This window comes from Companilactobacillus heilongjiangensis (assembly GCF_000831645.3).
In the GTDB taxonomy this organism is placed as follows: Bacteria; Bacillota; Bacilli; order Lactobacillales; family Lactobacillaceae; genus Companilactobacillus; species Companilactobacillus heilongjiangensis.
Genome location: NZ_CP012559.1, coordinates 346029 through 461371, shown reverse-complemented (window position 1 = coordinate 461371; position 115343 = coordinate 346029). Strand labels below are relative to the sequence as shown.

Genomic DNA, 115343 nt, shown 5'->3' with positions numbered 1-115343 from the left:
AGAATAGATAGTCCTAACTTTATTTTCTATCACTCCACCCGATGCCGCAAAACTCGTGAAATCGTGTTCACCCTCAAGATCTTTTAACGCAATTTGAATTTTATCCACAGACAGAGCGTAAGGATAGTGCCCTGTGTAAAACCTTTTGAACGGATCTGTATAATGTCCACAATCCACACGATATTGATAAGTTTTTTTCTTAACACCAAATCGAGCGTGAAAATTTTCGTCAACGATTTCTGCATTTTTTACCAAAACATCCAATGGCATGAGTGAATTAAGTGCTCGTAACATATTCTCTGCCGGTATTTCACCTGGGTAATCAAAGTGAATCACTTGTCCAAAAGCATGTACGCCCGCATCAGTTCGTCCAGAACCGACCACATCCACGTGTTTGCCTTTAGTCATATTCGTCAAAGCCTTTTCCATGACGCCTTGAACAGTCCTTAACTCATTTTGACGCTGAAAACCATGGAACTTAGTACCATCGTAAGCAATGGTTAATTTGTATCTTGTCATAAATTAATAACTCCGTAAAAATAATAGAATAACAGTTACTGCCGCCATAAAGATAACCATCAGATTATCACGTTTATCCCAGCTGAGGACACGGTATTTGCTGCGCCCTTCACCGTCTTTGTAACCACGTGACTCCATCGCAATAGCTAAATCATAGGCAATCGAAAAACTGCTGACAAACAGTGGAATCAGAATAGGTACGAATGACTTGATACGTTTGATCAAGCCACCCTCGCCGAAATCAACCCCACGCGCACGTTGAGCATCCATGATTTTCGTTGTTTCATCAACCAATAAAGGCACGAATCGCAATGCAATCGACAACATTAAAGCAACTTGAGTCACCGGAAAATTGATTTTCTTCAGTGGCTTGAGAATGCTCTCGATTGAATCGGAAATTTCGATTGGTGTCGTTGTCAGTGTTAATAATGTCGAAATAAAAATAATTAATATAAATCTGATAAAAATATAACCTGCAATAACTAAACCTTCTTTAGAAAACGTGAAGATACCCCAATGCCACAGCGGATGGGCACTTGGAGTGAATAGTAACTGCAACGCGACCGTAAATAAGATCAGCCAAAATACTGGTTTCAATCCTTTGAGAAAGAAACCCAAATTAATTTTTGACAAAAAGACTGCAAATAAAACGAATGCCAACAAAAATGCATATGAAGCCACATTATTGGCCAAAAAAACTATCCCCACAAAATAGAACGTTAACAAGAACTTACCACGTGGATCTAGGCGATAAACTAGTGAATCCCCCGGTAAGTATCTCCCCAAAATTATCTTATCCATTACTTAATCACCATTTAACTGTTGTTCAATCTCAGTTCCTAACTCATTAATTGTAATTGGAAGCTTCTCAAATGAGAAACCTTTTTCAGTTAATTCTTTAGCAAACGCAGCACTCTTAGGTAAAGTCAGTAAATCATCTTGCAATAATTCCTGGTTGTTGAAAACTTCTTGCGGAACTCCCTGGGCAATTAGTTTTCCACGGTGGATAACTGCCATCTCTTCAGCATAGTTAGCCACATCGTCCATATTATGCGTAATCAGGATAATTGTCTTACCTTCCTGCTGCAAATTCTTAAACAAATCCATAATCTCCTGACGCCCCACTGGATCAAGTCCAGCAGTTGGTTCATCCAAGATAATTGTTTCCGGATCACTTGCTAGAACACCAGCAATCGCCACACGGCGCATTTGTCCACCAGATAAGTCGAATGGCGACTGTTCCAGCAAAGACTCGTCTAAGCCGACCAATTTGATCATCTTATGTGCTGCAGCTTCAGCTTCATCAGCACTGGCACCAAAATTCATTGGTCCAAACATGATATCTTTTTCCACAGTGTCCTCAAACAACTGACTCTCTGGAAATTGGAAAACCATACCGACTTGTTTACGCAATGGTTTGAGATTTTTATTATTCGTTTCCGGAGTAATGACTCTATCGCCAACCGTGATCGTTCCTGATGTTGGTTTCAAAAGCGCATTGATATGTCTGACCAAAGTTGATTTCCCACTACCAGTTTGACCGACAATCGCTGTAAACTTCTTATCTTGAATCTTGAATGAAACGTCATCTAAACCCAGACTAGCTGTTGGACTATTAGGGTTATACGAATGCGTTACATGTTCGAATGTAATTTCCATAATTGTTCCTTTAGCTCCTCTTCGTTTAAATAGCCGTCAGGCAATTTAATCGTGTCCCTTAGTGTTGATACCAATTTGCTCGTAAATGGCTCCTCAAGGCCAAATTTCTGCAAATCAGCCCCTAAATCATAGATTTCTTCTGGTTTACCATCACTAACAATCTGACCATCATTCAAAACAACGATTCTTTGTGACAATTCAGTTTCTTCAATATCATGCGTAATTGAAATAATAGTCAGGTCCTGTTGACTACGTAACTGTTTAACTAGATTCAAGACAGTTTTACGCCCATCAGGATCCAACATACTAGTCGATTCATCCATAATGACAATTTGAGGCTTTGTTGCCAAGACACCAGCGATTGCCACACGTTGTTTTTGACCACCTGACAAAGACTGTGGATCACGCTCTTTAAAATCAGACATCTTGACCAAAGACAATGCTTCATCAACCGCTTTGACCATCTCTTCACGTGGCATACCTTGATTCTCTAGGCCAAATGCCACATCGTCTTCTACCGTTGCCCCAACAAATTGGTGATCAGGATTTTGAAAGATAATACCAATTTTGGTACGAGCTTCCCAAATATTTTTCTCATTAATTACCTGTCCGTCAACTGCAATAGTTCCGGAATCAGCCTCAATCAAGCCGTCAATCAATTTGGTCAGTGTCGACTTGCCACTACCATTTTTCCCAACAATTGATAGCCACTCATTTTTATAAATGTCGAGCGACAAATCCTTGATAGCTGAGCGTTTAGCTTCTGGATACGTATAATTTAAGTCTTTAATTGAAATAATTTTTTCCAAAAGTGTCTCCCCTGAAAATTTGGTATATATGTGTTATCTCCAGGACAGAGAATATTAACCTGCTATGCGGACCGGTCCGAGCCAAAAAGCGGTCTCGAACCTCGGTTTGAAGCCTTGCAAAGACCGCAAGTCTTCAAACTCGCCCAGTGGTGTAATGGCTGAAGCCATAACGCCACACCCACAGCCTGTTAATATTCTCTGTCCTTCCGACTAGTTATTTTCTTTTTGTACAAATTATCTCATGAATATTCAATTTAACACTAAACAATTTGTAATAGTTAGTATTACTAGTAATTATTATATCTAATTTATTTCGTTCAACCTCATATTATGCATTATGTCTTCATCCATACAGATTCATGAAAAGGAGCCAAATTAGTAATTCAATAATTAAATCCAATACTATTCTATATCCACTGAAATATAGAATAACTAGTTGGAAGAGCCGAGAATATTCATATGCAGCAAAAGTGGCGTTATTGCTTTAGCAATTACACCACCGGGCGTATTGGAGACTCACCGGTCTGTGGTAAGGCTTCAATCGAGGTTCGAGACCGCGCTTTGGCTCGGGCCGTTCCGCGCAGCAGATGAATATTCTCGGCTCTGGAGACGGCATATTTAACTAGCACTATACGTTATATAATACCAAAATTTGGGCAAAAAAAAATCATTCGACAAATTAGTGTCCCCTTTGACAAGGATCTCAGAGATAGACTTAGCCGAAAACGACCATCATCTTAACACTCACTAATTTATCAGAATGACTGATTTTTTAATTATTAATAAACAATTATTATTAAACTAATTCAATAATAACCATTGGAGCTGCATCTCCACGGCGTGGAGTTGTCTTCAAAATACGTGTGTATCCACCATTACGTTCTTTGTAACGAGGTGCAATATCACTGAATAATTTTTGAAGAGCTGATTGAACAACAACTGCGTCATCATCTTCTGTAATGTTAGCAACTTCGTTTCTAACATAAGCAGCAGCTTGGCGACGAGCATGCAAATCTCCGCGTTTACCTAAGGTTATCATTTTTTCTGTTGTACGACTGATTTCTTTAGCGCGAGTCTCAGTTGTAACAATATGTTCATTAATGATTAAATCAGTAGTTAAATCGCGTAACATTGCTTTTCTTTGTGAACTGTTACGTCCTAATTTGCGGTAGCCCATGTCTATACCTCCTGTTTGAATTTGATATTATTAGTCTTCTTGCTTCAATGATAATCCAAGATCAGCAAGCTTTTCTTTAACCTCAACAAGTGACTTGCGTCCTAAGTTACGAACACGCATCATATCTGCTTCGGATTTTTCAGTAAGCTCTTGCACAGTATTAATACCGGCACGCTTCAAACAATTATATGAACGAACTGATAAATCAAGTTCTTCAATAGTCATTTCAAGTTTCTTTTCTTTTTGAGTTTCCTCTTTTTCGATCATCATGTCAGCACTCTTAGCTTCTTCAGTAAGATTTACAAAACTTGTTAGGTGTTCTGTAAGGATCTTAGCTGACAAACTAATAGCTTCGCGTGGTCCAATTGAACCATTTGTCCAGATATCGATTGTTAATTTGTCGAAGTCGTTTCTCTTACCCACACGAGTGTTTTCAACTTGATAGTTAACTTTTTCTACAGGTGTAAAAATTGAGTCAACTGGAAGAACACCAATAGGTGTTTCGTCCGTCTTATTTTGTTCTGCAGGAGTATATCCACGACCATTTTTAATTGTCATTTGCATGTGGAAGTGTCCACCCTCAGCAACAGTACAAATAAATTGTTCTGGATCGAGGATTTCCAAGTCATCATCAGCTTTGATATCGTTGGCTGTAACAGTAGCGGGACCGACAATGTCGATTTCTGCTTTTAGACTGTCTTCAGCGTAAGACTTAAGCTTTAATTTTTTAACGTTAAGCACGATTTGTGTAACGTCTTCAATTACGCCATCAATAGCTGAGAATTCATGCAATACACCGTCTATTTGAATATCAGATACCGCAGTACCAGGTAATGATGCTAATAAAACTCTACGTAATGAATTACCCAAAGTTGTACCATAACCTCTTTCAAGCGGTTCGATAATATATTTACCGTAGCTACTACTTTCTTCAACAGAAGTAATAGATGGCTTTTCAAATTCGATCATTCGGTTAGTTCCCCTTTCAAAACGAAATGTGTGTAGCTTAGTTCATATGGGTATACAACCATTCTATACACGACGACGCTTTGGAGGACGAGAACCATTATGAGGAACTGGTGTAACATCACGAATAGCAGTAATTTCCAAACCAGTAGCTTGTAATGAACGGATTGCAGCTTCACGACCTGAACCAGGACCCTTAACAGCTACTTCGACTGTTTTCATACCATGTTCCATTGATTCTTTAGCAGCTGCTTCTCCAGCCATTTGTGCGGCAAATGGTGTTGATTTACGACTACCTTTGAATCCAAGTGCACCAGCTGATGACCATGAAACGGCATTACCGTTAACATCAGTGATCATAACAAGTGTGTTATTGAAAGTTGAGTGGATATGTGCAACACCAGCTTCAATATGCTTCTTAGTACGGCGCTTACGACCTTTACTTTGTGCCATGATTAACCTCCTATCTTATTATTACTTCTTCTTACCAGCAATGGTAGTTTTCTTACCCTTGCGAGTTCTTGCATTGTTCTTTGTGTTTTGTCCACGAACGGGCAATCCACGACGATGTCTCATACCACGATATGAGCCAATTTCTTGTAGTCTCTTGATGTTCATGCTTACTTCACGACGTAAGTCACCTTCGACACGTACATTATCAACTTCTGCACGAATTTTATCTTCTTGGTCAGGAGTTAAATCTCTTGTACGAATATCTTCAGATACGCCTGCATCTTTTAGCACTTTTTGAGCTGTTGTTTCGCCAATACCAAAAATGTATGTAAGGGCGATAACAATTCTCTTATCACGAGGTAAATCTACACCTGCTATACGAGCCATTGATCACTACACCTCCTATTTTTATTATCCTTGTCTTTGTTTGTGCTTTGGATCTGCAGAGCAAATAACCATGACGCGACCGCGTCTCTTAATTACCTTACAGTGTTCGCACATAGGTTTAACGGATGGTCTTACTTTCATATTGTGGAACCTCCATTCCATTAAAAAACTTATTATCTATATCTATATGTAATTCTTCCCTTGGTTAAATCATAAGGGGATAATTCCACGGTAACCTTATCACCGGGTAAAATTCTAATGTAGTGCATACGGATTTTACCTGATACATGGGCTAGAACTGTAGCACCATTTTCAAGCTTTACCTTAAACATCGCATTAGGCAATGTTTCTGAAATTGTGCCTTCTACTTCAATGACATCTTCTTTTGCCAAAGATATTAACCTCCATACGGGATGAAATTATTTCTGCATATACTGGCGAATTATACAATAATTTTCCGTACATGTAAACAATCAAAGCAAAAAGTCTTACAAGTCTTGTAAAACTTTCTTAACTTCGTTATAAACTTCATCTATTTCCTGTTCACCATTGATCTTGTGCAACAAGTGTAACTTGTCGTAAAAATCAATTAATGGTGTATTCATTTCAATATTAACTTTTAATCTATTCTTAACAGTCTCAGGCTTGTCGTCCTCACGTTGATAGAAGTCATGGCCGCCACAGACGTCACATGTACCTTCTACCTTAGTAGGGTTATAGATTTTATGATATGTTGCTCCACAATTAGAACAAATATATCTTCCAGATAAGCGATCAACTAATGCTTCAGGCTTAACATCGATATAGATGACAGCATCTATCGGTTTGTTTACATTCTTTGCAATTGTCTGTAAAGCGTTAGCCTGTTCAAGAGTTCTCGGAAATCCATCTAACATATATCCATCTTTTTGAACATCATCTTCAGCTAAACGTTCTTCGACGATAGCTTCGGTAACATTATCAGGAACAAGTTCACCTTTATCGATGAACCCTTTAGCCTTTAAACCAACTTCTGTCTTGTTAGCCATGGCTGCTCTAAACATGTCACCAGTTGAAATATGAACAACTTTAAAATCTTCAACAATCTTTTCTGCTTGAGTACCTTTACCAGCACCGGGTAACCCCATCAATACAATATTCATTGTCACATCTCCAATTATCTAATAAATCCAACGTATTCACGTTTCATCAAAAGACCACGTAATTGACGATCCATTTCCAAAGCAACACCAACGATGATCAATAAACTCGTACCACCTAATCCGATGGATTGAGGAAGATTGAACAAGTTAGCTGCTAATAATGGAAGCAATGAAACTAAACCTAGGAACGCAGCTCCGACGGTTGATAGCTTCATCAATACACCTGACATGAACTTGATTGTTTCATTACCAGGCCAAATGCCAGGGATATAAGCCCCTTGCTTTTGTAGGTTTTCTGCAAGCTTTTCGGGATTTACCTGAACAAATGCATAGAAGAATGTAAATAATACAATCAACAATGTATAAATGATCGAACCTGTTGTAGTTTGCATACTGAATATTTCTGTTAATACTTGATACCATTGATCTCCACTGTGATTTGCTTGAAATGCCATCAAAATTGTTTGAGGCGTAACAATAAATGAACTAGCGAAGATAACAGGAATAACACCAGCAACGTTAACCTTCAATGGTAGAAAACTTTCACTACCACTACCTGCTGCACGTCTTGTGTATTGAATAGGAATTCTTCTACTTGCTTGTTGAACATAAGTAACAAATTGCACAACAATCAAAATGATGACCACAAGGCCAACCAAGAATCCGATATTCTTTGCAAGATCTGCAGAGCTAGCATTCGTAATATAATCACGGTAAATTTGTTGGATTCCGTTAGGGAATCTAGCAATAATACCAGCGAAGATAATTACGGAAACTCCATTACCCAAACCTTTGTCAGTAATCTGCTCACCAATCCAAGTAAGAAGCATCGTACCACCAGTTAAGATAATACCGATAGTAATGAAAGCTCTCATATTAGGAGATTTAACTAATCCCAAACCACTTAATTGGTTAAAACCGGCAGTAATACCGATTGACTGAACAAAACCTAAAACAATCGTCAAATATCTCGTTACTTGATTTAACTTTCTACGACCAACTTCACCTTGTTTGCTCCATTCAACAAATTTAGGAACAATGTCCATTTGTAGAAGTTGCACAACGATTTGGGCCGTAATGAATGGCGAAACACCCATTGAGAAAATAGAGTAGTTTGAAAGACCACCACCGGTAACGGTATCCAATAAAGGAACCAATCCAGTAGATCCAACCTTATCCATTGCCGCAGCATTAACGCCAGGCACTGTGATTTGTGATCCCAAACGATATATAACAAGTAACATCAAGGTAAATAGAATCTTCTTACGGATTTCCTTTACCTTTAGAGCATCTCTGATAGTTCCAAGCATTAGATCACCTCTACAGTGCCACCAGCGGCTTCAATTGCTTTAGTAGCTGCGGCTGAACTCTTAGCAACTTTAACAGTTAACTTAGCACTAACCTCACCGTTAGCAAGCAACTTAACACCATTATATTGTTTCTTAATAATGCCTGCTGCTTTTAATGTTTCAACATTAACTTCAGCACCATCATTAAACTTACTTAATTCACTTAGGTTGACAATAGCATATTCCTTGCGGTTGATGTTATTGAATCCACGTTTTGGCATACGACGGAACAAAGGCATTTGTCCACCTTCAAAACCAATACGTGTCTTACCACCTGATCTAGCCAATTGACCTTTTTGACCACGACCAGCAGTTTTACCTGTACCACTTGAAGTACCACGACCTAGACGCTTTCTTGAGTGTCTTGAGCCTGCACTTGGCTTAAGTTCGTTTAGTTCCATTATTGCACCTCCTAATCTCTTGTAATTTTATTAATCTTTAACTTCTTCAACGCTTACTAAGTGAGCGATTTTACGTACAGCACCACGAATTGCAGCATCATCCGGCTTAACAACAGAACTTGAAACTCTTCCGAGTCCCAATTCCTTTACAGTTTTACGTTGAGCAGGAAGGCGGTGAGCTGCACTTCTAATTAGAGTAATTTTAAGTTTAGCCATTATTACACACCTTTCTTCTAGTTAAGCAATTCTTGGGCTGAGATTCCGCGCATTTCAGAAACGCTTTCGGCAGTCTTAAGTTGTTTTAATCCAGCAATTGTTGCACGAATTACGTTGATTGGTGTGTTTCTACCAAGTGACTTACTTGTAACATCACCAACACCTGATAATTCGATAACGGCACGAACAGCACCACCAGCAGCAATACCAGAACCTTCTTCAGCAGGTTTCAACATGATCTTACCAGCACCGAAAGTACCGATAACTTCATGAGGAATTGTTGAACCAACCATAGGAACGTTGATAAGGTTCTTTTTAGCATCTTCAACAGCTTTACGAATAGCTTCTGGAACTTCTTGAGCTTTACCAGTACCAAAACCTACGTGACCATTCTTGTCACCAACGATTACGATAGCAGCAAAACGTAGACGGCGTCCACCTTTAACAACCTTAGTAACACGGTTGATTGAGACAACGCGATCTTCTAATTCTAATTGAGATGGATCGATATATGTCATAAATTTGGTTTCCTCCTTCTAGAATTTTAGCCCATTTTCACGAGCAGCTTCAGCAAGACTTTGAACACGTCCGTGATATAAGTAACCACCACGATCAAAGATTACATTACTAATTTTAGCTTCTTGTGCTTTTTGTGCAATTAATGCACCTACAGCTGTAGCTTGTTCAACTTTTGAACCATCTTTAATTTCTTTATCAAGAGTTGAGGCACTTGCTAGCGTTACACCCTTTACGTCATCAATAATTTGAGCGTAAATGTTTTTATTCGAACGGAATACGTTTAAGCGTGGGCGCTCAGCAGTACCAGAGATTTTGGCACGGATACGTTTTTGACGTTTTTGACGTGCTTTGTTTTTGTCTGGTTTTGTAATCACAATTTTCACCTCATAGATTTATTTACTATTTACCAGTTTTACCTTCTTTACGACGTACATATTCGCCAACATAACGAATACCTTTACCTTTATAAGGTTCTGGAGAACGTACATCGCGGATTTCAGCAGCAAATTGACCAACCTTTTGCTTTGAAATACCTAGAATGTTAATTTCTGTATTTGAAGGAGATTCGATCTTGATACCCTTTGGTGCATCCATAACAACTGGATGTGAGTAACCAACGGAAAGTGTTAGTGTGTCACCTTTAACTTGTGCACGGTAACCAACACCTCGTAGTTCAAGTTTTTTCTCGTAACCTTCTGTTACACCAATGATCATGTTGTTAAGGTTTGAACGCATTGTTCCGTGAAGAGCTTTATCATTATCGCTTTCACGTGTGAACTTAGCTTCTGTTCCTTCGATTGTCAACTTGATCTTTGAATTGAATTCTCTTGTTAATTCACCCTTAGGGCCTTTAACAGTGATGTTTTCATCTTTTTGAGTAACTGTAACTCCTGCAGGAATTTCAATTACTTTATAACCGATACGACTCAAATTAGTGCACCTCCTTACTTTATAAGTATATTACCAAATATAAGCGATTACTTCTCCACCAACGTGTTGAGCGCGGGCTTCTTTGTCAGTAATAACACCTTTTGAAGTTGAAAGAATAGCGATACCTAATCCATTAAGAACCTTTGGCACGTTATCTGAATCAACATAACTACGTAGACCTGGTCTTGAAATACGTTTCAAGCCTGAAATAACGCGTTGTTGATCTTTACCATATTTTAAGAAAATACGAAGTACGTTTTGCTTGTTATCTTCGATAACTTCGTAATTCTTGATAAATCCTTCATTCTTAAGAATTTCTGACATACTCTTCTTGATATTTGAAGCAGGAATGTCTAGAGATTCATGTTTAACCATGTTTGCATTACGAATACGTGTTAAGTAATCTGCAATAGGATCTGTCATGACCATTTGATTTGCCTCCTTTTTATATTAAAAATCTTACCAGCTAGCTTTTTTCATACCAGGGATTTGACCTTCATGAGCCAATTGACGAAGGCAAAGTCGGCAAAGCTTAAACTTACGATATACGGAATGTGGACGTCCACAGCGTTCGCAACGTGTATAAGCTTGTGATGAGAACTTTGCAGGTCTGTGATTACGTACGATTTGTGATTTCTTAGCCAATGAATTTACCTCCTATTTATTTTGTGAATGGCATACCGATTTGAGTTAATAGTTCACGTGATTCTTCATCGGTGTTAGCAGTTGTAACAATAACGATGTCCAATCCACGAATTTTGTTAACCTTATCGTAGTCAATTTCTGGGAAAACCAATTGTTCTTTAACACCGAGTGTGTAGTTACCACGACCATCAAATGAGCGTGTTGATACACCACGGAAGTCACGAACACGTGGTAAAGCAATGTTGATTAGTTTGTCAAGGAAGTCATACATACGGTCACCACGAAGTGTAACCTTAGCACCGATTGACATACCTTCACGAAGTCTGAATGTAGCGATTGATTTCTTAGCTTTTGTGATCAAAGGTTTTTGACCAGCAATCAAACCTAATTCTTCAACAGCTTCGTCAAGATTCTTTGAGTTAGCAATAGCATCACCAACACCCATGTTCAAAACGATTTTTTCAACCTTAGGTGCTTCCATGATTGAAGAATAGTTGAACTTCTTCATCATTGATGGTGTGATTTCGCTAACGTACTTTTCTTTTAATGCGTTAACCATTTAGTTTTCTCCTTTCTTATTTATCTTCTTTATCAGTTGTTTTACTTACAACTTTAACGTTAGTTGCGCTAATAGGTCTTGCAACATCAACAATCCCGCCTTGGGGTTGAGTGCTGCTTGCCTTTGAGTGTTTCTTTACAACGTTAACGCCTTCGATGATTACTTTGTTAGCAGAAGGAATAGCTTGTTTAACTACACCTGTCTTGCCTTTAGCGTCACCTGCAATAACTTTGACATTGTCTCCAGTTTTTACAAACACTAATCAGCACCTCCTGAATTTAATTGTTCTTTTTATAGCACTTCTGGTGCTAGGGATACGATCTTCATAAAATCGTTATCACGTAGTTCACGAGCAACGGGTCCGAAGATACGTGTTCCTCTAGGTGTTTTATCAGCATTAATAATAACTGCGGCGTTTTCGTCAAATCTGATGTAAGAACCATCTGTACGGTGAGCACCTGATACAGTTCTTACGATTACAGCTTTAACAACGTCACCCTTTTTAACAACGCCACCTGGTGTTGCTTGTTTAACAGTAGCGACGATAATATCACCAATATTAGCTGTCTTGCGGTTTGAACCACCAAGAACTTTGATTGTTAGAATTTCACGAGCTCCAGAATTATCTGCAACTTTTAGACGACTTTCTTGTTGAATCACGTTTAGGCCCTCCTCTCATCAGTTATAGTCTAGATTTTGACTGCTTTTTCGACGATTTCTAATAAACGGAAGCGCTTTGTCTTTGACAAAGGTCGAGTTTCCATGATACGTACAATATCGCCAACTTTTGCTTCGTTGTTATCGTCTTGAACGTAATACTTCTTAGAATATCTAACACGTTTTCCATAAACTGGATGTTGTTTAGTAGTTTCAACAACTACAACGATTGTTTGATCCATCTTATCTGAAACGACGCGTCCTTGATATACCTTACGACGGTTACGAGTTTCTTGTGTTTCGCTCAACTTGATGTCCCCTTCCTGTCTATTAATTTTCGTTATTCTTTTGGTTTTGAGCTGTTCTTAATCTTGCAATGTTCTTTCTTACAGCCTTTAAACGAGCTGTGTTTTCCAATTGGCCTGTGGCTTGTTGGAAACGCAAGTTGAATAGTTCTTCTTTATATTCTTTAACTTTGTCTTGCAATTGAGCAGCAGTAAGCTCTTTGATTTCACTAGCCTTCATCAGCGCCACCTACTTCCTCACGTTTTACAAACTTAGTTCTTACGGGTAGTTTGTGTGATGCAAGTCTTAAAGCTTCACGAGCAACCTCTTCAGAAACGCCACCGATTTCAAACAAAATCTTTTCGCGTTTAACTGGGGCTACCCAACCAGCTGGAGCACCTTTACCATTACCCATACGAACACCTACACCCTTAGCAGTGTATGATTTATGAGGGAAGATTTTAATCCAAACCTTACCACCACGCTTCATGTAACGAGTCATAGCAACACGAGATGCTTCAATTTGTCTGTTTGTGATCCAGCTTGAATCAAGTGCCTTCAAACCATATTCACCAAATGCAACTTCTTTTCCACCTTTAGCTTCTCCGCGCATCTTTCCACGGAATTCACGACGGTGTTTTACACGTTTTGGTACTAGCATAGATTATTCTCCTTTCCCTTCATTTTTTGTTTCGTTGTTATGTTGTGGCTTTGCAGGAAGAATTTCACCACGGTAGATCCAAGTTTTAACACCTAAATTACCATAAGTTGTCTTTGCTTCAACCCAAGCATAATCGATATCAGCACGCAATGTGTGCAAAGGAACAGTTCCTTCTGTATGCCATTCACGACGAGCCATATCGGCACCGTTTAAACGACCAGAAATTTGTACCTTGATACCTTTAGCACCGGCACGTCTTGAACGTTGAACTGCTTGACGTTGTGCACGTCTGAAAGCAATACGAGCTTCAAGTTGACGAGCGATACTTTCACCAACAAGTTTTGCATCTAGATCAGGTTTCTTGATTTCGATGATGTTGATGTGAATACTTCTCTTAGTTAAATTGTTTAGTTCATTACGTAATTTTTCAACTTCAGAACCACCCTTACCGATAACCATACCAGGTTTAGCAGTATGAATTGAAACTGTAACGTTCTTTGCAGTACGTTCGATTTCGATTCTTGAGACAGAAGCATTTGAAAGTTTGTCTTCAATATACTTACGAATTCTAAGGTCTTCATGTAAAAATGTTGAAAAGTCTTTATTGTTTGCATACCATTTGGCATCCCAGTCACGGATAACGCCGACACGGAATCCGACTGGATTAATCTTTTGACCCACTCAAGTTACCTCCAATACTATTCTTTTTCACTTACAACTACTGTAATGTGACTTGTTCTCTTGTTAATTGGTGATGCTGAACCTTTAGCTCTAGGACGGAAACGTTTTAGAGTTGGTCCTTCGTCTACGAAAGCTTCGCTAACGAATAAGTTTTGTGCATCTAAATCAAAGTTATGTTCTGCGTTTGCAATTGCTGACTTAAGAGCTTTAGCAATAATTGGAGAGCCTGCTCTAGGTGTGAATTGCAAAATTGCAAGTGCCTCAGCAGCTTGCTTGCCTCTGATAAGATCAATAACAAGGCGAGCCTTACGAGGTGCAATACGCACGTTAGTAACTTTAGCTGTTGCAGATGTAATTTCTTGTTCTGCCATCATTTAAGTCTCCCTTCTTATTTCTTAACTGTCTTCTTGTCATCTGTTGCGTGACCATGGAATGTACGTGTAGGTACGAATTCACCTAACTTGTGTCCAACCATATCTTCTTGGATATAAACTGGAACATGCTTACGTCCATCATGAACTGCGATTGTATATCCTACGAAACTAGGAAAAATTGTTGAACGTCTTGACCATGTCTTGATAACTGACTTCTTGTCAGAATCTGCTTGTGCGTCGATCTTCTTTAAAAGATGTGCATCAGCGAATGGTCCTTTTTTTAAACTACGACTCATCTTATGTCCTCCTTATAATTATTCTAATGAATAGTCTACTTACCTTTTCTGTGACGAACGATAAGCTTTTCAGATTTGGCATGAGTTGAACGAGTTTTCTTACCAAGAGTCTTCTTACCCCATGGTGACATAGGAGATGGATGACCGATAGGAGCTTTACCTTCACCACCACCGTGTGGGTGATCGTTAGGGTTCATAACTGATCCACGAACTGTAGGTCTCATACCTAACCAGCGCTTACGACCAGCTTTACCAATCTTAATAAGTTCATGTTGTTCATTACCGATAGAACCGATAGATGCACGGCAAGTTGAAAGAACCAAGCGAACTTCACCAGAAGGCAAACGTAAGATTGAATACTTTCCATCTCTACCTAGCAATTGGATTGATGTACCAGCTGAACGACCAAATTGGCCACCCTTGCCTGGCTTCAATTCAACGTTGTGGATTGTTGTACCAACAGGAATATCTGAAAGTAGTAAAGCATTACCTGGTTTGATATCTGCATCTTTACCAGATTGAATTGTTTGTCCTACTTCAAGACCCTTTGGAGCTAAGATGTATGATTTAACACCATCTGAATATTGAATAAGTGCAATATTAGCTGTACGGTTAGGATCATATTCAATTGACTTAACTGTAGCTTTTACATCATCTTTAATACGTTTGAAATCAATAACACGGTACTTTTGTTTGTGTCCACCACCACGGTGACGAACTGTAATATGACCATATGAATTACGACCAGCAGTATGGCTTTGAGATTCTAGAAGTGTCTTTTCAGGAGTTGTCTTAGTGATCTCGGAAAAGTCAGAACCTGTCATATTACGACGACCGTTTGTGGTTGGTTTATACTTGATAATCGCCATTATTGGACCTCCTTATTTATTCTTCGTCAAAAATCTTAATTTCATCTGAATCAGCAGTAAGAGTAACAATAGCCTTACGACGTTTTGCTGTAAAACCAACATAACGACCTTGGCGCTTCTTCTTACCAGAAACATTCATGATATTTACTTGTTTAACTTTAACACCGAAAACTTCTTCAACAGCTTGTCTAACAAGAACCTTGTTAGCATCTAGGGCAACATCGAAAGTATATTTCTTGTCGCTCATAGCATCCATTGAGCTTTCAGTTACAACGGGGCGAATAATTACGTCTCTTGCGCTCATTATCCAAGCACCTCCTCAATCTTAGAAAGTGCTGCTTGTGTAACAACTAACTTGTTAGCGTTAATAACGTCAAGTACGTTGACACCTTCTGGAGCAACAACTGTAACTTTATCAATGTTTCTAGCTGATAAAGCAACGTTGTCGTTACCATCTTCAAGAACTACAAGAGCTTTGTTGTCAGCACCTACTGTATTTAGTAATTGTGCAAAAGCCTTTGTACTTGGTTTGTCGTATGAAATTGAGTCAATAACGATTACGTTACCGTCAGCAGCCTTTTGTGAAAGTACAGACTTCAATGCCAAACGGCTAACCTTCTTAGGAAGGTGATATGCATAAGATCTTGGTGTAGGGCCGAATACGACACCACCACCTACCCATTGAGGTGATCTAATTGAACCTTGACGAGCACGTCCTGTACCCTTTTGACGCCATGGTTTTCTACCACCACCACGTACTTCAGAGCGGTTCTTAACATCATGAGTACCTTGTCTCATTGATGCACGTTGCATAAGTACTGCATCTGTAACAACACTGTTGTTTGGTTCAATACCAAAGATTGTGTCTTTTACTTCAACAGCACCGTTTTCAGCACCATTATCTTTGTAAGCTGTGATTTTTGTCATAACTCAGTTCCTCCTTCCTATTTTTGATTAGCTTTAATAGCTGTTTGAATTTTAACTAATGATTTGTTAGCACCGGGAACATTTCCCTTAATCATGATTGCATTACGTTCAGCATCAACTTTAATGATTTCAAGGTTTTGTGTAGTAACACGGTTGTTACCCATGACACCTGGAAGCATCTTACCCTTGAAGACACGGTTGATGATAGCACCCATTGAACCAGCAATACGGTGATATCTAGAACCGTGAGTTTCAGGACCACGAGCTTGTCCAAACATCTTAATGTTACCTTGCATACCATGTCCCTTTGTTGTACCTGTAACGTCGACAATATCACCAGAATTAAATGTATCAACTGTAACGTTGGCACCTAATTCATAGTCTCCCATTTCAACATCGCGGAATTCGCGAATGTAATGTTTAGGAGTTGTATTTGCCTTTTCTGCATGACCTTTGGCTGGTTTGTTTGATAGAACTTCGCGTCTATCTTCAAAACCTAGTTGAACGGCCTCATAACCATCATTTTCAACTGTTTTAAGTTGCATAACAACGTTTGGTGTTGCTTCAACAACTGTTACGGGAACAAGTTCACCGTTGTCAGTGAAAATTTGAGTCATTCCGACTTTTTTACCAAGAATTCCTTTTCTGGCCATGTTTGCACCTCCAATAATTTATTTTTAATAATTATAATTTAATTTCAATGTCAACACCAGATGGTAGATCCAACTTCATAAGTGAATCAACCGTCTTCTTTGTTGGGTTAACAACGTCGATAAGTCTTTTGTGTGTACGCATTTCGAATTGCTCTCTAGAATCCTTGTGCTTATGTGGTGAAGCTAGCACTGTATATAGTGAGCGTTCTGTAGGCAATGGAATTGGACCTGAAATTTGAGCTCCAGTTCTTTTTGCTGTTTCCACGATTTTGTCAGCTGATTGATCTAGAATACGATGTTCATAAGCCTTCAAACGAATGCGAATCTTTTGACTTGCCATGGGGTTACCTCCTTTTTATCTCTTTCAAGATGACCGGCTCCGTGAAAATTTCCAACAGCCCTGCCGTGGCAAAGCGGCCGGGTGTGTCGCAACCTCTCACTTCTAAGCCGTCGATATTATTTTAATATCAATTTGGTACATACTTCTATATGAAATAAGCACTCTTATAATACTACACGGTGAACTCCACATTTTCAAGTTAAAATCAAACTTTTTTTTAATTGTTTGCCGCTTTCTTAAAACCTGATTTTCAACTATACTCTAAAAGAAAACGTGGAGGTGTGATTTGAATAATAATCTCGAATTTAGTTATAATAACAGGTTTCCAACAAATAATAAAGATAAATTTTATTTTATTTTGTTCAAAACCCAAGTAATCCTGAATGCTCTCTTTATCTTCAGCTACAGTGCTGCAACAAAGAACCTATATCTATTCGGTCCAATCATTCTTAATCTATTAGCTCTGTACATCAAACCCAATCCTGAAAAAATTCTCGAGCGGATGAATTTTATTTTTCAATTGTTCTTCCAAGTTTTTATCATTGCGGAATCATACTTCTACTTGATCAATGCCACGATGCATCTATACAATTGGAACCTACCAAGTTCGATTGGCTTGTTGCTCGTATCAATGCTAGTCATGTACATTCCATACACGATTGTCTTTTATGGAAGAATCAGGAATAAGTTACTGCAACTATTGATTGTCTTCTTTCTATTTGAAGTAGTTGCCATGGGTGCTTCAAGCATCGTGACATATGGCACAATTCTATACTTCAATCCTTTTATCGGTGCAATCACTAATTCAGCTTTCCTAGGAGCTATCATGTTTCTAGTCTTAACATTATTTATCATGCACCACTGGGGATATGACTTTCCTAAGATGCGCTTGTCAAAAGCAGCCAGTCTGAAAGTTATGATTCCTCTATTAATAGTATGTATCTGGTTCATCATGTGGAATGCTTTTGGCGGTGGCAATAGTTTATTGAAATCATTCTTCACTTTTAACTTCTCAGGTATCTCCTGGAAACCACAATTTATTCTCAGTGGATTAGAGGCAGGTATCGCTGAAGAACTATTATTCAGATATGCGTTTCTTACTATCTTATTAGTAGCTTTTAAGAATAGTCGTTATAAAATCTTCTACGCTGCTGGAATAAGTAGTCTCTGCTTTGGCTTGATTCATTTGGGTAACGTTTCAGCCGGACAAAGTTTGGCCAATACAGTCAATCAAGCAATCTTTGCATTTGGCATGGGCTTGTTGATGTGTGGTATCTATTTATATACTGACCTCTTCTATGTACCAGTGATTTTTCATACCCTACTTGATACGCTAGTATTCAGTGTCTCAGGTGAGTTGATGTCTGGTAAGGTAACTATCGTTGACAGTCTTTTAACCGTGTTTGAGACCGGATTGTTCGTACTAGCAGCCATTCTGTTACTCGTTGCTGTTTATAATAGAAGAAACACGTCATTTAAATATAGTTTTTAAGTATGTTCGCTTCCGTAAGCTCAGAAATATAGTCTGCTGTGAGGACCGGTGCGAGCCAAAGTACGGTCTCGCGCCTCGATTTGAAGCCTTGCAAGTTCAGCAAGTCTCCAAAGTCGTCCGTTGAGTAAGGACTAAAGTCCTAACTCAACCTTCACTGCATACTATATTTCTGAGCTTACTCCGGCTGGGTTAATCTACTTTCATGTTCAATCCCAATATTTAAACCATTTACACATGGACTTATAGCAGTATACTTTGAGTACTTCACTTAAGGGAGCAATATAAAATGAATAATAGATTAAAGATTAACTCTTAATTATAAAAAATAATTAGGAGGATTAATAATGATAGATTACAAAGTGAACATCCAAATTGATACAAAGGATTTAAAACAACTATATTCAAGTGTTAAATGGTTTGCTTATACCCACGACCTAGAAACATTACAGAAAGCAATCAATAATTCATTGTTAGTAATAACTGCTTGGAATGATGATCAGTTGGTTGGTTTAATTAGAGTAGTTGGTGATGGATACACAATATTATATATTCAAGATATTTTGGTTCATCCTGACTTTCAAAATAAAAACATCGGAACCAAGCTAATGACCATGACGTTAACCAAATATAAAAATATTCGACAAAAGGTGCTGTTAACAGAAGAAGCACCCAATGTTAGACATTTCTATGAAAAATTTGGTTTTGTATCTGGCGACAAAGGAAGTACCGTTGCCTTTTATAAAGAATCCTAGTTACTAAAAAATATAAAATCAGTGTATATGAAGGCATCAAATCAAAACCGGTTGATTTGATGTCTTTTTTATTTAACCGAAAATCATTTTTAAAATGCCTTATTTGGGTCACCAGTGATTGGCAGTAGAATATATACAAAAGAACGCAAAAAAAGAGAAGATCAAAATGATCTTCTCTTTAATTTGGTTTCATCCTAAAGACTAGTCTTCAGGGTTACCACCGTTTTTCTTAATAATTTCAGCTTGAATTGACTTAGGAACCTTTTCGTAGTGATCCATTGTCATTGTAAATGTACCACGACCTTGAGTTGCTGAACGAAGTGTTGTAGCGTAACCGAACATTTCTGCTAGCGGTACGAAAGAATTGATAAGTTGTGCATTACCACGAGCTTCCATTCCTTCAACACGTCCACGACGAGCAGTAACTTGTCCCATAACATCTCCAAGATATTCTTCTGGTGTAACAATTTCAACCTTCATAATAGGTTCAAGAATTACGGCACCAGCAGTCTTAGATGCGTTACGTAGTGACATTGAAGCGGCAATCTTAAAGGCAGCTTCTGATGAATCGACTTCGTGATATGAACCATCATATAACTTAGCCTTAACATCGATTAATGGATAACCGGCAAGAACACCGTTTTCCATAGCTTCCTTCAAACCTTGTTCAACTGATGGAATGTATTCACGTGGAACAACACCACCGACGATAGCGTCTTCGAATTCGAAGCCTTTACCCTCTTCATTAGGTGTAAATTCAACCCATACATCACCATATTGACCTTTACCACCAGATTGACGAACGAACTTACCTTGAGCACTTGTTTGTTGTGTAAATGTTTCACGGTAAGCAACTTGAGGTTCACCAACCTTACATGCAACGTTGAATTCACGTTTCATACGGTCGACCATGATATCCAAGTGTAATTCACCCATTCCGGCAATAAGTGTTTCACCAGTTTCAGGATTTGTTTCAGCTTGGAAAGTAGGATCTTCTTCAGAAAGCTTTTGGATAGCAATATCCATCTTATCTCTATCTTCCTTTGAGTTAGGTTCGATAGAAACTTGAATAACTGGATCTGGAATATCCAATGATTCAAGAACCAATGGATCTGAAGGATCTGTTAGAGAATCACCAGTAGTAGTGTTCTTCAAACCGATAACAGCAGCGATATCACCTGAGAATACTTCTGGGATTTCCTTACGGTGGTTAGAATGCATTTGTAGCAAACGACCAACACGTTCACGTTTGTCTTTTGTTGAGTTCAAGACATAAGAACCTGATTCTAGAGAACCTCTATATACACGAATGTATGTTAGACGTCCAACGAATGGGTCAGTAGCAATCTTAAATGCTAGACCAGCAAATGGTTTGCTATCGTCAGCCATAAGTTCAACTTCTGAATCATCTTTAGGATCAGTAGCTTTATAAGGACGTACATCAAGTGGTGATGGTAGGTAATCAACAACCGCATCCATCAACATTTGAACACCCTTGTTCTTGAAGGCAGAACCTGCAAGAACTGGGAAGAACTTCAAATTGATTGTAGCCTTACGAATAGCTGCACGAATTTCATCATTACTGATTTCTTCGCCTTCAAGATACTTGTCCATGATGTCATCATCGACATCGGCAACAGCTTCAATCAACTCTGAACGTTTCTTTTCAGCTGTGGCACGATATTCTTCAGGAACATCAACAGTATCCCATTTTGTACCTAATTCATCTTCATCATAAAGGTCGGCTTTCATATCGATCAAGTCGATAACACCTTCGAATTTGTCTTCGGCACCAATAGGCATTTGAACAGCATGCGCATTAGCTTGAAGTCTTTCGTGAAGTGTTTCAACTGAGTAGTCGAAGTCAGCACCGATTTTATCCATCTTGTTAACAAAAACAATACGTGGAACACCGTATGTTGAAGCTTGACGCCAAACATTTTCAGTTTGTGGTTCAACACCAGATTGAGCATCAAGAACTGTGATAGCACCATCTAGCACACGTAGTGAACGTTCAACTTCGATTGTGAAGTCAACGTGTCCTGGTGTATCGATGATGTTAATACGGTTACCTTTCCATTCAGCAGTTGTAGCAGCTGATGTAATAGTAATACCACGTTCTTGTTCTTGAGCCATCCAGTCCATTTGTGAAGCACCATCATGTGTTTCACCAATTTTATGGATTTTACCAGTATAGTACAAGATACGTTCAGTAGTTGTAGTTTTACCGGCATCGATATGGGCCATGATACCAATATTTCTGGTTTCTTCTAGTGGAAATTCACGTTTATTAGCCATGAAAAATTGTTTCTCCTCTCAAATTAACTAGTTTAAAAACTAGATCCTACCAGCGATAGTGAGCGAATGCACGGTTAGCATCGGCCATCTTGTGTGTATCTTCACGTTTCTTAACAGCAGCACCAGTATTGTTAGCTGCGTCCATAATTTCATTTGCAAGACGTTGGTCCATTGTATGTTCACCACGTAGACGAGCATAGCTTGTGATCCAACGAAGTCCTAAAGTAGTACGACGGTCAGGACGAACTTCGATAGGGATTTGATAGTTAGAACCACCGATACGGCGAGCCTTAACTTCAAGAACAGGCATAACATTGTTCATTGCTTCTTCAAACACGTCCAATGGTTCGTTACCTGTTTTTTCTTTAATAATATCGAATGAACGATATAGAATTGATGAAGCTGTACCTCTTTTACCATCATACATCAAGTGGTTAATCAAACGAGTTACTAGCTTTGAGTTGTACATTGGATCTGGCAAAACATCGCGTTTTGGAGCTCTACCTTTACGCATATTAAATTCCTCCGTTATTACATTATTTCTAGAATAATTGCTTTATGTTATTTCTTAGGTCTCTTAGCACCATATTTTGAACGGCTTTGCATACGGCCATCAACACCGGCAGTATCTAAGGCACCACGGACAACGTGATAACGAACACCAGGTAGATCCTTTACACGTCCACCACGGACAAGGACAACACTGTGCTCTTGTAAGTTGTGGCCAATACCAGGGATATAAGCTGTTACTTCAATAAGGTTTGATAATCTAACACGGGCATACTTACGTAGGGCTGAGTTAGGTTTCTTAGGTGTCATTGTTCCGACACGAGTTGCAACACCACGTTTTTGTGGGGCTGGGTTCTTTGTGGCAACTTTCTTCATACTATTGTAGCCGTAGTTCAATGCAGGTGCATCGGACTTAGAAGTTTGTGACTTACGGCCTTTGCGAACTAATTGATTAATTGTAGGCATTCAAAGTTCCTCCTAAAAATTTTAAGTACACACATCCAGGTGGTTCATAATTTTGTAAAATAATAAACCACATGAGTGGCGTACGTTATGAGCTTTATATTTAATAAACAAACTAATATTGCTGCCAATAAAAGCACGTCTACTAGAATACCATCTTAAAAAAGCCATGTCAATGCAACATTTTTAAAAAGTTATCCACAAGACCCCGTAATTTCTATTGAGGTGATATAAATGAAATACTTTCTATACTTTACCATTTTCATACTTGGAGCTTGCATTATCTCCTTTCTAAAAGTAATTGCACATGATTATCCGCAAATCGACGTCACGCGCCGTTCACATTGTGATTACTGCGGTAGGATCTTACGATGGTACGAAATTATCCCAATTATGGGTTATTTCATAATCAATGGTAAGTGCTTGAGCTGTAAAAATCAAATTGAATTTTGGCATCCATTTTGGGAATTTATCGGTGGCATAATATTTTTGAGTATGATCCATTTCGGCGACTTTATTTACCTGACATTATTTCTAGGTTTAGTCGTCTTAGCATTCACTGATGCCTACTACGGATACATCTACCCTGCAACCTATTTGATAATATTCCCAACACTATTTCTCACACCATTGCACATTTTGAACGCCCTGCTGACCTACCTTATTCTATTGTTGCTAAGTCGAAAATATGCCTTTGGCTTAGGCGACATTGAAATTCTAGCAATCCTCAGTCTGATATTAGGTTTAAAGATGACCTTATGGATTCTCATGATAGCTTGCCTTTTTTGTATTATTAGCTTTTTATTCAATAAAAAAAGATCATTTAGATTTATCCCCTACATTGCAATTGCAACGGGCATCATCTACATGGTCTTATCTTTTAACATATTTACGATTTAACGATTAGGTATAATCTCCTGTAATTTGAGCCAGTTAACGCATAGTTCCCACCATTTGGTATCATATGCATTCAAATTAGCCTCATTACCGGGGTTTTGAGTTACATAGTTGCCGAGTGCCAAACCGTGGGCTCCGGAACCAAAAAGATGCATTTCATAAGGAATACCCAACATATCCATCTTCTGAGCGTACAAAATTGAATTCATGACGGGTACCGTTGCATCGGTCACAGTCTGCCAAATAAATGTTGGCTTTCCATGCTTGGTTAAGTGTTCCTGAGCCTGCCAATAATAAATATCGGGAGCAATCTTCATCGCCCAGTCCTCATCTTTCGGCCAACCAATGGTCATATCAATCACGGGATAGCAGAGAACATTGGCTGCTGGCGTAACAGTTAATTCATCAGGGAAAACTTTATCCTTTTGATCCGGATCCAACACAATTGAATTAAAGTCAGCTACTACATGACTTCCAGCTGAGAATCCAACTAAAACAACTTTACTCAAATCAATATGTTGAATTTCTTCTTGAGACTTTAGCCAATTCAAAGTTGTAGCTAGTTCTTGTAAAGCTAACGGATAGACACTGTGGTCATCATCAACTAATTGATAATCCAAGACTACCGCATGCATTCCCAATGAATTGAAGTTAAAAGCAATCGGTTGAGCCTCACGGTCAGTTAGAAACTTGAAGGCTCCTCCTGGGCAAATGATGGCTAAAGGACGTTTATTTGGCGTTCCAAAGTCAGCAATCGGATCAACCCAGTAAGTATCCAAGTTAAATTTAGTATCTTGATAAGCTAATTCTTGTTTTTGCAAAATCTTAACCCCCAAAATTATTGTTTGCTTTGCCGTCTCCAGAGCTGAGAATATTCACCTGCTATGCGGACCGGTCCGAGCCAAAGTACGGTCTCGAGCCTCGGTTTGAAGCCTTGCAAGTTCGGCAAGTCTCCAAACTCGCCCGGTGGTGTAAGAGCTAAAGCTCTAACACCACAACCACAGCCGGTGAATATTCTCAGCTCTTCCAACTAATTGATTTTTAATACAAACTAATCCACTAATACTCTGAATGATTTAAACAACTACACCAAATCAGTAGATGGTTGAAAATAAACTGGCAAATATTAATTACCATAACGTTTCCCTTTTACATAAAAATACATTAGCCGAAAGCTTGCAGAACTATATTACTGCCAGCCTCTGGCGGCACCTCACAACTACCCTATCATTATACAAAAAAAAGACGACCCGAGGGTCGTCTTTTAATTATTAACGTTTTTCTGATTTAGCTGCATCTTCAGCTTTCATTTGAGCTTCGATGTCAGAAATTGTGTAGGCACCATTTAATGAGTTATCTGCCATAGGACCAACTTTCTTTGGTTCCATGTGGTTGTACTTAGCCATACCAGTACCGGCAGGGATAAGTTTACCAATAATAACATTTTCCTTAAGTCCAAGAAGTGGATCATTCTTACCACGAATTGAAGCGTCAGTAAGAACTCTTGTTGTTTCCTGGAAGGAAGCGGCTGACAAGAAACTGTTTGTTTCAAGAGAAGCCTTAGTGATACCAAGAAGGACAGGACGTCCAGTAGCTGGAATACCACCATTAAACAATGTTTCACGGTTATGGTCAGTAAATTGAGCAATATCCATCAATTGACCAGGCAATACATCTGTGTCACCAGGATCAAGAATACGGATCTTTCTGTGCATTTGTCTAACCATAACCTCAAAGTGCTTATCAGAGATATCAACACCCTGCATACGGTAAACTTTTTGAATTTCAGCAAGCAAATAGTTTTCTGTATGTAGAACGTTTGTAACTTTGATCAATTCCTTAGGGTCGATTGATCCTTGTGTTAACTTACCACCACGTTTAACGTGATCACCTTCGGCAACCGCAACACTTGATGTATAAGGAACACTATAAGATCTAGAATCAGTTTCACCTTCGACAGTAATTTCCTTAGTGTGTTCTGCTTGGTTTTCGTCGATTGATGTAACAATACCATCAACTTCTGAAATGATAGCAAGACCTTTAGGGTTTCTAGCTTCAACGATTTCTTGAACACGAGGAAGTCCTTGTGTAATATCGTCACCACCAGCAACACCACCGGTATGGAAGTTTCTCATTGTCAATTGTGTACCTGGTTCACCGATTGATTGAGCAGCAACAGTACCAACTGCTTCACCAATTTCAACTTCTTCACCAGTAGCAAGGTTACGACCGTAACACTTCTTACATACACCATGTTTTGTATCACATGTGAATGCTGAACGAATTGTAACGTGAGTAACACCAGCGTCAACAACCTTTTGAGCAATGGTTTCATCCATCAAGACACCACGAGGTACGATTACGTCGCCTGTCTTAGGATCTTTAACTGTCTTTTGTGTATAACGACCAACAAGTCTGTCATACAATGGTTCGATCATATCTGTACCTTCCATAATTGAACTTACAACAAGTCCACGGTCAGTACCACAATCTTCTTCACGAACAATAACATCTTGCGCAACATCAACCAAACGACGAGTCAAGTAACCTGAGTTAGCTGTCTTCAACGCTGTATCGGTCATACCTTTACGGGCACCGTGGGTTGACATGAACATTTCCATAACTGATAGGCCTTCACGGAAGTTAGAAATAACTGGGATTTCCATCATACCACCATTAGGGGCAGCCATAAGTCCACGCATACCGGCAAGTTGTGTAAAGTTTGAGATGTTACCACGGGCACCAGAATCAGACATCATTGAGATAGGGTTTGTAGGATCAAATGAATCAATCAACAATTGTTGAATTTCATCCTTTGTATCGTTCCAAACACTGATAACACGATCGTGTCGTTCTGAGTCAGTGATTAGTCCACGACGGAATTGCTTAGAAATTGAAGCAACTTGTTTGTGGGCCTTTTCAATAATTTCAGGTTTTTGAGTCAAATTAGGAACATCTGTAACACCGACTGTTAAACCAGAAAGTGTACAAATTGTGTAACCTAATTCTTTCATGTCATCAAGCAATGATGATGTTCTTTGAACACGATAAATCTTGAATACTTGGGCAATGATATCTGATAGATAACCACTCTTCAATGGGTCAATCAAATCCATTTCGTCAAGACGTTTGTTAATGTCTTCACCTTTGCCAAGGAAGTATTTGTCAGGAACACCGTGCATCAAGTTGTCATCAGTTGGTTCATTCAAGTATGGGAAATCTTCTGGAAGAATTTCGTTAAAGATAACCTTACCAACAGAAGTAATCATAATCTTATCTCTTTGGTCATCCTTGAATGGCTTGTTAGGCATTGAATCAACAGCGATACCAATTCTTGTGTGATAGTGAATATCACCATTCAATAAGGCTGTTTGAACTTCGTTAGAATCCTTGAAGATCTTACCTTCACCAGTCATATGTCTTGTTTCAATTGTTAGATAGTAGTTACCTAAAACAACATCCTGTGAAGGAGTAACGATAGGCTTACCATCTTTAGGAGCAAGAATATGGTGGGCAGCAAGCATCAACATACGTGCTTCAGCTTGGGCTTCGTCTGATAGTGGCACGTGGATAGCCATTTGGTCACCATCAAAATCGGCATTGTAAGCTTCACAAGCAAGTGGGTGCAAACGCATTGACTTACCATCAACCAAAACAGGTTCAAAGGCTTGGATACCAAGTCTGTGAAGTGTAGGGGCACGGTTAAGCAATACTGGACGTTCTTTGATAACGTCTTCTAGTACATCCCAGATATCATCATCTTGACGATCAATCTTTCTTCTAGCATTTTTAACGTTAGAAGCAATTTCACGTTTAACAAGTTCATGCATAACGAATGGCTTGAACAATTCCAAAGCCATTTCACGTGGAAGTCCACATTGATAGAACTTCAATGTAGGTCCAACATCAATAACTGAACGTCCTGAATAATCAACACGTTTACCAAGTAAGTTTTGACGGAAACGTCCTTGCTTACCTTTAAGCATGTGAGAAAGTGACTTCAATGGACGGTTACCAGGTCCTGTAACAGGACGGCCACGACGACCATTATCGATCAAAGCATCAACAGCTTCTTGTAACATTCTCTTTTCGTTTTGAACAATGATGTTAGGAGCATTAAGATCCAACAATCTCTTCAAACGGTTGTTACGGTTGATTACACGACGGTACAAATCGTTCAAATCAGAAGTGGCAAAACGGCCACCTTCAAGTTGAACCATTGGACGTAGATCAGGTGGGATAACGGGAATTGCTTCCATTACCATCCATTCAGGTTTGTTACCTGATTTTTGGAAGGCACTCAAAATATCCAAACGTCTGATAGCACGTGTACGTTTTTGACCTTGTGCACTCTTTAGAGTTTCACGAAGTTCTTTAACTTCAGCAGCCATATCAACTTGGCTAAGTAAATCACGGATACCTTCGGCACCCATCTTAGCAACGAACTTGTTACCAAATTCTTCACGTTTCTTACGATATTCAGTTTCAGTTAAAAGTTGTTTCTTTTCTAGATCTGTTTCGCCTGGGTCGATAACTACGTATGATGCAAAGTAGATAATCTCTTCCAAGTTTCTTGGACTCATGTCCAAAACAAGTCCCATACGTGATGGGATACCCTTGAAGTACCAGATATGTGATACTGGGGCAGCCAATTCGATATGAGCCATACGTTCACGACGAACCTTTGAACGAGTAACTTCAACACCACAGCGGTCACAAACAATACCCTTATAACGGATACGTTTGTACTTACCACAGGCACATTCCCAGTCTTTAGTTGGTCCGAAAATTCTTTCATCGAATAGACCATCTTTTTCTGGTTTCAAAGTACGGTAGTTGATAGTTTCTGGTTTCTTAACTTCTCCATAAGACCAACTACGAATCTTGTCCGGAGATGCTAAACCAATTTGCATACTTTCGAATTTATTAACGTCTATCAAAAGGTAACCTCCCTAAAGTTTTGACTAGTTTTCTGATTTTGTACTAGTTGATTCAGCTGAATCTTTTGAGGCTTCAAGCTTCTTAGCTTCCTCTTCAGCACGTTTTTGTTCTTGTTGTTTAGCAAACTTAGATAGAGCGTCGATACTTACAGCATCTTCATCGTCATCCATATCTCTAAGTTCGATTTCTTTCTTGTGTGAGTCTAGAACTTTCATGTCTAGTCCTAGAGCTTGTAGTTCTTTGACAAGAACACGGAATGATTCAGGAACACCAGGCTTAGGAATACTTTCACCCTTAACGATAGCTTCATAAGTCTTAACACGTCCGACAACATCATCAGACTTGTATGTCAAGATTTCTTGAAGTGTATAAGCGGCACCATAAGCTTCAAGGGCCCAAACTTCCATTTCACCAAATCTCTGTCCACCAAATTGTGCTTTACCACCAAGTGGTTGTTGAGTAACTAGTGAGTAAGGTCCAATTGAACGAGCATGAATCTTATCATCAACCATGTGAGCTAGTTTCAAGTAGTACATGACACCAACAGCAACACGGTTCTTGAATGGTTCACCAGTACGTCCATCATAAAGGATTGACTTACCATCAGAATCCATATCAGCTTCTTTAACAATGTCCCATAATTCGTCATCACTAACACCATCGAAAACAGGTGTTGCAACATGGATACCAAGTTTTCTAGCAGCCATACCTAAGTGAAGATCAAGAACTTGTCCGATATTCATACGTGATGGAACACCCATTGGGTTCAATAGGATATCTACTGGAGTACCATCTGGCATGTAAGGCATATCTTCTTCAGGTACAACGATTGAAACAGTACCTTTGTTACCATGACGACCTGACATCTTGTCACCAACTTGAATCTTACGCTTTTGAGCAATGTAAACACGAACTAACATGTTAACACCAGGATCAAGTTCGTCGCCGGCTTCACGAGTAAATACCTTAACGTCTTGGATAATACCGCCACCACCATGTGGTACACGAAGTGAAGTATCACGGACTTCACGAGCTTTTTCACCAAAGATAGCATGTAGCAATCTTTCTTCGGCTGATAATTCTGTAACACCCTTAGGTGTAACCTTACCAACTAAGATATCGCCATCACGAACTTCAGCACCAATACGGATAATTCCGAATTCGTCAAGATCCTTCAATGAATCTTCACCAACGTTAGGAATTTCACGTGTGATTTCTTCAGGTCCAAGTTTTGTATCACGTGCTTCTGATTCGTACTCTTCAATATGAATTGAAGTATAAGCATCTTCACGCACTAATTTTTCTGAAAGTACAATCGCATCTTCGTAGTTGTACATGTTCCATGTCATAAAGGCAATCAATGGGTTTTGACCAAGAGCTAATTCACCGTTTTCCATTGCTGGACCATCGGCGATGATATCACCCTTCTTAATAACCTCATCCTTGTGGACGATAGGTCTTTGGTTGTAACTCTTACCATTATTTGAACGACGGAACTTGGTTACTTTATATTCATCAGTTGTGCCATCTTCGTCACGTTTGATAGTAACCTTTTTAGCATCAACATAGTCAACGACACCAGCATGTTCAGCTAACAATGCGGCACCAGAATCGTGGGCAGCAATGTATTCCATACCAGTACCAACAAGTGGTGCATGTGGATTAATCAAAGGAACAGCTTGACGTTGCATGTTAGCACCCATCAAGGCACGGTTTGAATCATCATTTTCCAAGAAAGGAATACATGCAGTAGCTACAGAAACTACTTGCTTAGGAGAAACATCCATGTAATCGACTTTTTCTGGAGTTGTTTCAATATTGTCATCTTGGTGACGAGCCAAAATACTGTTGTCAGTAAATGAACCATCATCGTTCAATGGTGTATTGGCTTGAGCAACAACATAGTTATCTTCTTCATCAGCAGTCAAGTAATCGATTTTGTCAGTTACTTTATGTGTATCCCATGAAACACGACGATATGGTGTTTCGATGAAACCATACTTGTTGATGATAGCGTATGAGGCCAAGTTATTGATAAGTCCGATATTAGGACCTTCGGGAGTTTCAATAGGACACATACGACCATAGTGGGTATAGTGAACATCACGAACTTCATATCCGGCACGATCACGAGTCAAACCACCAGGTCCAAGGGCTGATAGACGACGCTTGTGTTCTAGTTCTCCAAGTGGATTAGTTTGATCCATGAATTGTGACAATTGTGATGAACCAAAGAATTCCTTAATTGAAGCAACAACAGGTCTAATATTGATCAATTGTTGAGGTGTAACAGTAGCTGAGTCTTGAATTGACATTCTTTCACGAACAACACGTTCCATACGTGATAGACCAATACGGAATTGGTTTTGTAGCAATTCACCGACTGAACGAATACGACGGTTACCCAAGTGATCAATATCATCAGTTGAACCAATTCCTTCTTTAAGGTTCAAGAAGTAGTTGATACCAGCCAAGATATCAGCAGGTGTGATTGTACGGTTAGTAGCTGGAATGTGACCATTACCAATTACGTTAACAACCTTTTCGTTATCAGCTTCTGAGTAAACTTTGATAATTTGAACAGTGATAGGGTCTGTTAGAACACCTTCATCAGAAGGATTCAATGTAACAGTCTTGAAATCTTCACGGTCAAGATATGTACTCAAAGTTTGCATAGCTTCACGATCAAGCAATGTGTCTTTAGCCAATACAACTTCACCAGTATCTGGATCAGCAAGTGTTTCAGCCAAAGTCTTGTTCAAAAGTCTTGTCTTAAGGTTTAACTTCTTATTGATCTTGTAACGACCAACTGGAGCTAAATCATAACGACGTGGGTCAAAGAATCTAGCATATAGCAATGAACGAGAACTATCTGCAGTCTTTGGTTCGCCGGGACGAAGTCTTTCATAGACGTCTTTTAAGGCTTCTTCGACACGTGAGTCGCTAGTATCCTTATGAACATCTTTTTCCATAGTAAGGTTCAAAGTATCGTTATCACCGAAAATATCAAGAATTTCTGAATCTTCACCAAAACCTAGGGCTCTAACTAGTTCAGAAATAGGTAATTTTCTAGTTCTATCGATTCTTACATAACCTAGACCTTTAGCATCTGTTTCATATTCCAACCAAGCACCACGGTTAGGGATAACAGTTGTACCAAAGTTTACACGACCATTTTTATCAGTATCTTGATTGTAATAAATACCAGGTGAACGTACTAATTGAGAAACAATAACACGTTCAGCACCGTTGATGATGAAAGTTCCTTCATCAGTCATGATAGGGAAATCACCGAAGAAAACATCTTGTGTCTTGATTTCACCAGTTTCATGATTAGTCAACTTCAAAGTTACATGTAATGGTGCTGAGAAGTTAGCATCATGTGCTCTAGCTTCTTCAACAGTATATTTTGGTTCTAGTAACTTGTAATCAACGTATTCCAAAGAAAGATTTCCAGCAAAATCGTCAATTGGCATTATGTCGTCAAACATATCTTTAAGTCCTTCATCTAAGAACCACTTATAAGAATTTGTTTGAATGTCAATTAAATTTGGCAGTGGAAGAACTTCCTTGATCTTTGCATAACTACGACGAACACGGTGTGCACCATAATTAACGTTATGATAAGTCAAATTTTTCACCTCAACATTTAATTTGTCCAAATCGCAATCAAAAATAAATATTACAGTTTGATTACATTTTGCATGAAAACGGTTTTTCAACCTATTTTTAGGCAAAAAAAAACCAAAAATAGAATCTAATATCTATTTTTGTGTTTTTTATTTAGCATAACCACGGACAATAGATCGTGATATGCGATTTGAACTTTGAATCTCAAAAAAGATAATACTCTTAACCACTTATCTTGTCAATAGTCAAGGTCTTACTTTTGATGAGTTAGTGCTTTCTTTTCTTCAGGCTTGCCAACAGTTACTGTCAACTTACCTTTCTTAGAACCAACTTTGATTTCGTCACCAGCTTTAACATTACCCATTAAGAGTTGTTCACTGACTGGGTCCTCAATCTCACGTTGAATCGTTCTTCTCATTGGACGAGCTCCATATTCAGGATTGTACCCGTCACGAACTAAGTCGCTGTATGCAGATGGAGAAATAACTAACTTGATTTCTCTTTCAGCAAGGCGTTTTCTCAAGTTGTTACTCATAATCTTAGCAACAGCCTTCAATTGTTCCTTGTTAAGTGACTTGAAGACGATAGTTTCGTCGACACGGTTCAAGAACTCTGGACGGAAGAACTTCTTCAATTCAACATTGATTCGTTCTTGCATTTCCTTGTAGTCATCGTGAACGTCACGAGCACCGAAACCAACTTCTTTGTTCTCTTCAAGTGATCTAGCACCCAAGTTAGAAGTCATAATGATGATTGTATTTCTAAAATCAACTTTACGACCCTTAGCATCAGTCAAAATACCATCATCGAGAACCTGCAACAAAATGTTGAAGACATCTGGATGAGCTTTTTCAACTTCATCAAGTAGGACAACTGAGTATGGTTCATTTCTAACCTTTTCAGTTAGTTGACCACCTTCGTCAAATCCTACATAACCAGGAGCTGAACCAATCAATTTGGAAGTACTGTATTGTTCCATGTATTCAGACATATCGACACGAATCAAATTGTCTTCTGAACCAAACATTACTTCAGCTATTGACTTAGCTAGCTCAGTCTTACCTACACCAGTAGGTCCTAAGAACATAAATGAACCAATTGGACGAGCTGGATCCTTCATACCACTTCTGGCACGACGGATAGCACGTGAAATTGCATTGATAGCATCTTCTTGTCCAATAACACGCTTGTGGAGTTCTTTTTCAAGGTTAAGTAGTTTCTCACTCTCTTTACGAGTAATTTGCTTAACAGGAACGCCAGTCCATTGTGCGATAACTTCAGCAATGTCATCGGCAGTAACAACTGGTTTCTTGTTATCAGCAGCTTTCTTATCCTTTAACTTGCTGAGTTGTTCTTGAACATCTTGTTCTTGTTCACGGATCTTAGCAGCCTTTTCGAAATCTTGATCAAGAATGGCATTGTTTTTATCGTTCAACAATTTCATTGATTGATCAGTCAATTCTTCCAGCTTGTTATTCTTTGATACGTTGTGGATTCTAACCTTAGCTGAGGCTTCATCCATCAAATCGATTGCCTTATCAGGTAGGAAACGATTTGTTAAGTAACGTGTTGAAAAACGAACAGCTGCTTCAACCGCCTCGTCAGAAATCGTCAAGCCATGATGTTGTTCATATCTTGGACGAAGTCCTTCCAAAATCTTGATTGAATCGTCGGCACTAGGTTCTTCAACATGAACCTTGGCAAAACGACGTTCTAGAGCTGTATCTTTTTCAATATATTTTTGATATTCATTAGAAGTTGTTGCACCAATTAGTTGCAACTCACCACGAGCTAAAGCAGGTTTCAAGATGTTTGAAGCGTCAATAGCACCTTCGGCACCACCAGCACCAATCAAAGTATGCAATTCATCGATGAATAAAATGACATGCTTGTCTTGGTAAATTTCTTCAATAACTTTCTTCAAACGGTCTTCAAACTCACCACGATACTTAGTACCAGCTACTAATGAGCCCATATCAAGCATCATGATACGTTTATTTTGCATATCGACAGGAACATCCTTCTTGACGATAGCAATAGCTAAACCTTCAGCAATAGCAGTCTTACCAACACCAGGTTCACCGACCAAGACAGGATTATTCTTTGTTCTACGACTGAGAATTTGAATAGTTCTTTCAACTTCAGACTTGCGTCCGATAACTGGGTCGATTTGATTTTCTTGAGCCATCTTTGTCAAATCACGTGACAAGGAATCAAGTGTTGGCGTACCACCGTTACCATTGGCCTTAGCTTGTTGTTTCTTGGCAGTTGCTGCCATATTTGCAGCAAAGCCTCGACGGGCAGCTTTATTAGAAACACCCATCTTGCTTAATAATAATGACTTAGTCTTTGCTAGACTGAGTCCTAAATTAACTAAAATACGATTTGCTAAATTATCAGTGTCATCAAGAATGGCTAATAAAATATGTTCTGTTCCAATGCGATTGGCTTTATATAGATTAGAAGTCTCTTCTGACTCGCTTAAAATTAATTGTCCCTTTGGAGAATATGGTAGATAAATCCCCTTAGCGGTATTAGATGAGACATCGCCGTAACCAGTCAGATGTTCAATCTCCTCTTCAACATCTCGGTCACTAACAGCTAGATCCCTCAAAGTAATACCGGCGATACCATCATTTTCCATTACTAAGCCGAGCAGAATATGTTCTGTTCCAACGGCATTATGATGAAATGTCTTAGCTTGTTCTTGTGCTAAAACAAGTGCATTCTTGGCGCTTTCGGTAAATACTTTGTCCATTAATGTTACCTCTACTTTTTAAGTGTCTGTTTAGAAAGTATAATTGTGTTTTGAAAAAAAGCAATTAATTTATCTTATTTCATTATTAAATGTATGTCGTCTGCCGTCTCCGGGCGTCAGTAAATATAGCCTGCTATGTGACCGGTGCGAGCCAAAGTTCGGTCTCGAACCTCGATTTTGAACTTTGCACAAACCGCAAATCTCAAAATACGTCAGTGGAGTAAGGACTAAAGTCCTAACACCACTCCCACAGCTGTCTATATTTACTGACACCCTCCGACTAAGGTTTTGTTTCAATCTGATGATTGGTTCCTATTCAATATTTAAAATACGTAAAAATTTAAATATTAAATACATATAATATTAAATACATATATAGAAGAAAACAAACTAGCCGGAGGTTGTGGGATATAGAGTTATGCAGTGATAGTGGTGTTAGGACGGCGATTTTCCGTTCTTACAGCACAGGACGTCTTTTGAAATTTGCGAACTGTGCAAAGTTCAAAAGCGAGGGTCGAGACCGCACTCTGGCTCGAGCCGGTCCCACAGCATAACTCTATATCTCACAACCGAAGGCGGCAGACCAAAGAAATAATTGCCTTCTTTAAGAATCGTACCACATTCAAGGAATTAATATACTCAATTAAGATAGACATATATGCTAGATTTATTTTTAGAGAACGAAAAAAAAGTAATTAATCCTAATTTTAGAATTAATCACTTTTTTATTTATCAAATTCTCTGAAGCGGAAGACGGGATTCGAACCCGCGACCCCCACCATGGCAAGGTGATGTTCTACCACTGAACTACTTCCGCATTATGACGATGCCGACTAGAGGATTCGAACCTCCGACCCCCTGTTTACAAGACAGGTGCTCTGCCAACTGAGCTAAGTCGGCATTATGTCAACAACAATTAACATAATACATAATAATCAATCATTTTGCAAGACTAATTATTAATACGGGTGAAAGGACTTGAACCTTCATGTCCACTGGACACTAGAACCTAAATCTAGCGCGTCTGCCAATTCCGCCACACCCGCAAAAAACTTAAGATATTTCCACTAAGCATTTTGCTTAATGGAGGATACAGGGATCGAACCTGTGACCTCCTGCTTGTAAGGCAGATGCTCTCCCAGCTGAGCTAATCCTCCATATGTGTTTCGTTTGAAACAACTATATTAGTATACCTTTTGAGAAATAAATCTGTCAACAACATTTTTTATTAATTTTCACTTCCGGTTGATAGGAGAATACACTGGCTGTGAGGACCGGCGCGAGCCAAGGTCTCGCGCCTCGCTTTGAAGCCTTGCAAAACCAGCAAGTCTCCAAAGTCGTCCGTGCTGTAAGAACGGCATAAAACCGCCGTCCTAACACCACCTTCACTGCTAGTGTATTCTCCTATCAACCTCCAGCTCTTTTAACTGACCTTTATATTAGTTTGAAATAATCGCTATTTGATATTAGAAATCCTAAAAGAAATTCCAAATAAAAAAATCTTAAGAGGAGACCAACAAAAATAGCCAGGGGGTGTGCGAGATGCAATAATGCTGTGATTGTGGTGTTAGAATGGCGATTTTCCATTCTTACAGCACGGACGTATTTTGAGATTTGCGGTTTTTGCAAAGCTCAAAAAACAACCTAAGATTAGTTCTGAGGGAAGATCAATTTCTTCTCTTAGAACTTTTTTTGTACACTGGAGACAAAGCTAAGATCGTGCATGAACCTCGGGACTTCGAGTCCGTATTAAAAAATGATCTCCGTTATCTTCATTTCTTTAATCAGGTTTTAGGTTGTGGGACTTCGAGTTCGTGTTTAGGAAATGAGATTCGAAATGTTGATACGGATAGCTTTAGAAAGGAAAAATATGTCAGATATAATTGCTTTAGATGTGTCCAAAGGACACAGTTATTGTGTGCATTACAGCGATGGTAACTGCGTGAAAGAATTTGATTTTGAACATAATAAACTAGGTTTCGCCAAACTAAGCGAAACCGTTAAACGTGCTAATAATCCAACTTTTTATTTTGAGGCTACGGGTATATACTCTCGCCCCATAGAAAGATTTTGCAGGGATAATAAGATACCCTATGCTTTGTTAAATCCTCTTGAATTACACCTCAAGACAGAGAATTTGCGTCGTGTTAAAACCGATAATAAAGATGCGCATAAGATAGCTCTTAGCGCCTATGATAATAGTTATCGGTTGATGGCATTTCAAAATCCTAAATATCTAGATCTTAGAGAATGGTGTAGATTTTACGAGAGAGTCGAAGACTCTCGTAAATTCAATAAAGTTGAATTACATAACGAGTTACAACAGACGTTTCCAGAAATGGAACAACTGTTTACTAATAAGACATCTATTCTATCTTTAAATTTGGTTAGTCTTTTTCCGCATCCTGATTTAGTGTCTGGTATTTCTAGGACAAAATTAAAGAATATTTTGATGAGTAAGACCGATAAAAAAATCTCCAGTGATAAAGCACTGGAGTATGCTGAAAAGTTAATAGTCTTTGCTAAGAATAGCTCTCCAGCAGTACGTGTAGATAATGTTCAAGTGCAAGAAGTTAAATATTATGCACGTAAATTAAAAGACCTCACTATTGAAAAAAGAAAACTTAGAAAACAAATGATTCAACTCGGAAAAACATTACCCGAATTTGAAATTATTGCTTCAATGCCAGGCATTGGTGAATTAACAGCTGCCATGTTACTGGGTGAAATCGGAGATTTCGCCAGATTTGATACTTCTAATCAATTGAATGCTTACGTTGGGATTGACCTTATTAGGTACCAATCTGGTCAGTATCTCAGAAAAGATCACATAAATAAACGTGGAAATCCCAAAGCAAGAGAGATTCTATTCCTCACTGTCAGAAATATGATAAAGCAACAAGCAGCTGCACCTAATCACATCGTGGACTATTACTACAAACTAAAAAGGCAACCCGTCCCTAAAAGGGACAAGGTTGCCACAGTGGCTTGCATGAACAAGACACTGAAATGTCTGTTCTCCATGATTAGAAACAAGACTAAATATGCTTATGCATATACGGACTCAAGGTCCATAGAGACACTCTAGTATCTCTATTCCAAATACTAACTCTTACCTTCATAATTTTAAAGTCATAAGTTATGAAGTACTGTTTAGAATACTCTCATTTTCCTGATTCTCACTTGACTAATCGTAGGAATCGAGGTTCGAGACCGCACTTTGGCTCGAACCAATCCCACAGCATTAATTGCATCTCACACACCCTCCGGCGGCAAAAAACCAAAGAAAAAAGAGCTAGAACTTTTCGCCCTAACTCTTAATTATTTTATTCTTCGTTATCAGCGTTATCTTCTGGTCTCATTGTTGGGAACAAAATAACGTCACGGATTGAAGGTGCATCAGTTAATAGCATAACTAAACGATCAATACCGATTCCTAGTCCACCAGTTGGTGGCATACCATATTCCATGGCTTCTACGTAATCGTTATCGATATGTTCAGCTTCGTCATTACCCTTTTCACGTTCAGCAGCTTGTGCTTCAAAACGTTCTCTTTGATCAATTGGGTCATTTAATTCAGTAAAGGCATTACCGTATTCGTGACCTAAGATATAAACTTCAAATCGATCTGTAAAGTTAGGGTTATCCTTGCTCTTCTTAGCTAATGGTGAAACTTCAAGTGGATATTCATAAACGAATGTTGGTTGCTTCAAAGTATCTTCAACAAATTCTTCGAAGAATTCAGCGATAATGTGACCAACACCCCAGAAGTCTTCATAGTGAACTCCCTTTTCGTCAGCTAACTTACGAGCTTGTTCAAGGTCCATATCTTGACTAAAGTCGATACCTGTTTGTTCCTTGATAGCATCAACCATCTTAATACGTTTGAAAGGCTTGCTCAAATCAATTTCTTCACCTTGATAGCTAACAACTTGTGAGCCATTAGCTTTCTCAGCAGCATGTCTGAACATTCCTTCGACTTCCTTCATAACATCTGTCATATCCCAATAAGCGGCATATGTTTCCAATGAAGTATATTCAGGATTATGTTGTGGATCCATACCTTCGTTACGGAAAGCACGACCAATTTCATAGACACGTTCAAAACCACCAACAATTAATCTCTTCAAAGGTAGCTCCAAAGCGATACGAAGATACATTGTCATATCCATCGCATTGTGGTGTGTGATAAATGGACGGGCACTAGCACCACCGGCTTGAGTATTTAGGACAGGAGTTTCAACTGACATGAAGCCTTCACCATCCAAATATTCACGAACAGCTGAAATAATCTTAGTACGCTTCTTGAAACGGTCAAAACTATCTTGGTTAGCAATTAAGTCCAAATATCTTTGACGATAAATTTGTTCAACGTTTGTTAAACCATGGAATTTATCAGGCAATGGACGTAGTGATTTAGAAAGCATTGTAACGTGGGTTGCTTTAACAGTTAATTCACCCATGTCAGTTTTCATGATTTCACCATGGATACCTAGGTGATCACCAATATCTGAACGCTTAAAGATGTGATAGTTTTCTTCACCGACAACATCTTTACGAACATAAATTTGAATCTTGCCACTTCTATCACGTAGATCAGCAAAACCAACTTTACCTTTACCACGTTTTGTCATCATACGACCAGCAATAACAACAGGCAAATCTTGTTCTTCAAGAGTTTCTTTGTCCTCGTCACCGTACTTGTCATGAATGTCTTGAGCCAAAGCAGTTCTTTCGAATCTTGAACCGAATGGATCAACGCCTTCATCATATAATTCTTGAAGTTTATCACGTCTAACCCGTAGTTGGTCATTCATGACTCTTGTCTTCTTTATCTCTTCTTTAGTTGGTTGCTTCTTCTTATTTTCGTTACTCAAAATTTTTCCCCCTGTCTACGAAATTTTTGATGATCTCGCTTCTCGTTGTTCGTAACTTTCAACAAATTGATCTAACGTGTCAAAAACTTCTTGCATTGAATCTTCATTCATTACTTTAGCACGAGTTCTGACTGCATGGGGAATCCCCTTTAGATAATATGCTGCCTGTTGACGAAATTCTGGAACACCAACATGCTCACCTTTTAAGTCTACCAGACGTTGGAGTTGAAGTTTAGCTATATTAATTTTTTCTCCAACACTTGGTTCAGGAAGTATCTCGCCAGTTTCCAAATAATGATTCATTTCATTTAAACGCCAGAGATTGCCGAGCACTGCCCGACCAACCATTACAGCATCAGCTCCAACGTCTTCAATCATTGTTTTAGCATCTTGAGGCGTCTTCACATCGCCATTTCCAATGAAAGGAATGGTTAAATGTTGAGCCACTTCATGTAAGAGTTCCCAGTCGGAATGTCCGGTATACATCTGTGCCTTCGTTCGTCCATGCATAGCCACAGCAGAAGCTCCAGCCTCTTGCGCTGCCAATGCATTCTCAACTGCCAGAATATGGTCAGCGTCCCACCCAGTCCGCATTTTCACGGTAACTGGCTTATCAACAGCCGAACTGACTTCTTTGACCATGCCATAAAGCTTATCAGGATCACGGAGCCAGCTTGAACCAGCACCAATCTTAGTAACCTTTTTGACTGGACAGCCCATATTAATATCAATAATATCGGCACCAGTATTTTCAGATACATATTTAGCTGCGTTAACGAGTGATTCCGTTGTACCGCCAAAAATCTGAATGCTGACTGGATGTTCTTTTGGATCCACGAACATCATGCCCAAAGTTTTCAAGTTACCATATTTGATACCTTGATCACTGATCATTTCACAGACAACTAAGCCCGCGCCGAATTCTCTAGCTGTAACTCGAAAGGACGAATTAGTAATACCTGCCATAGGCGCAACGACAACCTGATTGGGGATTGTGACGTTGCCTATTTTCCATTCCATACTTTTTACCTCTTATTATTCGATTACAACTCGTAATAATAACAAATTTTCTATCTAAAAGGCAATGGTAAGTCATTTAAAAATGCCGCCTCCTGGAGCAAGAAAAATTCCATCTGCTGTGCGACCGGTGCGAGCCAAGGTCTCGCGCCTCGATTTTGAACTTCGCAAAGTACGCGAATTTCAAAATACGTCGGTGGGGTAAGGTCTTACGACCTAACGCCACCTGCACTGCTGATGGATTTTCCTTGCTCCCTCCGGCTAGTGTTTCTGTGATAACTAATTTTCTGTTGTTTCCAATTACTATAATTTCAATTAACAGTATTCAAATATAGACTAAATAAATCCACGTAAACCAACCAATTATCTAACACATTCAAAATAGATTAATTTGAATAAAATTTTATAAAGCAATATCAATTCTTAATAACCAGTCTAGATATTTCTACAAAACATCATGCGGACCAATAACCTAGCCGAAGGTGGTCAGTAATGTAGTCTGCTGTGAAGGTGGCGTTATGGCTTTAGCCATTACACCACAGGACGTCTTTTGAGACGTGATTTTCGGCTCAAAAGCGAGGGTCGAGACCGCTCTTCGGCTCGAGCCGGTCCTCATAGCAGACTAACATTACTGACCACCTTCGGCGGCAACCCCTTTATTAATCCTTATTAGCAACGATATCCTTTAATTCTGCTTCTGAGAATTGATACTTGTTGCCACAGAACTTGCAGACTGTTTCGGCACCATGATTTTCTTTGATCGTTGCCTGTAACTCTGCTCGTGATAATGTTGCTAGAGCCTTTGAAAATCTTTCTTTTGAACAGTCGCATTGAAACTTGACTGGCATGTCTTGAAGATACTTCATTTCGATGCCGTTCATGATTTTTTCCATGACATCTTTGTTACTCAAGCCTTCTTTAAGCAATGTTGACATATTTGGCACAATCTTTAAATTGGCTTCAATTTTATCAATATCTGCATCTGTTGCTCCTGGCAATGTCTGAATCAAGAATCCGCCAGCTGCTCCGATTGTTTCGTTAGGGTTTACGAAAACTGACACACCGATTGCTGAAGGGATTTGTTCTGATTTAGCCATATAGTAGGCAAAATCCATGCCGATTTCACCGGAAACTAATGGTACTGAACCAGTAAATGGTGCCTTTAAATGTAAATCTTTGGTGATACTTAATGTTCCTTTTGTACCGACAGCTGCTTTAACGTCGATATGGCCGTCTTCTCTAGCCTTCAAAGCAACGTGTGGATTAGAAATATATCCTTTGACGTCACCTTTAGCATTAGCATCAACAACAATTGTGCCAACTGGTCCATCGCCTTGTACTCTTGTTGTCAAAACTTCATCTTCCTTCAAAGTTGAAGTGGCAACTAATAGTGAGCCAACCATTGTTCTACCTAAAGCGGCACTAGAGTTTCTCCATGTATCGTGGCGTTTTTGTGTTTCTTGAATCATTTCTGTAGCGTTGACGACGTAAGCACGAAACTTACCATCGGTTGAAACGGCTTTAGTTAAAGTATCAGTCATATTTGATTCCTCCGTTCAAAAAAGCGACTCTCACGAGTCGCTTTTTCTGATTAATTATTATTCTTGATTGTTATTATCATCATTCTTGTCGCTATTTGAATCTTCAGAATTATCATTCTTAGATGTATCAGTATCAGACTTTGTATCGTCAGCTGGCTTATCTTTGTTTTCTGAAGGATATGTTGTTTCATCAACATCAGAATCATCTGATTTTGGTGAATCATCCTTAGTTAATTCTTCTGATTTTTGTTTAGCAGCATCTTTGGCTTCAGCAGCCTTCTTAGCTTGTTCAAATGTTGCAGCACTTTCACTTGGGAATTGTTGATTTGCATCGTTTGCAGGCATTGCTCCTGTGTTATACAAACTCAAGATTTCCTTTTCATCAAGTGTTTCATACTTCAACAAAGCCTCGGCAATAATCTTGTGTTGTTCACGATGTGATTGAAGAATTTCTCGAGCACGTTCGTGATCTTCATCGATAATGCGTTTAACTTCTTGATCAATAGCCATGGCAGTATCTTGTGAATATGCTGGTTCAGCACGATAGTTACCACCACTAAATGGTTGACCATTCTTTTCAAGTTGAACAGTACCTAAACGGTCTGTCATACCATATTCTGTAACCATTGTACGAGCAATTTGAGTTGCTTGTTCAAAGTCATTTGAAGCACCTGATGATGGTTGACCGACGATAATTTCTTCAGCTGTACGACCACCAAGCAATCCAGTAATTTGTTCGTTCAATTCCTTCTTAGTAGCAAGGTTTTGATCATCCTTAGGAAGCATGATAGCGTAACCGCCGGCACGTCCACGAGGCACGATAGTAACCTTTCTAACAACTCGAGAATCACTCAATACTAAACCAATCAAAGCATGTCCTGCTTCGTGGTAGGCAACTGTATGACGCTCTTGTTCAGGAATAACACGATTCTTCTTAGCTGGACCCGCAATAACACGATCTTCAGCTTCATCAAGGTCAGTTGGGTCAATCTTTTGCTTACCACGTCTTGCAGCAACAAGTGCGGCTTCGTTTAGTAAGTTTTCTAGATCAGCACCAGCAAAACCTGGAGTTTGTTGAGCAATTGCTTTCAAATCAACATCATCTGTAAATGGTTTGTTCTTAGCGTGAACTTTAAGAATAGCTTCACGGCCTTTAACATCAGGACGACCAACAAGAATCTTTCTGTCGAAACGACCTGGACGTAGCAAGGCAGGATCAAGGACATCAGAACGGTTAGTAGCAGCCATAACGATGACACCTTCATTACCTGTAAATCCATCCATCTCAATCAATAATTGGTTAAGAGTTTGTTCACGTTCATCATTACCACCACCGGTACCAGAACCACGTTGACGACCAACAGCATCAATTTCATCGATAAAGATGATTGATGGAGCGTCTTTCTTGGCATTTTCGAACAAGTCACGAACACGTGATGCACCAACACCAACGAACATTTCAACGAAATCTGAACCAGAGATTGAATAGAAAGGAACTTTAGCTTCACCAGCAACAGCCTTAGCTAGTAAAGTTTTACCAGTCCCGGGAGGACCCTCTAAAAGAACACCAGCCGGTATTCGGGCACCTAGAGAGACAAATTTTCTTGGATCTTTTAGAAATTCAACAACTTCAACAAGTTCTTGTTTTTCTTCTTCAGCACCGGCAACATCAGAAAATCTAACTTTGTTTTTCTTTGGATCTTCTGGTTTAACCTTGGATTTACCAAAGTTCATGACACGGTTTGCACCGCCACCACCTTGGCCTCCTCGGCCCATCATCGCAAAGATTATAAAGAAGAATAATGCAAATGGAACAATAACCGTTAAGATCAATGAGATCCATTGTCCGGATTGTGACTTAGGAGCTGCAGTAGTCTTAACCCCTTTAGCCATAGCGGCACTATTAATCATCTTTAACGTATCATTGTTAGGCAAAACAGTTGAACTGAATGAAGTTACTTCACTAGAAGTCGTAGCTTGGTTACGGCTGAACAATGAAACGGAACGTGTTGTTTCAGCTTTTTGAGCTTTCTTGTATTCACCAGTTACTTGATAAGCTCCTCCAATAGGTTCTAGTTTGAAATTCTTCACTTTGCCTTGCTTCAATTGTGTGATGAATTGGTCTTGGCTTAATGTTTTTGATTGGTCTGAGGATTGACCACCAGCAAACCAACTCGCTGCAAGAACCAAAACAACAAAGAGCAAGATGTAAAACAGGCTATTATTGATTAACCTATTTCGATTATTTTTCATACATTTCCTCCTAATTACTTAGACGTTACATATTGTAACATTGGTGAACAGTAACACAATAATAATTGTAACTCTAACTAAATTATTTTGTACTATATATCTCTCGTTTCAAAACGCCCACATAAGGTAAATTACGGTAATGCTCGTTATAATCCATTCCATAACCAACAACGAATTCATCAGGAATTTGAACACCGACGTAATCTACTTTGACATGCTTGATTCGACGGGCTGGCTTATCCAAGAAAGAGACGATTTTAATGGACTTAGCATGACGAGCATCAAAGAGTTCCTTTAGACGATCCAAAGTGTAGCCAGTGTCGATAATATCTTCGACGATTACAACATCACGATCACGAAGCGGTGTATCCAAATCTTTAATAATTCGAACATCACCAGTTGTCATGGTATTTTCACCACCATAACTAGATACGTCCATGAAATCATATTCCATTTCAATATCAAGTTGCTTAACTAAATCCATCATAAACATAGCTGCACCACGTAAAATACAAACGAACAATGGATTCTTACCACGGTATTCTTCAGCTAATTGCTTTCCAAGACGTTGGTTTGCGGCTTCAATCTCCTCTGTGGAAACTAAAACCTTCTCAATATCTGAATTCATTCTTTTACCTCAACAAAGTTAATTTTGTAATGATTTTTACCTTTTTTTAAATAATCACCCAAATTATAAATTTTTTCAACCCAAACTATCCGATTATCAAATAATAAAACCAAATAGTTGTCACGCTCATAGGCTGGGACTTTTTCATTTATAAATCGTTTACTTAATTTTTGATGGCGACCATTTGATAAAAGCAGTTTATCACCGTCACGGCGCGTTCTCAACGTAATCGTTTGGGGAATATTTTCTGTAGTTAATGTGTAATCGCTATCGTCAGTTGTAATGGTCAATTTTTTATTGCCCCAAGTCACTTCTTTACCGATAGAAACATCCATTTCGTCCAGAATCTGTGGTGTCGACTTTTTGACAACGAATCTGTCATACGTTCGGATAAATTCCCACGAATCCGCTAAATTGATTGAGGCATTAGCATCATCTGAACAGACAATTTCAATAATCTGGTCTATCTGACGATTACTGATGGAAATGTCCAGTTTTCGTTTTGTAAAGAAATTGCCCCAGAACAACGTTTGTTGTTCAGTATCTAAATTTAATATCGGTTTTATCCAACCGATAATTTGTTGTGGCGATTCTTCCAACGACATATCAGCTTCAATTTGACTGAACTGTTTTTTAGCCAAACTGACCAATGCCGTCACCTGCTGGTCAAAAAATCGAAAATGCGCCAACAACTGTCCGTTTTCCTTTTGTAATTGAGGGAAAATATTGTTTCGAAGTCGATTGCGTAAAGTTATATTATCAAAATTTGTTTCGTCCTGAACATGTTTTATATCATGGATATCCGCATATTCAGCCAATTCTCGTTTTGAGAAATCCAATAATGGTCGAACTATTTGGCCATTTTCACCAAAGGGACGCTGCTCTTTCAAGCTGACTACTTCATAAGCGTTACCGGAACGAATCAATTTCATCAAAATATTCTCAGCCAAGTCATTGCCATGATGCGCTGTCAGCAAAGTATCAAACTGTCCTGAAACCATAATTTGCTTGAAAAAGCTATAACGAAACTTTCTAGCCGCAGCCTCCATACCTATATCGTCACTTGGCTTATCTTCCCACTTGGTAGTAAAAAATTGATAGCCATTCTTAACACAGTTTTTTTGAACAAACTCCACTTCAGCGCTGCTTTCCGGTCGTAAATCATGATCGACATTCACAACTGCAAATTTATCTTTCGGTAAAATTTGGGCGATGACATTCAGTAAAACCATCGAGTCAACGCCACCAGAGACTGCAATCAGAACTTTTTTAGCCTGATAACGTTTTAAAACTTTTTTTGCTGTATCGGTGATTCTGTTATCTAGTTCCATCTGCTCCTCCATAAAATTAAAAAAGGCTGAGACATAGTCCCAACCCCTGATATACATTTATTAACTACGGCGTCCGCCACGGCCACCACGCTTGCCTTCAGTATTCTTCTTGATAACACTGAGTCTTTCTTCACTCTCTTTCATGAATCCAGACATCATATCATCGAAGCTTTCTGGCTTATGTTGTTGTGGCTTTCTATCATTACGCTCGTGTGAACGATGTGCATGATATTTTGGTTTTGGCTTATCTGAAGCTTGTTTAATTGAAAGTGCAATTTTATGATCCTTCTCACTAAGAACTAAAACCTTAACAGTATCGCCAATGTTTAACACATCATGAATATCTTTGACATAACCGTCAGCAATTTCACTGATGTGCACCATTCCGCTTTGTCCTTCTCCAAGGTCTACAAAAGCCCCAAAATTTGTAATTCCTGTTACTTTACCTTCTGTTTTAGCTCCTACTTCAACTGTCATCTAATTAAAAATAATTCCTTTCCCTATTTTTGAATCGTAGTGGTCTTCACATCATCAGGCAAATTGTAGATTTGTTCACCCGGTTTGCTATACATGTACTTTTCACGAATATACTTCTCAATATAATTCGTGTCACGAAGTTGACTAACCTCAAGTTTCAAATCACGTTGCGTCGACTTTTGCTTATCCAGCTTCTGTTTGCTAATTTCTATCTGTTCCATTGTATTGGCATAAGTTCGGTGAGCATTAAAAATTTGAACGCCAAATACAACCAAAATTATTGCAAAAACAATTCCAATCATAGCCATCCGTCTACGATGCACTTTTTTAACATAGTTATGATGACCGGGATTAGGAGTTGGTGCTTTTTTTGGTTGTAATACAGAAACGTTAGAATTTAGTTTACGTATTTCCATGCCACTACTCCCCTAGAAATGATTACTTTGAGTATAACAAGTTTAAGCCATTATTTGAATGATTAAATTGCTAATTTTAATCCATTTCTAATTTTTAGGTTGAATTATTTTGTTTAGCTCATTGAAAACTGCCGCTTCCGGTTGCGAGGGGAAAATCTATCTGCTGTGCGACCGACTTGAGCCGAGGTCTCAAGTCTCGATTTTGAGCTTCGCATAGACCGCAAATCTCAAAATACGTCGGTGGGGTAAGGTCTTACGACCTAACGCCACCTGCACTGCTGATAGATTTTCCCCTCGCTACCTTCAGCTAATGTATTTTTTAACACATAAATATTCGATATAAGAAATTTGATGTTTCACTATTACTTTAGTTGATGAATAACCATTATGATATTTACCTACTTTTTGAATAAATAATTTGAAATAAATCCAATTAACCTAAATCAAAAAAATACACTAGCCTCCGGGCGTCAGTAATATAGTCCTGCTATGGAGGTGGCGTTATGGCTTTAGCCATTACACCACGGGGCGACTTTGGATACTTGCTGAACTTGCAAGGATTCAAAGCGAGGCGCGAGACCTTGGCTCGCACCGGTCCCCATAGCGGACTATATTACTGACGCCCGGAGGCGGCCATAACTAAGATTAAACTTCTTCATACATATCTGTAGAATCAGTTTTCTTAGTTGTTTCTTTGATGTTGAGAACACGAACTTTCATAGTTCTCTCCCCAAAGTGTAATTCTAATACATCACCTACTGAAACTTCACTAGACGATTTGGCAACATGATCATTGATTGATGCACGGCCGTTGTCTGCAAACTCCTTAGCGACGGTTCTTCTCTTGATAATACGACTTACTTTTAGATACTTATCTAATCTCATAATTAATCCTCTATTTTCATAAACTTAGTAATATATTTGCCCATGGGTAAAATCTCCCACTCTTCTTTGGTCAACATATGCCAACGTTTTGAAAGCTTTAAATAAACAATCGCTCCCAAAGGTATGGCAATAATATTGATCAAAACACAATTAGCTCGAGTCATCACTAGATAACTAGCTAAAATTTTGACGACGATTCTGACAAAAATTGCCATAATCAAACCAAGCTTGATCATATTACGTACGAATTTCCTATCGAGCGACAAGAACTTTCGGTCAAACTTGTAAATCGTCATGATTCCAAACAAAATTACGCACTCACTCAAAACTGTGGCAATGGCTCCACCAGCAATTCCAAATTTTGGCACCAAAATGATATTCAACGCTACCTTTGTTACTAGGGACATCCCGAACAAAATCAACTTATGGAAGTTTTTTTCGTCGTCGCCACTTGTAACAGCTATTAATAAATTAATAAAGGAAACGATTAAAATCGACAGCATGTAAATACTCAAAGTCTTCGAACCACTCGTATCAGTGAACAGCATTGTATTTATTTCTGGCATCAATGCGATCAAACCAGCTGTTTCAGCAACTGATAACCAGAGACAGACACGTACCATTTTTTGAATCGTGTTCTTATTTTGTTGAATTCGATTGGTCTCTTTCAACTGCGGCATGATGGTTGAAACAAACGACAGGGAAATAACAATTCCCAATTGTAACAACGGTTGCCCACGGTCGAAGATTCCTTTTTGAATCTCAGCTTGATTCAAAGCCATCCCCGAATGCAACAATAACCGCACGGTCGAGAAGGAATCGATAAACTGATAAAAAATTGTGATACCTGTAAAAACTACGATTAAAACTATCTCTAACGCTAAACCATGTTCCAATTTAATCGTTTTATCCGCGTTGGGAACTTCAACTTCGATCGCTCTATTTTTCAAAAACTTCACGACTAAAATTGCTACGGCCAATAATCCGCCAATAAAGGCACCAGAATTGGCCAATGTTCCCATCTGATAGACATCCAAAACACCATGTCCAAACAACATAGCACTTGCAATGATAATCACGATGCGGAAAAATTGTTCCGAAACTTGTGAAATTGCACTCGGTTCCATAATTAAATCACTCTGAAAATAGCCTCTCAAACTAGCTTCAAAAGGAACTAATAAAAACGTCAACGCCACTACTCGTACTTCCCAGTACAAATTTTGGTCTCCCATCATACTTGCCAAATATCTTGAAGATATCCACAACAAAGCCATAATGACCACACTTCCAGCCATTAAAATACTGAAAGTCTTCTTCAATAAATTATGTTTAGCAGCGATTGACTCCTGCTGTGCAAAAGTTTTTGAAATCACCACTGGCAAGCCGGACAGAGCCAAAACGGAGAAAATACCGTAAATGGGATAAACCTGTTGATAAATAAAATAACCACGATCCCCAACAATATTCTGTAATGGAATCCGATAAATAGCACTCAAAAGTTCCGAGAACAATGAGGCAATAGTCAGAATCCAGGTCCCCTTAATAGCCCTAGACACTTCTTTTTGCATATTAGTTTTTAATTTTTTCTTTCTTTAAATTATCGAATCCTGCTGCCATCTTCTTGGCAAACGTTTCTAATTGTTCAAACCACTCGTCTTTTTTGACACTACCGGAATCTAACGTAATCGTAAATTCACCGTTCTTATCATTAACTTTAGCTTTCATAGTTGTGTTAGCTAAGAACTTAAAGACTAAATCGCCAGTTAAGTAATCGCTAGCTTTCTTAGAAAACTTAATAGCAATCATACCATTTCGCATGATTACACTCTTAACTAATGACTCGTCGAACGAATTCTTCAACAAGCTAATGTCTAACAAATTGCCAACTTCCTGTGGATAATCGCCAAATCGATCCAACAGCTCTGACTTAACTTCTTGATAATTTTCCAAAGAGTCAATCTGTCTGATACGTTTGTACAACTCAACTTTTTGACGTTGATCCGTAATATAGTCAGCTGGCAAGTATGCTTCCAATGCCAAATTAACTTCAGCGTTAGTCTTCTCAGCTTTAGTATGACCACGCTTTTTCGCAACGGCATCATTTAGCATCTGTGTATAAAGGTCGAAACCAACTGAATCGATGAAACCATGTTGTTGTTTACCTAACAGATTACCGGCACCACGAATCGACAAGTCACGCATAGCAATCTTGAATCCGGAACCTAATTCAGTAAAGTTCTTGATAGCTTCCAAACGTTGTTCACCGACTTCTGTCAAAACCTTGTTAGGCTTATACATCAAGTAGGCGTAGGCAACACGATTGGAACGACCGACACGTCCTCTAATTTGATAAAGCTGTGATAAACCATAACGGTCAGAGTTTTCCACAATCAATGTATTGGTGTTAGGCATATCCACACCGGTTTCAATGATGGTCGTCGTAACCAACACGTCATATTCACCAGCCAAATAGTCAGCAATAACGCCTTCCATCTGCGTTTCTGTCATTCGTCCATGAGCTGTCGCAATTCGCGCCTCCGGAATCAAAGCCTGCAGTTGACCTGCCACTTGATCCATATCTTCAACTCGATTATGTAGGTAGAAAACTTGTCCGCCACGGGCCATTTCACGTTTGATAGCGCCTGCAATGACTTCATAATTCTGTTCCATAACATAAGTTTGAACTGGATAACGGTTGCTTGGAGCTGTTTCAATCAATGACAAGTCACGCACACCGAGCATCGACATATTTAAAGTACGTGGAATTGGTGTCGCAGTTAATGTCAAAACATCAACGTTAGCTTTCAACTGCTTAATCTTTTCCTTGTGCTTAACGCCAAATCGTTGTTCCTCATCAATGATCAATAAACCGATATCGCTGAACTTAACATCCTTTGATAACAAACGGTGCGTTCCAACGACGATATCAATTGAACCATCTTCAAGTTGTTCAATCGTTTCCTTACTTTGTTTACGAGTTTGGAAACGTGACAAAACTCCGATATTGACAGGAAAACCTTCAAATCGGTCTTTCATAGTTTCGTAATGTTGTTGAACTAGCAAGGTTGTTGGTGCCAAGAACACTACCTGCTTACCTGCTTCCACAGCTTTAAAGGCTGCACGTAAAGCAACTTCAGTCTTACCGAAACCAACATCCCCAACTAACAAACGGTCCATCGGATGTGGTTTTTCCATATCACGCTTAATTTCATCAACCGAACGCAATTGATCTGGTGTTTCTGGATAAGGAAAGGCATTGTCGAAATCATGTTGCATTTGATCATCTTTTGGAAAGGCAAAACCTTTTTCAGCTTCACGTTTAGCGTACAGGTCAATCAAATCATCAGCAATATCTTCAATATTCGACTGAACCTTACGCTTAGTCTTTTGCCATTCATTACCACCTAATTTATTAATCTTAGGCGACTTACCTTCAGCTGAAACATACTTCTGAACCATGTCCAACTGTGTAACTGGAATGAACAAACGACCATCGTCACGATATTCAATCGTAATGTAGTCTTGGTGCTTGCCGTCAACTTCCATTGTCTGCATACCGATAAATTTACCGATACCATGGTTGACGTGAACGACATAATCGCCTGGTTTTAGTTCGTTATAACTCTTCAAACGTTCCGCATTCGCTAAAGTCTGATGACGACGCTTCTTAGGTTGCTTATTAAAGAGTTCTTTTTCAGTAATAATGGCAACTTTTTCATCTGGCATTTCAAACCCAGAACTCAAGCTTGCATTCAAAATCTGCGTTTGATCTTCAATAACCTTATCTTTGCCAGTCAATGTCGCCTTGATACCAAAATCGACCAAAGTATTGTTGATAGCACCGATACGTTTCTCATTGTTGATTACCAAAATAACGGTGTAATCCTGTTTTTGCCAACGTTCCACTTCAGATTTTAATAATGGCATCTGACTGAAAAACTGTTGCATCGAACGAATCGATACGTTATGCAATTGATTGAGACGAATGTGTCCCATCCCTTGTTGAAAGGCCGAAACATAAATTTGTGCATGCGTATCTTCTTTAACCAACTCAATAAAACTCTGACGAATTTTTTGTTCTGGCAAAGCTTTACCAAACTCCAACTGACTGGCTAACCATGATTGATTTTCAGCAGCACTGTCATTGGACTGTTCAATTAAACGATTATATTCATCAAATAAGATAATATCGTCAGCACTCAAATATTCGAGCAAGCTACTAGGATGTTCCAAAATATAGTCCGCAATTCGACCGATATTTTCTGGACGCATCCCTTCAGATAATTCTTCAATCGTCTGACCAAAGTTAACTTCTAGATTATTCTTAATATCCTTATCTTTAGTTGCACCAAGTTGACGTTGATAGCTCTTCTGTAACTTTTTCAAACCAGTCGCAACTTGTTCATCAGTTACGATTCGATCCTTAGCAGGCAAAACTTTAATTTCATCAAGTTCTTCCATACTACGTTGTGTTTCAGTGTCAAAAAATTTAATCTTCTCAACTTGATTACCAAAGAAATCAATCCGGACAGGATTATCCACATTCAAAGGATAGATGTCGACAATATCCCCACGGATTGCGAAATCCCCGGGTTTAGCAACTAACTTATCCTTAACGTATCCCATCTGCACAAATTCTTGATTGAGATCTTCAAGGTCATATTCTTCATTTACTTTAATATCTAATTGTGCAGCCTTGAACAATTCCTTAGCTGACAACTCATATTCCATCCCGGCAATCGAAGTTACCAAGATACCAGCCTCATCACTAGCCAAGAAACTCAATGAATCAAGTCGTTGACTCAATTCGTCTGGTGAACTAGTGGCCAATTCAGTGGAAATAGATTCCTCAACTGGGAAAATATGCACCACATCACTGTCTAACAAATTTAAATCATCATAAACCTTGTTAGCGTGAAAGTTGGTGTTTTCCACAATCAGAACTTTTTTACCCTTTTGTTTCAAAGTTTCCAATGCAAAAAGGGAAATCGTTGATCCCGTCAAACCAGTCAATAAATTTTTCGTATCTGGCTTAACTTGATTAATAAATTCCCCAAGGTTGAGCTTATTCGTAATGAAATTTATTAAATCCAATTTTTGCCCCCTTGCGTATTTAAAAAGATTATTTAAGTATGCCGTTTCCAGAGCTGAGAGTATTCATCTGCTGTGCGGTACGGTCCGAGCCAAAGTACGGTCTCGGACTTCGGTTGAAGCCTTACCACAGACCGGTAGCCCGGTGGTGTAAGAGCTAAAGCTCTAACGCCACTTTCGCTGCATATGAATACTCTCAGCTCTTCCAACTTATTTATTTTTTTATAATTAAACGATGACTGTCTATTGCCTAAATAGATATATTAGAATCGTAACGTCAACGTCATCTTTCAAATTTTAGTATTTAATTAATGATCTGTGTTTATTGATAATCCGTTATAAATATTTCATCGTCTAGATAACTTGAACATAAATACAATTGAATCCTTTTACATTCAACCACTACCGATTAACTAGTCGGAAGAGCTGGGAAATATTTGTGTGCCGTGGAAGTGATATAAGTACGGGAGAAATCTCCCGTACTTATATCACCGGACGAGTTTGGAGCCTTGACGAACTATGTCAAGGCTTCAAAACCGAGGTTCGAGACCGCACTTCGGCTCGGACCGTTCCGCACAGCTTGAGAATATTTCCCAGCTCTTCCGACGGAATATTTAACCTACACCACTCATTAATTATACTTATTCATTAATTGATCAATAGATGTGCCACTGACCCAATCTTTAACCATTGTAGCTGCTTGATCAATACCGGCCAAAGCAACAGGTTCCTCATCTTTAGAAAATGGTGTCAAAACCCAATTAACAACCGATTGTTTAGCTGGATGTTGTATACCAATTTTGATACGGCTGAAGTCTTTCGTACCTACAGCAGAGATTATACTCTTAATACCATTGTGACCACCAGCAGAACCCTTTGTCCGTAGTCTAACTTTACCGATTGGCATGTCTAAATCATCGTGAATAACCATCAATTCATCAGGTTGAATCTGATAATAACCCATCAAGAAATTAACAGCACGTCCTGATTCGTTCATAAAAGTTAAAGGTTTAACAAGAAAAACAGTCTCGCCATCAACTTTGAATTTACAGTATTCAGCCTCAAAGTCTTTTTTCATTTGTGTTTGGCCGTATTCATCCATCAATTTATCGATGGTCATAAAGCCCATATTATGCTTTGTACGATCGTATTTTTTACCTGGATTTCCTAGGCCAACAATTAGTTTCATATTTAATACCTCATTTCGAACCTATATTATATCATGTTAGTTTCATATGAGCTTGGAGTTTATATTGAAATATTCCTTTTAATAAGGAAAAAAGTTAACAGCTATATTAAATCTTCATCTTCAAACTTTTAAAAATCAATCATAAATATTTCACCGATATTTTCATTAAGAAATTACATTAAATAAATCATAATAACAACCACCACAGACCTTTACATACTGTCTAATTTCCAATCCTTCAAAACCCAAAATAAAATTTATACATCGCCCACTTAAATACATTAGCCTCCGGTTGAGATGGATGGAACCCGCAGTGAAAGTGGTGTTAGGCCGGCGATTTTCCGGTCTTACAGCACAGGACGTATTTTGAAACTTGCGAACTGTGCAAGGTTCAAAATCGAGGGTCGAGACCGCACTTTGGCTCGAGCCGGTCCACACAGCAGGTTCCATCCATCTCAACCGGAGGCGGCACCCAACCATAATTTCACTAATTTTTCACTTTTTTCACAATCAACTTGTTAATTACCCTTAATTATTTGTATAATGAACCACGGAACATATTATTTTCGAAGGGATGATATTTTATAATGACAACTCCAACAAATGAAAAGAATCACCAAAAAGTACTTCTAGTTGGTGACGGTGCTGTAGGTTCAACTTTCGCCTACGCAATGACACTTCAAGGTATTGCACAAGAACTAGTTATCTGTGATATCGCAAAAGACAAGATTAAGGGTGACGCAATGGACCTTGCTGATGCACTTCCATTCTCATTCCCTAAGAACATTCACGCTGGTGAATATTCAGATGCTAAAGATGCTGATATCGTTGTTATCACTGCTGGTGCTCCACAAAAACCAGGTGAAACAAGACTTGACCTTGTTAACAAGAACTTGAACATCTTGAAGACAATCGTTGACCCAATCGTTGAATCAGGATTCAATGGTATTTTCTTGGTTGCTGCTAACCCAGTTGATATCTTGACATACGCTACATGGAAACTTTCAGGCTTCCCTAAGGAACGTGTAATTGGTTCAGGTACATCACTTGACTCAGCTAGACTACAAAAATTCGTTGGTGAAGAATTAGACATCGACCCTCGTGCAGTTAACGGATACATCATGGGTGAACATGGTGACTCAGAATTTGCTGCATGGTCACACTTGTCAATCGGTGGAGTAACAATGGCTGAATGGATGGAACAACACCCAGAAGTTACTAAAGATACTCTTGACGCAATCTACAAGAAGGTTGTTAACGCTGCTTACGACATTATCAATACTAAGGGTGCTACATTCTACGGTATTGGTACTGCTCTTGCAAGAATCTGCAAGGCTTTGCTAAACGACGAAAACACTGTTCTTCCATTATCAAATATGATGACTGGTCAATATGGCGTTTCAGACATTTATATCGGTTCACCTGCTATTATCAACCGTAAAGGTCTAAAACAAATCATCGAAGTACCATTGAATGATGAAGAATCAGCACAAATGAAGAAATCAGCTGCAGAACTTGAAAAAATTCTTAAAGATGGTTTCGAAGCTACAGGTATCAAGGGTCGTCAATAATCCAAAATATCACGCTTCAAAAAAGCCGAAACAAATGAATAATTTGTTTCAGCTTTTTTTTTGTTCGGAATTACTGTATTATTAATTCAATTATACTTGATTGGATGTGAATATATATGTTAGTGAAATCACTTGTACTGAAAAAGGACAAGCTTACTACAGTTAAAGAAACTGTAACACTCGAGGAAGCATTAAAGGTCCTCGAAGATTCTGGCTATCGTTGTGTACCAATTCTTGACGAGAGCGGACAAATATTTAGGGGTAACATCTATAAGATGCACATCTACCGTCACAAATCACGTGGTGGCGACATGAGTTTACCAGTAACAACTTTGATGAAGAATGCGACAAAGACGATCAGCGTTGACTCACCTTTCTTCAAAGTATTTTTCAACATCAAGGATTTGCCATATATCGCTGTTCTTGATGAAGCAAATCTTTTCTACGGTATCTTGACTCACTCAAGACTCTTGAGCATGTTGTCAGACGCTTGGAACCTCGACATTAGTAGCTACGTACTAACTGTTAGTTCTTCCGGCGACCGTGGAGATCTAGAAAAAATGTCAAAGATTTTCGCAAAGTATGTTTCAGTTGCCGCATGTATGACCTTGGACGCTAAATCAAATGAAGTTGTCCGTAGAACATTGTTCACATTGCCATCAGGAACAGATATTGATACATTAAAAGAAATCATCAAACGTTTGGAAAAGAAGAGTTTCATCGTTTCTGAAATTGATGATTTGAAGTCAGGAAAGATTCTCGACAAGAATACATTGTAGTTCGTTCTAAATGTTTCTAAAAACAAAACCAGTTCTAAAACAAAACCTAAAAAACCAATACCGACGCAGCCGGTATTGGTTTTTTTAATGTCTTTAAGTATGCCACTTCCGCCTCCGGGTTACGGTGATAGAGTTCGCTGTGCGACCGGTGCGAGCCTTGGTCTTACGACCTAACACCACCTGCACTGCTGAACTCTATCACCGTAAATAATTTATCAGCTTACATATCTTGAGTAAATTTGATTTAATAACTCAGAACTAATAAATACACATGCAATCACAAATACATTCAATTAGTCGGAAGGGATGAGAATATTCACCCGCTATGGGTGTGGCGTTATGGCTTTAGCCATTACACCACCGGACGAGTTTGGAGACTTACCGATTTATGGTAAGGCTTCAAACCGAGATTCGAGACCGCACTTTGGCTCGAATCGTTCCGCATAGCAGGTGCAATATTTTCATCCCTGGAGACGGCCTACCTCTTAAAGCTAACCCCAGACCGACGATTAAACTCATCTTCAAACGGATATTGACGGAAATACTCTAATTGATACTTTTCCATCAGCTTCTTTTGAAGATCATTTACATAAGGTCGATTCGAATCTGGTCTATCTTGATATTTTTTATACTCAACTTTTTTCATAAATAATTGCCACTGTTTTTTCATCATGACAAACACTTCTTTCTTCGTGCATTAATTCTCACACAAAGAATACTACCTTGAATAATCAACTGACAACTATCTGGATTGCTAAATTTCTACTGCTTTAACAACGTCATCTATATTCGTATATGGCATCTTCAAGCTGTCCGCCACAGCCTTTTCTGTCAGATGACCTTGATATGTGTTGATACCTGTTTTAATCGTTTTATTATTAATGGCTATATCTAATCCTCCAGCAATCATGGCCGCATATGGCATTGTTGCACCGGATAATGCTTCTGTTGCTGTTTTTGGTACAGCCCCAGGTATATTTGCCACTGTGTAGTGAACGACGTCATGAACGATATATGTTGGGTTGTCGTGGGTCGTTGCTTTTACACTTGTCTCAAATAATCCACCTTGGTCAATTGGAATATCAACCACAACTGAACCAGGTTCCATCGAGGCAATCATTTCTTCTGTAACTAATTTTGGCGTCGCGGCACCAGGAATCAACACGGCACCGACTACTAAATCGGACTCTTTGACAGTTTTAGCAATATTTTGAGAATTAGACATCAGAGTTTGAATCTTACCGTCAAAGATATCTTCAATCTCAGCTAGTCTTTGGGCATTAATATCTAACAAGGTTACTTCAGCACCCATACCAATGGCTATTTTGGCAGCATTTACACCAACGGTACCACCACCGATAATTGTAACTTTACCTTTTCTAACTCCGGGTACACCACTCAATAACAAACCTTTACCTTGATGTGGTTCTTCTAAGAAGTGAGCTCCAACTTGAACAGCCATTCGACCGGCAATTTGACTCATTGGATATAGCAATGGCAAGCCTCCATTAGGTCCAACCATAGTCTCATAAGCAATTCCAGTTGTATTACTCTTCAAAAGTGCTTTGGTTAAAGTTTCGTTGGCAGCTAAATGTAAATATGTATAAATTATTTGGCCGTCTTTAAAATATTTATATTCTGAAGCAATTGGTTCCTTAACTTTGATGATCATCTCTGAATTCCAAACATCATCGACATCACTAATCTTGGCACCGGCATCTAAATATTGCTGGTTAGTATAGCCTGAACCTATCCCCGCATCCGTTTCAACGACAACCTGATGTCCAGCATTAACTAAAATAGCCACGCCATCTGGTGTTGAACCAACACGTTCTTCCTGATTTTTTAGTTCCTTTGGTATACCAACTCTCATAAAAAGTCCTCCTTGCTTTGTGAATGTTTTATCAAAGTAATATGTTATAGCATATCATGTATCCGTTTTCTTCTCAAACAATATCCTAGTCCTTAGCGTTTCAGAGACGTCAAAAAGAGAGTCTGCATCTCAATTGATCACAGACTCTCTTTTGTTTTATTTAATATAGATTACTAATTATTTAAATATCTAGAAAGGTTAATTCAAATTTTATCCATTCAAAAAATAAATCAGTTGGAAGAGCTGAGAGTATTTATCCGCAGCGAAAGTGGCGTTATTGCTTTAGCAATTACACCACCGGACGTGTTGGAGACTTTCCGGTTTTTGGAAAGGCTTCAACCGAGGTTCGAGACCGCCTTTTGGCTCGAACCGTGCCGCGCAGCAGATGAATACTCTCAGCTCTGGAAACGGCATATCAATCAACCTAGTTTTTATAAACTCTTGGTAAACGTTCGCTCAATGCACAAAGGATTTCATAATTGATTGTGCCTGAATATTGGGCAGCATCGGTAGCGGTAATTTCTTCATCGCCATCCTTACCCAAAATTGTGACCTTAGTTCCCACAGGCAATTCTCCTGGCAAACGAACCATAAATTGATCCATACAAATACGTCCAACATTTTGACAACGTTGCCCATTGATCAAAACATCTGAGCCTTGCATTCTTCTCAACCAACCATCAGCATAGCCAATCGGAACGGTTCCAATCCACTCGTCCTTGTCACTTGTATATGTAGCACCGTAACCGATACTATCTCCAGCCTTAACTTTCTTAACGAAAACTAATTCAGAGTACAAGCTCAACGCTGGCTCTAATGTGTAAGGCAATTCGGGAATATCAGTCTGTGATGGATTCAAGCCATACAAAGCGATACCATATCTGACCATATTGATTGCCAAATCTTGGTGCCAAAGTGCAGTGGCCGAATTAGCACAGTGAACGTAAGTAAATTTAGTTGGTAAATCACTCGACATTTCTTTGAAAGTCTTAACTTGTTTTTCAAAGTATTTTTCATCAGGATTATCAGCCGTTGCAAAATGTGTGAACAATCCTTCAGGAATAAATGCTTGTTTATGATCATTCAAATAGTTGCAAGCTTCGATCAAGTCGGCTTTTTCTTGAAAACCAATTCGACCCATACCACTATCAATTCCTAGGTGAACCTTCAAATTGGTTGTTCTTAACTCAACAGCAATCTTCAACCAGTCCAAACTACCCACAGTTAGTGAAATATTGGCACGTGCAGCGACTTTAGCGTATTCGACAGGAACTATACCTAAAACAAGAATCGGTGCGTCTACGCCGTTATTACGAATTTCTAAAGCTTCATCCAAAGTAGCAACACATAAACCACTTGCTCCGAATTCAATTTCTGCCTTGGCAACACGAACTAAACCGTGACCATAAGCGTTGGCTTTAACAACCGCAAAGACTTTAGTGCCTTCTGGAACAGCTGCCAGTTCATTTTGGAGATTTTGGTGTAATTTCTTCAAGTCTACTTCAACATAGGCTGGACGATGGATTGATGGTAACATTTAATCTTCCTCCTCTAGAATAACTTCAGTTATTACTAGTTCATCTGTATCCGAGATTGAAACGTGAATATTGCCTTTAAAAATATCAGTATTAATGTATGGCTGACCCGACTCATGATTCAGAACACTCAAATCATGAAAGCCAATGCCACGCAAGCCAGTTCCCATAGCTTTTGTGAAAGCCTCTTTAACTGAAAATCTAGCCGTTAAATAAGCCATTTTCGATTTTTCAGTATTCATAGAATTAAAAACTTCAATTTCATCAGCATTCAAAATCTTTTCCAAGAATCTTGGATGACGACCATAAATTTTACGCACACGGTCGATTTCTGCAATATCGATACCCAAACCTTTGATCATATGTTTTTCTCCATTTTATAAGATTCATAAAAGTTAATACATAAAGTATACCCATTTTTTGGTTTGCCGTCTCCAGAGATGAGTTTATTCACCTGCTATGCGGACCGGCCCGAGCCACAGTGCGGTCTCGAACCTCGGTTTGAAGCCTTACCAAAGTTCGGTAAGTCTCCAAACACGCCCGGTGGTGTAATGGCTGAAGCCATAACGCCACAACCACAGCTGGTGAATAAACTCATCTCTTCCGACTAATTTGTCTCTTGTGGATAACAGCTATATTATTTCTAAAAGTTATCCACTAATTTAATATACATCCTTAGTAAACTGCAACTAGTACTATTATAGCAACATTTATATTTAACTTATTTAATTAATTCAACTGATATTCTAAATATGAAATACTTCAACTTTAAATAACCTATTTAAAGCACTCACAATATCAGTATCCAAAAATACACTAGCAGGCGGGTGCTGGGATGAAGTCCGCAGTGGTAGTGATGTTAGGCCGGCGATTTTCCGACCTTACAACACAGGACGTATTTTGAAATTCGCGAACCTTGCGAAGTTCAAAATCGAGGGTCGAGACCGTACTTCGGCTCGAGCCGGTCCCACAGCTGACTGCCATCCCAGCACCCGCCTGCGGCCTCATCTCAATTTTACTGTACAAAAAAAGACAAAGTAAAATAATTTACCTTGTCTTTATTAAAATTCTAATTATTTTTCAAGATTTGTTCTGATCTTGAATGACTTCTTGCTACGACCATTACGTTTGTTGTCATGTTCGCGGCGTTTGCCACCTTTTTCATCATGATTACGATTGCCACTACCGTGACGATCATTACCACGTCTGTTTCCACCACGATGATTACCATAACTGTGATCACCATTGCTTCTACCACCACGACGGCCATGGCCTGAACGGCTGTGACTAACTTTTCTTGATGGAAGTGGTCTTTCAGGAGCAATCTTAACAGGAACACTTTCAGCATCCTTGATTGATTCACTCAAGAAGATACGAGCAATGTTATCAGCAGAATATTCTGACAACAATTCTTCAACTGCATCGTTGAAACGATCCAAGTGCTTGTCATGTGCCAAAGTATCTTTGATATCTTCCTTAACTGATTCAAGTTGTCCTTTAAGAACTTCTTTATCAGTTGGTGGAGCCAATGGATCCATACGTTTCTTTGTAAGGTTCTCAATTGTACGTAAGTAACCCATTTCGTTTGGTGTAACGAAAGTTACTGACACACCAGAATGTCCGGCACGACCAGTACGGCCAATACGGTGAACATAACTGTCTGGGTCTTGAGGAATATCATAGTTATAAACATGTGATACACCAGAAATATCCAAACCACGAGCAGCAACGTCAGTTGCAACAAGGAATTCTAGCTTACCGGCTTTGAACTTACGTAAAACGCTAGTTCTCTTATCTTGTGATAAGTCACCGTGAATACCTTCAGCATTGTAACCACGAGCTTGCAAACCACGTGTCAATTCATCAACACGACGCTTTGTACGACCGAAGATCAATGCAAGTTCTGGAGCTTGAACGTCGAAAAGACGTGTCATCAAGTCAAACTTTTCAAATTCCTTGGCTTTAACAAAGTATTGTTCGATGTTATCAGCAGTTAATTCTTTTGACTTGATCTTAACAACCTTAGGGTCTGTCATGAACTTGTCAGCAATCTTAATGATTGGCTTAGGCATTGTTGCAGAGAACAACAATGTTTGGTGCTTGTTAGGAACGTTTGATAAGATACTTTCGATATCTTCAACGAATCCCATGTCCAACATTTCATCAGCTTCATCAAGCACAACAGTCTTAACATTGTGCAACTTCAAAGTGTGGCGGTTGATATGGTCAAGCATACGACCAGGTGTACCGACAATAATTTGAGGATGACTCTTCAAAGCACGAATTTGGCGTCTAATATCAGAACCACCATAAACACTTTGAACCTTAACTTTCTTCTTACTACCTAAACGATATAACTCTTCTTGAGTTTGAATAGCTAATTCTCTAGTTGGTGAGATAATCAATGCTTGAATATCACTTGATTGAGTATCAACGGCATTTAGTAATGGTAAACCAAAGGCTGCCGTCTTACCTGTACCAGTTTGAGCTTGCCCAATAACGTCATCGCCGGTCATAACTAGTGGAATAGTTTGAGCTTGGATTGGTGTAGTTTCCTCAAAACCAGCTTCGTCTACGGCACTCAATAATCTGGGATCTAAATCTAATTCTTTAAATTTCACAAATGTCCTCCATTTTTTAAAACACGATAAATAACAATTTGACTACTTTACCACGTTTTATACACAAACTCAAATGACAACTCCTACATTAATTCATGTAAAACGTTTTCTAAGTGAATTCCATGACTTGCTTTTAACAAGACAGTGTCATTTGGTTTTAATTCTTTTTTCAAATCTGTGGTCAAATCTGCCAGTTGGTCTTTGTCGTACCAAAGCAGATCATTTTGGTCATACTTGGAACTTAATTTGTCACGCAAATACTTCATATCAGGACCAACTAGATAAACTTTTTCAAAGTCTGCCCCATCAATGTGTCCAGCCAAAGACTCATGCAACCGCTTGGAAGCATCACCAAGTTCCAGCATGTCGCCTAAAACAATCAGCTTACGTCCGTCAGTCTTAATATCTTTGAGACTGTGTAAAACTTCAATGGCTGCAGTGGGATTAGAGTTATACACATCACTCAATATGTCAGCCCCGTTTTGGGACTTCAGCCATTCGGTTCTGTTTTCTGTTACAAATAATTCACCCAAAGCTTTTTGCATAGCTAGTGGTTTGATATGTAAAGCGCGACCAACTAATAGAGCTGCCAAAGCATTATTGACGTTGTACTCACCCATCATTGGAATTTCAAACTTAACGTCAGGCCATTGATTGGTTGTAAAACTTGTCGTTGTTTTACCTGCTTGGATTTCCGTTGCATACAAATCGTTACTGTCGTGGCTGCCAAAACTCAATTGTCGCTGTTCAACATTTTTAGCACGTTCCAACAATAATGGTTCATCCCCGTTATAAACGAAAGTTCCATCTTCATTCAAATGATCAGTAATTTCCATCTTGGCATCAGCAATCTTATCGCGAGTACCAAAGAATTCGATATGTGCTTCACCAATCATTGTGATAACTGAAATGTCGGGATTAGCAATACTGCTCAAGTGGTCAATCTGTCCAGGACGGTCCATGCCCATTTCAATAACCAATACTTCAGTATTAGTAGGCATGTTCAAAATTGTAAAAGGCACACCGATTTCGTTATTGAAATTCTGTGGAGTTTTAGCGACATTATTGCTTGTACTCAAAATCTTAGCAATCATATCTTTAGTGGTAGTTTTCCCGTTACTACCAGTTACAGCAACAACTTTAGGATTAACCTTGTTCAAATAATACTTGGCCAATGTTTCAAACGCGTTCGAAACATTCTTAACGACAACATAAGGTATCTTGTCATTAGGAATATCATGATCACTTTGCCAGATAGTTGCACTTACTCCATTTTCAATGGCACTGTCGATAAATTCGTGTCCATCACGGTCCCCTTGTAATGGAAAAAACAAATCACCTTTTTTAGCTTTACGACTGTCAAAACAAACGCCAGTAATTTCAACGTCTTCAATCGTATCGCTTTGAATTTTTAATGCTGAGTAGACTTCCCTTAACTTCATTTTCATGAATAAACTTCCTCAATTATATAAAATTAAATATGTCAGATATAAACAAAAAAAGAGTATACTAAGATACTTAGAAAGGATTTGATGTATATGACATCTAATACAGATGACAGTGCTGAGCCGAATAATTATTGGAAGAGAAATCTAATTGTTCTTTGGTTCAGTACTTTTGTATCCGGTATTGGCTTCAGTATGATAACACCCTTTATGCCATTATACATTAACCAGTTAGGTAATTTCACAAAAAGTCAGCTCGTAATCTGGAATGGTATCGCCTTTTCATCAACATTTCTAGTCATGGCGATCATCTCACCCGTTTGGGGCAAAATTGCTGACCGTCGTGGTCGGAAGCTGATGTTGATTCGAGCATCACTTGGTATGGCCATCGTGATTTTCCTACAAGCCTTTGTCTCTGCTCCTTGGCAATTGGTTGTTTTAAGACTCCTACAAGGTGTCTTCTCAGGATTCGTTAGTAACTCTAACACCCTGATAGCTTCAACCGCACCAAGATCTGAAAGTGGTAAAGCCTTGGGAACTCTGAATACCGGTGTAATTTCTGGTACTCTGTTAGGTCCATTGGTCGGTGGTGTTATCGCTCAATACTTCGGTTATCGAATTCCATTCATGATAACTGGGTCATTACTATTTATAGCTTTTATTCTCGTGACGATTTTTATTAAGGAAGATTTCAAGCCTGTTCCGAAAGGTCAGGAAGAATCGACAAAAGAAATTTTCCACAAGTTAAAAAATCCCAATTTAATTTTGGCTATGTTTGTTACAACAATGATCATCCAAGCTTCTAATAACTCAATTAATCCGATTATCAGTTTGTATGTTAAACAACTGATGCACAATTCGAGTCAAGTTACTTTAGTCGCTGGAGTCGTCGCGGCTATGCCAGGCATCGCTAATATTATTGCCGCACCAAGGTTTGGTGCTTTAGGCGATAAAATCGGTACTGGGAAAATTCTAATCGGTGGTTTAATTTTTGCCATCATAGTATACATTCCCCAAGCCTTTGTTACCAACGTTTGGCAGTTAGCTGCCTTGAGATTCTTAGTTGGTATCTCCGATGCCTGTCTGGTTCCGCAAGTACAAACAATTTTAGCCAAATACACTGATTCCAAATATACCGGTCGGATCTTCGGTTATAACCAGTCCTTCCAGTCAGTTGGTAACGTCTGTGGACCATTGCTTGGTTCCTCAATATCAGGCGTACTAAGCTATTCAGCAGTCTTTCTAAGTACTAGCTTCCTAGCTTTAATCAACTTCATTTGGGTATTTTCACACCTGAAGCCAAAGAATACGAAAGCAAAAAAATAAGCCATCCGAACGGATGACTTTTTTTATTTGTTTGCCAAACCATATTTCTTGTTGAAACGATCGATACGTCCATCTGCTTGAGCAAACTTTTGTTTACCAGTGTAGAAAGGATGTGAATCTGATGAAATTTCAACACGAATCAATGGGTAGTCTGTACCTTCATAATCAGTTGTTTCTTTTGAGTTCATTGTTGAACCAGCTAAGAACTTCTTACCTGTTGATGAATCCATAAATACAACTTGACGATATTCTGGGTGAATTCCTTGTTTCATTCTATGTCGCTCCTTTGCCATAAATCCTTAACGGAAATATAGATTATATTAACTAACAGTGTTTAATAATATCATGAGTTTGTTAAATATTCAATATAATTCTGGAAAATGTCACCTTGTATAACGCTGGAATTAGTGATAAATTCCGTCTCCGGTTGGAAATTAGAAGTGTCCACAGTGGGACCGCCTTGAGCCTAGGTCTCAAGGCTCGATTTTGAACTTCGCAAAGTACGCGAATTTCAAAATACGTCCTGTGCTGTAAGCACGAGACGAACCACTCGTACTAACACCACTATCACTGTTGACACTTCTAATTTTCAACCTACGACTAAGATAGTGGTTCTTACATAAAAATATAAATACAAAAAAGTGGATATTTTAAATTTAAGAGTTTTAGTTACAACGTTAAAGCAGGCTACCTTTCTCTAACTAAACATTTTCCAGTCTCACCACTTGATTGGCTACTGTCTCAATCAAGTCCTGATCATGATCAACTAATAGCATTGTTGGATGTTGTCTCTCTATAACTTCAATAATTTGTTGTCGCGTGATGACGTCTAAATAATTTAACGGTTCATCCCACAAATATAAATTAGCTTCTTCTGACAAGCTCACTGCCAAAGCGACTTTTTGCTTTTGACCTTGACTCATTTTTTCGACTGGTTGATCAAATAGCACCCTTTCAAAGCCTAGTTTTCTCAAATTGGAATAAATCAACTCTACTTCCAACTCTCTTTTCGTGGCTATTTGCTTAATGGTTCCCACTAATTCATTTTCTTGTGATAAATAGGATATCTTAATATCTTTCACAAAATCAATTGTGCCGGTTTGTTTAAATGGCTGTGCTATTCCTAAAAGTTGTTTAAAAATCGTTGTCTTACCGATACCATTATTTCCTACTAGCGATACAACTTGATTAGCTTCAATTTCAAAACTGATGGTTGGTGTTGTTATTCGATCGCATTGTAACGATAAATTATTAACTTTTAAGACCGTTTGGTGATGTAATACTGGATGATAATTTAATGTTAAAGGCGCTTCTACTTCAATATTCTTTAGTAATGCCTGTTTAGCAATGATTTTTTGATTCACTCGTTTGGCAACGGTTTGGGATTTTTTCATCATCTTTTTCCCGGTGCTATCTGGATTCTGGGCTTCTGATTTCTGCGCCCAATTTTTTCGTTCCACAGCGGTTTGATGTAGTCGCCTAATATCATTTCTTAACTGTTTTTTCTGGTTCTGTTCCAAATTATTTTGTTGGTCAATTGCTGTCTGCCATGTATCAAAGTTACCTCTATAAATTGAGACATCCTGTCGATCAATCGATATTACGTGATCAATAACTGAATTTAAAAAGGCTTTATCATGACTAATAACTATGAAGCCTTGCTTGTTTCGTAAATAATCTGCCACTACTTGACGTCCGGTTATATCCAAGTGATTCGTTGGCTCATCTAATAATTGGAATCCTGATTCATCAGCAAACATGACCGCTAACAAGACTTTAGTTCGTTCTCCTGGACTAAGCGTCGCAAATTCTTGATCTAATATTTTAATATCTAATTGTAGCTTTTCTAATTCAACTTCGATTTTCCAAAGATCATATTCTGCTAAGCCGCTTAGTTCTTGCACAACTATTCTGGTTGGCAGTTTTTTATTTCCAATTGTTTGTGGATAATAATAAAAATTTAAATCTGACGTAATTTGACCTTGGTAAGTTAATTGGCCTAAGAGAATTTTTAAAAGCGTCGTTTTCCCCCGACCATTACGTCCGATTAAACCTAGTTTCCAACCAGCATCGATTTTTAAATTGAGCGACTCAAAAATATTATTCACCATCGCTGGATATTTAAAACTGACATTCTTTACTTGTATTGTTCCCATCTGAAAACACCTCGTTCAGGGTGTAGTCCTAACCTTCCGATACTCACTTAAACTAATAAGTTCAAGTTAAACTACACATATTCGTATAATTTAGATTCAAACTTATTTTCTCAGTTGTGGATTCCCCTCTTTTTCAAATTAATGTTTCAGAACTACCTTTTTAGTAGCAACTGAATCAATTAAATCCTGATCATGATCAATCAAAAGCATCGTAGGTTGTTGTTTCTTTATGGCATCAATAATTTGTTGACGTGTAATAACGTCCAGGTAATTCAACGGTTCATCCCAAAAATATAAGTTAGCTTCTTGTGACAAACTCAAGGCTAGAGCAACTTTTCTGCGTTGTCCTTGACTCATCTCTTCAACTGGCTGTTCAAATAGATAGCGTTCAAATCCCAATTTTCTCAGATTAGAGAATACCAATTCTGGTTCGATCTTTTTGACTTCTGCTAATTGACGGATATTGCCTTGTAATTCATTATCTTGCGCTAAGTAAGAAATTTTTAAATTGTTCGGAATATGAATTTATCCATGTTGTGTGAATGGTTGTGGTAATCCTAAGATTTGCTTGAAAATCGTCGTTTTTCCAATACCGTTTTGACCAATTAAGGCTAAAACCTGATGATTCTCAACTTTGAAATTAACGGTCGGTGTAACTATTTCATCATGTTGTAAGAATAAGTCATTCACTTCTACCAGCACCTTAGGATGACTGACTGCTTGATAATTTAAAGTAATCGGTTCTTCAATTTCAATATTCTTCAACAAGCCTTGCTTTTCACTAATAGCCGAATCAACTCGCTTAGCTGCAGTCTTTGCCTTTTTCATCATTTTAGCTGACTTATGTCCCAGAAAACCTTTATCCAAATTAACTTTTTCGGTATAGTGTTTCTTATTTTTTTGCGATTCAGCTTGTTGTGACCAGTTCTCCCGCTTAACGGCTGTTTCATGTAGGCGACCAATGTCTTTTTGAAGTTGCTCTTTTTGATCTTTTTCATATTGATCTTGACGGTCTTTATTATCTTGCCAAGTATCAAAGTTACCCTTATAAACCATAACGTCTTGACGATTGATTGAAATCACGTGATCAATGACTGGGTTTAAGAATGACTTGTCGTGGCTAATAACGATAAAGCCTTTTTTAATTTTTAGATAATCAGAAACAATCTTACGTCCTTCAATATCCAAATGGTTGGTTGGCTCATCAATCAATTGAAATCCAGATTCATCAATAAACAAAATGGCTAATAGTACTTTAGTTCTTTCGCCCGGACTAAGGGTCGCAAACTCCTGTTGTAAAACATCGGTACTGACTTGTAATTTTTCCAATTCAATTTCAATTTTCCAAAGATCGTAATCTTCCAAGTGAGCTAGGTTCTTCACTACTTCAACAGTTGGAACATTTTTATTTGCCACAAGCTGTGGATAATAATAAAAATTGAGATTTGACACGATGGTTCCAGAATAATCTAATTGCCCGAGTAACATCTTCATCAAAGTGGTCTTTCCGCGACCGTTACGTCCAATCAGACCTAACTTCCAGCTCTCATCAATCTTCAAATTCAATGAACTGAATAGATTATCCATCATTTGATCATATTTAAAATTCACGTTTTCTATTTGTATTGTTCCCATTTAAAAACACCCTCATTCAGGTGCAGCTGATCTGGCGATACGAAATTGCGTACAAAAAAAGGACGCTAAACAGCGTCCTTAATTATTTTTAAGGAGACACTGTTGGGAAAATAAGCCAAATCAAACTACACGAAATATTATTATTAATATATTTGTATAATTTAAAATTTGAACTTAATTTCTCAACGGCGCACTTCCTCTCTTGTTTTAAACTATTAATTAATTTATCAGGTTAAATCATTTCTGTCAAGACTCAATTAGGTCGTCTTCACCGATTAATTTAACATCTGCACCTAGACAGTGTAATTTCCAAACGACTTGATCGTAACCACGCAAGATGTTTTCAGCATGGTCGATAACTGTTTGACCGTCAGCCAAAAGACCAGCAATCATCAAACAGGCACCGGCTCTGATTTCATCAGCAGTTACATTAGCACCTTTTAACTTGGCACCACCGTGAACAAAAATCAAATCATTTTCACTTGTGATATCGGCACCCATCTTAGCCAATTGTGAAATATGCTTCACACGTTTGGGATAGATAGTGTCAACAATCATTGCTTCACCACTTGCTCTCATCAAAAGCGGAGTGATTGGTTGTTGAAGGTCAGTTGCAAAACCTGGATATGGCATCGTCTTGATATTGACAGCTTTTAAATCTGGAGATGGCTTAACGTAAATACTGTCTTCGCCAACTTCCAAATTAACGCCCATTTCATCCAACTTAGCTAAAAATGCATCCAAATGTTCACTGATAATATTTTTAACTAAGATATCTCCACCATTTGCGGCAGCTAAACTTAAATAAGTCCCTGCTTCAATGCGGTCAGGAATAATTGTATGTGCATTGTTTGAACGAAGCGTATCAACACCTTCGATACGAATCGTTTCCGTCCCAACACCACGAATAACAGCACCCATGTTGTTAAGGAAAGTTGCTAAATCAATAATTTCTGGTTCTTTGGCAGCATTTTCAATCACGGTTGTTCCCTTGGCTTTAACAGCAGCGAGGATAACATTGATTGTTGCACCAACTGAAACCATATCTAAAAATATTTTTGCTCCCTTAAGGCCCTCTTCAGGAGTTGTAATAATGATTTGTCCATGTTTGTTCTCAACGTGTGCACCTAATGCTTCAAATCCCTTGATATGTTGATCAATAGGACGTGGTCCAATATCGTCGCCGCCGGGAAAACCGACTACAGCTTTACCAAATCTACCGAGCATGGCCCCCATAAAATAATATGAGGCACGTAAACTACTTACTTTACCACTAGGCAATTCAGCAAATTGGATCTCTGTCGGATCAATTCGTAATACATCATTATTCATTTCTGAAGTAACGTTCATATCTTTCAAAATAGAACGTAAATTTTTTACATCTCTAATTTGGGGAACGGAATCTAACACTACAGGTGTATCAGATAAAATGGCTGCAGGAATCAACGCTACGGTACTGTTTTTAGCACCACCGATTGTCACTTCACCCGATAATTTCTTTCCACCGTTGATTACAAGTTTTTGCATAAGCTTTTTCCTAACTATATTTGACTACTTCAAAAGAAGACTACATGTTGTCTTCTTCAAGGCCTGAAGCTGCACCGATAAATCCTTTGAACAAGCCTTCTGGTTTAGTAGGTCTTGACAAGAATTCTGGATGGTATTGAGCAGCAACGAAGAACTTGTTTTCAGGGATTTCAATAACTTCAACCAAACGGTTGTCGGGTGAAACACCTGAGAATACTAGGCCAAGATCTTCAAATTGCTTACGATATTCGTTGTTGAACTCATATCTGTGACGATGTCTTTCTTGGATAACTGATTGATTGTCATAAGCAGCAGCTGCTTTTGAACCTTCTTTTAGTTTACATGGATAAGCACCCAAACGTAAAGTACCACCACGATCTTCAACATCCTTCTTATCAGCCATGATGTCAATAACCTTGTGTGGAGCATTAGCATCAACTTCACCAGTTGTAGCATCCTTGATACCAGCTACATCTCTAGCAAATTCGATACTTGCCATTTGCATACCTAAACAGATTCCAAGATATGGAACATCATGTTCACGAGCATACTTGATTGTTGTAATCATACCTTCAAGACCACGGCTACCAAAACCACCTGGAACTAGAATACCATCAGAATCTTTAAGATAATCAGCCACATTGTCTTCTGTAATAAGATCAGCTGAAATCTTTTCTAGTTCTATTTCTGTATTATAAGCGTATCCAGCAGAACGGAGTGCTTCTGTAACTGAAATGTAGGCATCTTGTAACTTTGTATACTTACCAACTAGAGTGATCTTTGTCTTGTGCTTCAAGTTGTGAACACGGTCAACCAACTTGTTCCAGTTAGCCATGTCAGCTTTCTTAGTATCCAAGTGCAAGTAACGACAAACGATATCATCAAAGTTTTGAGCTTGTAGGTTCAAAGGAATGTCATAAAGTGAACTTGCATCACGTGATTCGATAACAGCTTCTGAATCAACATCACAGAATGAAGCAATCTTATCTTTCATGTTTTGTGGCATTGGCAATTCAGTTCTAACAACTAAAATGTTAGGTTGGATACCGATTCCACGCAATTCTTTAACACTGTGTTGAGTTGGCTTTGTCTTCATTTCGCCAGCAGCCTTCAAGTAAGGTACTAGTGATGTATGAATGTAAACAACATTTTCTGAACCAACTTCAGCTTTCATTTGACGCAATGCTTCTAGGTATGGTTGTGATTCAATATCACCAACAGTACCACCAACTTCAGTAATGATAACGTCTGAATCAGTTGTTGTAGCAGCACGCATAATTTTTTGTTTGATCATATCTGTAATATGTGGAATTACTTGAACAGTTGCTCCGTTATAATCACCGTGACGTTCGCGACGAATTACTTCGGAATAGATTTTACCAGTTGTAACGTTTGAGTACTTGTTCAAATCGTTATCGATAAATCTTTCATAATGTCCTAAATCAAGATCAGTTTCTGTACCATCGTTGGTAACATAAACTTCACCGTGTTGATATGGGCTCATTGTTCCTGGGTCCACGTTAATATAAGGATCGAACTTTTGCATTGTCACCTTTAGTCCGCGATTTTTTAGTAGTCTACCAAGGGATGCGGCAACAATTCCCTTACCTAATGATGAAACAACTCCACCTGTAATAAAAATGTACTTAGTCATAGATTTCCTCCACATATTAATTCTAGGGATTTCTTACTCACAAAAATAAAAAAGTCCCCTATTCAGCATGAACAGGGAACTTGAATTTGTCTATCTAATAGAGCCCGAACTATATAATACCGTGATATGTTCGAGTCGTCAAACTTTTAATTCAAAAAAGTAAACTTATTTATCTTCGTCTTCTTCGTCATCATCATCGTCGTCGTCATCATCGTCATCAGAAAGATCGATATCTTCATCGTCGTCGTCAGCGTCAAACTCTGATAATTGGCCTTCGATACCATCTTCAAGACCGTCATCATGTTCATCATCATCATCGTCGTCATCAACAGATGTTAAATCAGAATTAGTAAACTTAGATAAGTCTGGACCATTGTCTGATGAACCGTCAGTTTCGTCGTCATCATCCATATCAGTCACATTCAAATCAGTGTCATCGTCATAATCGACAACATCATCATCTACATCATCGTCACTCAAGAAGGCATTAACCTTTTGAGCAGCTTTGTGAGTATTTTCGGTACCATTATCCTCAGGGTGATTTACTTCTTCATCGACTGAATCATATGGATACCACTTACGTAGACCCCAAACATTTTCGCCGAGTGAAAGAAAACTACCGTCGTTATTTAAATCTGTATAGAATTGAGGAAGTGCTTCCTTAATATCTGTATCAGACTTACCCAAATAATCTTGAATTTCATTAATGATATCTGAGAAATTCATTACTTCTTTTTTATTGTTGTTTAGAATCTCATAAGCGACCTCGATCAATGAGAGTTCGTCTTTGTTTTGATCCTTGAATTTGTCAAACTTCAAACGTGTACACGTCCTTTCGCAGCGTCTTACTTATAATGATATAGACCTAAGCGCCAAAAATCAATCTAAACTTATAATTACCTATTACATTATTGTCGTAAATCAAGTCATAATCAATGTTTATTTTTCCAGAAAGCGGATTACTTACAATTTCGACCTTCGAATCCTTGGTATAAGTGTCTAAAGGTAAAACACCATATTCCGTTTCCAAGTGGCCTGTGTTGTGTTCTTGATGAGTGAAATAAAGTAAAGATGCTAAATTAGTCGATTTGGCGACACGTTTAACATGAATTTCACCCTTTTCCGTAATTTTAACTAAGATTGAAGCCTTATCATTATTTTCTAGACTTTCGTTAAATCTTAAATAAATTGAATTTCCTATTTGAGTAAATTTACCCGGTTCAGAAATTTTGGTATGCGTTAATTCTCCCGATTGCAATGTCTCAATATTTAATTGGACATTTATATCAAAACTATTATTTTCCAATACCCTACTGCCTCTACATGATAAAATTATATTTGTAAGCCGTCTCCGGGTTTGAGAACATTTACCTGCTATGCGGAACGGTCCGAGCCGAAGTGCGGTCTCGAACCTCGGTTTGAAGCCTTGCAAAGTTCGCAAGTCTCCAAACTCGCCCGGTGGTGTAACGGCTAAAGCCGTAACGCCACACCCACAGCCGGTAAATATTCTCAAACCCTCCGACTAATTCTTTGAACGAATGTCTTAGTTTGATACTTTTGCATCCAACCTTCAATGAATATTTTACTATTAAGTGTTAATAAATTCGTTATGTTCTTTACTAAGAAATGTGTGTTTAAATCAACTCTCTGAATATTGCAGTCGATTCTAAATACTACGAAAATTATTATCTCGTATCATTTGGAATCGACTGCAACTAAAGAAGTGTTTTATCAAACACCAGAGTTGATTAATCCTCAAGTAACTACTAATGCATCAAATCCAAGGAAGGAACGGATGAATTTTTAAATACTCTAGCCTCCGGTCGCCAGGAATTTCACCAGCTATGGAGGTGGCGTTATGGCTTTAGCCATTACACCACAGGGCGACTTTGGAGACTTGCCGAACTATGGCAAGGCTTCAAAGCGAGACTTGAGACCTTGGCTCAAGTCGGTCCTCATAGCAGGCGAAAATTCCTGACGACCGGAGGCGGCATCCTTCAATAACAACGATAACAACAAAAAAACGAAGAAGTGATCAAGTGAACAATACTATTATATTATACGACCAAAAAATAAGCTCTAACAAAGATATGCTTGTTCCATTTTCAGACACTGGTGCTATTTTAAAATTTGTCTCCGAGAATCGTCAACCTGTGCTTCACTTCTGGACAACGCCACCAACTGTCATCCTAGGAATGCAAGACAAGCGACTACATAATTTGCAAGCTGGTCTGGAAATGCTGTCGGAAAAAGATTATCTCTTTTACTTACGTAACTCCGGTGGTTTGGGTGTTGTGACTGATGAAGGTATCCTCAACTGTACGATTTTTTTGCCAGACAAGGACAATCTCTTAATCGATGATGCATATGAAAAAATGCATTCCTTATTAAAACAAGCTTTCTCGACTCAAATTGAGACTGGTGAAATTACTCATTCCTACTGTCCTGGAACTTATGACCTCAGTATCAATGGTAAAAAGTTTGCGGGTATTTCGCAACGACGGGCTGGCAATGCAGTGGCTGTCATGGCCTACATTAGTATCAATGGCGACCAAAAGCAACGTAGCCAACTGATGAAAGATTTTTATGAAGTCAGCAACTTTCCCAAGCATGAAAAGTTTGAATATCCAGAAATTGACTTGCAGGCGATGGAAAACCTCGACACTTTGTTGGATCGAAAGCTTTCCATTGCTCAAGCTAAGCAACAAATTCTTGATGTGCTGGCTGCTCACTACCAAATTAACCGTGAAGAATTTTTTATTATTCAAAACTCCGAGCCTTACCAAAAGGCTTATAATACTACATTAACTGATTTAATAAAACGTAACAAAATTATTTTGGAGGAAAAATAATGCCATACAATATCGAAATGTTACCACGAGAAAAAGTTTTCCGCGATCCAATTCACAACTACATTCATATTCAACATAAAGTTATTCTCGACTTGATCAACACTAAAGAATTCCAACGTCTCCGTCGTGTTAAACAATTGGGAACGTCATCCTTTACTTTCCAAGGTGCTGAACATTCTCGTTTCACACATTGTATGGGTGTTTACGAAATCACACGCCAAATTTGCGATAACTTTCAACGCAATTATCCAACCAAAACTCCAGGCGATGGTCTCTGGGATGACAACGAACGTATCGTAGCTTTGTGTGCTGCCTTGCTGCATGATGTCGGCCACGGTGCTTACTCGCATACTTTTGAACATATCTTCAATACTGACCACGAAATGTGGACTCAAAGAATTATCACTTCACCAGAAACTGAAATCAATGCTGTTTTACGCCAAGTTTCAGATGACTTTCCAGAAAAAGTTGCTGGTGTTATTGCTCACACATATCCAAATCCCCAAGTTGTCCAAATGATTTCTAGTCAAGTTGATGCTGATCGAATGGATTACCTCTTACGTGATGCCTATTTCACTGGTACTAAATACGGAATGTTCGATCTCACACGTATTCTGCGAGTTATGCGTCCATACAAAGGCGGAATTGCTTTTGACAATGATGGAATGCATGCGGTCGAGGATTATATCGTCAGTCGCTTCCAGATGTATCAACAGGTCTATTTTCATCCCGTCTCACGAGGTATGGAAGTTGTCTTGACTAAGTTACTGCAACGTGCCAAAGACCTCTATGAGCACAACCATATGAACGGATTCGAAATGCCTAGTCTCTTGATTCCGTTTTTCGAAAACAAAGTTACGATCAACGATTATTTGTTGCTTGATGATGGCATCTTAAATACTTACTTTACCCTTTGGCAAAGTTATCCTGATGAGATTCTCAAGGATCTATCCTACCGTTTCTTATCACGTAAGCCATTTAAGTCCGCTGAATACGACAATAAAACTGAGCACATGTTGCCACAGTTAGCTCAAATAGTTGAAAACGTTGGTTTTGATAAAGACTATTACACCGCTACTAATACAAGTTACGATTTGCCTTATGACGTTTACAATCCTAATTCCAACAAGAGTCGAACTCAGATTGAAATCATGCAAGACGATGGTTCATTGATTGAGCTTTCAACAGTCAGCCGCCTGGTCAATGCCTTAACCGGTAAAATTTTAGGCGACGAACGTTTCTACTTCCCTAAATCCATGTTGATTCAACATTCTGACGATATTTTTAGCGACGATTACGAAAAATTCCAAAAACATATCCATAATGACAAAATCGTTCACTAAAACGCTTTCAACTTTTACATAATTTTATTAAACTAAAGATTGAAAGTTGAGAACCTGATATGAACATTGTTATAGCAAGTCTAAAAGTATTTTTTTAATGTTCCTGAATTCATTATTTGCGATTCTTTATTTGTTCATCATCAACGTAATAAATTAGTTGGAAGAGCTGAGAGTATTCATCTGCTGCGAAAGTGGCGTTAGAGCTTTAGCTCTTACACCACCGGACGTGTTGGAGACTCGCGGGGTTTGCGAGGCTTCAACCGAGGTTCGAGACCGCACTTTGGCTCGAACCGTACCGCGCAGCAGAATGAATACTCTCAGCTCTGGAAACGGCAACTTTCGGTTATTAGAATAATAACTAGCCTATTTTGATATTTTATTTGTGCAATTACTGGCCGATGAGATTATGCTTAATTTGCCAAAATGTGTGAAATACAGGAGGGTATCATGACAGAATTTTCCAACAAAACGAGATCAGATAACCTGCAACAAATGCAGGACCAAGTATTGGATTTGTTAGTAATCGGTGGCGGTATTACTGGTAGTGGTATTGCACTCGATGCCCAAACCAGAAATATTCAAACTGGATTAATTGAAATGCGTGATTTTGCTTCCGGTACCTCAAGCCGCTCGACTAAATTAGTCCATGGTGGACTCCGTTACCTCAAACAAGCTGCTATTAAAGAAGTTCATGAAGTCGGCAGCGAAAGAGCTTTAGTTTATAACAATGCTCCACACGTTACGACTCCACTAAAAATGATGTTGCCATTTTATGATGACGGAACTTTTGGACCATTTTCAACTGCAATTGGCTTGGACGTTTACGACCGCTTGGCTGAAGTTAAACGCTCCGAACGTAAATATATGCTCAATCCACACGAAACTTTGGAACGTGAACCATACTTAAAGGGTGAAAACTTAAAGGGTTCGGGTGTCTACGTCGAATATCGAACTGACGATGCCCGTCTGACACTAGAAGTTTTGAAGAAGGCCAACGAGAATGGTGCTCTAATTGCCAATTATGTTAAAGCAACTGGCTTGTTGTATGATGCCAACAATAAAATCTGTGGCGTCATTTTCAAGAATCTCATTGATGGCTCAACTGGCGAGATTCATGCTAAAAAGGTCGTCAATGCTTGTGGCCCTTGGGTTGATGAAATTAGACAAATGGATGACTCCAATAAAGGCAAGCATCTACACTTGACCAAAGGAGTTCATTTAGTTATCGACCATGAAAAGTTTCCAATTTCTAACTCCGTCTACTTCGATACACCTTTCCACGATGGACGCATGATGTTCGCAATTCCGCGTGAAGGCAAAACTTACATCGGTACGACTGATACAACATGGACTGAAGATCCAAAGGAACCAAATATCACCGCAACTGATGTGACATATATCCTAGCAGCTGCCAACGAAATGTTTGATTTACCACAATATTTAACACCCGATGATGTTGAAAGTGGCTGGTCAGGCGTTCGTCCTTTAATTCAAGAAGAAGGCAAATCTCCTTCTGAAATTTCTCGTAAAGATGAGATTTTCCAATCCGATTCCGACCTTCTTTCCATTGCCGGCGGTAAATTAACTGGTTATCGTAAGATGGCTGAAAAAATTGTCGACCGTGTAGCACAACAATTAGCATTTGAAACCGACTATGAATTCAAAGCTACCATCACCCAAGATTTAGCTTTATCTGGCGGTGATGTCGGTGGCGACAATGGCTGGATGGATTTCTTTGATCAAGAAGTTCACGAAGGTATTATCAACTATGACCTCGATCGAGAAGACGCCGAAAAACTAGTTCAACGTTACGGCTCAAATGTTCTCGATGTTTATCGCCTATTGCCTGAAACCAAAACGAAAGCTCGTTTACCACGAATCGACTGGGCAATGTTGAATTATGGACTTGAGTTTGAAATGGTTGAACATCCAATCGACTATCTACTTCGCCGTAGCAGTCAAATGTTATTTGATATCAGCCACATGAAGAGTGTCAAAACTGCCGTTATTGATTACATGACTAAATACTATAACTGGGACGATGACACTAAACAGGATATGACAGATGAAGTTAACCAGAAATTAGCGTTGACTGATCTGAGTGATGTCAAAAAGAAATATGCGGAATATCTTAAAAATAAAATTTAAATATCCCGTCTACAGAGATGGGAAATATTCTCAAGCTGTGCGGAACGACTTGAGCCAAAGTACGGTCTCAAGTCTCAGCACACAAATATTTCCCAGCTCTTCCGACTAATTAATCGTTACTAATTGAGTATAAAAGTATTCAGAGATATTGATATTCAAATAATCTAAAAGCAATTCACTAGAATTAAATTCCGGTGGATTGCTTTTTTTATTTCAACAGTTCCTCCAAGGCACCTTACGACAAGGCAACTTTTTCTATCCTCTATTAAAATTTAAATAAAAAACAATTACTGCTCTTTAATTTTTTCAAAAATATAGTAAAGTGAATCTTGTACTTTGAAACAGGTTCTATTTGAAAGTCGAAAGAACTAAACCAGATTTCACATCTGCCAAATTAGTCTTAATTAGGCGGAAGAGATGAGAACATTTACCCGCTGTGGGTGTGGCGTTACAGCTTTAGCTGTTACACCACCGGGCGTGTTTGGAGACTTACCGGTCTTTGGTAAGGCTTCAAACCGAGGTTCGAGACCGCACTCTGGCTCGGGCCGGTCCGCATAGCAGGCAAATGTTCTCATCTCTGGAGCTGTATAACTTTTATTTAGATACTATCAATGAAGGAGATTTAGCGAGAATGTTTAAGGAATTTCAAGAATTTATTTCCCGTGGTACTGTTGTTGACTTAGCTGTCGGTGTTATCGTTGGTGCTGCCTTTAATAGTTTAGTATCAGCGACTACTACTTACCTTTTGAATCCGCTAATCGGACTTTTTATTGGACAAATTGATCTATCAGATATGAAATTTCAAGTCTTAGGAGCCAACTTTTTAATTGGTGATTTCATTAACGCATTAATCAATTTCCTAATCATTATGTTTGTAGTCTTTATGATCGTTAAGATGATGAACAAAATGCGCCGTGACGGTTCACGTAGTAAGTTTGATCAAAATGGTGACGAAATACCTGACCCACAAACTGAATACTTACAACAAATCCGTGATTTATTAAGATATCAACAAAGAAATGACCATAACAATAGGTATTAGACTGCCGCCTCCGGTTGCGATTGAGTTATGCCTGCCATGGACCGGTGCGAGCCAAGGTCTCGCACCTCGATTCTGAGCTTTGCACAAAACGCAAATCTCAAAATACGTTAGTGTTGTAAGAACAGAAAACCACTGTTCTAACAACACTTTCATGGCTGGCAAACTCATCGCACCCTACGGCTAATGTATTAATATTATATTTTGGATTAATAAAAGCAAAAATATAAAATACCTATCAATTTAGCAAATAGTAAACAAAAAATTCTAAGTGAAGAATCCACTCCTCACTTAGAATTTTTTTATACTTAAGAATATTTTATATCTAACATATAAAATTAGTTTGCAAATTGCAATTAGTCGGAAGGGATGAGAATATTTACCAGCTGTGGTAGTGGTGTTAGAGCTTTAGCTCTTACTCCACCGGGAGAGTTTGGAGACTTACCGGTCTTTGGTAAGGCTTCAAACCGAGGTTCGAGACCGTACTTTGGCTCGGACCGGTCCGCATAGCAGGTAAATGTTCTCATCACTGGAGACGGGATATTTTATTTTAGCGGTGTAACAACTTTCAAATCGAGTGCTTGTAAGAATCCACTGTCGCCATCAACTACCATTGGAATTACGTTAACACTTGGTGCAGCGCTTGTAACATAGCTTTCATCCAAAGGCATCATGCCATCAATCTTGATATCCAAAGCTTTTGGCATTCCTTCGATGTGAATTTCATTATCAATTGCTGGTGTCTTAACGACATCATCACAAATCTTGTGGACATATATCAAACTTACTTTGGCCTCACCATTTACCATGCCGCTCATAGTAAATTTATGACCACATAGTGTGCCCTTCTTGACTGTTCCAAATGTTGGATGCAAATCTTCGGGAGCTGTGTACCACTCATGTTCAATCTTCATATCATCGAAATTAAATCCTAAACGCTCACCCATTTCGTAAACGCCTGAAACATAATACGATGCAATTCCCAATTTAAGTTTATCTTGTGGGAACTTATCTGGATCCATTCCATAACCGAAGACCTTAACCCAACTTGAATAATTGTGTTGATCATCTTCACCAGACTGAACTGTTATCTTATCGACACGACCCATTAATCCTGCCAAAACTGTTGGAATATATGATGCATAAGCTCCTGGCAACAAGCCTGTTGGCAAGTACGAAACGCCATTCTCTTTAGCGGTGTCATTAATCATCTTATAAAGATCAGGTGTCGTTGCTTGTGAATAATAGATTGGCAAAGTCGTAACAACATTCTTCTTGGCTTTCAAAACACGACAAACATCGACTGCACTAGGTGTAAAACCGCCTTTTTCATCACGAACCAAAGGTGTGTAATCTAAAACTACATCCGCATCAAATTTCAATGCCTCATCAATATCAGAAGTTACAGTAACGCCAGTTTTTGGAAAATCAAAAATCTCACCAGCATCCTTACCAATCTTCTTTGGATCGACATCCACTGCGGCAACTAATTGTAAAGATTCCTTTTCCTGAATCATTCTAATTGCGGCCCGGCCAACATTGCCGAGACCCCAAACAATTACTTTATACTGTTTCATCATATCACCCCAATTTGGTCTTGAATCGGCCTATCTATTGCTCATAATATCACGAAGTTGATAAGGATGAAATCGTTTGCAAAATAAAAAGAGTTAGTAATCAAATTGGCTTGATTATTAACTCTTTTTTGAACTTATATATATATTATATGCAGTTTTATTTTAGAACCCTTAAATATGCAGTGGCTCTAAAACGAGTTACTCAAGCCAATTTCTTCCGCTTTGCCTAACTTCACAAATCATCCGCAAAGTACGCGGATAATTCGTGAAGTCATGCAAATGCTCGGAAATTCCCGGGCTTGTTCCACTCTCTGTTTTATTTGCTCTTTCTTTCGAAACGTGTATTGAACAATGGACTAACTGGGTCATTGTCGTGGACACGTTTGATAGCTTCACCGATAAGTGGTCCAACTGAAACTTGAACCATCTTGTCGATAATTTTTTCTTTAGGAAGGTTGATTGAATCTGTAACAACTAAAGTCTTGATTGGTGATGCTTCAATTCTTTCGATAGCTGGGCCTGAAAGGATTGGGTGTGTACAACATGCGTAAACTTCAGTAGCACCGGCATCGATAAGTGCTTGTGATGCTAATGAAATTGTACCGGCTGTATCGATCATATCATCGATGATGATGGCACGTTTGCCTTTAACATTACCAATAATGTTCATAACTTCGGCAACATTGGCACGAGGTCTACGTTTATCAATAATAGCAATTGGTGTCTTCAAGAATTCAGCAAGTTTTCTGGCACGTGTAACACCACCATGATCAGGTGAAACAACAACTGCGCCTTCTTCAAGGTGGTTTGACAAGAAGTAATCAGCTAATAATGGAGCACCCATCAAGTGATCAACTGGAATATCAAAGAATCCTTGGATTTGTGCAGCATGGAGATCAAGTGCAAGAACACGGTCAACACCAGCGCGTTCTAACATATTAGCAACTAATTTAGCAGTAATAGGTTCACGTGAACGTGACTTACGGTCTTGTCTAGCATAACCATAATATGGAATCACAACGTTGATAACTGAAGCTGAAGCACGTCTCAAAGCATCAACCATGATCAAAAGTTCCATCAAGTTATCGTTAACTGGAGCTGAAGTTGATTGAATCAAGAATACTTCTGAACCACGAATACTTTCATCAATATTAATTTGGATTTCGCCATCACTGAAACGTGTAACTGATGACTTTCCTAGTGGTACGCCAACCTCTTTAGCAATTTTTTCAGCTAAAGGCTTGTTTGAATTCAATGCAAAAATCTTCATTGGTTGTTGTTCGTTATTTTGAAATGACATTTAATTATTCACCCTTATTTCCAATCTTCACTATTTGATAGTGGTAATCTATCCCAAAAATCTTCTTTATTTGTTTGTCTTTGACGCGCAATAGCCATTGCATGCTTAGGAATGTCGTTCGTAATTGTTGAACCGGCAGCGATAAATGAGTGGTCAGCCATTTCAACTGGAGCAATAATGTTTGAGTTACTACCGATAAATGAATGATCACCGATATTACTGTGCCACTTCTTAACACCATCGTAATTTACAAAGACAACTCCACAGCCAACATTGATGTCAGTTCCAAGTGTAGCATCACCAACATAAGTTAAGTGACCCACTTTAGTTCTATCACCAATTTTAGCATTTTTAATTTCACAGAAGTTACCAATGTGAACATCGCGACCAATTTCAGCATTAGGTCTGAGATGTGAATTAGGACCGATATTGCTACCCTTGTGCATGATAGCATTTTCAATCGTAGAACTAATTACTTCAACATTATCTTGAATCTCTGAATCAGAAATTCTTGAACCAGAACCGATAATACATTCTGAACCAATCTTAGTCTTACCAAAAATCTTAACGTTAGGTTCGATCACAGTATCATTGCCAATTTCAACATCTACATCAATGTAAGTATTGTCAGGGTCAACGATTGTAACACCATCACGCATATGTGCTTCGTTGATTCTTGTTTGCATAATTTTTTCAGCTTTAGACAAAGCAACACGGTCATTTACACCCATTGATTCACTGAGGTCAGCCATTTCATAAGCTGAGACTTTCTTACCTTGTTCCTTAAGCATTGAAATTACGTCTGGTAAATAATATTCGCCTTGAGCATTGTCATTCTTAACATCGTGCAAGTTCTTGAACAACAACTTATTATCAAAACAAATAACACCAGTATTTATTTCTTGAATTTCTTGTTCACTTCTTGAAGCATCTTTTTGTTCAACAATCTTTTCAACGTTGCCATTTCCATCACGGACAATACGACCGTAACCGAATGGATCATCAGCGTGGGCTGTCAAAATTGTGGCAGCAGCGCCTTCTTTTTCATGAAAATCAAACAATTTTTCAAAAGTAGCAGCAGTGAACAATGGTGTATCACCAGTAGCAACTAAAGTAATACCATCTTTGTCACCTAAATCTTTTTCGGTTTGCAAAACAGCATGACCTGTACCTAATTGCTCAGATTGCAAAGCATACTTTGTTCTGTCACCAAGTAATTCTTTAACCTTGTCAGCACCATTGCCAATAACTGTTTCAATCATGTCCGGTTGGACCTTTTCTACTTGAGTTAGGACGTGGTCGACCATAGCTTTACCTGCAACAGGATGTAAAACTTTGTATAATCTCGACTTCATTCTTGTGCCTTTTCCAGCAGCAAGAATTATTACATAACGATTCGACATCAGAAACTCCCTTCAGTCATTCAAATATCCTTATATATAATAGCATTATTATATATGACTGCTCAATCAAGAATTTATTCAAAATAACTGAAATCGGTATTAGCTAAATAATTTCCTGGTTCAACGTTCAAAATTTTATTGTGTGTATCGATTTTAGTTACCTTAAATATTGATGTGATTTCGGCATCACTAAATTGACTATGGATGTTAATGTTCTCCGCAAAGACTGTAGCACCAACGAAAATAGCATTAAATTCAGAAATCAAACTCTGCAATCCGTTGATAGTACCGCCACCTTTCATAAAGTCATCGACAACCAAGACACGTGATCCTTCATCAAGACTTCGTTTAGAAAGTTCCATTTTTTCAACTCGATCAGATGATCCTGAGGCATAGTTAACACTAATTGTTGAGCCCTCAGTAATCTTTGAATCACGACGAACAATCACAAATGGAATGTTCAAGAAATTAGCTACACTTTGGGCAATTGGTATACCCTTAGTAGCCACTGTCATAACGACATCAATTGAGCTTTGTGAATATTGCGTTGCAATCATACGTCCGACAGTTCTCAATAGTTCGGGATCAGCCAAAAGATCAGTCAAATACAAATAGCCACCAGGCAAAATTCGGTTAGGTTCAACCAAACGTTTCGAGGTGCTTTCAACAAATTCCGTAGCTTCTTTCTTGGAAATTCCAGGTGTAAAAATAACACCGCCCCCAGCGCCAGGCAATGTTTCCAGAACTCCGATGCCCCTAATCATAAAAGTTCTGCGTAAAATTCCTAAATCCTCAGATATCGATGACTTAGCTGATTCGAAACGATCAGCGAAAAATGCCAAAGAAATCAGTGTATGTGGTCGTTCCAGTAAATAGCGAGTCATATCAATTAAACGTTCGCTTCTTCGTGTTTTCATCTTTTTTTCTCCTAAAAGCATATCTTCCTACAAGATTATAAAGCAAAACAATGAACAATTCATGTTTTTTTCGAAGGAATGTTAAATATGCCGTCTCCAAAGCTGATAGTTGGTTTCTATGGTTGTCCGTCTGCAGGGCTGAGAACATTTACCTGCTATGCGGACCGGTCCGAGCCAAAGAACGGTCTCGAACCTCGGTTTGAAGCCTTACCAAAGACCGGTAAGTCTCCAAACACGCCCGGTGGTGTAATGGCTAAAGCCATAACGCCACACCCACAGCGGGTAAATATTCTCAGCCCTTCCGACTAATTAATTTTTTTAATTGAATACATTAATCCTTCAAAATTGATAAAATAAAATTTCGGCGAATTTTATAATCAAGTTAGCCACTTTCAATAAAAGCTCAAAATAAAAACACCAAGACGAAAAAATCAGGTATCATTGGAGTTCCTACACAAACAATGAAAGAGGTTTTTCGTCTTGATGCAAGAAAATGATACCATAATACGACCTAAGGGACACCATTTAACTGAAATTGAACGTGGTGAAATAGCTTCGCTTCACCTTTTGGGATTCTCAAATCGTAAGATTGCTCACGCCGTTGGCGTTTGCCCTCAAACTATTAATAATGAGATCCGCAGAGGGACCGTAAGACAGGTTAAAAAGGTTAATGGGAAACAATATTTCTCTAATGATTATTACCCTGATACCGCTCAATTACGTTATGACACGCTGCGTAAGCAGTGTCATCGACCTTCTAAGTTTAATCGAGTTAAACAATTCCTAAGCTACTTTGTAGAACAGTTCAAACAGGGGTGGTCTCCAGATATAATCGCAGGTAGATCACGTGTCGATGGGTTATTCTTTAAAGATGAAATGGTATCAACTACCACTCTTTATAAGTACATCGATGAACAACGTTTAGAGATACGTAATATAGACTTAACCGACAAAATGAATAGATCTACCAAGCTACACGTTTCGAAGAAACATAAGCGTCTATTGGGTAGAAGTATCGAGGAACGTCCTGAGAGCGTTGACTTGCGAGAAGATTTTGGTGACTTTGAAATTGATACTATCGTTGGTAAGAGAAATGGTCACGAGAGCGTAGTCTTAACACTTATTGAGCGTAAATCCAGATTCGAGATAATGCGACTTATTGACGGTAGAGATGCCGACTCTGTTGATTACGCTATGGAAGAGATCAAACATAATTACGGTCACATTATCAACTCGATAACCGCAGATAATGGTCCTGAATTTGCTAATCTCGATTCTGTTATGTCTGGAGTTTCAGATGTTTATTTTGCACATCCATATACTTCCTCAGAAAGAGGAACCAATGAAGCACATAATAGAATGATTCGTCGTGACTTGCCCAAAGGGCTGTCACTCGATTCTATTGCTCCAGATTTAGTATCCTCTATTGAATCAAAGCTCAATGATATGCCTAGAAAGTTGTTGAACTACAAAACTCCACGGGAACTATTCACTAGTTTCTGTGGAGTTTAGAAATGCACTTTTCTGGCACTGATATATTTCGTATTTATTTTTTGGACAAGTGGCTAACTTGTTCTTGTAATTTTCGAAAATAAAATTTCATCCTAAAAATTGAAATTACTACTTAAAATAAATAATTTCATCAAATAACGACACCAACGAATCTACCCTCAAACACTTGGCACAAAATTATTCATGAAGTTTCGCCAAAATAGTCCATTATTAAATAATTAAATATTATTAATACAAAAAATTGAATTTTTTTAAAACCCTAGCCTCCGGTTGCCAGAAATGTAGTACCGCTGTGAAAGTGGCGTTATGGCTTTAGCCATTACACCACGGACGTCTTTTGAGACGCGGTCTTCGGCTCAAAAGCGAGGCGCGAGACCTTGGCTCGCACCGGTCCCACAAGCGGGTATCTACATTTCTGGCAACCGGGGGCGGCATATTTCAACACAACAAAAAAAGGGCCTGAACAAAAATGTTCAAACCCATCTAATGAACGCTTATTATATTTATTCAGCTTCAGCTTCAACGTCTGAATCTGATTCTGAATCTGCTTCAGCAGGTTCATCGCTATCAAATTGAATATCGATAGATTTTGTTAATAAATCGGCATAGCTGTATGAAACTCTTTCAAATGAGTTTTCATTTTGATCTAAATCTACGACAAAAACTGAATGGAATGTTTCTGATAAAGTTCCGCGACGGCGGACAACCTTTTTACGACCTGCTTGTGCGACAATGGTCAAATTCTCACCTAAGTGTGAATCCAAACGACTCTTAATTGTCTTCAATGATGTTGGCATTATAATAATCACTCCTTAGGAGTGAAATTCTACCACGTATCACTGAAAATTTCAATAAAATAATATATTTGTAATCTATTTTTTGCTAAATTCGATGGCCATTTGCTTAAATTGTTCGATTGAAACCTGCTCACCACGGGCATTTTCCGCGATTCCACATTTTTCAAAAACTTTTTTAATTTTTTCACGATTTTCATCGGTACGGCCTAACCAATTTAGCATATTGTTCATCAAACTCTTACGTTTTTGCATAAAAGCTGAACGAACTAACTTGTTGAAGAATTCAGGATCTTCGATATCAATTTGTTCTTTAGGCAATCTGTCCAAAACAGCTACCGCTGAATCGACTTTTGGTCTAGGAATAAATGACTTACTACCGACGATACGATCAATTCTTGCATTCATCTGTGTTTGCACGGCGATTGATAGTGAACCGTACTCACGGTGCCCCGGATTGGCAGTGATTCGTTCGGCGACTTCCTTTTGCATCATCAAAACTAATGTTTGGAAAGGATAGTCGCTTTCAATCAAGTTCAACATGATTGGTGTGGTGATGTAGTAAGGCAAGTTGGCAACAACTTTGATAGTCTTACCTTCCAAATCGTTTTCCTTAACAAACTCGTCGAGGTCAACTTTCAAAATATCTTGGTTGATTACATCGATATTATCGTAATATTGCAATGTATCGGCCAAAACTGGTATCAACTTATCATCGATTTCAAAAGCATAGACGTGTTCAGAAACTTGAGCTAACTTTTCTGTCAAAGCTCCGATACCAGGTCCAATTTCGATGGCAATTTCATCGGACTTTAAACCACTGGCATCAACGATTGCGTCCAAAACTTTTTCATTGGTTAAGAAATTTTGTCCTAAACTCTTCTTGGCGCGTAATTTATATTTACGCAAAATGTCATTTGTGCGAATAGGATCAGCAATACTTAATCTATTTTGTGTCATGAGTACTTCCCTTATCAAAATTTTTAACCGCAGCTAGTAAATCGGCTGGAGCAACTTGGAACATATTTAATCGATTCAAAAATTGTTTAGCATTCGTATACCCGATTTTTAATTCGGATCCGACTGCTAATCGACGTTGATGAGAATCTGGTTCACCAATCAAACCTAAATTTACCATATCAGCGTGATTATATTCCGCAAATTTTTCATCGGTATGGGTATAAACAGCAGCCAAAGCGGCTTTAATATCAGCATCTTTAGCGTGTTCAATGCCCAAACTGCCGTCGCTGTGCTTAGGAACAGCCTTGTTACGAGGTAAAAAAGCTTGTTTAGCATCAGGAACAGCTTTTTGAATGATAGTCCGCAGACGATTGCCATTAAAATCGGGATCAGTAAAGATAATCACGCCCCGTTTTGCTTGAGCAATCTTGATTCGTTTAACCGTTTCTTCACTGAGAGCTGAGCCAGTTGTTTCCAACGTATCAACACCCTCGTCGCCAAAACAATCTTTCAAACGATTCGTATCAGACTTACCTTCAACTACAATAATTTCTTTTATTTTTTTCATAATTATAGATTATACACTTTGTGAGCATTGTTAAATGTATGTTCAGCAACTTCATTTGGTGTAATGCCTTTGTATTTGGCAATAGCATCAACAACGTAACGTGTGTACGCTGGTTGATTTGGACGACCACGATATGGTTCTGGTGTTAAATATGGTGCATCAGTTTCAACGAGCAAACGGTCCAATGGCGTATTCTTAGCTGATTCTTGAACCTCGGGAGCATTTTTGAAAGAAACCACTCCACTGTATGAAATCCATAAACCTAAATCCAAGAACTTATTGAGCCAATCGAGATTTCCATTGAAGCTGTGCATGATAATACCAGATTTTGACATATCATGATCTTTCAAAATTCGATACATATCATCAAAAGCATCTCGACAATGGATTGAAACGGGCATGTTGTATTGTTGTGCCACATCCAATTGTTGGATCAGAACCTTTTGTTGAATCTTAGGGTCTGGATCCTCTTCCCAATGATAATCGAGTCCAATTTCACCAATTCCAACTACTTCGGGCAACTTGATTTGATTAACCAATTGCTCTTCGTTATATTCCTTAGCAAACTCAGGATGCCAACCAATTACGGCATGTAAAGGTTGATAGTTTTGAGCTAAACGAATGGCTTCAATATTGAATTCTTCGTTCGAACCGATGATTGCCATTTCGACAACATTCAACTCTTTAGCATTATCAATGTATTGTTGAGTTTTCCCGGCAAAAGCCTCGTCATTTAAATGTGTATGTGTATCAAAAATTTTCATTAGCCTAAAATAGCTCCATTTTTGTGTGAATTGTCAACGATAGCTAGTTTAACTTCGTCACCCATTTCAGTTGAAAGCAACATTCCGTTACTCCATTCGCCAACCATCTTTCTTGGCTTCAAGTTAACAACTGCAAGAACTTTCTTACCAATAAGTTCTTTGTAATCTGGGTAGAACTTGTGCATTCCTGAAAGAATTTGACGATCAACGCCAGTTCCATCATCAAGTTTAAATTGTAATAGCTTGCTTGAGTTTTCAACTGGTTTAACATCCAAAATTTCAGTTACAACCATCTTAACTTTGGCAAAGTCATCGAATTCAATTTCTTTAGGGAACTCGTCATCGGCCTCTTTTTGAGCTTTAGCTTTGGCTTGTGCTGATTTACTCAACTTGCCGCTACCATTTTTAGCTTGTTCTTCAGCCATCTTATCCTTGATATACTTAACTTCTTCTTCAGTATCAAGACGTGGGAAGATTGGTTCTGGCTTAGCAGTAACAGTTTTACCAACCACTGTCTCACCAAAATCAAGTGACTTGTCTGTATCATAATCCAAGCCCAACTGAGCAAACATCTTAACTGGAGCTTGTGTCATAACTGGACTGATCAACAAAGCAATCAAACGTAATGATTCTGCCAAGTGACCAAGAACTGATTGTAATTCAGCTTTCTTACTATCGTCTTTAGCTAGAACCCATGGCTTTGTTTCGTCGATATACTTGTTAGCACGACTGATGAATGACCAAACACTAGCTAAAGCGTCTGGAAATTCAAACTTGTCCATGTGATTACGATAGTCAGTCAATGTGTCAACGTAAGCTTTTTCAAGGTCTTTATCCAAATCAGTTGCGGCTTTGACAGTGATAATCTTACCGTCATCATATTTGTTGATCATTGAAATCGTTCTGTTCAAAAGATTTCCCAAATCATTAGCTAAATCGTAGTTAATTTTATCAACATAATCTTCTGGAGTGAAGACACCATCACTACCAAATGGCATTGCGCGCATTAGATAGTAACGTAAGGAATCAAGGCCATAACGTGAAACTAGCATTTCTGGATAAACGACATTACCCTTAGACTTCGACATCTTACCGTCTTTCATCAATAACCAACCGTGACCAAAGACTTGCTTAGGCAAATCAATATCCAAAGCCATCAAAATAATTGGCCAATAGATTGTATGGAAACGTACGATTTCTTTACCAACAAATTGAACATTAGCAGGCCAATATCTGTTAAATAGTGACTCATCGTCGCTGCCATAACCAAGAGCAGTGATATAGTTCAACAAAGCGTCGACCCAAACATAAACAACGTGTTCAGGATTGCTTGGAATTTTAACACCCCAGTTGAAAGTTGTACGAGAAATTGCCAAGTCTTCAAGACCTGGTTTGATAAAGTTATTAATCATTTCATTCTTACGAATTTCTGGTTCGATGAAAGTTGGATTGTCTTCGTAATACTTCAAAAGACGATCAGCATACTTACTCATTTTAAAGAAGTAACAAGGTTCCTTAACAAGTTGAACTTCATGACCTGAAGGAGCTTTACCACCAGTAACATTACCGTCAGCATCATGATAAACTTCTGCCATTTGTGATTCAGTGAAATATTCCTCATCGTCAACTGAATACCAGCCAGCATATTCGCCTAAATAAATATCCCCTTGTTTAATTAGACGTTCGATAATCTTTTGGACAGCTTTAACGTGATATTCGTCAGTTGTACGGATAAATTTATCATTAGAAATATCCAATGACTTCCAAAGCTCTTTGATGCCTTTAGCCATCATGTCAACGTATTCCTTAGGTTGCATGTGCTTTTCTTCGGCTTTTTGTTCAATTTTGAGACCATGTTCGTCAGTTCCTGTTAAGAAGAAAACGTCGTAGCCTTCATTACGCTTGTAACGAGCCAATGTGTCCGCTGCAATCGTTGTATATGAGTTCCCAATTGTTAATTTTCCTGATGGATAATAAATGGGTGTTGTAATGTAAAAAGTCTTTTTCTCTTGAGTCAAAATATTAACCTCCACCGCTACTAAATTGATATTAAGTATAGCATTTTTTTATATTCGTTACTTTATGGTTGAAAATAAGACGTCTCCAGGACTGAGAACATTCACCTGCTATGCGGACCGGTCCGAGCCAAAGAGCGGTCTCGAACCTCGGTTTGAAGCCTTGCCACAAACCGGCAAGTCTCCAAACTCGCCCGGTGGTGTAATGGCTAAAGCCATAACGCCACACCCACAGCGGATGAATATTCTCAGTCCTTCCGACTAATTTGTTTTCTATATATTCAGATTAATTGAACGTACTAAATAACTCTTGGTGCTAGTTGATAGCTTATTACAAATATCTCATAATCTATTAATTGCTTGAATATAAATACATTTAAATAATTTTATATTCAATTATTACTGATTAACCAGTCGGAAGAGCTGGGAAATATTTGTGTGCCGTGGTAGTGGTATAAGTACGGGAGAACTCTCCCGTACTTATACCACCGGACGTGTTTGGAGACTTGACGAACTGTGTCAAGGCTTCAAACCGAGGTTCGAGACCGCACTTTGGCTCGGGCCGTTCCGCACAGCTTGAGAATATTTTCCAGCTCTGGAGACGGCATATTTAACTAGCATCACATACATTAAATAAAAATAGAAAACTGCCTAATTTACTTTTATATCTGTGAAAAAACATTCGTGGCATCGTCTGAGATTGCCAGGATTGATGAATCTAAGTTTAAATCTTCTTTATTAATGACGACCAATTTAGCTTTCGGTGAACTGTATTCCAATAAGCCCGCAAATGGATAAACTTTGAAGCTTGTACCCACGACTACTAATAAATCAGCTTTTTGAACTGCTAGTGCCGCATTTTGAAAGTTTACTGGATTGATATTCTCGCCGTATAAGACTGTTGTCCCGGGGCGAATGATTCCGTTGTCTTCATGGTGCCGATAATCTTTTAAATAATCTTTATAATCAAATTCTTTGCCACAGGTTAAGCAGTGAATATTATCATATAAATTTCCGTGAAATTCCACGACATTTTTGGCTCCAGCTTTGGTATGCAATTTATCAACATTCTGCGTGACAATTGCACCTTTTTGATTGCTGATCTCGGCCATTTTCGTATGGATAATATTCGGTTGAACCTCTGGAAAGTACATATTATGAATAACAAAGTCATGAAAAATATCTGGGTGTTTGACCAAATTGTCATGACTCAACATGTATTCAGGCGGAAAATCATATTTCTCCCGCTTGTACAATCCATTCTTTGAACGATAATCAGGAATCCCTGATGGTACAGATACACCAGCACCAGTTAGAAAAGTTACAAACTCAGCTTGCGCTAGCAATTCTTTAAACTCTTCAATCTTATCGGACATCGGTTCTTCCTCCTACATATCTGCCGCCGGAGTGAGCGAGAAAATTATACCTGCTGTGCGGACCGGTTCGAGCCACAGTATGGTCTCGAGCCTCGATTTTGAACCGAAAATCACGTCTCAAAAGTCGTCCTGTGGTGTAATGGCTGAAGCCATAACGCCACCTGCACTGCTGGTATAATTTCTCGCTCACTCCGGCTAGTGTATTGGATTCTTCATTCGTTTAAATATTGAATATAACCGTTATTAGTTGATAATCACTTTACTTCCAACGTTCATTATTGAAGAACCTGAACGCAAAAGATATTCAATAAACTGGAAGCAGGCAAGATGTTATTGCCCAACGCCCATCATCAAATCTCAAAAACTAGCATTCGATTGTGCGTGATGAAGACCGCAGTGGTTGTGGCGTTAGGTCGGTAATTTTCCGGCCTTACACCACGGACGTATTTTGAGCTTCGCGCACCTTGCGAAGCTCAAAATCGAGGTGCGAGACCTTGGCTCGCACCGGTCTCACCGCAGACTGCATTACTGACAACCGGAGGCGGCATCCTACCTTATCAAATATTTTGTGCCCTGTTCCTTAAACACTTCTTCAACTGTATATTGATAAAATGTCTTATAAAATTCAGGAGTTACTTTTTCAGGATCCAAATTCAAAGTTGTGACACTTTGGCCGTCGTTAAGTCCTATCAAAGCAAAACCATCACGACCTGTGGCACGGTTCTTATATTCGGAATGCTTGATTTGATAAACTTGATTTAAGCTCAAACGTAATTGACGTGCTGACAATACTGGTGTGATATTCAAGAATGTATGAAAGTGCAATCCTTGATAGCCGTTGGAAATAATGATTTCGTTGTAAGCATCTAGCATATTAACTAAAGCACGACGGAATTGGAATGGAACTGACAAGTCATTATCTTCCGCAATCTTGGCCAATTTATCAGCGTACTTGAATGACATTGCAAAATCTTGTTGCCACTCAGTATCACGGCTGTGTTCACCAAAAATGATTCCATCTAACATGATCAATGTGCGATAAAAGCGCATGTTGGCACGGTCTAACTCAACCTTTGGATGCAGAGCAGCTTCAATGCCTTTTAAATATTCAGCTTTAATTTCATCAGTATAGGTACCGTCTTCTTTTTGGCGTTTTACTACTGTCACATGTTCAAGCGTTTCAAATATTGAATTAGCGAATGCTAAAACTCGGCCATCACGATCTGGTTGTCCAGTTGTTAGAGCTGATGAAATGCTTGGTTCGTCAGAAAGTTCTAGTTCAATATGATGTAATTCATGACTTAAAACAAATTCTAAGTATTTTTCATTAGTAATCGTAACTTTGATTTTATCACCAGCCATGCTGTGGTCAGCTTGATCTAGCGTTAAAACATCTTGTTGTAAGTAGTTCGCAAAGATTTCTATTTTCTTATTATATTGTTGTTCAATACTTTCGACCTGCTTTACAATAAGTTCAGGTAATTCATTAATTTCTAATCGTTTCATTTTTATACCTCAATATAAGGAGATTTTTATATGGAAATAACAGTATCTTTACCCAATAACCTGTTGCCCGATAAATATGGCAAATACGCTTCATCTGACGATATAAAAAATGGGAAACCTATTATCAGTTTCCCAATTAAATTATCAGATATTCCGGCAGACGCAAAAACTATTGCCTTAACTTTCACTGATCCTGATTCAATCCCTGTTTGTGGTTTTGAATGGATTCATTGGACAGCCGCAAATATTCCTAGTTCTCAAGTTGAATTACCCGAGAATTTCAGTCAAACGGCAACTCTTCCAATCGTTCAAGGTAAGAATAGTTCTGCCAGCCCATTACTCGATGGTCCTAGAGATGTGGCCACTGGTTACAATGGACCTTATCCACCCGACCAAACCCATGATTATGTACTCAAGGTATTTGCTCTAGATGACAATCTTGATTTGGAAAATGGTTTTTGGATGAATGAATTGCTACACAAGATGGATGGTCATATTGTCGCTACTGCGCAAAAGACTATCCCCAGTCGTGCATAATTACTGTTTATCCTGAAGATTCATTTTGTGGAAATAGTTAAACACATAACCTTCTCTAACGCCGAAGTTCGAAAAACGAATTTCCTTAGAGGGGGTTTTTTTAATAATTTCCGATATTATCAAAATTCCACCTAAAATGACTTCATATCTGCCATCGCTCAACTCTTTGATCTGACTTCTTTCTTCCAAAGAGGTGTGAATCAATTGATCAAATAATTCATCAATTTGGTCACGCGAAATAACAGAATTGTGTAAGGTCTTTTTATTTTTACCTTCACGATTCAAAATGCTTGTCACAGCCCGTAATGTCCCACCTAAGCCAACAAATGTTGCTGGGGCTTTCATCCAATTGAGACTTTCTAAACGTTGACTGATATCTTTTCTTGCTGCTTGTAATTGGTTTTCTTTGATTGGATCACTCGCCAAATATAAATCCGAGATTGAAATAGCACCAATCGGTATACTCAAGCCGTGCTTTAAACGACCTTTATTAGCCAAACTGATTTCACTGCTACCGCCACCAACGTCGACAATTAAAGCATCCTTGATACGCATCGTACTTCTAACGGCAACGTAATCGTAATATGCTTCTTCTTTTTCATTGATGATTTCTAGCCGTAAGCCAGTTTCTTTAAGAACAGCGAAGATCAATTGGTCTTGGTTCTTAGCCATTCGTACCGCGGCCGTAGCGATTAAACTCGTTCGGTCAACTTGATATCTTTCAATTCGAGTTTGAAATTTTTTTAAAACATCAATTGTTTCTTCAATTTGATCATTGGTCAAAAGTCGACTCTGAGTAATTGATTTTCCTAGTCTAACAGGCTCACGCCAACGATCCAAAGTCTTAAAACGATTCTTTTTTGAAGATCTATACACTGATGTTCTAATGGAGTTAGATCCAATTTCTATAACTGCTAACTTCAAATCTACATCACATCCCATTGTATCAATTATATAAAAAAATAGACCTACATAGTAGGTCTATTTTAATATTCCTAAATAATGGGCGAAATAACTTTACAGTGCCGCCGAGGGTGGACAGATTTTTTTACCCGATGTGAGGACCGGCACGAGCCTGAGGTACGGTCTCGAGCCTCGCTTTTGAGCCGAAAACCGTGTCTCAAAAGACGTCCTGTAATGTAAGGTCTTTCGACCTTACATTACCTCCACTACGGGTAAAAAATCTGTCCACCCTCGGCTAAGTTAATTTCATAATCTAGTAATAATCTAAATTTCATATAACAATTAACAACAGATGTCTAATTATGGTTAATTGACTAATTCCAACAATTACATAATAAATCTTAAAAAAATTACATTAGTTCGGAATAGATGAGAATATTTTCATTTCTGTAGATAATCAATTACTCATCCCGCAACTGTTTTCTATCGTTGAAGAATTGCTTATATCCCAAATAACAGGAAATAATTGAACCAATACTTGTTGATGCCAATAACATGAACGTTACCATAATTTGATACTTGATAGCTTTGACTGGATCGACCCCTGCGAAAATCAAGCCTGACATCATACCTGGTAAACTGACTAACCCCAATGTTTTGATGGAATCGATTGTTGGCTGCATGCCGCTCTTGATTGAGTCTCGCAAAATATCTAGTGACGCTAATTTAATGTCTGCTCCTAAAGCTAACTTTTCCAAAACTTGTTGATGTCTATCTGTATAAGTCTGCTTCATATTGCGATAACAAAGTCCGATGGCGACCATTATATTGCTGGCAATCATCCCTGTCACTGGCACGATTTGCTCAGGGACAAATTTGATTGAACCGGTCAAAACTAATGTTCCTAATGTGACTGTTGTTCCCACAAAAATTGCTAGCAATGACGATTGAAATGCCTTGGGAATTCCGTTGCCTCGTTTGCCTGCGTTCCATGATGCATTGATGACGATAATGACAAAGCAGGCCAACGTTAACCAAATATCATCCGCTTTGATAACAAATTTCAAAATATATCCAACAATTGAAAGTTGAACAATGGCGCGAATAACGCCGATTATAATATCTTTATCTATCCGTAATTTTTCAACGTAGCCAATGATTAAAGCCACGACTACCAAACTGAATCCTAACATTAAGGTGGAATTGGAAACTGTTAAGTTAGACATTTTGCAACACCCCATTTTTAATCGTAATTTTATCCGTCGACGCTTCAATTTCTGATTCATCGTGAGTCACACGTAAAATTGTTAAGCCACGTTCGTTAAATTCATTCAACATTTTATGCACAATTGCCTTATTCTCAGTATCCAAGCCAGCAGTAACCTCGTCAGTTATCAACACCTCTGGTTGAAAAAGTAAATTCCGTAACAATGCAATCCGTTGCTTTTCCCCACCGGAAACGTCATTAACACTCTTATCGATATAATCCTGATTGAGATTGACCATTTCCAAATATTTAATAACCTTGGCTTCATCGAATTCTTGTTTACGAACTTCAAATGGGAAAGCTAGATTATCGCGAACAGTCTTTCCAAAAAGCGTTGGCTGTTGAAAAGCATATGAAACCTTTTGACGATATTCAGTTGGTTCAAATGTGGCAATATCTTTGCCATGAAACAATACTTCGCCAGTCGTGGCACTGATCATTGATGCCAAAATTCGCATAAAAGTACTCTTCCCACTTCCGGAAGGACCGACAACCGTTAAATATTTTCCTTGTTCTATTTCTAAATTAATATCCTTTAAAATTTTGGTTTCCCCAACTTGATATGACAAGTTTTTAACTTCAAATATTTTTTCCACAAGCACACCTCTTCTTGAATTGCATTGATATATTTTTTTGTAGTTATTGTAAGTGGGTAGTAATTAAGTATGCCGTCTACAGAGCTGGGAAATATTCTCAAGCTGTGCGGAACGGCCCGAGCCAAAGAGCGGTGAATACTCTCAGCTATTTTGACGGCCTACTTAGTTAGCTTACAAAACTATTCATATAAAGCCAATTAGAATAGCTTTTTTACTCATATTTTTTTGTCGTCCACTTTGTCTAGCGCTTCTATTATCAGTTTTGATCAATTCGAAACTAATATAGGGGCAAATTTAAAACAAAGAAGGATGAATAAAATGTTATTAAATAAAAAATGTGTATATTTAGGTGTTTCGTTATTTTCTGCCATGATTCTTGGAACCACGACTTTACAAACCGCTAAAGCTGACACGACGTCCGCTTCGACGACAAGCACGCCTACAACTTCAGCACCAACTAGCTCAACTATGAGCACCACAACCACAATGAGTACAGGAACAACAGCGGCGCCATCTTCTACCAGCACAGTGACACCAACTACATCTAGTTCAACTACAACAACAGCCACTAGTGCTACAACCAAGCCAACTGCGACTACAACAAGTCCTACTCCTGCGGCTACAGGTACTACAACAAGCTCCTCTACTACAACTGCACCAACATCTACAGCCGCTGAAACTCCTCCAGCAAGTACGGCAACATCTACTACTCCTGCTACTAGCTCCACTTCTACAACAATGAGTGCAACAACAAGTTCTCCTACAACTACAGCATCAACGACTACTAGTTCTGCACCTGCAACTTCTGGTACCACAACCAGTTCTTCCACAACTACAAAACCAGCTACTACCAGTCCAACACCCGTAGCTACCGGAACTACAACAGCCACAACGCCAACCTCTACTAGTTCTGCACCTGCGACAGCTAGTTCAAGTACAACAACTTCTTCTACTGCAACAACACCTACTTCTACAGGTACGAGCGCAACAAGCTCATCTACAACTACAGCACCAGCTACTACTAGCACAACTGCCTCAACCTCTGGAAAAACAGCTACTGCTTCTACAACCACGACACCAGCAACAACTAGTTCAACTCCTGCCACAACAAGTTCTACTACGACAGCATCAACTACTAGCGGATCCACAACTAGCTCATCTACGTCAACAAAGCCTGCATCAACGACTACCCCTACTGGAACTACAACTACTCCCGCCAAAACCGGAACTGCAACCACACCTCCAGCTACGACAACAACTACCACGGCAACCACAGGTTCAGCCACATCTCCATATGCCATCCCTAGTGATGTAACTAATGATACGGTTATCACATTTACTGATCCTAATTTGGAAAGTGCGGTAAAGTTTGCTTTGAAAGTTCCTTATACTTCTAACTTAACCGTTGGGGATATTAGATCATACACAGGCGGCTATTTGCTCGTATCAATGAATTCTTACGAATTAGCTCATCCAAATGGTCCAACATCATCTCCTGTACCTGGTGCTTATATTTCTGATGAAGACAGTACTCCAATTGAAAGTCTCGATGGTATGCAATATCTAACACTCTTACCTGCCAAATCAACAGTTGGGGTTCAAGTTAACCTAGCTTCTGATCCAAAAGCCAACCCTGATTTAACTCCATTGGAAGGCATCAAATTAGCTAGTTTGGACTTAGCTGGTAACTTCAGTGATTCAACTGCCAAAGAAATTGACGTCAGCCAAATCAGCAATCTCGATTTATCCGTGGCCGGTACTCTAGATTTGGAAGGTAACACCGATACTAACGGTATTACTCAAGCAGAATTGGATGAAGTGGCCCCAACAATCAACAAGTTTGCCAACAATGGTCAAGGTTTCAATATGATTGAATTCGACAACTCTTCTATCAGCGATTTTTCACCTTTGAAAGGTACTGAAACTGGCAAGAGTGTCATGATTGATGCCGTCAGCAACACTATTACTGACAAAACTCCAGTTTACGCTGTCGATGGTGAACCAATTAGCTTTACTGCTCCAAAGTTTCTCGACCCTAGTGGCGTGGATCTAGCACCGCAATACACTTATTCCGGTTCAACTACTAGCGCTGACTTGAAGAACGGTAACCTAACAAGCGATGGCGGTGACAAATTTACTTTAACTAACGCTGACCCTACCGCAAAAACCTTGAGTTATGGTAACTATGGCTTTCACAACGGGTTTACTAAAGGCTCTATGATTCAAGAAAATGTCGGTAATACCTACTTTGAATCGGCCACAACAGTTAACCAACCACTCATTTGGCAAGCTCACCCAACCGTAACTATTAAATATGTCAGCTCCACTGGAGCTCCAATTATGAAAAAGAAGGGTGTTCCATTAACTAAGACTCTTAGTGGTACCAAGATTGGTTCAGCCTTTGATTTAGCAGCTGACAGTAGACTTGATGGCTACAAGTTAACTAGTCCAGCTAAACTACTAAAGGGTGCCTATACTCAAGACCCACAGACAATTACTTTGAAATACAGAAAAGTTGCAAAACCTCACACAAAACCAGTTGCTGAATCTACAACTCCATCTGTAAAACCTGCCGTAAAACCAGCTAAGAAACCAGTTTCAAAGACAAAGCACCCTGCTCCAGCTCGTGAAGAAGTCGTTATCCATACTTTGACCAACGATCCAGATTTAACTGAAATCGGCGTTCACGGAACAACAGTTATCAACGGCAAACCATTCTATCTCCTAACTGACGGTGAATTTGTCGAAGCTAACGATTACGATGCCGTTGCTTCAACTAAAACAGGTGTCCTTATCACTCACAATGTTCCACTCAAACTTGTGGACAGCGAAGGCAAACCTGTCAGTGAAAAACTTTATCCAAGCACTAAATGGAAATATGACAGACTAGTTGCTATTGGCGGCGAAGCATATTATCGCTTAGCTAGCGACGAATACTTGGCAGTCGACTCAGCCACTGCCTTTACCCCTGCTCCCGCTAAAGCTAAAGTTCACCTAAGTGCTAAAACTGCTGTTTATGATTCTCAAGGTAAAAAGCTCAGATTAACTCTACCAGCTGGCAGTACTTGGAGAACCGATGGTTGTATTATGGTCGATGGCGTCAAGATGTATCGTGTCGCTACCAACGAATATGTTCCTGCATAATCTAATCAACAAAGGAATCGGTAATCGAAACAAGATTATCGGTTCCTTTTTATGTGATTATTTGTAATTAAATTAGTCTAATTTTAATTTTTTCGTTGAATTATCACTTTCAAACCTTATACTTAACACAACAAGCTGGTCTTTCCCAGCTACTTATTAAAGGGGTTGTTTATTATCACATCTGTTCTTTCTGTTCAAAATTTATGCAAAACTTTTCCATCGCACGGGGACGACTTTAAAGCTGTTGATGGTATTAGTTTTGATATTCACGCTGGTGAAATTGTTTCTCTACTGGGACCAAATGGTGCCGGCAAAACTACCACGGTCTCAATGGTCGGTGGCTACTTAATCCCTACTAGCGGTCAAGTTATCATCAACGGCATCAATCGTTACCAAGATAAATTCGATTCAAAAGTTGGGATTGTCCTTGGTGGCGAACTAGGATTTTACGGTCGTGCTAGTGCGGCTGACAATTTGATGTTTTTTTCAGATTTAGCCCGAGTTCCACGCAAAGAACAACGTGCTGAAGTTGCCCGTGTATTAGACCTAGTCGAATTAACAAATGTTGCCAATAAAAAAGTTCAATTCTTCTCTCGTGGTATGAAACAAAGATTACACATTGCTCGGGCATTATTAGGCAATCCACCGCTTTTACTATTAGATGAACCTACATCTGGATTAGACGTTGAAATTTCAGCTGAAATCCATCGGATCATCAAGCAATTGGCATCAAAAGGTGTCGCAATCTTATTAACTAGCCACACCATGAGTGAAATCGAATCCTTGGCCGACCAAGTTTTATTAATTGGTGCTGGAAAAATCTTTTCTTCTGGTACAGTTGCCGACTTAATCAAGCAATCTGACGTTCATCACATCGACCGACCTGCAACTTTGGAAGAATCATATTTGGCCATTGCGCCAAAATTGCGGAGGCCTTAATTATGAGATTTATCAGACTTTTTTGGTTTCATTTAAAAATTTACGCAACTAACCAATATTTTATTTGGCTGACAATCTCCAGTACTGTTTCAATCTTCTTGCTGCAATTTGTAATGGCGTACTCAACGCATAATCTCAACGATCCTAGTCTATGGTTACGAAGTGGCGTGTTTGGATTATGGTCATCAGCAACAACTTCTGCGGGATGCATTGGCTTCCAACGTTTTCAAGGAACTTTACCATACATAACCAATACCAGAATTGACAGTCGCGTTTCTCTAATGGCATTACTATTGCCTGCTTCCAGTTTTGGATTATTGGCTTTTCCAATCTCATATCTTCTAGCAATTATTCTCGGCGTCAATCATGCCAATTTATCATGGTCAATTGTCTTTTTAGTCCTAGCTCTATGGATCTCGGCATCATTGATGGACTTTCTAATCGCTGCCTTTTTCCTACTAACAACCAATGCTATCGTTTATGAAGAGCTAGTGACGATTCCTCTATTACTAGTATCTGGACTATTTTCGACCGCACCAATTTTAAAGCCAATCTTAGCTCCATTTCAGTGGTTGGTTCCTATCTCGGCACCGGTTCATGCCCTGCTAAATCAGTCCGCAAATTTTAATTTCTTAGCTTTCTTAACTAGCTGTCTTTTGTGGATTGTTGTGACTTGGTTCGTTGCCAATCGTGTAATACTTATCGCAAAACGAACTGGGAATGTGGGGTTGATGTAATTATGAAAGTTCAATTTTCGTCATTATCATATTTGCAAAACTGGAAGACACGTTTCGTGTATTTCATCTTGATTCCGATGATTAATCTGTGCCTACTAGTCCTAATTAATGCTCAGTATACAAATACTTTTAATTGGTCAGTCGCAATCGCCACAACAACTTTATCCGGTGGTTCCTTAGCAATGTCCAGTATTTCCCAGCTTTTTGTCATGGACCGAACTTTAAAAATCGACCGCGAGCTGGTAGTTAATCGTCCATTCTCAGTCAGATATTGGGGTGATAAAGTCCTCACATCTGCTCTAGCTGGACTGGTTTTAATAATTACTAACTTAATCATCTTAGGACTTTTACAGGCTCCAATTAACCTACTATTTAGATCAATTGCAATGGCTCCGCTCATCATCATTTCAGGTATCATTGTTGGCTTTTTGGCTGCCATCGCCGCTTGGAAGATGAACAATCCTTACTTTTACATGAACCTGATTGGCGCTTTGACAACCATCGTTGCTGGGACATTGGTTTTAGTTGAAAAATATCCACAGTGGCTACGAATAGTCAGTTATTTCTTTCCCTTTTCACAGACTATCCGCTATGTTGTCACCGGTCATGGATTAATCTACTGGGATTTGATTGTTGATATGATTTGGTTAATATGTGGAGTTATTTGTTATCGAGTTCAGATCAAGAAAATATTGAAGGCACCAGAGCAGATTTTTTAAGGGCCGCCTCCGGTTTTCAGTAATATAGCCTGCTATGTGACCGGCGCGAGCCAAGGTCTCGTGCCTCGATTTTGAGCTTTGCATAAACCGCAAATCTCAAAATACGTCAGTGGTGTAAGAAAGGAAAATCGCCTTTCTAACGCCACTCTCACAGCTGTCTATATTACTGAAAAACTACGGCTAACGGATTGCTTGACTAAATTAATTTTTCAAACATAAATACCAAATAATCATCCAAAATATTAATATCAAAATTCAATACGCTTAATACCAAAGATTAGTTAAATTAAAATCAACTAAAACACTAGCCGGAGACTGGCAATAATATAGTACGCTGTGGAGGTGGCGTTATGGCTTTAGCCATTACACCACGGGGCGACTTTGGATACTTGCCGGGCTTGCAAGGATTCAAAGCGAGGTACGAGACCGCACTCTGGCTCGGACCGGTCCCCATATCGGACTATATTATTGTCAGTCTCCGGCGTCATTCCATAATACAAAAATAAGGTTCAGAACTCCCATATCTTGGGAATTCTGAACCTTATTTAACTATTTTTGAGCTTTAATCTCTTGAATAAGTTTTGCTTGAGCTTCAGCCTTAAATGCCTTTTCAGCTTGTTGGGTAACTTGCTTTTGTTCATCCGCTGTCATCTTAGGATTAGCCTTCATGGCCTTCATAACAGCTTCTTTAACGTAAGTTGCGCCTTCTTGCTTCATTTGTGCTTGGAAAGCTTTGCTCTTCATTTTCTTTTGTAATTGACTTGCTTGTGTAGTTGTTAGAACTAACCAATCATTGCCAACTTTAAAAGTATTTGTCTGCTTAACGAATTCTTTGTTGTTGTCAGAAATTCCGAACAAGAATGAATAAAATCCGTTCTTATATTCCCAACGTGTTGTCTTTCTTTCCAAAGTTGCAGCTGAATAGTTTCCAGTCTTAACTTTGTTTGTAACATTAACATCAACTTTAGTTGTTGTAGGTTTCTTCTTATTAGAAGTCTCAGGTGTGCGGTAAATGTAAACATCTTCTTTACCCTTAGTACCCAATTCTTTCTTCAACAGAAGGTTTGAACCTTTTTGAACTGATTGAATCTGATAAGTCTTTTCACTGACCACTTTTTGCATACCAAAGTGACCGTATTCGTTGGAAACTAATAGTACCAATCCTAGTATAAAGAAAGCGATGAAGGTGAATGATAATGTGTAACCGACTTTCTTATTGTTCAAGAAAACAGCGAAGTAATAAGCTAAAATCGCAAAAACCAGTATAGAAATAAGAACCATTATTCTTCACCCGCCAATCTTGTTTTCTTTAATGTATCAGTATCGATAGTCTTTGATTTAGAGCTGTTTGTAACTAACAAACTGATCAAATAACCGGCGACACAGAATAGAATGGCTACGGCAAAGGCAGCGTGATAACCACTCAAAGTGGCGTTGAAAAAGTCATTCTTATATTGAAGTGGTGCTTGTGTAAGGATTGCCTTACCTGGCTTCAAATTGTTTGTAACATTAGTCAAGACACTGACCAAAATAGCTGTACCCATTGAACTGAATACCTGACGAACAGTGTTATTTACGGCTGTACCATGACTCATCAAACTGAATGGCAAAGCGTTCATACCGTCAGTTGTAACAGGCATCATGACCATGGAAATACCAAACATACGAACCATATAAAGTACTACGATATCAAGAACTGGTGTTGATTTTGTCAAGAATAAGAATGGAATTGTACCGGCAGTCAATAAGAACATACCCATACGTGCCAAGTCTTTAGGTCCAAATTTATCAAATGCATTACCAGTAATTGGACTCATGATACCAATCATCAAAGCACCAGGTAGCAATGTTAAACCTGAATGGAAAGCTGACATGCCTTTAACGATTTGTAGGTATAGTGGTAGAACCATTTCAACACCAATCATTGCCATGTTAGTAACAGATGACAAAGCGGCAGCAATGGCGAATTTCTTTTCTGTGAAAACACGTAATTCCAAGAATGGTGTCTTCATGTGTAATTGGCGGTAACCAAATAATAGAATGAAAATAATACCGACTGCGATTGAACCTAAAACAGTCATTGAACCCCAACCGTCATCACCAACTGATGAGAATCCATAAAGAATGGCACCAAAACCAACGGTTGATTCAATCAATGAAAGAATATCTAGCTTTGAACGACGAGTCTGAATAACGGGTCTCATAAAAATGAAAGCTAGAATCAAAACTAGGATAACGATAGGAATGATCATTCCGAAAAGATCTCTCCATGACCAGTTATCGATGATGAATCCTGAAAGTGTAGGTCCGATAGCAGGAGCAAGTCCAATAACCAAACCACCAAGTCCCATGGCAGCACCACGTTGGTTAGCCGGGAAAATTGATAACATAACAACTTGCATAAGTGGCATTGTGATACCAACACCAACCGCTTGAATCAAACGACCTGCAAGAATAACTCCGAAAGTTGGAGCTGTGAAACACATAATTGTACCGACCAAGAAAGTCGACATAGCGATAATATATAAAATCTTTGTACTGAAGTTATTGCTCAACCAAGCAGTAACTGGAATCATAATACCGTTAACCATCAAAAATCCAGTTGTTAACCACTGAACATCTGAAGTTGTAACACTGAATTCTTTCATCAATGTTGGGAATGCGGTTGTCAAAATTGTACCGTTTAAAACTGTACAGAATGTACCAACAAGTAATACCAAAACCAATAAGTTACGGTTAAATGGCTTGCCGTGTGCATCCACAATTGCTTTATTACTAGGCATAATTGTAAATCCTCTTCTCCAAAAAATTATTTAGAAGGTATCTCGATGCTGTCTAAATTCTTATAAACCTTTTCTAATATACGCTCCAGTTGTGCTTGTTCCTCTGAAGTAATACCCTTAAACATCACTTCATTGCTTGCATGAAAATCACGCCGAACTTTGTCATAAAGCTCTTCACCCTTCTCGGTAATAGTAACGATTTTTCGTCGACCATTATCGGGATCAGGTTTGCGCAAAACATATCCATAATTCTCAAGTTTTTTCAATGAACGGGCAACAATCGCACCATCGGATACAGTGATTTCAACAATCTTATCCTGAGTGCAAGATTTGTTTTTATAAACGATTGATAGGAGGATACTTTCAAAAGCATTTAATCCCTTATCCTTCAAATAACCAGATGCGATTCGTCGTTTGATTGACGTATATTTCATCACAAAACCAATTAAATTATAATCATCCATAAATTCACCTCATTTTATTTAAAAAAACTTTTTCTTTTTTAAGAACAAATGACATCTTACACCCGACTCTTGACAATATCAAGAGTTATGATTAATTTATTTTCATAAAATTTGATATTTATTTTCAGAAAGCTGTTTGGGCTTGCCACTCCGGTTGCCAGTGATTTTTTGTCTGCTATGGGACCGGCTCGAGCCAAAGTGCGGTCTCGACCCTCGTTTTTGAGCCGAAAACCACGTCTCAAAAACGTCCTGTGTTGTAAGAGCTAAAGCTCTAACAACACCTTCATAGCTGACAAAAATCACTGGCAACCTCCGTTAGTTATCCTGGATATTGTTCAATTCTTTTCTTCAATGCTTTGCATAATTCAAAAAAATTCAAAAAAAATAGCCCGGTATAATATAACTAAAGTTATACATATCGAACTATTAATTATTCTTCTATTATTATAAAATCCATTAAAAATACAAACCGTAGTATCAAATACACTAGCCGGAGGTGGTGAAAAAATCTACCCGCAGTGATTGTGGTGGAAGGTCGTTAGACCTTTTACCACGGGACGTCTTTTGAGACCGGTCTTCGGCTCAAAAGCGAGGGGCGAGACCTTGGCTCGCGCTGGTCCCCACCGCAGGTAGAATTTTTTCACCACCTCCGGCGGCTCCCTAAACAATTAATCGAAATAGTTAACACCAATTGCTTTTCTAACTTCTGACAATGTTTGGTTAGCTACGATATTAGCGTTATCGCTGCCTTTTTTAAGAATGTCGTAAACGCCAGGAATATCTTTTTCATATTCAGCACGTCTGTTACGGATTGGTTCAAGAATTTCTTGCAATACGTCGTTTAGATAACGTTTAACTTTAACATCCCCTAGACCGCCAGCTTGATATTGTTCCTTTAATTCAGCAATCTTTTCTGTATCTGTACCAAAGGCATCTAAGTATGTGAAGACTGTGTTGCCTTCAATTTTACCGGGATCTTCAACGTGAACGTGATCTGGGTCAGTATACATTGACATAACTTTCTTTGTGACAACGTCTGCAGGATCTGATAGGTAGATACAGTTGCCTAGTGACTTACTCATCTTCGCATTGCCATCGATACCAGGAAGTCTACCTTGGCCCTTTGGTGGGAAGTATCCTTCTGGTTCCACTAATGTATCAACGTTATAAGTGTTATTGAATGTACGAACGATTTCACGAGCTTGTTCCATCATTGGTTCTTGGTCATCTCCGACTGGAACTGTATCAGCCTTGAATGCTGTGATATCAGCTGTTTGGCTGACGGGATATGTTAAGAATCCAGCAGGAATACTTTGACCGAAACTCTTTTGCTTAATTTCAGTCTTAACAGTTGGGTTTCTTTCCAAACGTGAAACACTTACAAGGTCAAGGTAGTACATTGTCAATTCATTCAAAGCGGGAATTTGTGATTGAACTAAAATATTAGTTTTAGCTGGATCGATTCCAACTGAAAGATAGTCGAGTGCAACTTGAATTAGACTGTTACGAACTTTTTCAGGGTCACGTGCGTTATCTGTCAAAGCTTGCATATCAGCAATCATGATAAACATCTTGTATTTACCTTCATTTTGAAGCTTAACACGGTTCTTCAATGAGCCTAAATAATGTCCAATATGTAACTTACCTGTGGGACGATCCCCAGTTAAAATTGTATTTGTTTTCATGTTTTTCCTCCTGGATTCATTAAATGCAAAGATGTTTTTAAGGTGGTATAATAGCTCCCTTGCCATAAAAAAAGCGCCCTATTATATGTGAAAATATAATAGGACGCTTTAGCGTGGTGCCACCTGTTTTGTAGATTTTACTCTACCGCTCAAAGCTATAAGGTGACTACCCATACCATTTCCTAAAACAAGGTTGATAACTTTTTCAGACAGGAAGTTATTCTCTGGGCCAACTTACTTGAATTAGTACTTAAAAATGTCTATGCTTTAATGTACTCTAATTGCTATTAGCATAATTAAAAATCGACAAATTGTCAACGAGAGGTATTTTAATGACGATCAATCAATCTAAAAAAGAAGAACAAGAACGTGTCAATGCAGTCGCCGAAAAGATTGACAAAAAAATTGAACGTGTCGACGAAAGTATCGCTCAAGCTCATCAAGAAACTCACCGAATTGAACGTAATTACGGTGAAAATACAAAAGTTAATACAACTGAAATCGATGACCAAATGGAAACTAACGCTTCCGTTCAACAACAGAAACAATTGGTTGAATTGGCTGTCGAAAATGAAAATATTTTAAATAATAACAAATTAAAACTCGAGAACCTTCAAGGTTCACCATACTTTGGAAGAATCGATATCGTTGAAGATGGCGAAGAAGATACACTCTATATCGGAACGTCAACACTTCAAGATGATGATGGAAACTTTCTAATTTATGACTGGCGGGCTCCAATTTCTGGAATTTATTATAACGGTGTCTTAGGCGACGTCCATTACCAAACTCCAAACGGTCCCACAACAGTCGACTTGAAGAAGAAACGTCAATTTCAAATTGTCCACAATCATATTCGAACGATGTTTGATACCAATGAAACAGTTGGCGATGAAATCCTCCAATCAGTTCTGAGTGAATACAGCGATGAATATCTGAGAAATATTGTTTCGACCATTCAGCGTGAACAAAATACCATCATCCGTGACACTCACTCCGACGTCTTACTAGTTCAAGGTGTGGCCGGTTCTGGTAAAACATCTGCCATTCTTCAACGGGTTGCTTACTTGCTCTACCACAGCCGTTCAACGATGAATGCGGACAATATCGTCCTCTTCTCACCTAATAAACTCTTCAGTAACTATATTTCCGAAGTTTTGCCAAGTTTGGGTGAAAGAAATATGCGTCAAGTTACATTGAATGAATTCATTTCTTTACGACTAACTGGTGTGCATGTGGAAACACTTTTCGAACGTTATGAAAAAGATGAACGTAATTTACCAGAGACGACTATCAAAATTCGTCTATTAAAAGAAAGCGGCGAATTCCTCGATCAATTGTCAGAACTCGAAGAATCCCATCCCGAACACATTCTCCACTTTGAAGATGTGATTTTTGATGGAAAACCTTTCTTTACTAAAGATGAAATCTCAGAAATTTACGACCGCGTCAACCATGCTTATCACATTCCTGACCGTTTCTTAAAGACGAAAAATGTCTTGATCAAACGACTTCAAAAACGAATTCACAACGACCGCAATAAAGATTGGGTTCAAGCTGAAATTGATAACTTGTCTGACGAAGATTTTCAACAAATTATCACCGACCACAATATTGAAGAATCAGCCGACCAACGTGACATCATCGCTGAAGAATTCTTGCGTGAACGTTACGCTCCAATTTATAACGCCTTGGTCAACAACTACTTCTTCAATCCTTATAAGGAATACTCTTTCCTATTGAATGAAATGGATCAGGACCTTGTTCCTGACAACGTTTGGCAAACAATGGTTGAATCAATCGATGACCATATTGAAACTCACAATCTTAACCTCAGTGATTCAGTTGCTGTACTTTACCTGCGTGACCTAGTTACTGACAGCGGCATCAACCATGCCATTCAACATATTTTTATTGATGAAGTTCAAGACTATACGATGGCTCAGTTGAAATACATCTCCCACGCTTTTCCAAATGCCAAAATGACCTTATTGGGCGACCGTGCTCAAGATGTCTTGACGAGTTCTTATCGTAAAAAAGATTTAGTAACTGAAGTTAACGAATTATTTAGTAAGAAAAAAATCACGACTATCACACTCAACCAGAGCTATCGTTCAACTGCCGAAATTACTAACTTTGCAACAAGATTATTGCCAAATGGCGATGAGGTCAAAGCCTTTTCACGTCAAGGTGAAGACCCAGTTATCAAAGTCTTCGACAACGACGATTACTATCAAGGTTTGAAAGATACTGCTCGTGAATTGAATAAAAAATATGATACCGTGGCGATTTTGACACGTAATCAAGCTCAAGCTGAACAGATTTATACCCATTTCAGTGACGAATCAATTATTACTTTGATCGACGCTGATTATCGTTCCATTCCTAAGGGTATTCTCGTCTTACCAATTTATTTGGCTAAAGGCTTGGAGTTTGACGCCGTTATCGGACATGATGTCTCAGCAACAAACTATCCAGATGAACGTAGCACTGATGTGTTGTATACGATTTGTACGCGTGCCATGCATAGTTTGACGTTATGTGTTGATAAGGAACTCTCACCATTGTTAAGTCATGAACCAGCTAATTTGATTTCAGAACCATAAAAAAAGAGCTCCCAATTGGGAACTCTTTTTTTGTTACCGAAACGTGCAACAAAACATAACTTTTTCCACTTAAAACAAATAAGAGCAGCAATCCAAAATCGGATTACTACTCTTATTTGCCTTAATACTCGAAAGCTGAACATGTTTTGTTGCACTCTTTAAATAATAATTGTACCAACAGCGGCACTGACCATCGCAACGAAGATAGCCATTTTTTCATCTTTTGTATATAGGTATGTTAAAGCATAGCACCAGCCCAAGGCCATCATCATCATGAATTGGAAAAGTGAACCAGGTAAACTGATCAATCCACCAACAACACCACTGAGGATAATTCCCATAACGGCACTATATGCAGAAGTCTTTCTAAAGAAGTAATTAAAGAAAAATCCTGTCTGAACTAGCTGTTGTTGAACCGCCACGATAAAGACGTTAGCAATCATATTAAACAGAAAAACGTTTTGGTCAGAACTCAAAACATCATCGTTAGCAAAGCTAGGCAATTTACCAGTAACTTGCAAATAACTCACCATGATTCTTAACAAACAAACCATGATAATCATTAAACTGACCAGTCCGATATTTGAAACTAATGAATAAACAAATCCATCAGCTGTATCTGAAAATGACTTCTCTTCACGGACATATTTTCTAATCATCAAGAATAATGTGACCAAACCGACAACAAAGAATGCAATGACCACGGGTGTATCGAGACCTTTTTGGTTGGCAGCATTATTCTTCAACATCAATGTTCCAATTGAAAATGCAATCCAAATTAAATATCTAACAAAATCAGTTCCTGGGGATTCTCCTACGCGCATAATAACTTCTTCCAATCAATAATTTTACTTTGTCATTATATCATACGCTAATACTTCATTTTCAGTCGGTTTTCAACTATTATTAAAGGGTGCCGTCTCCGGAACTGAGGTTAGTCACCCTGCTGTGCGGACCGGGCCGAGCCAAGGTCTCGTCCCTCGGTTTGAAGCCTTGCAAAAACCGCAAGTCTCCAAACACGCCCGGTGGTGTAAGAACGGCAAGGACCGCCGTCCTAACGCCACTTCCACTGCAGTGGACTAACCTCAGTTCCTCCGACTAATTTAACTGTTTATAATTTGGTTATGCTGAATTAAAGATTGAACAAATTTTAAAAATTTATTCAATTCTTAAACTTTTATCATCTTATGTTTCCAGAAAACATATATATTGCAATATTTAATACCCTAGCCATCGGATGTAAGTGAAAAAATCTGCATTTGTTACTTACATCCGATGGCGGAAGCATTTGGAGGAACTTTTTAATGAACAAAAATCACCGAATTTTTTACCTCGATTTTATTCGTGTTATCGCTATTTTTTTGGTCATTTTCATTCATGTTTCCGCAATCGATACCATCAAAAATATCGGTACGGGACAATGGCAGATAACCAAAATCCTTAATTATTTTGCCCATATCAGTGTGCCAGTTTTCTTCATGATCTCTGGCTCGTTACTATTAAACAGTAAAAAAACTACTTCGCTTAGTTATACGTGGAAACAACGAATCCCGCGGGTCACGGTTCCTTTTATCATGTGGTCGGTCATTTCGCCGATTGTAGTTGGAATTTACGCCCATTCATTGTCTTTTCACAATGTCTTCAGCGTTGTAAAAACAATTCTTTATCATCCCACATCACCAACACTTTGGTTCATGTATCCCTTAATTGGAATTTACATTTTGTCACCGGTTATTAAAACTTTCGTGCAAAATGCTACAACTGAGATGTTAGTCTATGTCACAGGCATCTGGCTTGTCACCTGTTCACTTTTACCATCGTTAGCAGTACTTCTACCTAAAGATATTCAAACTATCTTAGAGCTTTCGCCAGTCGCTAACTTCTTCTTGGTTGGTGGCTTCACTGGTTACTTCATTCTTGGATATTTATTAACCAAGGTAAAAGTCGAAAATACTAACAACATCGTACTAGTTTTAATCTTTTTAATTTCTGGAATTGCTGGAAATTACGTTTCCACTGCCGTTCCTCAAATTTATGACGTTAATAATGGCTACTATGTCACTTCAATTTTCATCCCTATTATGTCAGTTGCAGCGTTCATTCTTTTGCAAAAATGGGGCAGCCGTATTAAATCACCTACAACGATTAAAACTTTTGAATTCTTATCACCATTAGTCTTCGGAGTTTATCTAATTCATAATCTCTTGATTCTATACGTGGAACCTTGGTTTACTAATCACTTGGCAGTACACGGATTAGCAGCCACATTCATGCGTTACATCGTTGTCAGTATTTTGTCAGTCTTGATCATCTGGATCTTTAATTTGATTCCCGGTGTTAGATATTTGTTAAACGGAACTTCTAAGAAGAAAAAATAATTACGAAAAAAAATCGTAACAGCCATTAATTGGTTGTTACGATTTTTTGATTTCTATGAAATTTAGTTTTCTTTCTTAATGTGTGTTGCTTTTAAAATCAAACCAAATGCTAACAAGATCACACCACTAATTGTTGCGAAAATACCTGTGGTTGCACCGGTTTGTGGCAATAAGCCAGAGTTTGATGTGCTATTTGGTGTTTGAGATACATCGCTGTTCTTACCAACAACATTTGGTAATAGACCGTTATTCAAATTACCAGAAGTGCCAGGATCAGTTCCTTCAGAACCACCGTTAGTGATTAGATTTCCTTCACCGTCGGTATTTTCATCAGTGCTGCTGCCCTCTTCATTGCCGTTTCCATCTTTATCATCAGTATCAGTACCGGGTTTTTCGGTATTTGGTTTCTCAGTACTTGGCTTTTCAGGGTCAGTTGTGTTGCCAGTTTCCTCACCTTCATTGCCTTCATTCTCATCTGGATCAATCAGACCACCAGTATCAGGGTCAATATCTTTTTCCTCTTCTGGAATATCGGGGTTTTCAATATTAGGCTTATCAAGCCATTCTTGGGGTAATTCACCAGGGATTACTATAGGTTTCTCAAATTCAGTTTCTGTTTTAGAGTCATTCTGCAAATCCCATCTGTGTGATTCCGCATTAATGTTTACTTTATTAGCAGCGACGTTACCATCAAAGTTTTGATTAGCTGTAACCGTGGCTTTAGGTGCCAAAATACTGCCTTGGAATGGACGGTCAAGAATTACTTCACCATCATATAGTTTATTATCTTTTGTACCATCATAAAAATTCCAAAGCAAGTGGTTATCATCAAAGAATTCAGTTTCTTGGTTAGGACGGTCAACGTCACCATTTGCTGTTCCATGATTATAAATCAATTTGATTTGTGAGTTAACTACGTAAGGATCTGCTCCCTTTGTATCAACATTAATTATAATGTTGGTTCCACCGGCATCTTGTGATAGTCCATAAATATAAATTGGTGTACCAGAAGTAAGTACACTTGGATCAAAATCGATCACAATACGGTTTCAGTCGGTAACTTCATAATCTTGCAAATTAATAACACGTTGATTTTGATCAGGAAAATCATCATTTGTTACTTTAATCTGTGGTGTCATAGTGGCTAATGACGTTGATTTATTGCTCAAAAATTGGTCAAGATAATTTTCGATATTAATATACTTATTTCCATTTTTATCTTGATAAATTTCATCTTCATCAATGGAATTGGCATCATCACTGCCATTTTTTATATGGTCCAAATAAGTTCCATTGATACTTGGACGATTTTTATTCGAAACATCAATGTCATTGTTTTCACCAAAGACAACTTTATTGGCACGATTTTCATTGCTATTTACGAATGAGCTACTTGAAATATTGTGTGGTGTTTGAATATAAGAAACTTCCTTTTCAAGCGTACCATCTATAATGTTAGTCCCAAAGTTA

At 38.6% G+C, this 115343-nt stretch carries 105 protein-coding genes, 4 tRNA genes and 1 pseudogene (2 of these 110 cut by a window edge); 19 read left to right on the top strand and 91 right to left on the bottom strand.

Annotation, left to right across the window (positions count from 1 at the left end; genetic code table 11):
* The 33 genes from truA to rpsJ form a co-directional block, all read right to left on the bottom strand.
* Positions 1 to 519, bottom strand: the 5' portion of a protein-coding gene (gene truA, locus JP39_RS02030) for a tRNA pseudouridine(38-40) synthase TruA (RefSeq protein ID WP_041501357.1). It extends 228 nt beyond the left edge of the window; only the first 519 of its 747 coding nucleotides appear in the window; its start codon is at positions 517 to 519; its stop codon lies off the left edge, out of view.
* Positions 520 to 522: 3 nt separating this feature from the next.
* On the bottom strand, positions 523 to 1320 hold the full coding sequence (locus JP39_RS02025; RefSeq protein ID WP_041501356.1) for an energy-coupling factor transporter transmembrane component T family protein: 798 nt from the start codon (positions 1318 to 1320) through the stop codon (positions 523 to 525).
* 3 nt (positions 1321 to 1323) lie between these two features.
* On the bottom strand, positions 1324 to 2178 hold the full coding sequence (locus tag JP39_RS02020) for an energy-coupling factor ABC transporter ATP-binding protein (RefSeq protein ID WP_041501355.1): 855 nt from the start codon (positions 2176 to 2178) through the stop codon (positions 1324 to 1326).
* Positions 2154 to 2987: an energy-coupling factor ABC transporter ATP-binding protein gene (locus JP39_RS02015; protein ID WP_041501354.1), complete on the bottom strand. Its 834-nt coding sequence runs from the start codon at positions 2985 to 2987 to the stop codon at positions 2154 to 2156. Before JP39_RS02015 ends, JP39_RS02020 begins: the two co-directional genes overlap by 25 nt.
* 796 nt (positions 2988 to 3783) lie before the next feature.
* Positions 3784 to 4164 (bottom strand): 50S ribosomal protein L17, encoded by a 381-nt coding sequence (gene rplQ, locus JP39_RS02010; protein WP_041501353.1) that lies wholly within the window; start codon positions 4162 to 4164, stop codon positions 3784 to 3786.
* Positions 4165 to 4194: 30 nt separating this feature from the next.
* A complete protein-coding gene (locus tag JP39_RS02005; protein ID WP_041501352.1) occupies positions 4195 to 5133 on the bottom strand; it encodes a DNA-directed RNA polymerase subunit alpha in 939 nt (312 codons plus the stop codon).
* Between the two features lie 63 nt (positions 5134 to 5196).
* Complete coding sequence (rpsK, locus tag JP39_RS02000) at positions 5197 to 5583, bottom strand: 30S ribosomal protein S11 (RefSeq protein ID WP_041501351.1); 387 nt, start codon at positions 5581 to 5583, stop codon at positions 5197 to 5199.
* 21 nt (positions 5584 to 5604) lie between these two features.
* Positions 5605 to 5970: a 30S ribosomal protein S13 gene (gene rpsM, locus JP39_RS01995; RefSeq protein WP_041501350.1), complete on the bottom strand. Its 366-nt coding sequence runs from the start codon at positions 5968 to 5970 to the stop codon at positions 5605 to 5607.
* A 24-nt stretch (positions 5971 to 5994) separates the two neighbouring features.
* Complete coding sequence (gene rpmJ, locus JP39_RS01990) at positions 5995 to 6111, bottom strand: 50S ribosomal protein L36 (RefSeq protein ID WP_010018546.1); 117 nt, start codon at positions 6109 to 6111, stop codon at positions 5995 to 5997.
* Between the two features lie 32 nt (positions 6112 to 6143).
* A complete protein-coding gene (gene infA, locus JP39_RS01985) occupies positions 6144 to 6362 on the bottom strand; it encodes a translation initiation factor IF-1 (protein WP_010018544.1) in 219 nt (72 codons plus the stop codon).
* 96 nt (positions 6363 to 6458) lie between these two features.
* On the bottom strand, positions 6459 to 7112 hold the full coding sequence (locus JP39_RS01980; protein ID WP_041501349.1) for an adenylate kinase: 654 nt from the start codon (positions 7110 to 7112) through the stop codon (positions 6459 to 6461).
* A 14-nt stretch (positions 7113 to 7126) separates the two neighbouring features.
* The gene (gene secY / locus JP39_RS01975) at positions 7127 to 8422 is read right to left on the bottom strand and encodes a preprotein translocase subunit SecY (RefSeq protein ID WP_041501348.1); all 1296 of its coding nucleotides are present in this window, start codon (positions 8420 to 8422) and stop codon (positions 7127 to 7129) included.
* The gene (gene rplO, locus JP39_RS01970) at positions 8422 to 8862 is read right to left on the bottom strand and encodes a 50S ribosomal protein L15 (RefSeq protein WP_041501347.1); all 441 of its coding nucleotides are present in this window, start codon (positions 8860 to 8862) and stop codon (positions 8422 to 8424) included. The genes secY and rplO overlap by 1 nt, the downstream gene beginning before the upstream one ends.
* Before the next feature lie 30 nt (positions 8863 to 8892).
* On the bottom strand, positions 8893 to 9078 hold the full coding sequence (gene rpmD / locus JP39_RS01965) for a 50S ribosomal protein L30 (protein WP_041501346.1): 186 nt from the start codon (positions 9076 to 9078) through the stop codon (positions 8893 to 8895).
* Positions 9079 to 9095: 17 nt separating this feature from the next.
* Positions 9096 to 9596, bottom strand: coding sequence for a 30S ribosomal protein S5 (rpsE, locus tag JP39_RS01960; protein ID WP_041501345.1), 501 nt, complete (start codon positions 9594 to 9596; stop codon positions 9096 to 9098).
* An 18-nt stretch (positions 9597 to 9614) separates the two neighbouring features.
* Positions 9615 to 9980, bottom strand: coding sequence for a 50S ribosomal protein L18 (rplR, locus tag JP39_RS01955; RefSeq protein ID WP_041501344.1), 366 nt, complete (start codon positions 9978 to 9980; stop codon positions 9615 to 9617).
* A 16-nt stretch (positions 9981 to 9996) separates the two neighbouring features.
* On the bottom strand, positions 9997 to 10527 hold the full coding sequence (gene rplF, locus JP39_RS01950; RefSeq protein ID WP_041501343.1) for a 50S ribosomal protein L6: 531 nt from the start codon (positions 10525 to 10527) through the stop codon (positions 9997 to 9999).
* A gap of 30 nt (positions 10528 to 10557) precedes the next feature.
* The gene (gene rpsH, locus JP39_RS01945; protein ID WP_041501342.1) at positions 10558 to 10956 is read right to left on the bottom strand and encodes a 30S ribosomal protein S8; all 399 of its coding nucleotides are present in this window, start codon (positions 10954 to 10956) and stop codon (positions 10558 to 10560) included.
* A 30-nt stretch (positions 10957 to 10986) separates the two neighbouring features.
* Positions 10987 to 11172: a type Z 30S ribosomal protein S14 gene (locus tag JP39_RS01940; protein ID WP_010018530.1), complete on the bottom strand. Its 186-nt coding sequence runs from the start codon at positions 11170 to 11172 to the stop codon at positions 10987 to 10989.
* A 16-nt stretch (positions 11173 to 11188) separates the two neighbouring features.
* The gene (gene rplE / locus JP39_RS01935; RefSeq protein WP_041501341.1) at positions 11189 to 11731 is read right to left on the bottom strand and encodes a 50S ribosomal protein L5; all 543 of its coding nucleotides are present in this window, start codon (positions 11729 to 11731) and stop codon (positions 11189 to 11191) included.
* A 16-nt stretch (positions 11732 to 11747) separates the two neighbouring features.
* Positions 11748 to 11990 carry a 50S ribosomal protein L24 gene (rplX, locus tag JP39_RS01930; RefSeq protein ID WP_041501340.1) on the bottom strand — a complete coding sequence of 81 codons (243 nt, stop codon included), beginning with the start codon at positions 11988 to 11990 and terminating at the stop codon, positions 11748 to 11750.
* A gap of 32 nt (positions 11991 to 12022) precedes the next feature.
* Positions 12023 to 12391, bottom strand: a complete 369-nt coding sequence (gene rplN / locus JP39_RS01925) for a 50S ribosomal protein L14 (RefSeq protein WP_025084417.1) — start codon at positions 12389 to 12391, stop codon at positions 12023 to 12025.
* 29 nt (positions 12392 to 12420) lie between these two features.
* Complete coding sequence (gene rpsQ, locus JP39_RS01920; RefSeq protein WP_041501339.1) at positions 12421 to 12696, bottom strand: 30S ribosomal protein S17; 276 nt, start codon at positions 12694 to 12696, stop codon at positions 12421 to 12423.
* Positions 12697 to 12718: 22 nt separating this feature from the next.
* On the bottom strand, positions 12719 to 12913 hold the full coding sequence (rpmC, locus tag JP39_RS01915; RefSeq protein WP_041501338.1) for a 50S ribosomal protein L29: 195 nt from the start codon (positions 12911 to 12913) through the stop codon (positions 12719 to 12721).
* Positions 12903 to 13334 (bottom strand): 50S ribosomal protein L16, encoded by a 432-nt coding sequence (gene rplP / locus JP39_RS01910; RefSeq protein ID WP_041501337.1) that lies wholly within the window; start codon positions 13332 to 13334, stop codon positions 12903 to 12905. Before rplP ends, rpmC begins: the two co-directional genes overlap by 11 nt.
* Before the next feature lie 3 nt (positions 13335 to 13337).
* Positions 13338 to 14015, bottom strand: coding sequence for a 30S ribosomal protein S3 (rpsC, locus tag JP39_RS01905; protein WP_041501336.1), 678 nt, complete (start codon positions 14013 to 14015; stop codon positions 13338 to 13340).
* A 17-nt stretch (positions 14016 to 14032) separates the two neighbouring features.
* Positions 14033 to 14386 (bottom strand): 50S ribosomal protein L22, encoded by a 354-nt coding sequence (rplV, locus tag JP39_RS01900; protein ID WP_041501335.1) that lies wholly within the window; start codon positions 14384 to 14386, stop codon positions 14033 to 14035.
* 17 nt (positions 14387 to 14403) lie between these two features.
* Positions 14404 to 14685 (bottom strand): 30S ribosomal protein S19, encoded by a 282-nt coding sequence (gene rpsS / locus JP39_RS01895; RefSeq protein ID WP_041501334.1) that lies wholly within the window; start codon positions 14683 to 14685, stop codon positions 14404 to 14406.
* Between the two features lie 35 nt (positions 14686 to 14720).
* Complete coding sequence (gene rplB / locus JP39_RS01890; protein ID WP_041501333.1) at positions 14721 to 15554, bottom strand: 50S ribosomal protein L2; 834 nt, start codon at positions 15552 to 15554, stop codon at positions 14721 to 14723.
* A gap of 16 nt (positions 15555 to 15570) precedes the next feature.
* Positions 15571 to 15858, bottom strand: a complete 288-nt coding sequence (gene rplW, locus JP39_RS01885; RefSeq protein ID WP_041501332.1) for a 50S ribosomal protein L23 — start codon at positions 15856 to 15858, stop codon at positions 15571 to 15573.
* Complete coding sequence (rplD, locus tag JP39_RS01880; RefSeq protein WP_041501331.1) at positions 15858 to 16481, bottom strand: 50S ribosomal protein L4; 624 nt, start codon at positions 16479 to 16481, stop codon at positions 15858 to 15860. Before rplD ends, rplW begins: the two co-directional genes overlap by 1 nt.
* Positions 16482 to 16498: 17 nt before the next feature.
* Complete coding sequence (rplC, locus tag JP39_RS01875) at positions 16499 to 17134, bottom strand: 50S ribosomal protein L3 (protein WP_041501330.1); 636 nt, start codon at positions 17132 to 17134, stop codon at positions 16499 to 16501.
* Between the two features lie 31 nt (positions 17135 to 17165).
* The gene (rpsJ, locus tag JP39_RS01870; RefSeq protein WP_010018513.1) at positions 17166 to 17474 is read right to left on the bottom strand and encodes a 30S ribosomal protein S10; all 309 of its coding nucleotides are present in this window, start codon (positions 17472 to 17474) and stop codon (positions 17166 to 17168) included.
* A 286-nt stretch (positions 17475 to 17760) separates the two neighbouring features.
* Here rpsJ and JP39_RS01865 point away from each other — a divergent pair, with 286 nt between their 5' ends.
* Together JP39_RS01865 and JP39_RS01860 are read left to right on the top strand one after the other, a co-directional pair.
* On the top strand, positions 17761 to 18966 hold the full coding sequence (locus JP39_RS01865) for a CPBP family intramembrane glutamic endopeptidase (protein WP_041501329.1): 1206 nt from the start codon (positions 17761 to 17763) through the stop codon (positions 18964 to 18966).
* Between the two features lie 344 nt (positions 18967 to 19310).
* On the top strand, positions 19311 to 19718 hold the full coding sequence (locus JP39_RS01860; RefSeq protein WP_082330620.1) for a GNAT family N-acetyltransferase: 408 nt from the start codon (positions 19311 to 19313) through the stop codon (positions 19716 to 19718).
* A 201-nt stretch (positions 19719 to 19919) separates the two neighbouring features.
* On the opposite strand, the gene fusA is transcribed toward JP39_RS01860, so the two are convergent.
* Genes fusA through rpsL form a run of 3 tightly spaced genes read right to left on the bottom strand, consistent with a single transcriptional unit; the run spans position 19920 to position 22991 of the window.
* Positions 19920 to 22016: an elongation factor G gene (gene fusA / locus JP39_RS01855; protein WP_041501327.1), complete on the bottom strand. Its 2097-nt coding sequence runs from the start codon at positions 22014 to 22016 to the stop codon at positions 19920 to 19922.
* A 46-nt stretch (positions 22017 to 22062) separates the two neighbouring features.
* Positions 22063 to 22530: a 30S ribosomal protein S7 gene (gene rpsG / locus JP39_RS01850; protein ID WP_041501326.1), complete on the bottom strand. Its 468-nt coding sequence runs from the start codon at positions 22528 to 22530 to the stop codon at positions 22063 to 22065.
* 47 nt (positions 22531 to 22577) lie between these two features.
* Positions 22578 to 22991: a 30S ribosomal protein S12 gene (gene rpsL / locus JP39_RS01845; RefSeq protein WP_041501325.1), complete on the bottom strand. Its 414-nt coding sequence runs from the start codon at positions 22989 to 22991 to the stop codon at positions 22578 to 22580.
* A gap of 231 nt (positions 22992 to 23222) precedes the next feature.
* Between rpsL and JP39_RS01840 the strand changes: the two genes are divergently transcribed.
* Positions 23223 to 23888, top strand: coding sequence for a prepilin peptidase (locus JP39_RS01840; RefSeq protein WP_041501324.1), 666 nt, complete (start codon positions 23223 to 23225; stop codon positions 23886 to 23888).
* Here JP39_RS01840 and JP39_RS01835 read toward each other — a convergent pair.
* From JP39_RS01835 to JP39_RS01800, 8 genes are all read right to left on the bottom strand, one after another.
* Positions 23885 to 24706 (bottom strand): alpha/beta hydrolase, encoded by an 822-nt coding sequence (locus tag JP39_RS01835; RefSeq protein ID WP_048699287.1) that lies wholly within the window; start codon positions 24704 to 24706, stop codon positions 23885 to 23887. The genes JP39_RS01840 and JP39_RS01835 overlap by 4 nt on opposite strands.
* A 450-nt stretch (positions 24707 to 25156) precedes the next feature.
* The gene (gene rpoC / locus JP39_RS01830) at positions 25157 to 28825 is read right to left on the bottom strand and encodes a DNA-directed RNA polymerase subunit beta' (RefSeq protein WP_041501323.1); all 3669 of its coding nucleotides are present in this window, start codon (positions 28823 to 28825) and stop codon (positions 25157 to 25159) included.
* 24 nt (positions 28826 to 28849) lie between these two features.
* Positions 28850 to 32458, bottom strand: coding sequence for a DNA-directed RNA polymerase subunit beta (gene rpoB / locus JP39_RS01825; RefSeq protein WP_041501322.1), 3609 nt, complete (start codon positions 32456 to 32458; stop codon positions 28850 to 28852).
* Positions 32459 to 32709: 251 nt separating this feature from the next.
* The gene (locus JP39_RS01820; protein ID WP_041501321.1) at positions 32710 to 35214 is read right to left on the bottom strand and encodes an ATP-dependent Clp protease ATP-binding subunit; all 2505 of its coding nucleotides are present in this window, start codon (positions 35212 to 35214) and stop codon (positions 32710 to 32712) included.
* A 745-nt stretch (positions 35215 to 35959) separates the two neighbouring features.
* A tRNA-Gly gene (locus tag JP39_RS01815) sits at positions 35960 to 36031 on the bottom strand.
* Between the two features lie 10 nt (positions 36032 to 36041).
* Positions 36042 to 36114, bottom strand: a tRNA-Thr gene (locus JP39_RS01810).
* Between the two features lie 63 nt (positions 36115 to 36177).
* Positions 36178 to 36260, bottom strand: a tRNA-Leu gene (locus tag JP39_RS01805).
* A gap of 38 nt (positions 36261 to 36298) precedes the next feature.
* Positions 36299 to 36371: transfer RNA gene (locus tag JP39_RS01800), tRNA-Val, on the bottom strand.
* Between the two features lie 713 nt (positions 36372 to 37084).
* Here JP39_RS01800 and JP39_RS01795 point away from each other — a divergent pair.
* Complete coding sequence (locus tag JP39_RS01795) at positions 37085 to 38302, top strand: IS110 family RNA-guided transposase (protein WP_041501566.1); 1218 nt, start codon at positions 37085 to 37087, stop codon at positions 38300 to 38302.
* Between the two features lie 238 nt (positions 38303 to 38540).
* Here JP39_RS01795 and lysS read toward each other — a convergent pair whose 3' ends face one another.
* The 12 genes from lysS to pth all read right to left on the bottom strand — a co-directional run bounded on the left by lysS (position 38541) and on the right by pth (position 54919).
* Positions 38541 to 40031 (bottom strand): lysine--tRNA ligase, encoded by a 1491-nt coding sequence (gene lysS, locus JP39_RS01790; protein ID WP_048699040.1) that lies wholly within the window; start codon positions 40029 to 40031, stop codon positions 38541 to 38543.
* Positions 40032 to 40106: 75 nt separating this feature from the next.
* A complete protein-coding gene (gene dusB, locus JP39_RS01785) occupies positions 40107 to 41111 on the bottom strand; it encodes a tRNA dihydrouridine synthase DusB (protein WP_041501317.1) in 1005 nt (334 codons plus the stop codon).
* A 656-nt stretch (positions 41112 to 41767) separates the two neighbouring features.
* A complete protein-coding gene (gene hslO / locus JP39_RS01780; RefSeq protein WP_041501316.1) occupies positions 41768 to 42649 on the bottom strand; it encodes an Hsp33 family molecular chaperone HslO in 882 nt (293 codons plus the stop codon).
* A 57-nt stretch (positions 42650 to 42706) separates the two neighbouring features.
* Positions 42707 to 44902, bottom strand: coding sequence for an ATP-dependent zinc metalloprotease FtsH (gene ftsH, locus JP39_RS01775; protein WP_041501315.1), 2196 nt, complete (start codon positions 44900 to 44902; stop codon positions 42707 to 42709).
* 82 nt (positions 44903 to 44984) lie between these two features.
* Positions 44985 to 45530 (bottom strand): hypoxanthine phosphoribosyltransferase, encoded by a 546-nt coding sequence (hpt, locus tag JP39_RS01770; protein WP_041501314.1) that lies wholly within the window; start codon positions 45528 to 45530, stop codon positions 44985 to 44987.
* Positions 45527 to 46861 carry a tRNA lysidine(34) synthetase TilS gene (tilS, locus tag JP39_RS01765; RefSeq protein WP_041501313.1) on the bottom strand — a complete coding sequence of 445 codons (1335 nt, stop codon included), beginning with the start codon at positions 46859 to 46861 and terminating at the stop codon, positions 45527 to 45529. Before tilS ends, hpt begins: the two co-directional genes overlap by 4 nt.
* Positions 46862 to 46921: 60 nt before the next feature.
* The gene (locus JP39_RS01760) at positions 46922 to 47338 is read right to left on the bottom strand and encodes a S1 domain-containing RNA-binding protein (RefSeq protein ID WP_041501312.1); all 417 of its coding nucleotides are present in this window, start codon (positions 47336 to 47338) and stop codon (positions 46922 to 46924) included.
* 23 nt (positions 47339 to 47361) lie between these two features.
* Positions 47362 to 47754: an FtsB family cell division protein gene (locus tag JP39_RS01755; protein ID WP_041501311.1), complete on the bottom strand. Its 393-nt coding sequence runs from the start codon at positions 47752 to 47754 to the stop codon at positions 47362 to 47364.
* Between the two features lie 645 nt (positions 47755 to 48399).
* On the bottom strand, positions 48400 to 48639 hold the full coding sequence (locus JP39_RS01750; RefSeq protein ID WP_041501310.1) for an RNA-binding S4 domain-containing protein: 240 nt from the start codon (positions 48637 to 48639) through the stop codon (positions 48400 to 48402).
* Between the two features lie 2 nt (positions 48640 to 48641).
* Positions 48642 to 50207 (bottom strand): putative polysaccharide biosynthesis protein, encoded by a 1566-nt coding sequence (locus tag JP39_RS01745; RefSeq protein WP_082330619.1) that lies wholly within the window; start codon positions 50205 to 50207, stop codon positions 48642 to 48644.
* A gap of 1 nt (position 50208) precedes the next feature.
* The gene (gene mfd, locus JP39_RS01740) at positions 50209 to 53733 is read right to left on the bottom strand and encodes a transcription-repair coupling factor (protein ID WP_041501308.1); all 3525 of its coding nucleotides are present in this window, start codon (positions 53731 to 53733) and stop codon (positions 50209 to 50211) included.
* Between the two features lie 628 nt (positions 53734 to 54361).
* Positions 54362 to 54919, bottom strand: coding sequence for an aminoacyl-tRNA hydrolase (gene pth / locus JP39_RS01735; protein WP_041501307.1), 558 nt, complete (start codon positions 54917 to 54919; stop codon positions 54362 to 54364).
* A 587-nt stretch (positions 54920 to 55506) separates the two neighbouring features.
* Between pth and JP39_RS01730 the strand changes: the two genes are divergently transcribed.
* Positions 55507 to 56490, top strand: a complete 984-nt coding sequence (locus JP39_RS01730) for an L-lactate dehydrogenase (RefSeq protein ID WP_041501306.1) — start codon at positions 55507 to 55509, stop codon at positions 56488 to 56490.
* A 116-nt stretch (positions 56491 to 56606) separates the two neighbouring features.
* Entirely contained in the window at positions 56607 to 57269 is a 663-nt protein-coding gene (gene cbpA / locus JP39_RS01725) for a cyclic di-AMP binding protein CbpA (RefSeq protein WP_041501305.1), read from the top strand.
* A 478-nt stretch (positions 57270 to 57747) separates the two neighbouring features.
* On the opposite strand, the gene JP39_RS01720 is transcribed toward cbpA, so the two are convergent.
* The 6 genes from JP39_RS01720 to JP39_RS01695 all read right to left on the bottom strand — a co-directional run bounded on the left by JP39_RS01720 (position 57748) and on the right by JP39_RS01695 (position 64746).
* The gene (locus JP39_RS01720) at positions 57748 to 57942 is read right to left on the bottom strand and encodes a hypothetical protein (RefSeq protein WP_041501304.1); all 195 of its coding nucleotides are present in this window, start codon (positions 57940 to 57942) and stop codon (positions 57748 to 57750) included.
* 81 nt (positions 57943 to 58023) lie between these two features.
* A complete protein-coding gene (gene ald, locus JP39_RS01715) occupies positions 58024 to 59142 on the bottom strand; it encodes an alanine dehydrogenase (RefSeq protein ID WP_041501303.1) in 1119 nt (372 codons plus the stop codon).
* 424 nt (positions 59143 to 59566) lie between these two features.
* Positions 59567 to 60679, bottom strand: a complete 1113-nt coding sequence (gene alr, locus JP39_RS01710; RefSeq protein ID WP_041501302.1) for an alanine racemase — start codon at positions 60677 to 60679, stop codon at positions 59567 to 59569.
* The gene (acpS, locus tag JP39_RS01705) at positions 60680 to 61039 is read right to left on the bottom strand and encodes a holo-ACP synthase (RefSeq protein ID WP_041501301.1); all 360 of its coding nucleotides are present in this window, start codon (positions 61037 to 61039) and stop codon (positions 60680 to 60682) included.
* Positions 61040 to 61750: 711 nt separating this feature from the next.
* Positions 61751 to 63298 (bottom strand): degradosome RNA helicase CshA, encoded by a 1548-nt coding sequence (gene cshA / locus JP39_RS01700; RefSeq protein WP_041501300.1) that lies wholly within the window; start codon positions 63296 to 63298, stop codon positions 61751 to 61753.
* 83 nt (positions 63299 to 63381) lie between these two features.
* Positions 63382 to 64746, bottom strand: coding sequence for a UDP-N-acetylmuramoyl-tripeptide--D-alanyl-D-alanine ligase (locus JP39_RS01695; protein ID WP_041501299.1), 1365 nt, complete (start codon positions 64744 to 64746; stop codon positions 63382 to 63384).
* A 90-nt stretch (positions 64747 to 64836) separates the two neighbouring features.
* On the opposite strand from JP39_RS01695, the gene JP39_RS01690 reads away from it, so the two are divergent.
* Positions 64837 to 66069: a multidrug efflux MFS transporter gene (locus JP39_RS01690; RefSeq protein ID WP_041501319.1), complete on the top strand. Its 1233-nt coding sequence runs from the start codon at positions 64837 to 64839 to the stop codon at positions 66067 to 66069.
* 23 nt (positions 66070 to 66092) lie between these two features.
* Here the strand turns inward: JP39_RS01690 and JP39_RS01685 are convergent, their stop codons facing one another.
* The 7 genes and pseudogenes from JP39_RS01685 to JP39_RS01655 all read right to left on the bottom strand — a co-directional run bounded on the left by JP39_RS01685 (position 66093) and on the right by JP39_RS01655 (position 74347).
* A complete protein-coding gene (locus tag JP39_RS01685; RefSeq protein ID WP_041501298.1) occupies positions 66093 to 66341 on the bottom strand; it encodes a type B 50S ribosomal protein L31 in 249 nt (82 codons plus the stop codon).
* Positions 66342 to 66770: 429 nt separating this feature from the next.
* Positions 66771 to 68225, bottom strand: coding sequence for a ribosomal protection-like ABC-F family protein (gene abc-f, locus JP39_RS01680; RefSeq protein WP_041501297.1), 1455 nt, complete (start codon positions 68223 to 68225; stop codon positions 66771 to 66773).
* 138 nt (positions 68226 to 68363) lie between these two features.
* Positions 68364 to 69812 (bottom strand): annotated as a pseudogene (gene abc-f, locus JP39_RS01675) (ribosomal protection-like ABC-F family protein).
* A 294-nt stretch (positions 69813 to 70106) separates the two neighbouring features.
* Positions 70107 to 71387: a UDP-N-acetylglucosamine 1-carboxyvinyltransferase gene (locus JP39_RS01670; protein WP_041501296.1), complete on the bottom strand. Its 1281-nt coding sequence runs from the start codon at positions 71385 to 71387 to the stop codon at positions 70107 to 70109.
* Positions 71388 to 71427: 40 nt separating this feature from the next.
* Positions 71428 to 73041: a CTP synthase gene (locus JP39_RS01665; protein WP_041501295.1), complete on the bottom strand. Its 1614-nt coding sequence runs from the start codon at positions 73039 to 73041 to the stop codon at positions 71428 to 71430.
* 165 nt (positions 73042 to 73206) lie between these two features.
* Positions 73207 to 73860 carry a DNA-directed RNA polymerase subunit delta gene (gene rpoE / locus JP39_RS01660; RefSeq protein WP_041501294.1) on the bottom strand — a complete coding sequence of 218 codons (654 nt, stop codon included), beginning with the start codon at positions 73858 to 73860 and terminating at the stop codon, positions 73207 to 73209.
* Positions 73861 to 73906: 46 nt separating this feature from the next.
* Positions 73907 to 74347 (bottom strand): YwiB family protein, encoded by a 441-nt coding sequence (locus tag JP39_RS01655; RefSeq protein ID WP_041501293.1) that lies wholly within the window; start codon positions 74345 to 74347, stop codon positions 73907 to 73909.
* A gap of 733 nt (positions 74348 to 75080) precedes the next feature.
* On the opposite strand from JP39_RS01655, the gene JP39_RS01650 reads away from it, so the two are divergent.
* The 4 genes from JP39_RS01650 to mscL all read left to right on the top strand — a co-directional run bounded on the left by JP39_RS01650 (position 75081) and on the right by mscL (position 80426).
* Positions 75081 to 75893, top strand: coding sequence for a lipoate--protein ligase family protein (locus JP39_RS01650; protein WP_048699035.1), 813 nt, complete (start codon positions 75081 to 75083; stop codon positions 75891 to 75893).
* Complete coding sequence (locus tag JP39_RS01645; RefSeq protein ID WP_041501292.1) at positions 75893 to 77236, top strand: HD domain-containing protein; 1344 nt, start codon at positions 75893 to 75895, stop codon at positions 77234 to 77236. Before JP39_RS01650 ends, JP39_RS01645 begins: the two co-directional genes overlap by 1 nt.
* Positions 77237 to 77683: 447 nt before the next feature.
* Positions 77684 to 79384, top strand: coding sequence for a glycerol-3-phosphate dehydrogenase/oxidase (locus JP39_RS01640; protein WP_041501291.1), 1701 nt, complete (start codon positions 77684 to 77686; stop codon positions 79382 to 79384).
* Positions 79385 to 80015: 631 nt separating this feature from the next.
* On the top strand, positions 80016 to 80426 hold the full coding sequence (mscL, locus tag JP39_RS01635; RefSeq protein WP_041501290.1) for a large conductance mechanosensitive channel protein MscL: 411 nt from the start codon (positions 80016 to 80018) through the stop codon (positions 80424 to 80426).
* Positions 80427 to 80968: 542 nt separating this feature from the next.
* Here the strand turns inward: mscL and JP39_RS01630 are convergent.
* From JP39_RS01630 to purR, 4 genes are all read right to left on the bottom strand, one after another.
* A complete protein-coding gene (locus JP39_RS01630; protein ID WP_082330618.1) occupies positions 80969 to 82003 on the bottom strand; it encodes a hypothetical protein in 1035 nt (344 codons plus the stop codon).
* Positions 82004 to 82316: 313 nt separating this feature from the next.
* Positions 82317 to 83300: a ribose-phosphate diphosphokinase gene (locus JP39_RS01625; protein WP_041501288.1), complete on the bottom strand. Its 984-nt coding sequence runs from the start codon at positions 83298 to 83300 to the stop codon at positions 82317 to 82319.
* Positions 83301 to 83314: 14 nt separating this feature from the next.
* A complete protein-coding gene (glmU, locus tag JP39_RS01620) occupies positions 83315 to 84703 on the bottom strand; it encodes a bifunctional UDP-N-acetylglucosamine diphosphorylase/glucosamine-1-phosphate N-acetyltransferase GlmU (RefSeq protein WP_041501287.1) in 1389 nt (462 codons plus the stop codon).
* A gap of 74 nt (positions 84704 to 84777) precedes the next feature.
* Positions 84778 to 85620, bottom strand: a complete 843-nt coding sequence (gene purR, locus JP39_RS01615; protein ID WP_041501286.1) for a pur operon repressor — start codon at positions 85618 to 85620, stop codon at positions 84778 to 84780.
* Between the two features lie 483 nt (positions 85621 to 86103).
* On the opposite strand from purR, the gene JP39_RS01605 reads away from it, so the two are divergent.
* Positions 86104 to 87132 (top strand): IS30 family transposase, encoded by a 1029-nt coding sequence (locus JP39_RS01605; RefSeq protein WP_041501690.1) that lies wholly within the window; start codon positions 86104 to 86106, stop codon positions 87130 to 87132.
* A 503-nt stretch (positions 87133 to 87635) separates the two neighbouring features.
* Here JP39_RS01605 and JP39_RS01600 read toward each other — a convergent pair.
* The 7 genes from JP39_RS01600 to JP39_RS01570 all read right to left on the bottom strand — a co-directional run bounded on the left by JP39_RS01600 (position 87636) and on the right by JP39_RS01570 (position 95115).
* A complete protein-coding gene (locus JP39_RS01600) occupies positions 87636 to 87929 on the bottom strand; it encodes a Veg family protein (RefSeq protein WP_041499861.1) in 294 nt (97 codons plus the stop codon).
* Positions 87930 to 88004: 75 nt separating this feature from the next.
* Complete coding sequence (rsmA, locus tag JP39_RS01595) at positions 88005 to 88886, bottom strand: 16S rRNA (adenine(1518)-N(6)/adenine(1519)-N(6))-dimethyltransferase RsmA (RefSeq protein ID WP_041499859.1); 882 nt, start codon at positions 88884 to 88886, stop codon at positions 88005 to 88007.
* Positions 88873 to 89454, bottom strand: a complete 582-nt coding sequence (gene rnmV / locus JP39_RS01590) for a ribonuclease M5 (RefSeq protein ID WP_041499858.1) — start codon at positions 89452 to 89454, stop codon at positions 88873 to 88875. Before rnmV ends, rsmA begins: the two co-directional genes overlap by 14 nt.
* A 2-nt stretch (positions 89455 to 89456) precedes the next feature.
* Positions 89457 to 90218: a TatD family hydrolase gene (locus tag JP39_RS01585; RefSeq protein ID WP_041499857.1), complete on the bottom strand. Its 762-nt coding sequence runs from the start codon at positions 90216 to 90218 to the stop codon at positions 89457 to 89459.
* On the bottom strand, positions 90218 to 92236 hold the full coding sequence (gene metG, locus JP39_RS01580) for a methionine--tRNA ligase (protein WP_041499856.1): 2019 nt from the start codon (positions 92234 to 92236) through the stop codon (positions 90218 to 90220). Before metG ends, JP39_RS01585 begins: the two co-directional genes overlap by 1 nt.
* 659 nt (positions 92237 to 92895) lie before the next feature.
* Positions 92896 to 93597, bottom strand: a complete 702-nt coding sequence (locus tag JP39_RS01575; RefSeq protein WP_041499868.1) for an NAD-dependent protein deacylase — start codon at positions 93595 to 93597, stop codon at positions 92896 to 92898.
* Between the two features lie 561 nt (positions 93598 to 94158).
* On the bottom strand, positions 94159 to 95115 hold the full coding sequence (locus tag JP39_RS01570; RefSeq protein WP_041499855.1) for a hypothetical protein: 957 nt from the start codon (positions 95113 to 95115) through the stop codon (positions 94159 to 94161).
* Positions 95116 to 95145: 30 nt separating this feature from the next.
* On the opposite strand from JP39_RS01570, the gene JP39_RS01565 reads away from it, so the two are divergent.
* A complete protein-coding gene (locus JP39_RS01565; RefSeq protein ID WP_041499854.1) occupies positions 95146 to 95652 on the top strand; it encodes a YbhB/YbcL family Raf kinase inhibitor-like protein in 507 nt (168 codons plus the stop codon).
* Here the strand turns inward: JP39_RS01565 and JP39_RS01560 are convergent, their stop codons facing one another.
* From JP39_RS01560 to JP39_RS12710, 4 genes are all read right to left on the bottom strand, one after another.
* Complete coding sequence (locus tag JP39_RS01560; RefSeq protein ID WP_041499853.1) at positions 95653 to 96576, bottom strand: Ppx/GppA phosphatase family protein; 924 nt, start codon at positions 96574 to 96576, stop codon at positions 95653 to 95655. It lies immediately after the preceding gene.
* A gap of 440 nt (positions 96577 to 97016) precedes the next feature.
* The gene (locus JP39_RS01555) at positions 97017 to 97781 is read right to left on the bottom strand and encodes an ABC transporter permease (protein ID WP_041499852.1); all 765 of its coding nucleotides are present in this window, start codon (positions 97779 to 97781) and stop codon (positions 97017 to 97019) included.
* Positions 97774 to 98418, bottom strand: a complete 645-nt coding sequence (locus tag JP39_RS01550; RefSeq protein WP_041499851.1) for an ABC transporter ATP-binding protein — start codon at positions 98416 to 98418, stop codon at positions 97774 to 97776. Before JP39_RS01550 ends, JP39_RS01555 begins: the two co-directional genes overlap by 8 nt.
* A gap of 266 nt (positions 98419 to 98684) precedes the next feature.
* Positions 98685 to 99719 carry a hypothetical protein gene (locus JP39_RS12710; RefSeq protein ID WP_174795711.1) on the bottom strand — a complete coding sequence of 345 codons (1035 nt, stop codon included), beginning with the start codon at positions 99717 to 99719 and terminating at the stop codon, positions 98685 to 98687.
* Between the two features lie 49 nt (positions 99720 to 99768).
* Between JP39_RS12710 and JP39_RS01540 the strand changes: the two genes are divergently transcribed.
* From JP39_RS01540 to JP39_RS01525, 4 genes are all read left to right on the top strand, one after another.
* Positions 99769 to 101562: an SLAP domain-containing protein gene (locus JP39_RS01540; protein WP_137619783.1), complete on the top strand. Its 1794-nt coding sequence runs from the start codon at positions 99769 to 99771 to the stop codon at positions 101560 to 101562.
* Between the two features lie 165 nt (positions 101563 to 101727).
* Entirely contained in the window at positions 101728 to 102501 is a 774-nt protein-coding gene (locus tag JP39_RS01535; protein WP_307722466.1) for an ABC transporter ATP-binding protein, read from the top strand.
* A 2-nt stretch (positions 102502 to 102503) separates the two neighbouring features.
* Positions 102504 to 103238, top strand: coding sequence for a hypothetical protein (locus JP39_RS01530; protein WP_041499845.1), 735 nt, complete (start codon positions 102504 to 102506; stop codon positions 103236 to 103238).
* Positions 103239 to 103240: 2 nt separating this feature from the next.
* Complete coding sequence (locus tag JP39_RS01525; protein WP_041499843.1) at positions 103241 to 103957, top strand: ABC transporter permease; 717 nt, start codon at positions 103241 to 103243, stop codon at positions 103955 to 103957.
* 549 nt (positions 103958 to 104506) lie between these two features.
* Here JP39_RS01525 and JP39_RS01520 read toward each other — a convergent pair.
* From JP39_RS01520 to trpS, 4 genes are all read right to left on the bottom strand, one after another.
* Positions 104507 to 105238 (bottom strand): DUF4811 domain-containing protein, encoded by a 732-nt coding sequence (locus JP39_RS01520; RefSeq protein ID WP_041499842.1) that lies wholly within the window; start codon positions 105236 to 105238, stop codon positions 104507 to 104509.
* Complete coding sequence (locus tag JP39_RS01515) at positions 105238 to 106740, bottom strand: MDR family MFS transporter (RefSeq protein WP_041499840.1); 1503 nt, start codon at positions 106738 to 106740, stop codon at positions 105238 to 105240. Before JP39_RS01515 ends, JP39_RS01520 begins: the two co-directional genes overlap by 1 nt.
* Positions 106741 to 106766: 26 nt before the next feature.
* Positions 106767 to 107204 carry a MarR family winged helix-turn-helix transcriptional regulator gene (locus JP39_RS01510; protein WP_041499839.1) on the bottom strand — a complete coding sequence of 146 codons (438 nt, stop codon included), beginning with the start codon at positions 107202 to 107204 and terminating at the stop codon, positions 106767 to 106769.
* Between the two features lie 668 nt (positions 107205 to 107872).
* A complete protein-coding gene (gene trpS / locus JP39_RS01500; RefSeq protein WP_041499836.1) occupies positions 107873 to 108889 on the bottom strand; it encodes a tryptophan--tRNA ligase in 1017 nt (338 codons plus the stop codon).
* A gap of 332 nt (positions 108890 to 109221) precedes the next feature.
* On the opposite strand from trpS, the gene helD reads away from it, so the two are divergent.
* Positions 109222 to 111495, top strand: coding sequence for an RNA polymerase recycling motor HelD (gene helD / locus JP39_RS01495; protein ID WP_041499835.1), 2274 nt, complete (start codon positions 109222 to 109224; stop codon positions 111493 to 111495).
* Positions 111496 to 111653: 158 nt separating this feature from the next.
* Here the strand turns inward: helD and JP39_RS01490 are convergent, their stop codons facing one another.
* On the bottom strand, positions 111654 to 112319 hold the full coding sequence (locus tag JP39_RS01490; RefSeq protein ID WP_041499833.1) for a CPBP family glutamic-type intramembrane protease: 666 nt from the start codon (positions 112317 to 112319) through the stop codon (positions 111654 to 111656).
* 480 nt (positions 112320 to 112799) lie between these two features.
* Between JP39_RS01490 and JP39_RS01485 the strand changes: the two genes are divergently transcribed.
* Positions 112800 to 113873, top strand: coding sequence for an acyltransferase (locus tag JP39_RS01485; RefSeq protein WP_041499832.1), 1074 nt, complete (start codon positions 112800 to 112802; stop codon positions 113871 to 113873).
* A gap of 62 nt (positions 113874 to 113935) precedes the next feature.
* Here JP39_RS01485 and JP39_RS01480 read toward each other — a convergent pair whose 3' ends face one another.
* Entirely contained in the window at positions 113936 to 114913 is a 978-nt protein-coding gene (locus JP39_RS01480; protein ID WP_048698767.1) for a collagen-binding domain-containing protein, read from the bottom strand.
* 9 nt (positions 114914 to 114922) lie between these two features.
* Positions 114923 to 115343 carry the 3' portion of a hypothetical protein gene (locus JP39_RS01475; RefSeq protein WP_048698764.1) on the bottom strand. Its footprint extends 362 nt past the window's final position, so the window shows 421 of its 783 coding nt (coding positions 363-783); its start codon lies beyond the right edge, outside the window — the gene reads right to left on this strand; its stop codon occupies positions 114923 to 114925.

Coding starts and splice junctions, on each gene's coding strand:
- JP39_RS01685 (WP_041501298.1), bottom strand. CDS start 66,341: ATGAAACAAGGAATTCACCCAGAATATCGTCAAGTTGTATTTATGGAT.
- JP39_RS01980 (WP_041501349.1), bottom strand. CDS start 7,112: ATGAATATTGTATTGATGGGGTTACCCGGTGCTGGTAAAGGTACTCAA.
- JP39_RS01730 (WP_041501306.1), top strand. CDS start 55,507: ATGACAACTCCAACAAATGAAAAGAATCACCAAAAAGTACTTCTAGTT.
- JP39_RS01795 (WP_041501566.1), top strand. CDS start 37,085: ATGTCAGATATAATTGCTTTAGATGTGTCCAAAGGACACAGTTATTGT.
- rnmV (WP_041499858.1), bottom strand. CDS start 89,454: ATGAAAAAAATAAAAGAAATTATTGTAGTTGAAGGTAAGTCTGATACG.
- rpmC (WP_041501338.1), bottom strand. CDS start 12,913: ATGAAGGCTAGTGAAATCAAAGAGCTTACTGCTGCTCAATTGCAAGAC.
- rplB (WP_041501333.1), bottom strand. CDS start 15,554: ATGGCGATTATCAAGTATAAACCAACCACAAACGGTCGTCGTAATATG.
- JP39_RS02020 (WP_041501355.1), bottom strand. CDS start 2,178: ATGGAAATTACATTCGAACATGTAACGCATTCGTATAACCCTAATAGT.
- JP39_RS01625 (WP_041501288.1), bottom strand. CDS start 83,300: ATGTCATTTCAAAATAACGAACAACAACCAATGAAGATTTTTGCATTG.
- JP39_RS01695 (WP_041501299.1), bottom strand. CDS start 64,746: ATGAAAATGAAGTTAAGGGAAGTCTACTCAGCATTAAAAATTCAAAGC.
- ald (WP_041501303.1), bottom strand. CDS start 59,142: ATGAGAGTTGGTATACCAAAGGAACTAAAAAATCAGGAAGAACGTGTT.
- rpsJ (WP_010018513.1), bottom strand. CDS start 17,474: ATGGCAAGTCAAAAGATTCGCATTCGTTTGAAGGCTTATGAACATCGT.
- JP39_RS01630 (WP_082330618.1), bottom strand. CDS start 82,003: ATGATGAAACAGTATAAAGTAATTGTTTGGGGTCTCGGCAATGTTGGC.
- JP39_RS01520 (WP_041499842.1), bottom strand. CDS start 105,238: ATGGTTCTTATTTCTATACTGGTTTTTGCGATTTTAGCTTATTACTTC.
- JP39_RS12710 (WP_174795711.1), bottom strand. CDS start 99,719: ATGGCATATGGAGATGTGGCTGAACCTGTGGTTGCCGTGGTAGTTGTT.
- JP39_RS01745 (WP_082330619.1), bottom strand. CDS start 50,207: ATGCAAAAAGAAGTGTCTAGGGCTATTAAGGGGACCTGGATTCTGACT.
- JP39_RS01555 (WP_041499852.1), bottom strand. CDS start 97,781: ATGTCTAACTTAACAGTTTCCAATTCCACCTTAATGTTAGGATTCAGT.
- JP39_RS02005 (WP_041501352.1), bottom strand. CDS start 5,133: ATGATCGAATTTGAAAAGCCATCTATTACTTCTGTTGAAGAAAGTAGT.
- JP39_RS01755 (WP_041501311.1), bottom strand. CDS start 47,754: ATGGAAATACGTAAACTAAATTCTAACGTTTCTGTATTACAACCAAAA.
- pth (WP_041501307.1), bottom strand. CDS start 54,919: ATGAAACTAATTGTTGGCCTAGGAAATCCAGGTAAAAAATACGATCGT.
- rplO (WP_041501347.1), bottom strand. CDS start 8,862: ATGGAACTAAACGAACTTAAGCCAAGTGCAGGCTCAAGACACTCAAGA.
- rpsS (WP_041501334.1), bottom strand. CDS start 14,685: ATGAGTCGTAGTTTAAAAAAAGGACCATTCGCTGATGCACATCTTTTA.
- tilS (WP_041501313.1), bottom strand. CDS start 46,861: ATGGAACTAGATAACAGAATCACCGATACAGCAAAAAAAGTTTTAAAA.
- secY (WP_041501348.1), bottom strand. CDS start 8,422: ATGCTTGGAACTATCAGAGATGCTCTAAAGGTAAAGGAAATCCGTAAG.
- ftsH (WP_041501315.1), bottom strand. CDS start 44,902: ATGAAAAATAATCGAAATAGGTTAATCAATAATAGCCTGTTTTACATC.
- rpmJ (WP_010018546.1), bottom strand. CDS start 6,111: ATGAAAGTAAGACCATCCGTTAAACCTATGTGCGAACACTGTAAGGTA.
- rpsM (WP_041501350.1), bottom strand. CDS start 5,970: ATGGCTCGTATAGCAGGTGTAGATTTACCTCGTGATAAGAGAATTGTT.
- abc-f (WP_041501297.1), bottom strand. CDS start 68,225: ATGGGAACAATACAAGTAAAGAATGTCAGTTTTAAATATCCAGCGATG.
- JP39_RS01690 (WP_041501319.1), top strand. CDS start 64,837: ATGACATCTAATACAGATGACAGTGCTGAGCCGAATAATTATTGGAAG.
- JP39_RS01605 (WP_041501690.1), top strand. CDS start 86,104: ATGCAAGAAAATGATACCATAATACGACCTAAGGGACACCATTTAACT.
- rpsG (WP_041501326.1), bottom strand. CDS start 22,530: ATGCGTAAAGGTAGAGCTCCAAAACGCGATGTTTTGCCAGATCCAATG.
- JP39_RS01860 (WP_082330620.1), top strand. CDS start 19,311: ATGATAGATTACAAAGTGAACATCCAAATTGATACAAAGGATTTAAAA.
- rplE (WP_041501341.1), bottom strand. CDS start 11,731: ATGGTTAACGCATTAAAAGAAAAGTACGTTAGCGAAATCACACCATCA.
- purR (WP_041501286.1), bottom strand. CDS start 85,620: ATGAAAACACGAAGAAGCGAACGTTTAATTGATATGACTCGCTATTTA.
- rplC (WP_041501330.1), bottom strand. CDS start 17,134: ATGGCCAGAAAAGGAATTCTTGGTAAAAAAGTCGGAATGACTCAAATT.
- rplQ (WP_041501353.1), bottom strand. CDS start 4,164: ATGGGCTACCGCAAATTAGGACGTAACAGTTCACAAAGAAAAGCAATG.
- JP39_RS01665 (WP_041501295.1), bottom strand. CDS start 73,041: ATGACTAAGTACATTTTTATTACAGGTGGAGTTGTTTCATCATTAGGT.
- lysS (WP_048699040.1), bottom strand. CDS start 40,031: ATGAATGACCAACTACGGGTTAGACGTGATAAACTTCAAGAATTATAT.
- JP39_RS01490 (WP_041499833.1), bottom strand. CDS start 112,319: ATGCGCGTAGGAGAATCCCCAGGAACTGATTTTGTTAGATATTTAATT.
- rpmD (WP_041501346.1), bottom strand. CDS start 9,078: ATGGCTAAACTTAAAATTACTCTAATTAGAAGTGCAGCTCACCGCCTT.
- rsmA (WP_041499859.1), bottom strand. CDS start 88,886: ATGACACAAAATAGATTAAGTATTGCTGATCCTATTCGCACAAATGAC.
- JP39_RS01720 (WP_041501304.1), bottom strand. CDS start 57,942: ATGATGAAAAAACAGTGGCAATTATTTATGAAAAAAGTTGAGTATAAA.
- mscL (WP_041501290.1), top strand. CDS start 80,016: ATGTTTAAGGAATTTCAAGAATTTATTTCCCGTGGTACTGTTGTTGAC.
- JP39_RS01515 (WP_041499840.1), bottom strand. CDS start 106,740: ATGCCTAGTAATAAAGCAATTGTGGATGCACACGGCAAGCCATTTAAC.
- JP39_RS01565 (WP_041499854.1), top strand. CDS start 95,146: ATGGAAATAACAGTATCTTTACCCAATAACCTGTTGCCCGATAAATAT.
- JP39_RS01820 (WP_041501321.1), bottom strand. CDS start 35,214: ATGGACAAAGTATTTACCGAAAGCGCCAAGAATGCACTTGTTTTAGCA.
- helD (WP_041499835.1), top strand. CDS start 109,222: ATGACGATCAATCAATCTAAAAAAGAAGAACAAGAACGTGTCAATGCA.
- rplV (WP_041501335.1), bottom strand. CDS start 14,386: ATGGCAGAACAAGAAATTACATCTGCAACAGCTAAAGTTACTAACGTG.
- fusA (WP_041501327.1), bottom strand. CDS start 22,016: ATGGCTAATAAACGTGAATTTCCACTAGAAGAAACCAGAAATATTGGT.
- rplD (WP_041501331.1), bottom strand. CDS start 16,481: ATGACAAAAATCACAGCTTACAAAGATAATGGTGCTGAAAACGGTGCT.
- JP39_RS01645 (WP_041501292.1), top strand. CDS start 75,893: ATGCCATACAATATCGAAATGTTACCACGAGAAAAAGTTTTCCGCGAT.
- rpsL (WP_041501325.1), bottom strand. CDS start 22,991: ATGCCTACAATTAATCAATTAGTTCGCAAAGGCCGTAAGTCACAAACT.
- JP39_RS01840 (WP_041501324.1), top strand. CDS start 23,223: ATGAAATACTTTCTATACTTTACCATTTTCATACTTGGAGCTTGCATT.
- JP39_RS01510 (WP_041499839.1), bottom strand. CDS start 107,204: ATGGATGATTATAATTTAATTGGTTTTGTGATGAAATATACGTCAATC.
- JP39_RS01640 (WP_041501291.1), top strand. CDS start 77,684: ATGACAGAATTTTCCAACAAAACGAGATCAGATAACCTGCAACAAATG.
- JP39_RS02025 (WP_041501356.1), bottom strand. CDS start 1,320: ATGGATAAGATAATTTTGGGGAGATACTTACCGGGGGATTCACTAGTT.
- acpS (WP_041501301.1), bottom strand. CDS start 61,039: ATGATCAAAGGTTTGGGTATCGATATTGCAGAAATCGACCGTGTGCGT.
- JP39_RS01760 (WP_041501312.1), bottom strand. CDS start 47,338: ATGACAGTTGAAGTAGGAGCTAAAACAGAAGGTAAAGTAACAGGAATT.
- rpsE (WP_041501345.1), bottom strand. CDS start 9,596: ATGACATATATCGATCCATCTCAATTAGAATTAGAAGATCGCGTTGTC.
- JP39_RS01570 (WP_041499855.1), bottom strand. CDS start 95,115: ATGAAACGATTAGAAATTAATGAATTACCTGAACTTATTGTAAAGCAG.
- glmU (WP_041501287.1), bottom strand. CDS start 84,703: ATGTCGAATCGTTATGTAATAATTCTTGCTGCTGGAAAAGGCACAAGA.
- JP39_RS01750 (WP_041501310.1), bottom strand. CDS start 48,639: ATGAGATTAGATAAGTATCTAAAAGTAAGTCGTATTATCAAGAGAAGA.
- dusB (WP_041501317.1), bottom strand. CDS start 41,111: ATGGAATGGAAAATAGGCAACGTCACAATCCCCAATCAGGTTGTCGTT.
- hslO (WP_041501316.1), bottom strand. CDS start 42,649: ATGACTGATACTTTAACTAAAGCCGTTTCAACCGATGGTAAGTTTCGT.
- cbpA (WP_041501305.1), top strand. CDS start 56,607: ATGTTAGTGAAATCACTTGTACTGAAAAAGGACAAGCTTACTACAGTT.
- alr (WP_041501302.1), bottom strand. CDS start 60,679: ATGTTACCATCAATCCATCGTCCAGCCTATGTTGAAGTAGACTTGAAG.
- JP39_RS01485 (WP_041499832.1), top strand. CDS start 112,800: ATGAACAAAAATCACCGAATTTTTTACCTCGATTTTATTCGTGTTATC.
- rplP (WP_041501337.1), bottom strand. CDS start 13,334: ATGCTAGTACCAAAACGTGTAAAACACCGTCGTGAATTCCGTGGAAAG.
- JP39_RS01600 (WP_041499861.1), bottom strand. CDS start 87,929: ATGCCAACATCATTGAAGACAATTAAGAGTCGTTTGGATTCACACTTA.
- rpsK (WP_041501351.1), bottom strand. CDS start 5,583: ATGGCACAAAGTAAAGGTCGTAAGCGCCGTACTAAGAAGCATATTGAA.
- JP39_RS01530 (WP_041499845.1), top strand. CDS start 102,504: ATGAGATTTATCAGACTTTTTTGGTTTCATTTAAAAATTTACGCAACT.
- rpsH (WP_041501342.1), bottom strand. CDS start 10,956: ATGGTCATGACAGATCCTATTGCAGATTACTTAACACGTATTCGTAAT.
- hpt (WP_041501314.1), bottom strand. CDS start 45,530: ATGAATTCAGATATTGAGAAGGTTTTAGTTTCCACAGAGGAGATTGAA.
- JP39_RS01585 (WP_041499857.1), bottom strand. CDS start 90,218: ATGAAAATTTTTGATACACATACACATTTAAATGACGAGGCTTTTGCC.
- trpS (WP_041499836.1), bottom strand. CDS start 108,889: ATGAAAACAAATACAATTTTAACTGGGGATCGTCCCACAGGTAAGTTA.
- JP39_RS01670 (WP_041501296.1), bottom strand. CDS start 71,387: ATGCAAAAACTTGTAATCAACGGTGGAAAGAAATTATCGGGTGAAGTG.
- rplW (WP_041501332.1), bottom strand. CDS start 15,858: ATGAGCGCAAGAGACGTAATTATTCGCCCCGTTGTAACTGAAAGCTCA.
- JP39_RS01525 (WP_041499843.1), top strand. CDS start 103,241: ATGAAAGTTCAATTTTCGTCATTATCATATTTGCAAAACTGGAAGACA.